Source organism: Shewanella algicola, from assembly GCF_014648035.1.
Classification (GTDB): domain Bacteria; phylum Pseudomonadota; class Gammaproteobacteria; order Enterobacterales; family Shewanellaceae; genus Shewanella; species Shewanella algicola.
In genome coordinates this window covers 1-115,343 of sequence record NZ_BMQI01000003.1, presented here as the reverse complement: position 1 = coordinate 115,343, position 115,343 = coordinate 1, and the positions used below count along the sequence as shown (strand labels likewise).

General features: G+C 42.2%; 105 protein-coding genes and 3 pseudogenes. 60 read left to right on the top strand and 48 right to left on the bottom strand.

What is annotated here, in order from left to right; genetic code table 11:
• The first annotated feature begins 387 nt into the window (after window positions 1-387).
• The 3 genes from IEY42_RS02570 to IEY42_RS02560 all read left to right on the top strand — a co-directional run bounded on the left by IEY42_RS02570 (window position 388) and on the right by IEY42_RS02560 (window position 5,063).
• Window positions 388-1,926 carry an MFS transporter gene (locus IEY42_RS02570; protein WP_188923801.1) on the top strand — a complete coding sequence of 513 codons (1,539 nt, stop codon included), beginning with the start codon at window positions 388-390 and terminating at the stop codon, window positions 1,924-1,926.
• Between the two features lie 83 nt (window positions 1,927-2,009).
• Window positions 2,010-4,481: a glucan 1,4-alpha-glucosidase gene (locus tag IEY42_RS02565; RefSeq protein WP_188923800.1), complete on the top strand. Its 2,472-nt coding sequence runs from the start codon at window positions 2,010-2,012 to the stop codon at window positions 4,479-4,481.
• A gap of 186 nt (window positions 4,482-4,667) precedes the next feature.
• Entirely contained in the window at window positions 4,668-5,063 is a 396-nt protein-coding gene (locus IEY42_RS02560; protein WP_188923799.1) for a DUF805 domain-containing protein, read from the top strand.
• Between the two features lie 112 nt (window positions 5,064-5,175).
• Here the strand turns inward: IEY42_RS02560 and IEY42_RS02555 are convergent, their stop codons facing one another.
• The 3 genes from IEY42_RS02555 to IEY42_RS02545 all read right to left on the bottom strand — a co-directional run bounded on the left by IEY42_RS02555 (window position 5,176) and on the right by IEY42_RS02545 (window position 8,047).
• Window positions 5,176-6,108, bottom strand: a complete 933-nt coding sequence (locus tag IEY42_RS02555) for a DUF808 domain-containing protein (protein WP_188923798.1) — start codon at window positions 6,106-6,108, stop codon at window positions 5,176-5,178.
• Between the two features lie 94 nt (window positions 6,109-6,202).
• Complete coding sequence (locus IEY42_RS02550) at window positions 6,203-7,237, bottom strand: LacI family DNA-binding transcriptional regulator (protein WP_188923797.1); 1,035 nt, start codon at window positions 7,235-7,237, stop codon at window positions 6,203-6,205.
• 102 nt (window positions 7,238-7,339) lie between these two features.
• A complete protein-coding gene (locus IEY42_RS02545) occupies window positions 7,340-8,047 on the bottom strand; it encodes a DUF3334 family protein (RefSeq protein WP_188923796.1) in 708 nt (235 codons plus the stop codon).
• Window positions 8,048-8,320: 273 nt separating this feature from the next.
• On the opposite strand from IEY42_RS02545, the gene IEY42_RS02540 reads away from it, so the two are divergent.
• The 12 genes from IEY42_RS02540 to IEY42_RS02490 all read left to right on the top strand — a co-directional run bounded on the left by IEY42_RS02540 (window position 8,321) and on the right by IEY42_RS02490 (window position 18,100).
• Window positions 8,321-9,424, top strand: coding sequence for a methyl-accepting chemotaxis protein (locus tag IEY42_RS02540; RefSeq protein ID WP_229779879.1), 1,104 nt, complete (start codon window positions 8,321-8,323; stop codon window positions 9,422-9,424).
• The gene (locus IEY42_RS22310; RefSeq protein ID WP_308424978.1) at window positions 9,409-9,924 is read left to right on the top strand and encodes a methyl-accepting chemotaxis protein; all 516 of its coding nucleotides are present in this window, start codon (window positions 9,409-9,411) and stop codon (window positions 9,922-9,924) included. Before IEY42_RS02540 ends, IEY42_RS22310 begins: the two co-directional genes overlap by 16 nt.
• A gap of 269 nt (window positions 9,925-10,193) precedes the next feature.
• Window positions 10,194-10,451 carry an HPr family phosphocarrier protein gene (locus IEY42_RS02535; protein WP_188921632.1) on the top strand — a complete coding sequence of 86 codons (258 nt, stop codon included), beginning with the start codon at window positions 10,194-10,196 and terminating at the stop codon, window positions 10,449-10,451.
• A gap of 11 nt (window positions 10,452-10,462) precedes the next feature.
• Window positions 10,463-12,178 carry a phosphoenolpyruvate--protein phosphotransferase gene (gene ptsP, locus IEY42_RS02530; RefSeq protein ID WP_188923795.1) on the top strand — a complete coding sequence of 572 codons (1,716 nt, stop codon included), beginning with the start codon at window positions 10,463-10,465 and terminating at the stop codon, window positions 12,176-12,178.
• A 69-nt stretch (window positions 12,179-12,247) separates the two neighbouring features.
• Window positions 12,248-12,757, top strand: a complete 510-nt coding sequence (gene crr, locus IEY42_RS02525; protein ID WP_188923794.1) for a PTS glucose transporter subunit IIA — start codon at window positions 12,248-12,250, stop codon at window positions 12,755-12,757.
• Between the two features lie 215 nt (window positions 12,758-12,972).
• A complete protein-coding gene (locus IEY42_RS02520; protein ID WP_188923793.1) occupies window positions 12,973-13,314 on the top strand; it encodes an ArsC family reductase in 342 nt (113 codons plus the stop codon).
• Window positions 13,314-14,444, top strand: coding sequence for a succinyl-diaminopimelate desuccinylase (gene dapE, locus IEY42_RS02515; protein WP_188923792.1), 1,131 nt, complete (start codon window positions 13,314-13,316; stop codon window positions 14,442-14,444). The genes IEY42_RS02520 and dapE overlap by 1 nt, the downstream gene beginning before the upstream one ends.
• Window positions 14,435-15,142 (top strand): M15 family metallopeptidase, encoded by a 708-nt coding sequence (locus IEY42_RS02510; RefSeq protein WP_188923791.1) that lies wholly within the window; start codon window positions 14,435-14,437, stop codon window positions 15,140-15,142. The genes dapE and IEY42_RS02510 overlap by 10 nt, the downstream gene beginning before the upstream one ends.
• A gap of 37 nt (window positions 15,143-15,179) precedes the next feature.
• Window positions 15,180-16,028: an alpha/beta fold hydrolase gene (locus IEY42_RS02505; RefSeq protein ID WP_188923790.1), complete on the top strand. Its 849-nt coding sequence runs from the start codon at window positions 15,180-15,182 to the stop codon at window positions 16,026-16,028.
• A 110-nt stretch (window positions 16,029-16,138) separates the two neighbouring features.
• The gene (gene can, locus IEY42_RS02500; protein WP_188923789.1) at window positions 16,139-16,753 is read left to right on the top strand and encodes a carbonate dehydratase; all 615 of its coding nucleotides are present in this window, start codon (window positions 16,139-16,141) and stop codon (window positions 16,751-16,753) included.
• Window positions 16,754-17,057: 304 nt separating this feature from the next.
• A complete protein-coding gene (gene kdsB, locus IEY42_RS02495) occupies window positions 17,058-17,795 on the top strand; it encodes a 3-deoxy-manno-octulosonate cytidylyltransferase (RefSeq protein ID WP_188923788.1) in 738 nt (245 codons plus the stop codon).
• 56 nt (window positions 17,796-17,851) lie between these two features.
• Window positions 17,852-18,100: a DUF2897 family protein gene (locus IEY42_RS02490; protein ID WP_188923787.1), complete on the top strand. Its 249-nt coding sequence runs from the start codon at window positions 17,852-17,854 to the stop codon at window positions 18,098-18,100.
• Between the two features lie 117 nt (window positions 18,101-18,217).
• On the opposite strand, the gene IEY42_RS02485 is transcribed toward IEY42_RS02490, so the two are convergent.
• Window positions 18,218-19,297: an AI-2E family transporter gene (locus IEY42_RS02485; RefSeq protein WP_188923786.1), complete on the bottom strand. Its 1,080-nt coding sequence runs from the start codon at window positions 19,295-19,297 to the stop codon at window positions 18,218-18,220.
• 28 nt (window positions 19,298-19,325) lie between these two features.
• On the bottom strand, window positions 19,326-19,547 hold the full coding sequence (locus tag IEY42_RS02480; protein WP_188921610.1) for a sulfurtransferase TusA family protein: 222 nt from the start codon (window positions 19,545-19,547) through the stop codon (window positions 19,326-19,328).
• A 127-nt stretch (window positions 19,548-19,674) separates the two neighbouring features.
• On the opposite strand from IEY42_RS02480, the gene bepA reads away from it, so the two are divergent.
• From bepA to IEY42_RS02460, 4 genes are all read left to right on the top strand, one after another.
• Window positions 19,675-21,144 (top strand): beta-barrel assembly-enhancing protease, encoded by a 1,470-nt coding sequence (gene bepA / locus IEY42_RS02475; RefSeq protein WP_188923785.1) that lies wholly within the window; start codon window positions 19,675-19,677, stop codon window positions 21,142-21,144.
• 85 nt (window positions 21,145-21,229) lie between these two features.
• Window positions 21,230-21,586, top strand: coding sequence for an arsenate reductase (glutaredoxin) (gene arsC, locus IEY42_RS02470; RefSeq protein WP_188923784.1), 357 nt, complete (start codon window positions 21,230-21,232; stop codon window positions 21,584-21,586).
• Between the two features lie 11 nt (window positions 21,587-21,597).
• Window positions 21,598-21,975 (top strand): DUF2069 domain-containing protein, encoded by a 378-nt coding sequence (locus tag IEY42_RS02465; RefSeq protein WP_160052292.1) that lies wholly within the window; start codon window positions 21,598-21,600, stop codon window positions 21,973-21,975.
• Between the two features lie 153 nt (window positions 21,976-22,128).
• Window positions 22,129-24,075, top strand: a complete 1,947-nt coding sequence (locus IEY42_RS02460) for a hypothetical protein (RefSeq protein WP_188923783.1) — start codon at window positions 22,129-22,131, stop codon at window positions 24,073-24,075.
• 303 nt (window positions 24,076-24,378) lie between these two features.
• Here IEY42_RS02460 and hda read toward each other — a convergent pair whose 3' ends face one another.
• Together hda and IEY42_RS02450 are read right to left on the bottom strand one after the other, a co-directional pair.
• Window positions 24,379-25,089: a DnaA inactivator Hda gene (gene hda, locus IEY42_RS02455; protein WP_188923782.1), complete on the bottom strand. Its 711-nt coding sequence runs from the start codon at window positions 25,087-25,089 to the stop codon at window positions 24,379-24,381.
• Between the two features lie 86 nt (window positions 25,090-25,175).
• Window positions 25,176-26,273 carry a DUF2066 domain-containing protein gene (locus tag IEY42_RS02450; RefSeq protein ID WP_188923781.1) on the bottom strand — a complete coding sequence of 366 codons (1,098 nt, stop codon included), beginning with the start codon at window positions 26,271-26,273 and terminating at the stop codon, window positions 25,176-25,178.
• Between the two features lie 242 nt (window positions 26,274-26,515).
• Here IEY42_RS02450 and IEY42_RS02445 point away from each other — a divergent pair, with 242 nt between their 5' ends.
• Window positions 26,516-27,745 carry a uracil-xanthine permease family protein gene (locus tag IEY42_RS02445; protein WP_188923780.1) on the top strand — a complete coding sequence of 410 codons (1,230 nt, stop codon included), beginning with the start codon at window positions 26,516-26,518 and terminating at the stop codon, window positions 27,743-27,745.
• Window positions 27,746-27,844: 99 nt separating this feature from the next.
• On the opposite strand, the gene grxD is transcribed toward IEY42_RS02445, so the two are convergent.
• The gene (gene grxD, locus IEY42_RS02440) at window positions 27,845-28,186 is read right to left on the bottom strand and encodes a Grx4 family monothiol glutaredoxin (protein WP_011637214.1); all 342 of its coding nucleotides are present in this window, start codon (window positions 28,184-28,186) and stop codon (window positions 27,845-27,847) included.
• 422 nt (window positions 28,187-28,608) lie between these two features.
• On the opposite strand from grxD, the gene sodB reads away from it, so the two are divergent.
• The 4 genes from sodB to IEY42_RS02420 all read left to right on the top strand — a co-directional run bounded on the left by sodB (window position 28,609) and on the right by IEY42_RS02420 (window position 34,302).
• Window positions 28,609-29,193, top strand: coding sequence for a superoxide dismutase [Fe] (sodB, locus tag IEY42_RS02435; RefSeq protein ID WP_188921593.1), 585 nt, complete (start codon window positions 28,609-28,611; stop codon window positions 29,191-29,193).
• 297 nt (window positions 29,194-29,490) lie between these two features.
• Entirely contained in the window at window positions 29,491-31,425 is a 1,935-nt protein-coding gene (locus tag IEY42_RS02430; protein WP_188923779.1) for a PrkA family serine protein kinase, read from the top strand.
• Between the two features lie 57 nt (window positions 31,426-31,482).
• Window positions 31,483-32,751, top strand: coding sequence for a YeaH/YhbH family protein (locus IEY42_RS02425; RefSeq protein WP_188923778.1), 1,269 nt, complete (start codon window positions 31,483-31,485; stop codon window positions 32,749-32,751).
• A gap of 9 nt (window positions 32,752-32,760) precedes the next feature.
• Window positions 32,761-34,302 carry a SpoVR family protein gene (locus tag IEY42_RS02420; RefSeq protein WP_188923777.1) on the top strand — a complete coding sequence of 514 codons (1,542 nt, stop codon included), beginning with the start codon at window positions 32,761-32,763 and terminating at the stop codon, window positions 34,300-34,302.
• Between the two features lie 95 nt (window positions 34,303-34,397).
• Here IEY42_RS02420 and fadR read toward each other — a convergent pair whose 3' ends face one another.
• Window positions 34,398-35,117 (bottom strand): fatty acid metabolism transcriptional regulator FadR, encoded by a 720-nt coding sequence (gene fadR, locus IEY42_RS02415; RefSeq protein ID WP_188921585.1) that lies wholly within the window; start codon window positions 35,115-35,117, stop codon window positions 34,398-34,400.
• Window positions 35,118-35,705: 588 nt separating this feature from the next.
• Here fadR and nhaB point away from each other — a divergent pair.
• A complete protein-coding gene (gene nhaB, locus IEY42_RS02410; RefSeq protein WP_188923776.1) occupies window positions 35,706-37,298 on the top strand; it encodes a sodium/proton antiporter NhaB in 1,593 nt (530 codons plus the stop codon).
• Window positions 37,299-37,420: 122 nt separating this feature from the next.
• The gene (dsbB, locus tag IEY42_RS02405; protein ID WP_188923775.1) at window positions 37,421-37,930 is read left to right on the top strand and encodes a disulfide bond formation protein DsbB; all 510 of its coding nucleotides are present in this window, start codon (window positions 37,421-37,423) and stop codon (window positions 37,928-37,930) included.
• Between the two features lie 81 nt (window positions 37,931-38,011).
• Here dsbB and IEY42_RS02400 read toward each other — a convergent pair whose 3' ends face one another.
• The 3 genes from IEY42_RS02400 to IEY42_RS02390 all read right to left on the bottom strand — a co-directional run bounded on the left by IEY42_RS02400 (window position 38,012) and on the right by IEY42_RS02390 (window position 39,793).
• Window positions 38,012-38,458, bottom strand: a complete 447-nt coding sequence (locus tag IEY42_RS02400; RefSeq protein WP_188923774.1) for a YcgN family cysteine cluster protein — start codon at window positions 38,456-38,458, stop codon at window positions 38,012-38,014.
• Between the two features lie 61 nt (window positions 38,459-38,519).
• Entirely contained in the window at window positions 38,520-39,482 is a 963-nt protein-coding gene (locus IEY42_RS02395) for a lytic murein transglycosylase (RefSeq protein ID WP_188923773.1), read from the bottom strand.
• A 32-nt stretch (window positions 39,483-39,514) separates the two neighbouring features.
• Window positions 39,515-39,793 carry a YcgL domain-containing protein gene (locus tag IEY42_RS02390; RefSeq protein ID WP_188923772.1) on the bottom strand — a complete coding sequence of 93 codons (279 nt, stop codon included), beginning with the start codon at window positions 39,791-39,793 and terminating at the stop codon, window positions 39,515-39,517.
• 119 nt (window positions 39,794-39,912) lie between these two features.
• Here IEY42_RS02390 and minC point away from each other — a divergent pair, with 119 nt between their 5' ends.
• Genes minC through minE form a run of 3 tightly spaced genes read left to right on the top strand, consistent with a single transcriptional unit; the run spans window position 39,913 to window position 41,677 of the window.
• A complete protein-coding gene (minC, locus tag IEY42_RS02385; RefSeq protein ID WP_188923771.1) occupies window positions 39,913-40,578 on the top strand; it encodes a septum site-determining protein MinC in 666 nt (221 codons plus the stop codon).
• Window positions 40,579-40,604: 26 nt separating this feature from the next.
• Window positions 40,605-41,414 (top strand): septum site-determining protein MinD, encoded by an 810-nt coding sequence (gene minD, locus IEY42_RS02380; protein WP_188923770.1) that lies wholly within the window; start codon window positions 40,605-40,607, stop codon window positions 41,412-41,414.
• Window positions 41,415-41,416: 2 nt separating this feature from the next.
• On the top strand, window positions 41,417-41,677 hold the full coding sequence (gene minE, locus IEY42_RS02375) for a cell division topological specificity factor MinE (RefSeq protein ID WP_188923769.1): 261 nt from the start codon (window positions 41,417-41,419) through the stop codon (window positions 41,675-41,677).
• A gap of 74 nt (window positions 41,678-41,751) precedes the next feature.
• Here the strand turns inward: minE and rnd are convergent, their stop codons facing one another.
• The 8 genes from rnd to yoaA all read right to left on the bottom strand — a co-directional run bounded on the left by rnd (window position 41,752) and on the right by yoaA (window position 50,725).
• Window positions 41,752-42,864, bottom strand: coding sequence for a ribonuclease D (gene rnd / locus IEY42_RS02370; protein ID WP_188923768.1), 1,113 nt, complete (start codon window positions 42,862-42,864; stop codon window positions 41,752-41,754).
• A 72-nt stretch (window positions 42,865-42,936) separates the two neighbouring features.
• Window positions 42,937-44,610, bottom strand: a complete 1,674-nt coding sequence (gene fadD / locus IEY42_RS02365) for a long-chain-fatty-acid--CoA ligase FadD (RefSeq protein ID WP_188923767.1) — start codon at window positions 44,608-44,610, stop codon at window positions 42,937-42,939.
• Window positions 44,611-44,837: 227 nt separating this feature from the next.
• Window positions 44,838-45,725: an alpha/beta hydrolase gene (locus IEY42_RS02360; protein ID WP_188923766.1), complete on the bottom strand. Its 888-nt coding sequence runs from the start codon at window positions 45,723-45,725 to the stop codon at window positions 44,838-44,840.
• A gap of 372 nt (window positions 45,726-46,097) precedes the next feature.
• A complete protein-coding gene (locus IEY42_RS02355; protein WP_188923765.1) occupies window positions 46,098-46,961 on the bottom strand; it encodes a class I SAM-dependent methyltransferase in 864 nt (287 codons plus the stop codon).
• On the bottom strand, window positions 46,958-47,632 hold the full coding sequence (locus tag IEY42_RS02350; protein ID WP_188923764.1) for a M50 family metallopeptidase: 675 nt from the start codon (window positions 47,630-47,632) through the stop codon (window positions 46,958-46,960). The genes IEY42_RS02355 and IEY42_RS02350 overlap by 4 nt, the downstream gene beginning before the upstream one ends.
• Window positions 47,625-47,954 (bottom strand): hypothetical protein, encoded by a 330-nt coding sequence (locus IEY42_RS02345; protein ID WP_188923763.1) that lies wholly within the window; start codon window positions 47,952-47,954, stop codon window positions 47,625-47,627. Before IEY42_RS02345 ends, IEY42_RS02350 begins: the two co-directional genes overlap by 8 nt.
• A gap of 70 nt (window positions 47,955-48,024) precedes the next feature.
• Entirely contained in the window at window positions 48,025-48,726 is a 702-nt protein-coding gene (tsaB, locus tag IEY42_RS02340) for a tRNA (adenosine(37)-N6)-threonylcarbamoyltransferase complex dimerization subunit type 1 TsaB (protein WP_188923762.1), read from the bottom strand.
• 73 nt (window positions 48,727-48,799) lie between these two features.
• On the bottom strand, window positions 48,800-50,725 hold the full coding sequence (gene yoaA, locus IEY42_RS02335; protein WP_188923761.1) for a DNA repair helicase YoaA: 1,926 nt from the start codon (window positions 50,723-50,725) through the stop codon (window positions 48,800-48,802).
• Between the two features lie 167 nt (window positions 50,726-50,892).
• Here yoaA and IEY42_RS02330 point away from each other — a divergent pair, with 167 nt between their 5' ends.
• Both IEY42_RS02330 and IEY42_RS02325 read left to right on the top strand, forming a co-directional pair.
• Entirely contained in the window at window positions 50,893-51,363 is a 471-nt protein-coding gene (locus tag IEY42_RS02330) for a DUF6265 family protein (protein ID WP_188923760.1), read from the top strand.
• A gap of 24 nt (window positions 51,364-51,387) precedes the next feature.
• On the top strand, window positions 51,388-51,840 hold the full coding sequence (locus IEY42_RS02325) for a DUF1569 domain-containing protein (protein ID WP_229779877.1): 453 nt from the start codon (window positions 51,388-51,390) through the stop codon (window positions 51,838-51,840).
• Window positions 51,841-51,853: 13 nt separating this feature from the next.
• Here IEY42_RS02325 and IEY42_RS02320 read toward each other — a convergent pair whose 3' ends face one another.
• Entirely contained in the window at window positions 51,854-52,222 is a 369-nt protein-coding gene (locus IEY42_RS02320; protein WP_188923759.1) for a Fis family transcriptional regulator, read from the bottom strand.
• A 193-nt stretch (window positions 52,223-52,415) separates the two neighbouring features.
• Between IEY42_RS02320 and IEY42_RS02315 the strand changes: the two genes are divergently transcribed.
• From IEY42_RS02315 to hisIE, 9 genes are all read left to right on the top strand, one after another.
• Window positions 52,416-53,759, top strand: a complete 1,344-nt coding sequence (locus tag IEY42_RS02315; RefSeq protein WP_188923758.1) for a hypothetical protein — start codon at window positions 52,416-52,418, stop codon at window positions 53,757-53,759.
• Between the two features lie 446 nt (window positions 53,760-54,205).
• Entirely contained in the window at window positions 54,206-55,105 is a 900-nt protein-coding gene (gene hisG, locus IEY42_RS02310) for an ATP phosphoribosyltransferase (protein ID WP_188923757.1), read from the top strand.
• Between the two features lie 5 nt (window positions 55,106-55,110).
• Window positions 55,111-56,400: a histidinol dehydrogenase gene (gene hisD / locus IEY42_RS02305; protein WP_188923756.1), complete on the top strand. Its 1,290-nt coding sequence runs from the start codon at window positions 55,111-55,113 to the stop codon at window positions 56,398-56,400.
• 60 nt (window positions 56,401-56,460) lie between these two features.
• The gene (hisC, locus tag IEY42_RS02300) at window positions 56,461-57,522 is read left to right on the top strand and encodes a histidinol-phosphate transaminase (protein ID WP_188923755.1); all 1,062 of its coding nucleotides are present in this window, start codon (window positions 56,461-56,463) and stop codon (window positions 57,520-57,522) included.
• 60 nt (window positions 57,523-57,582) lie between these two features.
• Window positions 57,583-58,650, top strand: a complete 1,068-nt coding sequence (hisB, locus tag IEY42_RS02295) for a bifunctional histidinol-phosphatase/imidazoleglycerol-phosphate dehydratase HisB (RefSeq protein WP_188923754.1) — start codon at window positions 57,583-57,585, stop codon at window positions 58,648-58,650.
• Between the two features lie 9 nt (window positions 58,651-58,659).
• Window positions 58,660-59,304, top strand: a complete 645-nt coding sequence (gene hisH, locus IEY42_RS02290; RefSeq protein WP_188923753.1) for an imidazole glycerol phosphate synthase subunit HisH — start codon at window positions 58,660-58,662, stop codon at window positions 59,302-59,304.
• Window positions 59,301-60,038 (top strand): 1-(5-phosphoribosyl)-5-[(5-phosphoribosylamino)methylideneamino]imidazole-4-carboxamide isomerase, encoded by a 738-nt coding sequence (hisA, locus tag IEY42_RS02285; protein ID WP_188923752.1) that lies wholly within the window; start codon window positions 59,301-59,303, stop codon window positions 60,036-60,038. The genes hisH and hisA overlap by 4 nt, the downstream gene beginning before the upstream one ends.
• On the top strand, window positions 60,020-60,793 hold the full coding sequence (gene hisF / locus IEY42_RS02280) for an imidazole glycerol phosphate synthase subunit HisF (RefSeq protein ID WP_188923751.1): 774 nt from the start codon (window positions 60,020-60,022) through the stop codon (window positions 60,791-60,793). Before hisA ends, hisF begins: the two co-directional genes overlap by 19 nt.
• A gap of 25 nt (window positions 60,794-60,818) precedes the next feature.
• A complete protein-coding gene (hisIE, locus tag IEY42_RS02275; protein ID WP_188923750.1) occupies window positions 60,819-61,442 on the top strand; it encodes a bifunctional phosphoribosyl-AMP cyclohydrolase/phosphoribosyl-ATP diphosphatase HisIE in 624 nt (207 codons plus the stop codon).
• 88 nt (window positions 61,443-61,530) lie between these two features.
• On the opposite strand, the pseudogene IEY42_RS02270 reads toward hisIE, so the two are convergent.
• From IEY42_RS02270 to speA, 12 genes and pseudogenes are all read right to left on the bottom strand, one after another.
• Window positions 61,531-62,393, bottom strand: a pseudogene (locus tag IEY42_RS02270) (mechanosensitive ion channel family protein).
• A gap of 27 nt (window positions 62,394-62,420) precedes the next feature.
• Complete coding sequence (gene lpxM / locus IEY42_RS02265; RefSeq protein ID WP_188923749.1) at window positions 62,421-63,356, bottom strand: lauroyl-Kdo(2)-lipid IV(A) myristoyltransferase; 936 nt, start codon at window positions 63,354-63,356, stop codon at window positions 62,421-62,423.
• A 162-nt stretch (window positions 63,357-63,518) separates the two neighbouring features.
• Entirely contained in the window at window positions 63,519-63,818 is a 300-nt protein-coding gene (ihfA, locus tag IEY42_RS02260; protein ID WP_160052251.1) for an integration host factor subunit alpha, read from the bottom strand.
• Window positions 63,819-63,821: 3 nt separating this feature from the next.
• The gene (pheT, locus tag IEY42_RS02255; RefSeq protein WP_188923748.1) at window positions 63,822-66,209 is read right to left on the bottom strand and encodes a phenylalanine--tRNA ligase subunit beta; all 2,388 of its coding nucleotides are present in this window, start codon (window positions 66,207-66,209) and stop codon (window positions 63,822-63,824) included.
• Between the two features lie 15 nt (window positions 66,210-66,224).
• Window positions 66,225-67,208, bottom strand: a complete 984-nt coding sequence (gene pheS, locus IEY42_RS02250; RefSeq protein ID WP_188923747.1) for a phenylalanine--tRNA ligase subunit alpha — start codon at window positions 67,206-67,208, stop codon at window positions 66,225-66,227.
• A gap of 659 nt (window positions 67,209-67,867) precedes the next feature.
• Window positions 67,868-68,755: a putative ATP-dependent zinc protease gene (locus IEY42_RS02245; RefSeq protein WP_188923746.1), complete on the bottom strand. Its 888-nt coding sequence runs from the start codon at window positions 68,753-68,755 to the stop codon at window positions 67,868-67,870.
• Between the two features lie 50 nt (window positions 68,756-68,805).
• Complete coding sequence (locus tag IEY42_RS02240; protein WP_188919796.1) at window positions 68,806-69,156, bottom strand: DUF3802 family protein; 351 nt, start codon at window positions 69,154-69,156, stop codon at window positions 68,806-68,808.
• Between the two features lie 81 nt (window positions 69,157-69,237).
• The gene (locus IEY42_RS02235) at window positions 69,238-69,813 is read right to left on the bottom strand and encodes a YceI family protein (RefSeq protein ID WP_188923745.1); all 576 of its coding nucleotides are present in this window, start codon (window positions 69,811-69,813) and stop codon (window positions 69,238-69,240) included.
• A gap of 87 nt (window positions 69,814-69,900) precedes the next feature.
• Complete coding sequence (locus tag IEY42_RS02230; RefSeq protein WP_188919801.1) at window positions 69,901-70,356, bottom strand: YaiI/YqxD family protein; 456 nt, start codon at window positions 70,354-70,356, stop codon at window positions 69,901-69,903.
• A gap of 29 nt (window positions 70,357-70,385) precedes the next feature.
• The gene (gene pdxH / locus IEY42_RS02225; protein WP_188919803.1) at window positions 70,386-71,024 is read right to left on the bottom strand and encodes a pyridoxamine 5'-phosphate oxidase; all 639 of its coding nucleotides are present in this window, start codon (window positions 71,022-71,024) and stop codon (window positions 70,386-70,388) included.
• A 174-nt stretch (window positions 71,025-71,198) separates the two neighbouring features.
• Complete coding sequence (locus IEY42_RS02220; RefSeq protein ID WP_188923744.1) at window positions 71,199-72,128, bottom strand: adenosylmethionine decarboxylase; 930 nt, start codon at window positions 72,126-72,128, stop codon at window positions 71,199-71,201.
• 128 nt (window positions 72,129-72,256) lie between these two features.
• Entirely contained in the window at window positions 72,257-74,167 is a 1,911-nt protein-coding gene (gene speA, locus IEY42_RS02215; protein WP_188923743.1) for a biosynthetic arginine decarboxylase, read from the bottom strand.
• A gap of 596 nt (window positions 74,168-74,763) precedes the next feature.
• Here speA and IEY42_RS02210 point away from each other — a divergent pair.
• From IEY42_RS02210 to IEY42_RS02195, 4 genes are all read left to right on the top strand, one after another.
• Entirely contained in the window at window positions 74,764-75,597 is an 834-nt protein-coding gene (locus tag IEY42_RS02210) for a CvfB family protein (RefSeq protein WP_188923742.1), read from the top strand.
• A gap of 118 nt (window positions 75,598-75,715) precedes the next feature.
• On the top strand, window positions 75,716-76,369 hold the full coding sequence (locus IEY42_RS02205) for a YceH family protein (protein WP_188923741.1): 654 nt from the start codon (window positions 75,716-75,718) through the stop codon (window positions 76,367-76,369).
• A gap of 91 nt (window positions 76,370-76,460) precedes the next feature.
• Complete coding sequence (locus tag IEY42_RS02200) at window positions 76,461-77,294, top strand: ABC transporter permease (protein ID WP_188923740.1); 834 nt, start codon at window positions 76,461-76,463, stop codon at window positions 77,292-77,294.
• The gene (locus tag IEY42_RS02195; protein WP_188923739.1) at window positions 77,291-78,190 is read left to right on the top strand and encodes an ABC transporter ATP-binding protein; all 900 of its coding nucleotides are present in this window, start codon (window positions 77,291-77,293) and stop codon (window positions 78,188-78,190) included. Before IEY42_RS02200 ends, IEY42_RS02195 begins: the two co-directional genes overlap by 4 nt.
• 749 nt (window positions 78,191-78,939) lie before the next feature.
• Here IEY42_RS02195 and IEY42_RS02190 read toward each other — a convergent pair.
• From IEY42_RS02190 to IEY42_RS02180, 3 genes are all read right to left on the bottom strand, one after another.
• Window positions 78,940-79,149 carry a cold-shock protein gene (locus tag IEY42_RS02190; protein WP_011496716.1) on the bottom strand — a complete coding sequence of 70 codons (210 nt, stop codon included), beginning with the start codon at window positions 79,147-79,149 and terminating at the stop codon, window positions 78,940-78,942.
• 248 nt (window positions 79,150-79,397) lie between these two features.
• A complete protein-coding gene (rlmA, locus tag IEY42_RS02185; protein WP_188923738.1) occupies window positions 79,398-80,231 on the bottom strand; it encodes a 23S rRNA (guanine(745)-N(1))-methyltransferase in 834 nt (277 codons plus the stop codon).
• A gap of 21 nt (window positions 80,232-80,252) precedes the next feature.
• Window positions 80,253-81,059 (bottom strand): hypothetical protein, encoded by an 807-nt coding sequence (locus IEY42_RS02180; RefSeq protein WP_188923737.1) that lies wholly within the window; start codon window positions 81,057-81,059, stop codon window positions 80,253-80,255.
• 215 nt (window positions 81,060-81,274) lie between these two features.
• Here IEY42_RS02180 and sbcB point away from each other — a divergent pair, with 215 nt between their 5' ends.
• From sbcB to IEY42_RS02155, 5 genes are all read left to right on the top strand, one after another.
• Window positions 81,275-82,690 (top strand): exodeoxyribonuclease I, encoded by a 1,416-nt coding sequence (gene sbcB / locus IEY42_RS02175; protein ID WP_188923736.1) that lies wholly within the window; start codon window positions 81,275-81,277, stop codon window positions 82,688-82,690.
• A 44-nt stretch (window positions 82,691-82,734) separates the two neighbouring features.
• On the top strand, window positions 82,735-83,631 hold the full coding sequence (gene cdd / locus IEY42_RS02170; protein WP_188923735.1) for a cytidine deaminase: 897 nt from the start codon (window positions 82,735-82,737) through the stop codon (window positions 83,629-83,631).
• A 275-nt stretch (window positions 83,632-83,906) separates the two neighbouring features.
• The gene (locus tag IEY42_RS02165; protein ID WP_444544466.1) at window positions 83,907-86,975 is read left to right on the top strand and encodes an intermembrane phospholipid transport YdbH family protein; all 3,069 of its coding nucleotides are present in this window, start codon (window positions 83,907-83,909) and stop codon (window positions 86,973-86,975) included.
• A gap of 61 nt (window positions 86,976-87,036) precedes the next feature.
• The gene (locus IEY42_RS02160; RefSeq protein ID WP_373292770.1) at window positions 87,037-87,237 is read left to right on the top strand and encodes a YnbE family lipoprotein; all 201 of its coding nucleotides are present in this window, start codon (window positions 87,037-87,039) and stop codon (window positions 87,235-87,237) included.
• A 13-nt stretch (window positions 87,238-87,250) separates the two neighbouring features.
• Entirely contained in the window at window positions 87,251-87,580 is a 330-nt protein-coding gene (locus tag IEY42_RS02155) for a YdbL family probable chaperone protein (RefSeq protein WP_188923733.1), read from the top strand.
• A 94-nt stretch (window positions 87,581-87,674) separates the two neighbouring features.
• Here IEY42_RS02155 and IEY42_RS02150 read toward each other — a convergent pair whose 3' ends face one another.
• The 3 genes from IEY42_RS02150 to IEY42_RS02140 all read right to left on the bottom strand — a co-directional run bounded on the left by IEY42_RS02150 (window position 87,675) and on the right by IEY42_RS02140 (window position 91,009).
• The gene (locus IEY42_RS02150; protein WP_188919834.1) at window positions 87,675-88,079 is read right to left on the bottom strand and encodes a hypothetical protein; all 405 of its coding nucleotides are present in this window, start codon (window positions 88,077-88,079) and stop codon (window positions 87,675-87,677) included.
• Between the two features lie 361 nt (window positions 88,080-88,440).
• Complete coding sequence (locus tag IEY42_RS02145; RefSeq protein WP_188923732.1) at window positions 88,441-89,064, bottom strand: 2OG-Fe(II) oxygenase; 624 nt, start codon at window positions 89,062-89,064, stop codon at window positions 88,441-88,443.
• A 208-nt stretch (window positions 89,065-89,272) separates the two neighbouring features.
• Window positions 89,273-91,009 carry a SulP family inorganic anion transporter gene (locus IEY42_RS02140; protein WP_188923829.1) on the bottom strand — a complete coding sequence of 579 codons (1,737 nt, stop codon included), beginning with the start codon at window positions 91,007-91,009 and terminating at the stop codon, window positions 89,273-89,275.
• 407 nt (window positions 91,010-91,416) lie between these two features.
• On the opposite strand from IEY42_RS02140, the gene IEY42_RS02135 reads away from it, so the two are divergent.
• The 3 genes from IEY42_RS02135 (at window position 91,417) to ilvN (ending at window position 95,168) form a co-directional block, all read left to right on the top strand.
• Window positions 91,417-92,598: a multidrug effflux MFS transporter gene (locus tag IEY42_RS02135; protein ID WP_188923828.1), complete on the top strand. Its 1,182-nt coding sequence runs from the start codon at window positions 91,417-91,419 to the stop codon at window positions 92,596-92,598.
• A gap of 357 nt (window positions 92,599-92,955) precedes the next feature.
• Window positions 92,956-94,674 carry an acetolactate synthase 3 large subunit gene (locus IEY42_RS02130; RefSeq protein WP_188923731.1) on the top strand — a complete coding sequence of 573 codons (1,719 nt, stop codon included), beginning with the start codon at window positions 92,956-92,958 and terminating at the stop codon, window positions 94,672-94,674.
• A complete protein-coding gene (ilvN, locus tag IEY42_RS02125) occupies window positions 94,674-95,168 on the top strand; it encodes an acetolactate synthase small subunit (RefSeq protein ID WP_188923730.1) in 495 nt (164 codons plus the stop codon). Before IEY42_RS02130 ends, ilvN begins: the two co-directional genes overlap by 1 nt.
• Before the next feature lie 330 nt (window positions 95,169-95,498).
• On the opposite strand, the gene IEY42_RS02120 is transcribed toward ilvN, so the two are convergent.
• The 3 genes from IEY42_RS02120 to pdsO all read right to left on the bottom strand — a co-directional run bounded on the left by IEY42_RS02120 (window position 95,499) and on the right by pdsO (window position 99,129).
• Window positions 95,499-96,107 carry a class GN sortase gene (locus IEY42_RS02120; RefSeq protein WP_188923729.1) on the bottom strand — a complete coding sequence of 203 codons (609 nt, stop codon included), beginning with the start codon at window positions 96,105-96,107 and terminating at the stop codon, window positions 95,499-95,501.
• A gap of 11 nt (window positions 96,108-96,118) precedes the next feature.
• Window positions 96,119-98,281, bottom strand: coding sequence for a marine proteobacterial sortase target protein (locus IEY42_RS02115; RefSeq protein ID WP_188923728.1), 2,163 nt, complete (start codon window positions 98,279-98,281; stop codon window positions 96,119-96,121).
• An 86-nt stretch (window positions 98,282-98,367) separates the two neighbouring features.
• Window positions 98,368-99,129 carry a sortase-associated OmpA-like protein PdsO gene (pdsO, locus tag IEY42_RS02110; protein WP_188923727.1) on the bottom strand — a complete coding sequence of 254 codons (762 nt, stop codon included), beginning with the start codon at window positions 99,127-99,129 and terminating at the stop codon, window positions 98,368-98,370.
• A gap of 239 nt (window positions 99,130-99,368) precedes the next feature.
• Here pdsO and pdsR point away from each other — a divergent pair, with 239 nt between their 5' ends.
• From pdsR to IEY42_RS02090, 4 genes are all read left to right on the top strand, one after another.
• Entirely contained in the window at window positions 99,369-100,058 is a 690-nt protein-coding gene (gene pdsR / locus IEY42_RS02105; protein ID WP_188923726.1) for a proteobacterial dedicated sortase system response regulator, read from the top strand.
• A 3-nt stretch (window positions 100,059-100,061) separates the two neighbouring features.
• Window positions 100,062-102,233 carry a proteobacterial dedicated sortase system histidine kinase gene (gene pdsS, locus IEY42_RS02100; protein WP_188923827.1) on the top strand — a complete coding sequence of 724 codons (2,172 nt, stop codon included), beginning with the start codon at window positions 100,062-100,064 and terminating at the stop codon, window positions 102,231-102,233.
• A 155-nt stretch (window positions 102,234-102,388) separates the two neighbouring features.
• Window positions 102,389-103,579: a cystathionine beta-lyase gene (locus IEY42_RS02095; protein WP_188923725.1), complete on the top strand. Its 1,191-nt coding sequence runs from the start codon at window positions 102,389-102,391 to the stop codon at window positions 103,577-103,579.
• Between the two features lie 30 nt (window positions 103,580-103,609).
• A complete protein-coding gene (locus IEY42_RS02090) occupies window positions 103,610-104,035 on the top strand; it encodes a hypothetical protein (protein WP_188923724.1) in 426 nt (141 codons plus the stop codon).
• A gap of 70 nt (window positions 104,036-104,105) precedes the next feature.
• On the opposite strand, the gene IEY42_RS02085 is transcribed toward IEY42_RS02090, so the two are convergent.
• From IEY42_RS02085 to trhO, 3 genes are all read right to left on the bottom strand, one after another.
• A complete protein-coding gene (locus IEY42_RS02085; protein ID WP_188923723.1) occupies window positions 104,106-104,618 on the bottom strand; it encodes a CreA family protein in 513 nt (170 codons plus the stop codon).
• 14 nt (window positions 104,619-104,632) lie between these two features.
• Window positions 104,633-106,039, bottom strand: coding sequence for a molecular chaperone (yegD, locus tag IEY42_RS02080; protein ID WP_188923722.1), 1,407 nt, complete (start codon window positions 106,037-106,039; stop codon window positions 104,633-104,635).
• A 572-nt stretch (window positions 106,040-106,611) separates the two neighbouring features.
• Window positions 106,612-107,619 (bottom strand): oxygen-dependent tRNA uridine(34) hydroxylase TrhO, encoded by a 1,008-nt coding sequence (gene trhO, locus IEY42_RS02075; protein ID WP_188923826.1) that lies wholly within the window; start codon window positions 107,617-107,619, stop codon window positions 106,612-106,614.
• Between the two features lie 255 nt (window positions 107,620-107,874).
• Here trhO and IEY42_RS02070 point away from each other — a divergent pair, with 255 nt between their 5' ends.
• The gene (locus IEY42_RS02070) at window positions 107,875-108,591 is read left to right on the top strand and encodes a glutathione S-transferase (RefSeq protein WP_188923721.1); all 717 of its coding nucleotides are present in this window, start codon (window positions 107,875-107,877) and stop codon (window positions 108,589-108,591) included.
• Between the two features lie 164 nt (window positions 108,592-108,755).
• A complete protein-coding gene (locus IEY42_RS02065; RefSeq protein WP_188919877.1) occupies window positions 108,756-108,956 on the top strand; it encodes a hypothetical protein in 201 nt (66 codons plus the stop codon).
• 379 nt (window positions 108,957-109,335) lie between these two features.
• Here IEY42_RS02065 and IEY42_RS02060 read toward each other — a convergent pair whose 3' ends face one another.
• Window positions 109,336-111,312, bottom strand: a complete 1,977-nt coding sequence (locus IEY42_RS02060) for a methyl-accepting chemotaxis protein (RefSeq protein WP_188923720.1) — start codon at window positions 111,310-111,312, stop codon at window positions 109,336-109,338.
• A 253-nt stretch (window positions 111,313-111,565) separates the two neighbouring features.
• On the bottom strand, window positions 111,566-112,447 hold the full coding sequence (locus IEY42_RS02055; RefSeq protein ID WP_229779875.1) for an HAD family hydrolase: 882 nt from the start codon (window positions 112,445-112,447) through the stop codon (window positions 111,566-111,568).
• A gap of 185 nt (window positions 112,448-112,632) precedes the next feature.
• Here IEY42_RS02055 and IEY42_RS02050 point away from each other — a divergent pair.
• Window positions 112,633-113,280, top strand: a pseudogene (locus IEY42_RS02050) (IS91 family transposase); the annotation flags it as partial.
• 320 nt (window positions 113,281-113,600) lie between these two features.
• Here IEY42_RS02050 and IEY42_RS02045 read toward each other — a convergent pair.
• Window positions 113,601-113,987, bottom strand: a complete 387-nt coding sequence (locus IEY42_RS02045; protein ID WP_188923719.1) for a hypothetical protein — start codon at window positions 113,985-113,987, stop codon at window positions 113,601-113,603.
• A gap of 541 nt (window positions 113,988-114,528) precedes the next feature.
• Here IEY42_RS02045 and IEY42_RS02040 point away from each other — a divergent pair.
• Window positions 114,529-114,978, top strand: a pseudogene (locus IEY42_RS02040) (transposase); the annotation flags it as partial.
• Window positions 114,979-115,343 lie beyond the last annotated feature (365 nt).

Genomic DNA, 115,343 nt, shown 5'->3' with positions numbered 1-115,343 from the left:
GTTGCGTAAATGTATATATTAGGTTGCTCGAATATCATGAATACGTATGTAGTAAGTTGAACCCATAACAAGCTCAAGGCTACTATAAAACCTGCTATTTCGTTCTGGACTTGCGTAATGAGAAGGGCTAGGTCGTTTCTGGTAAGCCACTTGTTGAGGCCACCAGCTTTAAAGCACCTTAATTGCCTTTATTGATGGTTTATTAGGAAATAAGCCATCGATAGAGCTTAGGTCTTGGCGAATACTTGTCTTAGAGAGATGCGTATTCGCCATTTTTTTATGTATACCATTATCTCAAGTTTGTATCTGGCAAACCTGAGAGTCACGTAGCATCATTAAAAGTAATAATAAAAAATCAGCATAGCGACTGATAAAAAGGGATATAACATGTCTGCGGAAAATCATCATAAAGTGACTCAACAGCCACAGCTCAGCTTTTGGCAAATCTTTAATATGTGCTTTGGTTTTTTGGGGATTCAATTTGGTTTTGCCCTACAAAATGCCAACGTCAGTCGTATTTTTCAAACCTTAGGTGCTGCCATCGACGACATTCCTATTTTATGGATTGCCGCGCCACTTACTGGGTTAATTGTACAGCCCATTATTGGTTATATGAGTGACAACACTTGGAATGCCCTTGGCCGTCGTCGTCCTTACTTTTTAATTGGCGCAGTGTTAACCACATTGTCACTGTTTATTATGCCTCACTCACCTACCCTGTGGATTGCTGCAGGGATGTTGTGGATTATGGACGCATCAATCAATATCGCTATGGAGCCATTTCGCGCTTTTGTTGGCGACAATTTACCTAAAAGTCAGCGTACCCAAGGGTACGCAATGCAAAGCTTTTTTATTGGCATAGGCGCCGTTGTCGCCTCAGCAATGCCTTATATGTTGACCAATGTATTCGACGTAACCAATACCGCTGCAGCGGGTGAAATTGCAGATTCAGTGCGCTACTCATTCTACTTTGGTGGCGCGGTATTATTTGTGGCTGTAGGCTGGACTATTATTTCAAGCAAAGAGTATTCACCTGAAGAATTAGCCTCGTTTGAGCAACATGCCAATCATGTCGACGCCGCAGAAAATACCAACAGCCGTACCAGTAAACAATATCAAACAGGTGGCATCATTTGGATGCTCATTGGCGCCCTATTTACTGCAGCAATAATAACCCAAGACCTTGATAAGCAACTTTATATTCTTAGTCTTGGTATTTTTGCTTTTGGGCCTCTGCAACTGTTTTGTGCCCATAAACTGACTCAAGCAAACAATACAAGCGTGCAACGCGAAAACTTTGGCATGCTGTTTAATGTGGTCGATGATTTGTTTCATATGCCAAAAGCCATGCAGCAATTAGCCGTTGTGCAGTTTTTTGCCTGGTTTGCCCTCTTTGCCATGTGGATTTATACCACTGCGGCCGTGACTTCACACCATTACGCTACCAGCGACGTACTTAGCCAGGCGTATAACGACGGCGCCGATTGGGTAGGGATGTTATTTGCTTCATACAATGGTTTTGCCGCAATTGCCGCCATTATTATTCCCTTTTTAGCCAAAGCCGTCGGCATTAAATTCACTCACACCATTAATATGTTTTTAGGTGGCATGGGGTTAATAAGCTTTATGTTTATTGAAGACCCGAATCAATTATGGATCCCCATGATAGGTGTTGGTTTTGCCTGGGCCTCTATTTTATCAGTGCCCTACGCCATGTTGTCGTCTGCGTTACCGGCTAAAAAAATGGGGGTGTATTTAGGGATTTTTAACTTTTTTATTGTGATCCCTCAGCTACTTGCTGCCAGTATTTTAGGCTTGCTGTTAAAAGTCTTTTTTGATGGCCAGCCGATTTACGCCCTGGTATTGGGCGGCGTATTTATGATGGTGTCGGGCATTGCCGTACTGTTTGTAAAACAAGATAACTAAATCAATTAATCGTTTAATAAATACAAAAACATAAATAATAAAAGTGATCTGTCATCGTTACAGACAATATTTTGGGGAAGTATATGTTAAAGCCACACTCACATCGTAGTGCAATTTCGAGTGCCGTAACGGCAAGCTTATTCGGCCTGTTATTAACGGGTTGCTCACCTGCTGACACATCATCAAAGGGTGAAGTGTTACCAACAACGGCACCTTTGAGTTTTGTCGCGCCTGGCGCACCGGGCGCTGAGCCAACGTGGGCGTTTTCTGGCAAAACCGGCATAGGCACATCATACGAGCCTTATATCAATGGTCAGTATCAAGACCAGGCCACAAATCCTGTCAGTAAAGTATGGTTTTCTGTTGCCCAGGGCATACTCACCGAAACCATGTTTGGGCTTATTCATAATGCCCAATTAAAAGAGCTGCAATTTATCATCAGCGGCAATGGCTTTGTCGATACTGAAAAAGATAACACCATTAGCACCATTGAATACCTCGACACTGACGAACAAGGCCGACCATTGTCGCTCGCGTATAAGATTATTAATAAAGACGTGGAAGGCAAATACCAAATCGAAAAGCATATTTTTACCGATCCTGATAGAAATAGCTTAATGATGAACGTAACCTTTACCGCCTTTGAAGCCGGGATTACCCCGCACCTTTATGTTAATCCGCACATCGATAACAGCGGTGCTAATGATATTGCCTTCGTTGATGGTCAAGCACTGGTAGCGCACACCAGTGACGCGAGTTCAACGGTGATGACCATTAAAACCGACATTGATTTTGTTCACGCAAGTGCAGGATTTGTGGGCACATCAGACGGGATGATTGATTTACAAGACGACGGAAAATTTGATAACCGCTACCAAACCACCAGCGATAATAACCAAGGCGGCAACGTTGCACTTACTGCGCAATACCCAACATTAACCAAAGCAAACGACAGTTTACGCTTTAATCTAGTCATCGGCTTTGCCCAAGACAAAACCAGCAGCTTAGCCACAGCACAGGCCACATTAGATGCCGGTTACGATGCCGTTAAGCAGGCTTATTTAGGCGATGACAGCCACACAGGTTGGAAAGACTATATTGCCTCTTTAGCGCCATTAAACGACATGAGCACTAATACCGCAGATAACGGTAAACTGCTGTATGCCAGTGCACTTGTGCTCAAAGCGCAAGAAGATAAAACCCACGCTGGCGCGCTAATCGCATCCTTATCAAACCCTTGGGGCGACACAGTATCAGCAAAAGTAGGCAGCACGGGTTATAAAGCGGTATGGCCACGCGACTTTTACCAATGCGCCATGGCATTTTTGGCCATGGGCGACACTCAAACACCTAAAGTGGCGTTTGAGTATTTAAAGAAAGTACAGGTTAATCAACAAACACCAGGCTTTGCCGGCACACCAGGTTGGTTTTTACAGAAAACCCACGTTGATGGCGAAATTGAGTGGGTTGGCCTACAACTCGACCAAACTGCCATGCCAATTATGCTCGGTTGGAAACTGTGGCAAGCTGGCGTGTTAACAGATGCAGAGATCACCACCTGGTATCAAGACATGCTTAAACCTGCCGCTGACTTTTTAGTCAGCGGTGGCAAAGTAAAACTGGATTATAATGAGCTCGACATCACCCCGCCAAACACCCAACAAGAGCGCTGGGAAGAACAAGCAGGCTATTCGCCTTCGACCACTGCGGCCATCATAGCCGGTTTAGTCGCCGCGAGCGATTTGGCTAGATTGGCAAAAGATCCACAAGCCACTGTGTATCAGGAGCTTGCAGCTGAACTGCAAAGCCAGCTTGAAGCAACCATGGTCACCACTAACGGCTTGCTTAATCCGGCAGACGTCGCACAAGACTACACCGCACCTTATTACGTGCGCATTAGCCCTAATGGCAACCCCAATACCGCTGATAAGCTTTTAGATAACAACGGCAAACCAGGATTAGATCAACGGCTAATTCTAGACGGCGGTTTTTTAGAGTTAGTGCGTTATGGTGTTGTGGATGCGCAAGACCCTGTCATTAAAAACAGCGTGATGCTTATTGATAATCAACAGCTTGAAGATAACTTACGGGTTAAATACGAGTTTACCGCTAAAGATGGCAGTAAAGTACCGGGTTATCGCCGTTACGGTAACGACGGCTACGGCGAGGATACTGTCACAGGCCTAAGCTATGCCGAAAAAGGCAATACAGAAGATCAACGCGGCCGGGTATGGCCCTTCTTTACCGGCGAGCGCGGCCATTACGAGTTAGCTCTTGCTAAATCTGAAGGAAGCTTAACCCCTGACAGTAAAAAAGCTTTGATTAACACCTACGTACAAGGCATGGAAACCTTTGCAAACCAAGGGTTAATGTTACCAGAGCAAGCGTGGGACGGTGTCGGTAACCCAACACGTTATGATTATAAAATGGGTGACGGGACCAACTCAGCAACGCCTTTGGCCTGGACTCATGCTGAATACGTTAAATTGGTGCGTTCAATGACTGATGAACAAGTATGGGACTTTTACCCTGTGGTGAAACAACTTGACCAATAACGTTTTGAGACGATTAACATTAGGTAAACGCTTATTTTAAAATGATTAGTATGCGTCTCCCTACTAAAAAGCTGTTGCTAAATGCAATGGCTTTTTTTTGACCAAATCAAAATATAATATTGATAATTAAACACTATTTTGTAAAAATGATTCATATTAATAAAAATTAACGTTAAGGACTAACGAATGGATTGGTATTTAAAGGTTTTAAAACAATATTTTGATTTTAAAGGTCGCGCGCGTCGTAAAGAATATTGGATGTTTGTATTAATTAACAGCATTTTCAGTGTGTTACTGACGTTAGTTGATATGGGTACAGGTCTGTACAGTGACACATCCGGCGCAGGTTTATTGAGCTCGCTTTATTCATTAGCAGTATTAATTCCAAGTATTGCGGTCAGTGTGCGCCGCTTACACGATACTGATCATTCGGGGTGGTGGTTATTTTTATTGCTTATCCCGCTGATCGGCGCACTAATTATTTTGGTTGTACTGTGTTTTAACAGTAAAGATGACAATGAATACGGTCCAAACCCAAAAGCCCAACCAAGCTTTACCGATAACGACAATTTAGCGCTTTAATTAATGCGTTAAAACACAAAAGAGCAAGGTCGATGACCTTGCTCTTTTTTATATCATTCGCTTACGGCGTTAATTTATATCATGATTTACCGAGCGCTTTAATGCAGTTACGTTAGCTTTTTGATGGTATTAATTTCATCACGCCATTCATTAATAACACTGCTAAGCCACCTGCAACCACACCAAATACGGCATTAAGCACACTGGGCGTTAACAGCCCTAAAACCCCGCCCACTACACTAACTTGCTCAACAACCACTGCGGCATGTTCTATCCATTCAAACACCACATGAATACCGTGAGTTAAAATGCCGCCGCCCACCATAAACATGGCGATGGTACCGACAACGGTGAGTATTTTCATTAAATAAGGCGCAGCAGAGACTAGTATTAAACCAATATTGTGGCCTAAGCCTTCGGCTTTACGTTTGGCAAGGTATAAACCTAAATCGTCAATTTTGACAATACCAGCGACTAAACCATACACGCCAACGGTCATGATAATAGCAATAACCGATAAGGTTAAAAATTGGCCCATTAAATCCATGTGAGCAGCAACACCTAAGCTGATGGCAATAATTTCAGCTGACAACACAAAATCGGTACGAATAGCGCCTTTGATTTTGTCTTTTTCAAATGCGGCCAAATCGTCAATGTCAGCTTTGCCTTTAGCAACAATAGTTTCATCGTCAGCAGGTGCAGCCTTTTTATGCGTCATCGAGTGATAAACTTTCTCAAAGCCTTCATAACATAAAAACAAGCCACCAAACATCAACAGCGGCGTAATGGCCCAGGGAATAAAAGCACTGATTAATAGCGCCAGCGGCACCAAAATCAATTTATTACGAAATGAGCCTTTAGCCACCGCATATACCACAGGTAATTCACGTTCAGACGCGACGCCAGATACTTGCTGGGCATTTAAGGCTAAATCATCGCCTAGCACGCCTGCTGTTTTGCGCGCCGCCACTTTACTCATTGCTGCTACGTCATCCAAAATCGTCGCAATGTCATCTAACAAGGTTAATAAACTGGCGCCTGCCATAATTGCTTGTATCCTTTATCAATCAAAAATAGAGTGTGTTGTTTTATTATTTATGGTGTTTCTTAGCCGTTATTAATCGTCAACGACGGCTCACTTATTCGTCAACGTTAGCACCGCATGAACTGCGAACCACTAAACTGGTTTTAAGTAATCGTTGGCTCACTTCTTCGCCGCGGATTAATTTCAGCACGCTTTCAACTAAAATCTCACCGGCAAACTGTGTATCTTGTTTTACTGTGGTGAGCGCAGGGTTGGCAAAACTGGCCACTGGAATATCATCATACCCTACAACAGCAACGTGTTCTGGTACTAACACGCCACGTTTTTTTAATGCTCTAATTGCCCCAATCGCTATCAAATCACTCGCAGTAAAAATGGCTTCAAATGGCACACCATTGTCGAGCAGCGCGTTAGCAGCCTCATAACCTGATGCTTCGGTATTAAATGCATCATGCTGTAACTGTTCATCAGCTTGAATATCCGCTTGGTTTAAGGCTTCAACGTGGCCAAGATAACGGTCGCGAAACTCAGGGCTATGGCTAGATGAATCACCTAAAAAGGCGATTTTTTTATGGCCTAAATTTATTAAGTGTTCAGTGGCAATATAACCACCTTGGTGGTTGTCGCAACCAATTGATAGCACAGCTTTATTGTTGTGCTCTGCCCCCCAAATGACAAAGTGGGTGTTTTTTTCAATTAAGGTTTCTAGCTTATGGGCGTAGTCCATGTAATCGCCATAGCCTAGTAGAATAATGCCATCGGCTTTGTTGCTGTCTTCATAATCGGCGTGCCAATCTGACGACAATTGTTGAAACGACACCAGTAAATCATAGCCTTGGCGCGCTGTTGCTCGGGTAATTGACCCGAGCATGGATAAAAAGAACGGATTGATCATAGAATCGTCATTTGTGGGGTCTTCACAAATTAACAAGGCTAAGGTTAGGCTATTTTGAGTACGTAAATTACTGGCATTCTTATCAACTTTGTAATTCATCTCTTTGGCAATCGCCTGGATGCGCTGACGCGTTTCTAAGTTCACTAACGGGCTGTTTCGTAACGCACGCGAGACTGTCGACTGCGACACACCAGCACGGTACGCGATATCAATAGAAGTCGCTTTTGAGGTCATTGTTATTTATCACCCTTAATCGTCATCGTCATTGCCACATAAAAAAACAACCAAGATAAATCACTTTATTTGGCTGTTTTTTATATTATTTACTACAAAAAATTATAACCCAAGCTCGCTCAATAAATCGTCGGCATCATCAGCCACTAACCCTTTTACATTAGGATCACCTAACATGTCTGATTTAGACTCTGATTTTTTGGGCGTATTTTTACCGTGAGTTTCTATTAATGAATCTAGGTCAAACTCTTCATCTACCTCAAAGTCTGCTGAGCGAATAAACTCCGTTTTGTCCATGGCAAACTCAAGATAAAAAATATGGTTGTTTTCTGTTTTAAATGACACCCGTCTTGCCACTGCATCATCAAGGTTAGTATCTACCGATATCGTTAATTCTTTATTAATCGTTAACATTTTCGGCTGGCTTTGGCTAATTGAAGTTTGCAATTCTTTTGAAATTTTGCCAATAAAGTCACCCAAAATTTGATTCATTAACTCGCCCATGACATTACCCACATCATCAGATGTGTGCGAAAAGGCCAATTCAGACTCTGGCATGCCCATGTTGATCATATAACGGCGGTAAATTTCAATTGCCGCGTCGGCAGAAAAGTTGATAACAACTAAACCTGAAAAGCCGCCATCAAATATCGAAAAACAACCCAAATCAGGCTTTAAGCGAGTACGAGAAATACTTTGCACCATACCTGCGTGACTAATCTGACTGGCACTGGTGCTGGAAAGTACATGAGAAACTGAATGGCACAGTTTTAAAAGAATGTCGTCGTTGTTAACTGTATTCGTGGTCATGGCTTGGATACCTTTTCATTATTTAAGCTAATCTTGCGGGTAAAATGCAAAAAAATCAAAATTAAAACAATTGATTAGCATGTAAAATAACCAAACGAGCTCAAAATGTGATTAACCGCATGATATATTTGTAATTTTATTACTTTAGCTACCACACTACAAAAATGTTAAATCTTATGCTTTGCTCACATAAATGCAGTTACGCGGTTATCATTTGTACCAAATCTATTATAATCACGTCACCTTATATGGATATTTTGTTTGGGACTGTAAATGATTGAATTATTGAGACGTTTAACAATATTAAAGCGTTTATTTATTATGCTAATTCTAGCCGCGATTGGCACAGTGGTGTTCGGGTCTTTTTCAGTAAAAGAACAATACTCTCATTTAGTCGATGAGCAGCAAAAACAAGTCACTGAACAAGCAAGCTTAATGGTCAACATGCTGAAGGTACTGCAACAACAGCAGCAATTACCTCAAGACGATTTACTCACCTTTGTCGCAGACATTCAAATAAGTCAGTATATGGATTTACTGGTGGTTGATAATCAAAGCAAAGTGCTTTTTAGCACGATTAAAGGTACAGCAGGCCAAGCCATTAGTGCACTAACCACTAATAGTGACAAGACATACAGCCAATTAATCAGTGGCGCGAAACAGTCAACAACACAAGCACAGTTATCACTCAAGGTGGGTGGCAATGAAACGCAAACCGTATTAGCCGCAGCGGCTTATTTACCAGCCAATCAATTGACCTTTATTACCCAAGCTAATTTAGATCTAGTCAACCAAAGCATGACCGGTATTATTATTGATTACTTAATCATTATGTTATTTATTTCGGTGCCTATTTTTGCGTTCTTTTTATTGCTCAATCACTCTATTACGCAACCGTTAAAAGACGCCACTAATGCCATGGAGCAAATTGCCAAAGGTGAAGGCGACCTAACCCAACGCTTATCGACTATCGGTAATGATGAAGTCACCAAGCTTGCCGATGGCTTTAATCAATTTGTGATAAAAATAGCCAACATGGTGGCGCATTTACAACCGTTAGGACACAGCCTAAACGAAGAAGCGCAACACTTATTTGAAACCGTTAAGCAGTCAAATCAGAGCGCCAATCAAGTCAACAACGAAACCCAAAGTGTGGCAACCGCGATTAATCAAATGTTGTCCACCAGCCAAGAGATGGCCCGTAATACCCAAGATGCAGCACAAGGTGCGAACAACGTTAAGCATCAAGCAGAACAAAATCAGCAGTTAATGCAACAAACCGTTGAGCACACTGAAAGCTTAGTCAGCGAACTCAAACAGTCTGAACAAGTCTCTGTAAGCTTAAGTCAATCATCTGCTGAATTGGCAGTATTTTAGATGTCATAGGCAGTATTGCCGACCAAACAAACCTGCTAGCATTAAATGCGGCCATTGAAGCGGCGCGAGCCGGTGAGCACGGTCGTGGCTTTGCGGTAGTGGCAGATGAAGTACGTGCGTTAGCCACTAGAACACAATCATCAACCAACGAAATCAATAAAATTGTTGGCCAAATTCAGCAGGGAATTCAATCGGTAATCGACAGCAATACTCATACTCAGCAGCAGTCATCACAATTACAATCAAAAGCCGTTCAATCTAGCGAAGCCATTATTGAGATTTTAGCGCTCATTGAAAACATCAGTAATATGACCGCACAACTTGCCAGCGCCACTGAAGAGCAAGCCTTAGTCACTGAAGACATTAATCGTAATGTGACGACTATTTCAGAGCTAACAGAGTTGTCGCTCAGTACCAATGAAACCCATGCTCATGCTGCGCAATCATTGCAAACGGTGAGTCAAGACATGAGCCAAACATTGGGACAATTTAAGATTTAAGCCACCCGCTTTAACACTCTCTACCCCCAAAGCCAGCAATCGTTATTGCTGGCTTTAGTTTACTTATCTAATGCCTTTTTGCTCTAGGGTTTGCGCTTAACATCACTTTTAGCCCTGCATACTTTAGGGTATATTAGGCGCTTCAGATTGAATACCTGAGTATTTCAGCCTTATTTATGCAGTCTCAATGAAATTAAAAAAATCATAAACACCTGAAATATAGCGTTAAATGAGTATTTAGTTGTCATTCATTACCGAGTATTTTCTCTATGTATCAAAAAACGGTTACGATTGTTGCTCCGCATGGTATCCACACTCGCCCTGCGGCGTTGTTAGTAAAAGAAGCGAAAGCATTTAGCTGTGACGTTATGGTAGAGTGCAATGGCAAGCAAGCCAGTGCCAAAAGTTTATTTAAATTACAAACATTAGGTTTATACCAAGGTGTGTCTGTAACGGTATTTGCCACAGGGGAACAAGCGCAAGCGGCAGTCGACAAAATTGCCTCATTGCTGATCACTCTCAGTTAAAAGGACACTTTATGTCATTCAATGGAATTGTTGTTTCCCCGGGCATCGCGTTTGGTAAAGCATTAACCATGACCTCGCAAATGCCGCCGCTGGATTTTAAACTCCTCAATGCAGAGCAAATTAAGTTACAGCAACAACAATTAACCCATGCCATTGACCTGCTCATCAGCCATTTACAACATTGCCAGTGTCACCTTTGTAAAGAATGTGAAAACTTTCAACTTATCGATGCCGATATTTTGTTGCTTGAAGATGAAGAATTACAACAAGCATTACTGCAGCACATAAAGCAATTTAAAGTGTGTGCGGCGGTGGCGATAGATAGAATATTTAATCAGCAAGCGGCCCAATTATCTGAACTAGACGACCCATATCTTGCTAATCGCAGTAGCGATATTCTCTGTTTAGCTAAGCGGCTCATCAGTGCCTTGCATGGTCATTTACAGTGGGATTTATCAACACTCATTGAAGACACCATATTGCTGGCCGATGATTTAACCCCGGCAGAATTTGCCATTTTGCCTCTAAAACACATCAAAGGCATTGTGTTAGAGTCTGGCGGATTAACCAGTCACACGGCAATTTTAGCTCGCGCTGCGGGCATACCTGCGCTGTTAAATTATCAGTTTTCCGAGCACCATCAGGCCATAAAAGACGGCGAACCATTAATTTTAGATGCTATCTCTGGTGAGCTACACACCTCTCCGACTGCAGCGTTGTTAAGCCAATTGCAACAAAAGCAGCAACAAGAAATCCAACGCCGTCAGGCTCTCACCGCATATAAAGATAAGCCCAGCATCACCCAGGATGGACACAGCATCACTTTATTAGCCAACGTAGGCAATTTAAGTGAGGTATCTCATGTCACCGACGTTGGCGCGCAAGGCATAGGCTTATTTAGAACAGAATTTTTATTGATGAATGCCAAGGCGTTGCCTAATGAGCAACAACAATACAAATTATATAGTGAAGCATTGCACAGCCTCCAAGGGCAAGTATTGTCGGTACGCACCTTTGATATTGGTGCCGACAAAGAAATCCCTTACTTACAACAATCGCCAGAAGATAACCCCGCACTGGGAATTCGTGGGATCCGTTATAGTTTGGCTCATCCAGACACTTTTATTAGCCAGGTGAAAGCAGTGCTTCGTGCCGCCAATCACGGACAAGTGAGGTTAATGTTCCCGATGGTGAGCCAAGTTGAAGAACTTGAAGGTGCCATGGCATTAATTGAACAAGCTAAGGCACAATTGATTGAGCAAGAAAAAGGTTTTGGTGAGATCAGTTACGGTATTGTGGTTGAAACACCTGCTGCAGTGTTTAACTTACCTAGCATGTTGCCATTACTGGACTTTGTAAGCATCGGCACCAATGATTTAACCCAATATACCTTGGCCGCAGACCGCACCAATCCACATTTAGCCAAACAGTATCCTGCATTATCACCGGCAGTGATTGAGTTAATCTCAATGACCATAGCCCGCTGTAAACAGGCTAAGGTTAAGGTCTCTTTGTGTGGAGAACTGGGCAGCGACCCGCAAGTTTTACCCTTATTAGTCGGCTTGGGTTTAGATGAAATCAGTATTAATCCAACAAGCCTGCTCGAAGTCAAAGCCACACTCATTAACGGCCGCTATCAGGATTTTGTTACTCATGCGCAAAACGTCAAGCGCCTAAAACGCATTGACGAAATACGCACAGCTATAAACACTATTAATTGTAATTAAAACTGGTAAAGTTATCAGAGCTGTTTACAATTAAACACATAAAAATATTAATAAAAGGTGCCTTTCCTTATGGGATTTTTAAGCCGCATTAGACGACTCATTTCAGGCCAACCGCAATTAACTGGCGGTATTGCTATTTTAGCACCGGTATCAGGTGACATTGTTGCCATCGAAAAAGTACCCGATGTTGTTTTTGCCGAAAAAATAGTGGGCGATGGGATTGCTATCGACCCTAAGGGCGAGTTTATCGTTGCCCCTATCGACGGTACCATAGGTAAAATATTTGAAACCAACCATGCCTTTAGTATTGAGTCACCACAAGGGCTCGAGCTATTTGTGCACTTTGGCGTCGGCACGGTTGAGTTACGAGGTAATGGCTTTAAACGGTTAGCCGAAGAAGGCCAACAAGTTAAAGCTGGTCAGCCTATCCTGTCCTTTGACTTGGCTTTTTTACGAGACAATGTTGAGAGCTTATTAACCCCAGTGGTGCTTGCCAATATGGAAGATGTTAAACAACTCGATAAAGCCCAAGGGAGTGTGGTTGCGGGCAAAGACGTAATTTTTACAGTACAAATGTAGCGTTTAACGCTGAGCCTTAACGACTCTTTCTAACAGATTAAAATGCAAGTGCCCGTGGCTTGCATTTTATGAAATCTATTCAAATGCCCGCAATAACCTTGTTCAAGCTGCGACTCAATGCCACAATATCAGCATCATTTTTAGCAACAACGGCCTAGCCTCTACAACAGTCGCTAAACCCATTTATTACCTCACCGAAAAAAGGGAGTTTTCTTTTGACTTTATACGGCATTAAAAATTGCGATACTGTGCGTAAGGCGCGCAAATGGTTAGAAGCCGAAAAAATTGATTTCACCTTTCATGATTTTCGTGAAGACGGCTTAACCGCTGATACCGTAAAACAATGGGTAGACATTGTCGGCTGGGAAGCCCTATTTAATAAACGCAGCACCAGTTTTCGCGGATTAACCGATGCCGAAAAATCTGACATCACCCAAGACAAAGCCATTGCCTTAATGCTGCAACATCCAACCTTAATAAAGCGCCCTGTTCTGGTTAAACAAGACAGCATCCTTATCGGCTTTAAACCAGAACAATATCAAGCGTGGTTTGCATAATGAATGAAGTTATTGAGTTAACAAAAGACTTAATCTCGCGTCCATCGGTCACTCCGTTGGATGAGGGCTGTCAAACATTAATGGCTAACCGCCTTGAAGCCATTGGTTTTGATATTGAACCAATGGTGTTTGAAGACACCACTAATATGTGGGCAAGACGCGGCAAAGGCCAACCAGTATTTTGTTTTGCCGGCCACACCGATGTGGTACCGGCAGGTGATTTAAACCGCTGGCATACCCCACCGTTTGAGCCAACCATCATTGATGATTATATCCATGGTCGCGGCGCAGCTGACATGAAAGGTTCATTAGCGGCAATGATTATCGCGACTGAACGTTTTGTGGCAAATCATCCTGACCATAACGGCTCGATTACCTATTTGATTACCAGTGATGAAGAAGGCCCATTTATTAACGGCACCACGCGGGTCATCGACACTCTAGAAGCCCGTAATGAAAAGATCACCTGGGCATTAGTGGGCGAGCCATCATCAACCCATAAGTTAGGCGATGTAGTTAAAAACGGCCGTCGTGGCAGCTTAACTGGCAACTTAACGGTTAATGGCATTCAAGGTCATGTGGCATACCCTCACCTTGCCGACAACCCAATTCACAAAGCCTCGCCAGCACTAGCAGAACTTGCGCAAATGCATTGGGACAATGGTAACGAATTTTTCCCACCGACCAGTTTTCAAATTGCCAACATCAATGGCGGTACAGGTGCATCGAATGTGATCCCTGGCGATTTAAAAGTGATGTTTAACTTCCGTTACTCGACTGAAGTGACCGCTGAAGAATTAATTACCCGTGTGGTTAACATTCTTGATGCTCACGGGCTCGATTACGATATTGACTGGGTGTTTAATGGATTACCGTTTTTAACAGGCGATGGCCCACTGCTTGAGGCAACCCGAGACGCCATTCGTGAAGTGACAGGCTATGACACCGACCCACAAACCTCTGGCGGCACCTCTGATGGGCGTTTTATTGCCCCAACCGGCGCCCAAGTCATTGAGCTTGGCCCTGTCAATGCCACCATTCATAAAGTGAATGAATGCGTTAAAGTGTCAGATTTAGAAGTCCTAGCGAATTGTTATGAGCGCATTTTGGAAAAATTGTTGTGCGACTAACCCCAACGCTCAATGTTGATATTCCCCAGCAGCAAGCTAAATTGTATGGCTTAGACAGCCAACATTTAGTTGCCGTTGGGGATTTTTTACTCGAGCAGCACACGGCAGCGGCCTTTAGCAATATGCAACTCGCCGCTGCAAATAGTGGCATAGACTTGCAGCTTTGCTCAGCTTATCGACCTTTTGATCGCCAAGTGCATATTTGGAATGCCAAAGCCTCTGGCACTCGACCTTTGCTTGATAAAGCATCGCAACCTATTGATTATGCTTCCTTGTCAGAACAACAGCTTATCGACACGATTTTGATTTGGTCTGCCTTACCCGGCGCATCGAGACACCATTGGGGCACCGATATTGATGTGTTTGATGCCAAGCAAATCAATAAACAATCGCTGCAATTAGTCAGTGCTGAATATCAAGGCTCTGGCCCATGCGCGGCAATGCATCAATGGTTACAACAACATGCAAGCCAATATGGTTTTTACTTCCCGTATCAAACACAACAAAGTGGCGTAAGCCCTGAGCCGTGGCATTTAAGCTATTACGCCATCGCGGATAACTACTTAGCCCAATTTAACTCTACCGAATTAGCTAAAGTATTGTCTGGCGCAGAAATAGCATTACAATCGCCGCTACTCGAGCGATTAGCTGAATTAGTTGATCACTATGTTTTTTATGTCGCGTCCTCTCCGGCTTAATGCCTGCGTACTACTTTTTATTTTATGAGCCAGCTAAATGTCATTACAATTAACCCGTAAAACCATCAACCAACACCCTCTTCACTATGTTGACCAAGGCACAGGGCCTGTCTTACTTTTTTGTCACGGTTTGTTGGCAAGCAGCCAAATGTGGCAAGCTCAGATAACCGAGTTAACCAAGCAATACCGCTGTATCGCCGTTGATTTTTGGGGGCATGGTCAGAGTAAAACCCTGCCAGAACGTTGTGAAAATTTACAAGATGTTGCCAAAGACTTACTCGATTTAATGGATACACTTGAGGTGAGCAACTTTGCTGTCATTGGCCATGGTAGTGGTGGAGCTATTGCCGCAGAAATGGTGCTCATGGCCCCTGCCCGAGTACAAGGCTTAGTTATGCTCAACAGTTTTGTCGGCTTTGAACCACAAGTTAACTGTGTAAAGTATCAAGGTTTTATGGCACAAGTGGCTAATGCTCAGGCTATGCCCACGGCATTAGCAACTAGCTTAACAGAGTTGTTTTTCAGTAAAGATGCCATGCTGCTCAGTCAGCAAAATGTGGCATTAACCCAAGCCATTGAACAGTTTAATCAACAGCTAACCGACATAAATGCAGTGCAAGTCCCCCCGTTACTTAAGTTTGCTAATATGGCGATTTTTAAACGCGACACCTTAGAGTCTGTTGAGACGTTAACGTTACCGACCTTAATTGCGGTTGGCTTAAATGGTTACTTACGTACAGCATTAGAAAGCTATTTAATGCATGATTGTATTGATGGCAGTCAATTATTGCATATTGATCAAGCTGGACATTTGGCAAATATCGAGCAAGCCGAGTTTTTCAACCAGCATCTTATTGATTTTTTGAGTAAAGTGAATTTTAATTAATCAACAAGATGGATAGACCAGATCCCTCTACATTGCTGATATACTCGTTACAAAATTTCATATTGTCTGTGAATCGTCACAGGCAACCTAGTCAAAAAATCAGAGCGCCAATGAAACTTCTTAAACCATTATTTGATAATAATCGCCGGTGGGCTGAACGGATCAATAAAGAAGATCCGACTTTTTTTGAACAACTTGCCAAACAACAAAATCCAGAATACCTATGGATTGGTTGTTCAGATAGCCGCGTACCATCGAACCAGATTATTGATTTATTACCCGGTGAAGTATTTGTTCACCGAAATATTGCCAACATGGTGATTCATACCGACTTAAACTGCTTATCGGTACTGCAATACGCGGTTGATGTATTAAAAGTGAAGCACATTATGGTCGTTGGTCACTATGGATGTGGCGGTGTGCGCGCCGCAATGGGTACCGAACGCTTTGGCTTAATTGATAACTGGCTTGGCCATCTACGTGACATTCATCGTATTCATCATGCAGATCTTGAATCAATGACAGAACAACAGCGTTTTGACCGTTTATGTGAATTAAACGTCATGGAGCAAGTGTCAAACGTGGTATCGACCAATATTATTCAAGAAGCATGGGATCGCGGCCAAGATGTCGCCGTTCATGGTTGGATCTACGGCATTAACAATGGGTTACTCACAGACTTAGATGTCACGGTTGACCGTGTTCATGGTCGTGATATTCCGTAAATATCACATCACTTAAACATTGGCCTGCATTATCCTACAGAGGATATTTCGCAGGCTTTTGTTTATGTTAATCGTCAACGGCTTGCGAGTTAACTTTTTGATAAAACAACATCAACCGCGAGTTTTTTAAACATCCATCCCTTGATGTCGGGATGAATTAACGAAAGATGCAGATAAAAATATTACCTTGTATATAATAAACTTCATCTGCTAACCCAAGTTGCGGTTAACTCACAACATATTCTGTTATTGAGGTGTCGTTTATCCTCAATAGATATTGTCTACAACCAGTAAGGCTAATTTAATGAACGTTACTCTTATCATTCCTGCACGTTATGGCTCAAGCCGTTTTCCAGGCAAACCCCTCGCACTCATTGCGGGTAAGCCTATGATCCAACGCGTGTATGAACGAGCGGCACTGGCTAGAGGTATCGACAATATCTTTGTTGCCACTGATGATGATCGAATTAAAAATGCAGTCGAAGCCTTTGGTGGTAAAGCGGTCATGACAGATCCAGATGCCGCATCTGGTACTGACCGTATTAACGATGCTATTGAACGTTTAGGTTTAGGTGAAGACGACTTAGTCATTAATTTACAAGGCGACCAACCCCTTATTGACCCAAGTTCAATTGAACAAATGGTAAGCTTGTTTCAACAGCAGCCAGGTGAATTTGAAATGGCAACACTGGGATTTCAAATTACCGAAGAAAAAGAATTAAACGACCCAATGCACGTTAAAGTGGTATTTGATAACGACTACAATGCATTGTACTTCTCGCGCGCGTGTATTCCATTTGGCCGTGATATTAAAGACCATCCTGTTTACAAACACATTGGTGTCTATGCTTATACTAAGCGCTTTATTAATGCCTTTGCCAAGTTACCCGTAGGCAGACTAGAAGACATTGAAAAGCTTGAGCAATTACGTGCTTTAGAGAATGGTCACAAAATTAAAGTAGTGATCAGTCATTACAATGCACCTGAAGTTGACGTACCTGATGATATTGAAAAGTGTGAACGCATTTTAGCAACAAGCTAAATCCATTTCCGCGTCCATGATGTGATGTATATGGCGCAAATTAACTGGAGTGACACATGAGTTTAGAAGGTTATGAAGTTTGGCTGATAATCATTTTAGTCTTAGGCGTAATTGCCAGTAATATTGCAGTGTTAAAGTACTCGGCTAAATTTAAAATGCCGCAATTTGGCGATCCTAAAGAGGGTAAATCATCAGAAAAGCCCAAAGATGAAGCGCAAGACGATTCAACCTCTCCGGTAGACTTAGATGATTCAACAAGTGATAACAACACTGATATCACAGACAGTAAATCTAAAAGTGAATAGATAAATATTCACGCAAAATAGTGCCATAAAAAACGCTAGCAAGTTAACCTGCTAGCGTTTTTTATTTATTCGCGATGATTTATAACCGATTATGTGTTAGAGATAGTCGCTTGGTGCTTATTCACTGTCTAGGGTCATTTTAGGTGACTCTGCATTAGGCCAGGCATTTAAAACAGCTTTAACTAACGAGGCTAATGGGATGGCAAAAAATACGCCCCATACGCCCCACAGACCACCAAACACTAGCACCGCAGCAATGATAACCACAGGATGCAAATCTACCGCATCAGAAAACAGCAATGGCACCAACACATTACCATCGAGCGCTTGAATAACGCCGTAACTCAGCATCAAATAGCCAAATTCAGGGCTAAAACCCCATTGAAAGAACGCCACTAACGCAATAGGAAGCGTCACTAAGGTTGCCCCAACATACGGAATAAGCACCGACAGGCCAGTTAATACGCCTAATAAGGCTGAGTATCGTAAGCCCATCAAAGCAAACACGATATAACTCACCACGCCTACAATCACAATTTCAATCACCTTACCTCGGATATAATTGAAAATCTGTTGGTCCATTTCAAGCCATACTTTTCTGGCTAAATCCCGATTGTCCGGGAAAAAGCGCTTACTGCCTTTTAATAATTGATCTTTGTCTTTTAAAAAGAAAAACACTAACAAAGGCACTAAAATCGCGTAAACCATCAACACTAATAACGATGCAGAATACCCTAAAATTTGTTTACCCAAATCAAGTAAATGTTGAGTGTCTAGCATTTTATTGATTTCTTCCATCATAGAATCCAGTTGTGCTGCACTGATAAATTGCGGGTATTCGGCACTTAACCCTTTGGCAATTGACATCCCTTTATCAATCATCGTGGGTAAATCTGCCACTAATGACACGCCTTGACGCCAAATGCTTGGGGCTAGGCCTAACATTAAAATCAACATTAACCCTAAAAATGCAACTAATACAATACTGGCGGCTGCAGTACGGCTAATCCCTAAACGAGACATCTGCGCCACTGGCCACTCAAGTAAAAATGCCAATACTAGCGCAATCAACAAAGGCGCAAGTAACCCGGCACCAAAGTACAACGCCAAACCAATACCTACAATAATAAACATCAACGTAATGGCATGGGGATCGCTAAAACGGTTTTTGTACCATTCAGTTAAAAATGACAGCATTGAACAACCTTTATATTAAAACGCTAAATTAGTTTGTTTTGGTGATAATCACGGATAAACAATGCGACTCATCAGTGACGATTTCAATACCAAAACCCATTTTTTTCATTAACAAGGGAACATCTCGGCGTGAGCCGTGGTCAGAGAGTAAAACATGTAAGGTTTCACCCACTTGCATCTGCTTGAGTAAAAGCTTCACTTTCACTAAAGGATAAGGGCAAGAATATGGGGTTAAATCAATAAAAATCATTATGAACTTGCTTTAATCATTCTAGGGCTATTATCCTAGCTTGAACACTAAACCACAAGCGATGTTGCAAAACCAACTTGTGCGTTAAGCCAAGAACTTACGACTCATTTAGCATTATAGGTTTCGCTTGCGTAAATTATCATTATCAAGTTTTTCTAAAGCATTAACAGCCACAGCGATAAGTATTGTGCTGGCGGGCAGTATTGCCCATAGCTTTGCCAATAACGACCTTCCAGATCTTGGCACCGCAGCCGTTAATACCTTCAGTCTAGAGAAAGAAAGCGTGTATGGCGACGCATACATGCGAGTTATCCGCTCAAGTGCGCCCGTTTTAAACGATCCGGTGTTAAGCCAATATTTATCCGAGCTCGGTAATAAACTGGTGGCCAACGCAACAGGCGTTAAAACCCCGTTTTATTTCTTCTTATTGCGTAATGATGAAATTAACGCGTTTGCCTTTTTTGGTGGCCATGTTGGTGTGCATACCGGACTATTTTTAAATGCTAACAATGAAAGTGAACTCGCCTCAGTTTTGGCCCACGAAATTAGCCATGTGACGCAACGCCATTTAGCACGCTCTATTGAGGCACAACAAAAAAGCTCAACGGCAACCATTGCAGGGATGCTAGGCGCGATATTACTGACCATCGCAGCGCCACAAGTGGGTATCGCGGCACTGGCAACCACCCAAGCCCTTGCAACGCAATCGAAAATTAACTACACCCGACTCCACGAAAAAGAAGCCGACCGCATTGGTATGCAGATTTTAGTTGATGCCGGTTTTGACCCTAATGCAGCGGCGACATTCTTTGGACAATTGGCTGTACGTTACCGTTTTTCAACCACCCCGCCACAAATGCTATTAACTCACCCATTACCTGAATCTCGGATAACAGAAGCCCGTAACCGTGCGGCTCAATATCCCGCACGGTATGTTCCAGATAGTTTACTGTATCAACTAGCTAAGGCGCGGATTCAAGTACGATTTTCAAGCTTTAGTGATGATGCGGCATTGTCACTATTTGAGCAGCAATTAAAAAAACGCGAATATACCCACAAAGATGCGGCGCTTTACGGTAAAGCCTTAGCATTGTTTCGCTTAGAAAAGTTTGAACAGGCAGAAGTCATCATTGATGAGCTATTGAAAAATGATGACAATAATTTGTTCTATATCGATACTAAAACCGACTTATTGGCTCAAAAAAAGGCTTACCCACAAGCCATTGCGCTATTAGAGTCACAGCGAAAATTAAAACCTACGTCACAAGTGATTAATATTAACCTTGCCAATATTTATGTTGAAGCAGAACAACCCACTAAAGCCATCCCATTGCTGGAAGAAACAATCTTTTTCGACAAGCAAAACATGCTGCCTTATCAAATTATGTCCGATGCTTACCGCAAGCTCGATAACAAAGCATTAGAGTATTACAGCAATGCTGAAGTTATGGCGCTTACAGCAAACTATCAAGGTGCAATTGACCAATTAAACTACGCTTACCGTTACTCAGAAGGCAAAACGTTGCAATTAGCCCGAATTGAAGCCCGGATAAGACAGTTCAGACAAGCTGACAGAGAAATGGACCAGTTTAAGTAGGTATAACTGTATCTCTTTACGCATAATTTTTTGATAGAATAATGGCAAACGTATTGTTTGCCATTTTTTATGACGGAAAATAAACATGACAAAAACTAAAACGACTATTCTACACAACCCTCGTTGCTCAAAAAGCCGTGAGACACTTGCATTATTAGAAGCAAATGGTGCAGACATCACTGTGGTTGAGTACTTAAAACAACCGCCTAGTGAAGCTGAAATCAATCATATTTTATCGTTACTCGGTGTTAGCGCCCGCGAAATGATGCGCACCAAAGAAGACGAGTATAAAGCCCAAAATTTAGCTGACCCAGCACTGACTGAAGCACAACTGATTAGTGCTATGGTCGCCACACCAAAGTTAATTGAGCGCCCAATCGTACTGGCTAATAATCAAGCAGCTATTGGCCGTCCACCTGAAAATGTTTTATCTATTCTGTAACGAGTAACATAATGACCACACAAACCTTGTTCCAACTCAGCCGTATTGGTTACCTTGCTCTACTCTTGCTACTTAGTGGCTGGTTTATACAACAAGGCTTAAATGGCACTTATTCACTTGGTTTTAGTCTAATTTGGATTGTCCCATTACTCTTTCCGCTAAAGGGCATTATTACCGGTAACCCTTACACCTATGCCTGGGCCAGCTTTATTTTATGTGTGTATTTGCTACATGGCTTAACCCTAGCTTATATCACCACTGACGCGTTTGCCTTTGCACTGATTGAATCTGTGTTGATTTGTATTTTATTGGTTACCTTTCCTTTCTATGCCCGCAAACGCGGCCGCGAATTAGGCTTAGGATTAAAGAAAAAATCTGAACAAAAATAGTGTTCTAACATTTAAATTGTTTTATTAAAAAAGCACCTTTGGGCGCTTTTTTTGTTTATTGCATTTAATAAACAATGCGTGTTAGGTTAGCGTGTTAACAAGATGTTATATAAGTATATTTTATAATTCTAAAAATAAACATGGAGTCGTTTAATGAATGCATCGCGTAATGTAGGCTTTTACAGTCTTATAGCCAGTACTATATTACTCACAGCCTGTGGCAGTGACTCTTCTGATGATAACTCAGGCATACCATTCTCTTCAGCTTTTGAGATTTGCAGTGACGATTCAAGCACAAGCTTAATCTCCACCGATTCTGAACTGGTTTTTATCGTTGAACAAGATTATGCCGCCAATAAACCTGGCAGTATTACCGCATCAATAGCCGATCAAAATAGTGCCGGTCGTATGTTTTTATGGCAACAAGTCTCAGGCCCTAGCCTTGAGTTAGCCTCAGTGAATAGCCCAGTATTAGCCTTTACACCCAGCAGTAACGATAACTACAGTTTTAAAGTGACGGTAACCGGCAGTTCGAGCAATTATGAAGAGGTAGTGTCTATAACCGCTGACTCTACTGATAATATTTTACGCATTAACAATGACCATCAGATGGTGGCAAATATAGATGCTAGTTTAAGAATTCAAAATATAAATGGCCAAGTACCCACTGATATAAGTTGGTGCATGTACCCAAACATCGACAACGTAGGTTTTAATAGCGTCGATTTAACTGACATTAATCGACCACTGTTTAACGCACCAGACGTAAACAGTGACCAACTTATTAGCCTAAAAGCCACTGCAACCTTTGACGGCCAAACTGTCAGTGATGATGTACATTTACTTGTCACAAAAGAACAAGCTATCCCATCGAAAGCTTACATCACTTACCCTCTTGCACGGGTACATCCCTACAAAGCAGATTCAGCTTATGCCGATAACCTTGTTAACTGTACTTACTCTAACCAGCAAATTGCCCCATGTAACATACTCAACGAGCTACCATTTGTAAGCCAAGACAGTCAGCCAGACCCGATTGATACCATAATGGATAGAGTCGTAGTGTCCCATGACTGGATGGGACAGAATTTTGAAACTTATCTTCGTGCACAAACAAACACTGACTTTGTTGAGTTATTACAATCCGTGACTGCGGTCATTATTAGTTACGATATCAGGCCAGCTTATTATTCGGGTTATATCGGAGCCATCTATCTCGACCCTGAATATTTATGGCTGACGTCTGCACAGCGTGACACCATTAACGAAACCCCAGACTATCGCAGCAGTTTTGGTGAAGATTTAAAATACTTATCTCCATATCGTTATGTTAAAGATAACGATTATGCAGGTGTATATATAGAAAAAGATAACCGTATCAACCGCACCATGGATGATATGTCTTCTAATTTTGCAAGGCTCATGTATCACGAACTGGCTCATGCTAATGACTATTACCCGCAAAGCATTCATGCCACACTGCAAGGGCCAAGCCTAAGAGAGGAGTTTGATCGTCGCTTAGCAACCGATGACATGCCATCAGACCAACTTCAAATGCGTTACCCATTACTCAGTGATGAAATGTATGGCCTTGCTGAGGTTCAATACGCAGGGAAATCTGCAAACAGTACTCAAAAAGCGTTTAGTCCCAGTGATGTCGCTGAGTTTTTTGCTAATGATTTAGCAAATGATGATTATGCTTACTCGTCAAAACGTGAAGATGTTGCCATGCTGTTTGAAGAAATAATGATGAGCCATCGCTATGGCACTTTACGTGATATCGCCATTACAGATAAACCAGAAGTACAAACAAGCTCAACCATTACTGTTGAATGGGGAGTGCGCGGCCGAGTTGGACAAACTGAATTGCGCGATCGCGCCAGCTACGTTCTCGGACAAATGCTGCCCGACATTGACACTCAACTCGTGATGGATGGTTTACCAGAGCCTGCTGCGTTAGTGAAAGGCCAAACCTGGGCACAGAATTTAGTCTTAACTGCGGATCAATCTAAATCACCACAAAAAGTCTCTAACCAGTCTGATAGTGCTGTCATTGATAATCGACCATTGCAGTTTAGTGGCGACCAACATGTACATTAGTCACTGTATTTAACCTGAGTTCGGGATAATAAACGCCTTTCAAACAGTCCTTTGCCCTGCTAACGGCGTTGAATCGACTTACAATAGGCTAACTATTGACGCGTCAATTCGCCTTGTTAGCAGAACAAATGACAAGCTTGAAAGTGAGGGAGGGTAACATCTTGATTTTAAATAACATAAGTTCACCCCTTATCCCAAGCTCAGGTTATTTAGATAAACAAAAACGCCAAATGAATTCATTTGGCGTTTTTTATTGTCATTTACAATGTATGACTGCGTGTTCGCGACATGGCTAAGCGTGATTTATAGCCTAAGCATTTCTTTAATGAACGGAATCGTCAATTTACGCTGATGTACCATCGAGGCTTTATCAAGCTTATCGAGCACGTCAAATAAAGTACGTAAATCACGTGCCATACGGGTGAGCAAAAAGCGCCCTACTTCATCAGATAACTGTAAACCGCGCATTGCCGCGCGGCGTTGTAATGCAGCGAGCTTTTCATCATCAGCCATGGGTTGAAGCTGATAAATTAATCCCCATTGCATACGCGAGACTAAATCAGGTAAGGAGAATCCCGCCTCTGAGGGCGACGCATTACCACTGACAATCAAACAACAATCTTGCTGCTCAGCTATACGATTATACAGATGAAAAATGGCTTCTTCCCACACAGGATGGCCCGCAATAGCTTCAACATCATCAATGCAAATAAGCTCTAATGACTCGAGCCCTTCAAACATTGCGGGTGAAATACTGGCATGGATCCCAAGTGGAATATATAAGGTGCGACGTTCTAAATCATTCGCGTGTGCACAAGCGGCATGCATTAAATGAGTACGACCTGATTTTTCAGGACCATAGACATACAAAGAAGACGTTAATTTACCTTCAGCACTGGCTTGAAGCTTTTGGATCAGCTCATCATTACCCGAAGCAGGGTAATAACTCTGAAAGGTTTCATCGTCAGGTAAATAAACGGGTAAAGATAATTGTCTCGGTGAGTTTTGTGTCACTCAGATAGGTCTCAAAATCAAAAAACGAACTAAAGTCATTATACATGTAAGCGCTCTGTAAATACAAAGCGCTACCATTGATAAGGTTATTGCCCCAACCATTGATACATCAGTTTAGGTTGAACGATTTCTGTTTGTTGTTGATAAAATGATTCAACACTGCCCATGGTATCAATTTGTGATAAACGGTTATCAATATTCAGTAAACGCTGTAAATCATCAACATTGCTAAATAACGCGATACTATAAGTTGCAGTGCTGCCTTTAAATTGGCTTAAACTAATTGATTTAACGGCGCTTAACTGACGTAAATAAGCTTCAACATTAACAACTTGAGTCATATTATTTAACCCGCTAAAGCTCACCTCTGTAGCAGCATTACTGCCCGTTGATGCTATCGCATACTGGCTAATGTAATAATCGGCTAAAATACTCATCATGCGTTTTATTGCTTGTTGGTTATCGCTCGCCTCACCTTGTTGTGCCACCAAAGGTTGAAGTACACCATTGGTTCTCACTTTATTAAATAGGCTAATTGAAAACATCACTCTGCTGCCTTGGTTTTCAATATTGGCGATAGCAAAATAGTCAGACTGATAACGAGCAGAAGCAATAAAAACGCTGTCGGTAAAACGGCCACGAACATCATTGACAGTCACCCCCATCACATCATCTAAGTCCATCACTGGCAACAAAACCGGTATGCCTTTATTGGTAGATTGCTGGCTTAAATCATCACGGATAGCTGATTGTGAGGCATCGGCAAGAATAGTAGGTTCACTGTTATCATCAACAGAAAGCCACATTAAGGTCAAAGGACGTTGACTCCCCCACACGGGTAACCCTGCTTGACGTAATTTTTCAATGACGCGTTGATGATCAAAACTGGCTTTCAGCATGAGCTCACCGTTTTGTTCAAAAAAGCCATACTGAGTCAAAATAATTTCAGGCTCATCTATCTGCGCTTTAATCAACGGATTTAACACCACACTTGGGTTACCGGAATTTTTTAAAAACACTGCCGCGAGGGCTTCTTTCAAAGCATTGCTTTTAACATCATTTGCACGCGAACTTACCGCAATATCAGCTTCATCGAGCTTGCCCACTTCAGCAGCTTGCACAATTGAAATTGAAGTTAACGCAATTAAAGGTAACACAATGAGATTAATTAGTTTTTTCAGCATCAGATAACATAAACGCAGCAACAGATATAAGTAATAAAATTATATCATAATAAAAAATGGATAACGAAAACTCTTTTTGACTGCACCATAACACTAAGGTCAATTTGACCAAGTATTGTAGCGTTATCAAATAACTATAATCGCGACACAGACCTAATACAGGTTATGAAATTAGCCGGTTTTATGTGACAATTCGCGCCGTTTAATCACACGCCTACTTCTAAATAATGATGGAGAAAAATATGAAACGCGTGTTAATTCCGCTTCAAGGCGCACAAATGTTATTTGTCGCTTTTGGTGCGTTGGTGTTAATGCCACTGCTCACAGGCTTAGACACCAGTGTCGCCTTATTTACCGCCGGTTTCGGTACCCTACTGTTTCAAATCGTCACCAAACGCCAAGTCCCCATATTTCTTGCTTCTTCATTTGCCTTTATCGCCCCGATTTTATACGGCGTACAAACCTGGGGGATTCCTGCCACTATGGGTGGGTTAATGGCGGCAGGGGTTGTGTATATGCTACTTGGCTTAACGGTTAAGTTGCGCGGCACCGACTTTATTCACACCTTATTACCTCCTGTTGTAGTTGGCCCAGTGATCATGATCATTGGTTTGGGTTTAGCCCCAGTTGCGGTCAATATGGCCTTAGGCAAAAGTGGTGATGGTAGCCTTGTTATTGTTGAACAAAATACTGCCCTGTTTATCTCACTATCTGCGTTAGCTACAACGGTTTTAGTTGCGGTATTTGCCAAAGGCTTAGTACGCTTAATGCCCATTCTTGCGGGTATTTTAGTGGGTTATGGCGTCAGTTTAGCGTTTGGGATTGTTGACTTTACGCCCGTCAGTCAAGCTGCTTGGTTGGCAGTACCTAACTTTGTTGCGCCGGAGTTTAACTGGCACGCCATTTTATTTATGATCCCCGTCGCCATCGCCCCAGCAGTTGAGCACATTGGTGATATTTTGGCGATTTCAAATGTAACCGGTAAAGACTATCTTAAAAAGCCAGGCTTACATCGCACCTTAACCGGTGACGGTATTGCCACTATCGCTGCATCTGCTTTAGGCGGACCACCTAACACCACCTACAGTGAAGTAACAGGCGCAGTGACTCTCACCAAAAGTTTTGATCCGCGCATCATGACGTGGACCGCTGTAACGGCGATTACTTTAGCGTTTGTCGGTAAACTGGGGGCATTAATGCAAACCATTCCGGTACCGGTCATGGGGGGGATTATGTGTTTATTATTTGGCTCTATTGCTGCGGTAGGCTTAAATACGTTAATCCGTCATCAAGTGGATTTGAGCGAAGCACGTAACCTCAGTATTGTTGGTGTGACGTTAGTGTTTGGCATTGGCGGTATGGCATTTGGTATCGGTTCGTTCAGTTTAACTGGCATCAGCTTGTGCGGTATTGTTGCTATTTTAATGAACTTGATTTTACCCGCAGCTAAAAAGCATAAAGCAGACGCCTAAACATTGCGTGAACAACTAAAGCGTTAACAAAAAGCCCCAATGGCACTATGCAATTGGGGCTTTTTCATTGTGTGTAAATAAACACACATCTAAAAACGGTTATTCTGCAGCGTCTTCAGTACGGAACTTGTCAGCTGTCGCTTTGATGATGGGTTGAAGCTCACCTTTTTGGAACATCTCAGTGATGATGTCACAACCACCAATCAACTCGCCTTCAACCCATAATTGTGGGAATGTTGGCCAGTTAGCAAATTTAGGTAATTCAGCACGGATATCTGGGTGCTGTAAAATATCCACGAATGCAAATTGTTCACCACAGTTGATCATCACCTGAGCCACTTGAGATGAAAATCCACAGCTTGGTAATTTAGGCGAACCTTTCATGTACACAATAATTGGGTTTTCACTAATTTGCTGTTTAATCTTTTCTACAGTTTCCATTTGATTTCCTAAGTACGACGACTGAACATTTAATCGCTATTGTACGACACCTAAGCCAATAACAAAATCCCACAGATTGTAAGGTTTATTTAAAATCCATAAAATCAATGGTTATATCAAAGATAAAAATACCCTAAACATAACCAACACTTAAATTATAACCACATAAACTTAAGGCATAATATCCTAATTAAGCTTTTGAACATTAAATCGCTTAAAAAGAACACATTACCTGTTAAAAAATGTAACAAAAGCGTTAGTTTAAACACTATGAGCCATTTGCTATGCAATTTTGACCTCACGCTAACGTTAATTCCCTAAACAATGATTCACATCACAAAAATAATCAGTACAATAGCACTAGAGCAATGTTACCTGATGGGTAAACAAAAACGATAACCTGAATCCATGGAGAGATACTAATGGCTTTCGAACTACCAGCATTACCTTATGCAAAGAACGCACTTGAACCGCACATTTCACAAGAAACTATCGAGTTCCATTACGGTAAGCACCACAATACTTACGTGGTAAAACTAAATGGTTTAGTTGAAGGAACTGAATTTGCTAGCAAAACGCTAGAAGAAGTTGTTAAAACTTCAACAGGTGGCATGTTCAACAACGCAGCTCAAGTTTGGAACCACACTTTTTACTGGAACTGCTTAGCGCCTAACGCTGGCGGCGAAGCAACTGGCGATATCGCAGCAGCTATCAATGCATCTTTCGGTTCTTTTGAAGAATTCAAAGCTAAGTTTACAGATTCTGCAGTCAATAACTTTGGTAGCGCTTGGACTTGGCTTGTAAAAAAAGCTGACGGTTCTCTCGCTATCGTTAACACTAGCAATGCTGCTACTCCGTTAACTGACGAAACTGTGACTCCGTTATTAACGGTAGATGTATGGGAACATGCATACTACGTTGATTACCGTAACGCACGTCCAGAATATTTAGCTCACTTCTGGCAGCTTGTTAACTGGGAATTTGTTAACAAGAATTTTGCTGCATAATCTTAATTAGCAGCAAAACTTAAGGAGCCTACAGGGCTCCTTTTTTATGTGTGTCATTCATTAAAATTAAAACTTTCTTACTACTTCTATTTTTGCAACTATTGCAAATGCTACTGTTTGTCATTGTTTTTATTTGATTTATTTTAAATAAAACTTCGCGAAGTCTTTTAGCCTGTCCTACACTTTAGTCGTAAAACCTAATATAAGCTGGATAGGTCTAGCATCTTGATTACCTAGATCCTCACCCATCACTCTGGCTTTTAAAAGTAAGACTACCGTTGTTTTGAGGGGGTTACCATGGGTATTTTTGAGCATTATCAACAACGTTATGAGAAAAAACTCGACGAGGAATACACCTTAGAGCAATTTCTTGATATTTGTAAGCAAGACAAGAGCGCGTATGTGTCTGCTGCTGAGCGATTATTAATGGCTATTGGTGAAGCTCAGATGGTCGACACCGCCAAAAACCCCGTTTTGAGTCGTATCTTTTCCAACCGACTTATCGCCAGCTACCCGGCTTTTAAAGATTTTTTTGGTATGGAAGACTCCATTGAACAAATTGTGGCTTACCTTAAGCATTCAGCTCAAGGCCTAGAAGAATCAAAACAGATCCTCTACTTACTAGGACCTGTAGGTGGCGGCAAATCATCGCTGGCAGAAAAACTCAAAGCATTGATGCAACAAGTGCCCATTTACATTCTCAGTGCCGATGGTATGCGCAGCCCGGTTAACGATCATCCGTTTTGTTTGTTTGATCCTGAAGAAGACCGTGACTTGTTGTTAAACGAATACAAAATTCCTGCACGTTACCTTAAAACAATCATGTCTCCATGGGCAGTAAAACGACTGCATCAATATGGTGGTGACATTTCTAAATTTAGGGTGGTTAAAGTCTACCCGTCAGTATTAGATCAAATCGGTATTGCGAAAACCGAACCCGGTGATGAAAACAACCAGGATATTTCAGCCCTTGTCGGTAAGGTAGATATTCGTCAACTTGAGCATTTCTCACAAGATGATGCCGATGCTTACGCTTATTCAGGCGCACTGTGTCGTGCTAACCAGGGGTTAATGGAGTTTGTCGAGATGTTTAAAGCGCCAATTAAAGTGCTACATCCATTGTTAACCGCCACTCAAGAAGGTAACTATAACGGTACCGAGGGTTTATCAGCACTGCCCTACACAGGGATTATTTTGGCTCACTCAAACGAGTCGGAATGGTCGACCTTTAGAAACAACAAAAACAACGAGGCGTTTTTAGACCGGGTATATATTGTCAAAGTGCCTTATTGCTTACGAGTGTCTGAAGAAATGGCCATTTATCAAAAGTTATTGGCCAACTCGGAATTATCGATGGCACCATGTGCACCAGGTACTCTGGAGACATTAGCGCAATTTAGTGTATTGTCGCGTTTAAAAGTCCCAGAAAACTCATCGATTTATTCTAAAATGCGGGTGTATAACGGCGAGAGCTTAAAGGACACCGATCCTAAAGCAAAATCGTACCAAGAGTATCGAGATTACGCCGGTGTTGATGAAGGCATGCAAGGTTTATCGACCCGTTTTGCCTTTAAGATTTTATCTCGGGTGTTTAATTTTGACAGCGCTGAAATTGCTGCCAATCCAGTGCATCTTTTCTACGTACTCGAAAAGCAAATTGAGCAAGAGCAATTCCCGAGTGAAACCAGCGAAAAGTACCTTGAGTTTTTAAAAGGCTATCTTATTCCTAAGTATGTTGAATTTATTGGTAAAGAAATTCAAACCGCCTATCTTGAGTCTTATTCTGAATATGGCCAGAATATTTTCGACCGTTATGTTACCTACGCAGACTTTTGGATCCAAGATCAAGAATACCGCGATCCTGAAACCGGTCAGTTATTTGACCGTGGTGCATTAAATGCTGAATTAGAGAAAATAGAAAAACCTGCAGGCATAAGTAATCCTAAAGACTTCCGTAATGAAATCGTTAACTTCGTTTTACGTGCCAGAGCCAACAACGAAGGTAATAACCCATTGTGGACCAGTTATGAAAAACTGCGCACAGTGATTGAAAAGAAAATGTTTTCTAATACAGAGGATTTATTACCCGTTATTTCGTTCAATGCCAAAACCTCAAATGATGATCAGCGTAAACACGATGATTTCGTCAATCGGATGATGGAGAAAGGCTATACCAAGAAACAAGTTCGATTATTGTCTGAATGGTATTTACGCGTTCGAAAATCATCGTAATCAACACCCAGACCTGGCTGAGAATTACTCAGCCAGATCCTTGACTTGGGGGGGCGTATGGCAAATTTTATTGATAGACGACTCAACGCTAAAGGAAAAAGCACGGTTAATCGTCAGCGGTTTATTGAACGCTATAAAAAACAAATCAAAAAAGCAGTCAGTGATGCGGTGACGCGTCGTAGTGTCACCGATATTGATAAAGGTGAAAAAATCAGTATCCCTACCCGTGACATAAGCGAACCGCTGTTTAGGCAAGGTCAAGGTGGTAAGCGTAATCGTGTCCATCCGGGTAATGATCAGTTTAATCGTGGCGACCAAATACAACGCCCACGTGGTGGTGGGCAAGGCGGTGCGGGTCAAGGTGATGCTTCAGACAGCGGCGAAGGTAATGACGATTTTGTCTTTAATATTTCAAAAGATGAATACCTAGAACTGTTGTTCGAAGACCTAGAGCTACCTAACTTGCAAAATAATCGCCTTAATAAGTTGGTTGAGTATCAAACCTATCGAGCAGGTTTTACCAATGACGGCGTGCCTGCCAATATTAATATTGTTCGTTCACTGCGATCGTCCCTAGCCCGCCGTATTGCGATGTCTGCCAGTAAAAAACGCGCGCTTAGGGAGTTAGAGGCTGAGCTTGAGCAGTTACAAGATATGCCGGGCTCAAAAGCTGAAAAAATACTCGCGTTAAAAGAGCAAATTGAACAGCTCAAAAAACAAATCGCCAATGTGCCATTTATCGACACCTTCGATTTACGTTACAACAATTATGCAAAACGTGAAAAGCCGTCCAGTCAGGCTGTGATGTTTTGCTTGATGGATGTGTCAGGTTCAATGGATCAAGCCACCAAAGATATCGCTAAACGTTTCTATATATTGTTGTATTTGTTTTTAACCCGCAGCTATAAAAACCTTGAAGTTGTCTATATCCGTCATCATACCCAAGCCAAAGAAGTTGACGAGCATGAGTTTTTTTACTCGCAAGAAACCGGCGGTACCATTGTATCAAGCGCATTAAAACTGATGAACGAAATTCAACAAGCTCGCTATCCTGAAAACGAGTGGAATATTTACGCAGCGCAAGCATCTGATGGAGATAATTGGTCCGATGATTCGCCCCATTGCCATGACTTATTGGCTAAGTATATTTTGCCTAAAGTACGTTATTTCAGTTATATCGAAATCACCCACCGAGCCCATCAAACCTTATGGGATCAGTACCAGGATCTGCAGCAACAATTTGATAATATTGCTGTGCAACACATTCGTGAAGTCGAAGACATTTACCCAGTATTTCGCGAACTCTTTAAAAAACAAGCTGTATAGGGGGCAATCATGGTTAAAGCAACCCGTAAACCGTTGGATGATGGACCCGAATGGACATTCGACTTATTGGAAAAGTACCAACACGAAATTGCCAACGCGGCTGAGTTTTTTAAATTAGACACATACCCTAATCAAATAGAGATCATTACCGCAGAACAAATGATGGATGCCTATGCCGGCATTGGTATGCCCATTGGTTATACTCATTGGTCTTTTGGTAAACGTTTTATTGAAACTGAGCAAGGGTATAAACGCGGGCAAATGGGCCTTGCCTATGAGATTGTGATTAACTCAGACCCATGTATTGCCTACTTAATGGAAGAAAATACCATCACTATGCAAGCACTTGTTATGGCCCATGCCTGTTATGGTCATAACAGTTTTTTTAAAAATAATTATTTATTTAAAACCTGGACCGATGCCAGCTCCATTATTGATTACTTAGTATTTGCTAAAAATTACATTCGAGAATGCGAGGTTAAATACGGTATTGAGCAGGTTGAGCTAACCCTCGATTCATGCCATGCCCTAATGAATTATGGCGTGGACCGTTATAAACGCCCTTCTGAAGTATCATTTAAAGAAGAACAAGCTCGCCAAAAAGAGCGTGAAGATTATCTGCAAACCCAAGTGAACGACTTGTGGCGCACGATACCCACTCAACCACAACAGACACCGCAAAAGAGTGATAAAATATTCCCTGAGGAGCCGCAAGAAAACATTTTATATTTCATTGAAAAAAACGCTCCATTATTAGCCCCTTGGCAACGTGAGCTGGTGAGAATTGTACGCAAAATGGCGCAGTATTTTTACCCGCAAAAACAAACTCAGGTCATGAATGAAGGCTGGGCCACATTTTGGCATTACACCATTTTGAACCACCTATACGATACAGGAAAAGTCAGCGACCGCTTTATACTCGAATTTTTGCAAAGTCACACCGCAGTAGTTGCTCAACCCTCTTATAACAGCCCGTATTACAATGGGATTAACCCTTATGCTCTTGGCTTTGCCATGTTTGTCGATATCAGACGCATTTGCGAACACCCAACGGATGAAGATCGTCATTGGTTTCCTGATATAGCCGGAAGTGACTGGTTAACAACAGTGCATTTTGCGATGCAAAACTTTAAAGATGAGAGTTTTATTAGCCAATATTTATCCCCAAAAGTCATTAGGGATTTTAAATTATTTGGCATATTAGACGATGAAAAACGCAGTCACTTAGCCGTTTCGGCGATTCATGACGAGCAAGGTTATCAAGACATTCGTAATATCATGTCGCAGCAGTATAACTTATCCAATATCGAGCCAAATATTCAGGTGCAACAAGTGCAAGTCAATGGTGACCGCTCTATTACGTTACGCTACATACCATTTGATAACATCCCGCTGGCCGACAATCATCAAGAAGTTCTAAAGCACTTACATCGCTTGTGGGGCTTTAATGCAAGGTTAGAACAAGTGGATGAGCTGGGAATGATAAAAATCATTTCAAGTTGCCCTGAAACGACAGAGGAGCATATTCGTTCACACGATGTCATCGCATAAATCAAAAAAGCCAATCGTTTAACGATTGGCTTTTTATCTCACTGACAATGTCTTAATCGATATCTAAATCAATATTAATGTCATTAATTAATGATTTAACTATTGTCATGACCAATTTCAGCAGGCATGTCATCACGCAATTTTTGCCATAACTTACCACTTTCAATGCCATTATTACGCATTAATGCAGGTACATCGGCATAGTTTTTGTCTTTGGCGAGTTGTTCGAGTTTAACGTAGAAGCGCATGGTTAACTCTCGTGCTTCTTGGCTCTGAAAATAAAAACGGCCTACTCGGTTATACAAGCCTTTGAAACCATTTAATATCAGTACATATAGTGGGTTTCCTGACGCAAAAGCCAAGGTGTGATGTAATTGGTAATCAAACTCAGCATAGGCTTCAGCATCATTTTCTAACGAATGAATCCCTGCTAAAGCGGCAATCGCTTTGTCTGGATTGTGTCTAATCGATGCTCGAAAATAAATATTACTGACATTGCCACGTGCGGACATAAGCTGATCAACCAATAATGGGAATCCATCTGGGTTTAAATCGGCAATGGTTTCGAGAATATTAAGTCCGGAGGTTTCCCAAAAGTTGTTTACTTGGGTTGGTTTACCATGTTGAATTTTCAACCAACCATCACGTGCTAAACGCTGTAGTACTTCACGTAATGTCGTACGCGTTACACCGATGAGTTCAGAAAGCTCACGTTCTGCCGGTAAAATGGATCCGGGTGGAAACTTATTTTCCCAAATGGAACGAACAATGTATTTCTCAGCAAAACTTGCTGGGCCTTTGGCATTGATGATCATTAGCCTTCATATCCTATTGCTAAACAATGGCGAAAATATTGCACTGATCATACCAGAGCGGTAGAAAATAAAAACCATTGTTTATTCACAATACCTTTAAAGCACATTTTTTAACCTGCACTGAATCACTCAAATTTGATTTATTGAATAGAGCTCACATTACTCCACTAGAATCATCATGATAAGGCGATTTTACTCGATAAAACCGACCAAGTTTAGTATATACTCATGTAGCTGTTTTGTTAGTGCGATGTATGATTATTTGCCCAAGCAACGAGATTACAATTCGATTTTACTTACGCTACACTAACGGCAAATTTAATGGCCATATCGCGTACACCTATTTAACAGGTGAATTAACGCATTGTTTGTTAAGGCAATACATCGCTATTTTACAACAAAAAACAGGCTGTTTTATACCAATAACGTGCCTAGGGTTTTAATGAAAATTAATGAAATATTGATTTTCATCAAGTTTTAAATCTGAACTTGCCTCTATTCTCCCAAACTTGTTGAAAATAATGATGTGTTGTTTGATATCAAAAATGGTACCAATACTGTCACAATAACAATACTGGAGAGGCTGCAATGCAGGCAACCAAGAGTCAGGCGCTGTTTGTTAACTTTTTAGGCAATTCGCCTAAGTGGTACAAATATGCAATTTTGGCATTTTTAGTCATCAATCCCCTGCTGTTCTTTTACGTTAGTCCATTCGTCGCTGGATGGGTGTTGGTCGTAGAATTTATTTTCACCCTCGCGATGGCATTAAAATGTTATCCATTACAACCGGGTGGATTACTCGCGATTGAAGCGGTCATGATTGGAATGACATCCCCCACGCAAGTACTGCATGAGATTGAAGCCAACTTAGAAGTACTTTTACTCTTAGTGTTTATGGTTGCAGGTATTTACTTTATGAAACAGCTATTGCTGTTCGTATTTACCAAGATGATCACAAAAGTACGCTCAAAAATTATTGTATCTTTGATGTTTTGTACTGCATCAGCATTTCTGTCTGCCTTCTTAGATGCCTTAACGGTTATTGCGGTTATCATTGCGGTCGCAGTAGGTTTCTACTCTATCTATCACAAAGTGGCCTCAGGCAAGAGCTTTAGTGATAACGACGGCCATGATCATACATCAGAATCATCTGGGCAACTCAACGATGATGAATTAGAAGCATTTAGAGCGTTTTTACGTAACTTACTAATGCACTCTGGTATTGGTACTGCTTTAGGTGGTGTGTGTACCATGGTGGGTGAGCCACAAAACTTAATCATTGCAGCGCAAGCCCATTGGCAGTTTGGTGAGTTCTTCTTACGTATGTCACCAGTGACAATGCCAGTGTTAGCAGCCGGTATTTTAACCTGTTTCCTTGTTGAAAAATTCAAGTGGTTTGGCTACGGCGCGCAGTTACCTGATGCTGTACATCGCATTTTAACGGATTATGCTGCGCACGAAGACTCGCACAGAACCAACCAAGATAAAATGAAATTGGTCATTCAAGCATTAATCGGTGTGTGGTTAATTGTTGGTTTAGCATTGCATTTAGCCTCTGTTGGCTTAATTGGCTTATCTGTCATCATTTTAGCAACGGCCTTTAATGGCGTAACAGATGAACACGCGCTGGGTAAAGCGTTTGAAGAAGCCCTGCCATTTACCGCATTATTAGCCGTTTTTTTTGCGATTGTCGGTGTAATTATTGACCAAGAGTTGTTTGCGCCAGTAATTCAATGGGCACTGAGTTATGAAGGCAATATGCAGTTAGTGATTTTCTATATTGCTAACGGCTTACTGTCTATGGTGAGTGACAACGTGTTTGTAGGTACGGTTTACATTAATGAAGTTAAATCGGCGCTATTAAGCGGTCAAATTACCCGCGATCAGTTCGACTTGCTTGCTGTAGCAATTAACACAGGTACTAACCTACCATCGGTTGCCACGCCCAATGGCCAAGCAGCATTTTTATTCTTGTTAACGTCTGCAATTGCACCACTTATTCGACTCTCTTATGGTCGTATGGTGTGGATGGCATTACCGTACACCATTGTATTATCAATCGTCGGTGTGCTGGCAATTGAAACCGGTTTCTTAACCGATATGACCCAATCACTATACGATTCCCACTTAATTATTCACCATTCGGCGAAAGATTTGGGCGGTATGGTTAGCGGCCATTAATACGGTTGAACACCCAAGGGGAATGGACTTAATAGATAAATTATCTTAAAGTCGACACAACCCATTTGAACACCCTCAATTGAGGGTGTTTTTTTATCTGTAAAATGTATTAGGAGCAGCACTTGTCAGCGTTACAACTTTTTTGTCGTGGCCGTTTATCATGGGGCTTGCTTGCCCTATCAGGTGTCGTGTTAGAACTAGTCGCCCTTTTTTTTCAGTACACAATGGATTTGGCCCCTTGCGTCATGTGTATTTATGTTCGTGTTGCCGTGCTTGGCCTAATATTGGCAGGGTTGATTGGCATGCTACAACCTAAACTGTGGATTGTCCGCTTTGTAGGGTTAGTGAGTTGGGCTGTCTCTTCTGTATGGGGATTTCGACTAGCCTCTGAACTTAACGACATGCAAGTGAACCCGTCACCTTTTGCAACATGCTCTTTTTACCCTGAGTTTCCAAGCTTTATGCCATTAGATGTGTGGCTACCTTCAGTGTTTTCACCTACTGGGATGTGCAGCGATTTACCCTGGACTTGGCTGTCGGTGAGCATGGCACAATGGATGATGGTGTGTTTTGCTATTTACGGTGTAATTTGGTTAATAATGCTTGTTCCGAGTGTAAAACCGCTTAAGTAGCTAGGTGGGACGCATAAACAAAAAAGACCTCAAATGAGGTCTTTTTTGTTTATGTTGTCATCAATGATTATTGTGATTTAACTATTCAACGTCCAACAATGGCCACAATACAATGCAGTCTTCTAGGTATTTTACTTTCATTTCGTTAACAGTTTTGCCTTGCACAGAAATACCCGCAGCATGCATTGCGTCTTTGCTGCCAGTTAAAAGCGGATGCCAGCTAGGTAACCCTTTACCTAAATGTAGACGACGATAAGCGCAACTATTAGGTAACCAGGTTAACTCGCTGATATTATCTGGCGTAATCGCAGTGCATTCTGGTACGTATTTAAAACGTTCAATGTAGCGTCGACATCCGCAGCTGTCGCTGTCTAATAAATGGCAGGCGGCATTGGTGTAATAAAGCTCGTCGGTTTCGTCATCGATTATTTTATTTAAACAACATTTTCCGCAGCCATCACAAAGTGATTCCCATTGTACAGGTGTCATTTTTTCAAGCGGTGTGGTTGTCCAAAATTGCGTCATCATGGTCTATCTAACTGGTTATTGATTTAAATTTGCCGTTATTTTACACCTAAAACTCCAATGGTTACTGCTTAATTTTTTCAGAAAGATAGGTTAACGCTAAAGTGTCATGAATTGATGCCGTAAATTGATCTAATAACCGAAAGTTTTCATACACCAAATAAAAACGTCCTTGAGGGCCATCTGGCGCAATAAGTGATGCGGTAATGTCATCTCGCTGCGGTAGATTATTACCATTAAAACGTCTAATCCCATATGCCTGCCATTGCAAAAAGGTATGCGTACTGGTTAACCCCAGCAAGCTAGGATCTAACATCATTGTCGCTTTGACCTGCCTGCCCCAGGTTGCATCATACTGCCATCCTTGTTGATTGAGCATATTTGCAGCACTTGCAAAGGCATCTTCTGTGCTGCTCCAAATATCAAAATGACCATCATTATCACCATCGACTAGGTAACTTAATAGTTGCGATGGCATCATTTGCATTTGCCCCATGGCTCCAGTCGATGAGCTTTTGAGAGCATTCACTTTAAACTTACTTTGTTCAATGAGCTTAAGTGCAGCAATAAACTCGTTAACATAAAAAAGCTGATTTTCACCATTAAAAGCTAACGACGCTAATACTGATAACGCAGGGAAACGACCAGGGCGTTCACCAAAACGCGAGTTAATTCCCCACAATGCAATCATAAACCGTGGTTGCACTTGGTATTGCTGGCTCAGGTTATTGAGTAAGGTTTCATGCTGTTGAAGCATAGCTCTGGCGGTACTGACACTGATTTCAGGCACCATTTGTGGTATGTAAGTTTCAAGAGTGTGTTGTGAATCGTTATCGATATTGGCTTTTTTAAATATTTTGATGTTGCCAATTAGGCGTTCGGCTAACAAAGGCGATACACCGGCGCTGATGGCTTGCTGTTGTAGAGAAAGTAGATAATCTTCAAATTGGTGATGGCTATTATTAGCAACCACCAAATGAGAAGTGAAGAAGTAAATAATTGTGCTTAAAATGATTTTTAGAATCATATGAGTCCTGTTTACTCCTCAAGAGATTCTGTTTATTGCTTAAAACCTATCTCTTGTTTATGTTGATCAAGCAAATTAACGATTGGGGGCGGTATTTGTAAATAAAAGCCCTTTTCTTCTAACGCGCTTTTAACTTTGTCTATGTCAGCAATACCAAGGTGATCACGCTTAGATAACGGGAAAACCATCACTAACATCGGTGCGCCAAACATTTCCATTAATGGCTCTGGAACATCATCAAAAACATCACGTTTTTTGACAAAAAGGTATGTATCGGCTTTTCTGCTACTTTTATATACTGCACAAATCATTTTAGTTTAAATTTCCAAAGGTTCAAACTTGATAGTCAACTAAGCACACTATAACATGGTGACTCAAGAAAATAATTGTAAATCAGTTTCAAGCTGATGTTTTGGAGAACAATGCCGGGATGGCTAAACAAAGTCTCGAATTAAAAGCCACGTCTTTTACATTATCAGTACTGCATATTAATCATCACGATCTCGACCTTGTCGCTGCTGAATTAGATAATAAACTGGCTCAAGCGCCTCAATTTTTTCTGGGTGCTCCTCTGGTATTAAACCTGTCTGCCATCCAGCATGAACAAATTGATTTTTACGCCCTCAAACAATTATTAACTGACCGAAATTTAATTATTGTTGGGATTACCGATGCCAACAAAGAACAAATTGAACAAGCCAAAGAGATGGCGATTGCAGTAGTAAAGTCTGGCAAACAAGCACCAAAAGCTGAGTTACCCAAACGCGCCACAAAAATTGTTAAGCAAAATGTGCGTTCTGGGCAACAAATATACGCACAAAATGCTGATTTAATCATTTTTGGTGCAGTTGGTAATGGCGCAGAAGTCATTGCTGATGGTAGCATTCATATCTATGGAGCCTTGCGTGGCAAAGCCATGGCAGGTGCTGCGGGTGATAATCAAAGCGTGATTATTGCAAACTCGCTAGAAGCAGAATTAGTGTCGATTGCTGGACAGTATTGGTTAACAGAACATTTACAACAATACGTTCTCAATCAAAGAGGTTGTGTCCGCCTTGATGGCGAATCTCTCACAGTAGAATCATTGCCCCAATAATTGGCAAATAAAAGGATTAAAACAAAATGGCGCAAATTATTGTTGTCACATCAGGTAAAGGCGGTGTGGGTAAAACAACATCCAGTGCAGCAATTGCCACCGGGTTAGCTTTAAAAGGCAAAAAGACCGTCGTTATCGACTTTGATATTGGCTTACGTAACCTTGATTTGATTATGGGTTGTGAACGTCGTGTAGTATATGACTTTGTTAACGTCATTAATGGCGAAGCCAATTTAAACCAAGCGTTAATTAAAGATAAGCGCTGCGATAAATTGTTTATATTACCCGCCTCACAAACGCGCGACAAAGATGCCTTAACCAAAGAAGGTGTTGGTCGTGTGTTGGACGATTTAGCCAAAGATTTTGACTACATTGTGTGTGACTCACCAGCCGGGATTGAACAAGGCGCAATGATGGCATTGTATTTTGCCGATATCGCCATTGTAACCACTAACCCAGAAGTCAGCTCAGTACGCGACTCCGACCGTATTTTAGGGATGTTACAAAGCCGCTCTCGCCGTGCAGAGCAATCACTTGAGCCGATTAAAGAATATTTACTGCTGACGCGTTATTCTCCTGCTAGAGTAAAAACAGGCGAGATGCTTGGCGTTGAAGATGTGAAAGAAATTTTAGCGATTGAACTGCTTGGGGTGATCCCTGAGTCGCAGTCAGTACTTAAAGCATCAAACTCTGGTGTACCGGTCATTATTGATCAAGAAAGTGATGCAGGTTTAGCTTACAGTGATACTGTCGCGCGTTTATTAGGCGACGATGTACCGGTTCGATTTATAACAGAAGAAAAAAAGGGATTCCTTAAAAGGATATTTGGTAGCTAACTATGTCGATACTTGATTATTTCAGAAGCAATAAAAAAACCAATACCGCATCGTTGGCGAAGGAAAGATTGCAAATAATTGTGGCTCATCAGCGTGGAGAGCGCGGTGCCCCCGATTACTTCCCAAAGATGAAACAAGAAATCATTGAAGTGATCCGTAAATATGTGCAGATATCAGAGGACCAGGTGTCTGTACAACTCGACCAAAACGATGATAATTTATCGGTATTAGAACTTAACGTAACGCTGCCCGAGTCAAAATAAACGGCTTAGTAAGGCGTTCATAAAAAAGGATACTGGCATATATTGCGAGTATCCTTTTTTATTGCTATTAGGGCTTAACCAAAGCGCACATCTGCCAGTAAATCTTTTACTAATTCACCGCGCCAACCACTTAACAGTAATGGAGTTGCAGTTTGCTTCTCATGATAAAGCCAAAGTAAATATTCATGTATATGACGTTTAGAGCCCACAAACTCAAGTGACACAGCTTCACGTTCGCATAATTCGGTTAAACGATTTTTAACGTCTTTAAAGGCCGACTTGTATCCTGATTTAAGCGCAACAATGTCAACAACCTCTGGCAAGTGAGTTAAGTCGGCAGTTGCCATTACACTTAACAACTCTTTGCCATGAATCCGTTTTTCTTGCTCAGTTAAATCGGTTAAACGGTTTAACTCAGTTAGGGTTGTTGGCTGTTTTTTCGCTAACGCAATTAATGCATGATCTTTAACCACAAAACCCAAAGCTAAATTACGATTAACGGCTTTATTTAAACGCCACTTTGCTAACACTTTTAAGTAAGCTAATTGCTGACTATTTAATTGAAAAGCATTTTTAACTTTCAGATAAATGGTGTCGCCGTCAGGTAATGACATCCGTCCTTCGGTCATGCGCTGCCCTTCTTCAAACAGCCAGGCTTCACGCTGGCTTTCAGCGAGCTTTTGTTGAAGTTGCGGATAGAGCTTATATAAATAATACACATCGTTTGCAGCGTACTGCAGCTGCGCCTCAGTCAATGGGCGTTTCATCCAATCAGTACGAGATTCACCTTTATCAATTTCAACTTGCAAACAAGCATCAACGAGCTTGGCATAACCTAAACCATGGCCTAATCCAGCAAGACTGGCTGCAATTTGGCTATCAAATAGCGGGCTTGGCTGACACTCACCATAATGGGCAAAAACTTCAAGGTCTTCGCTGCATGAATGCACTAACTTCACAATCTGTTGGTTGGTGAGTAATTGCCAAAAGGGACTGAGATCGGTAATAGCAACTGGGTCGATTAACGCTAAAGTTTTACCGTCATAAGCTTGGATAAGCCCTAATTTGGCATAGTAGGTTCGAGTGCGGACAAATTCAGTATCAAGTACTAATAAGGTGCTCTGTTGGTACTGCTCAACTAATGATAAAAGGCTGGCATCATCACTGATATATTCAAACGTTAACAAAATAAGCTCCGCTAAAAATACAAATGGGGAAAAACACCAATAAAAAAGCCGGCTCAATTGCCGGCTATTATTTTATGCTTTGTTAACTTCATCTCGAAGTTGTCGGCGTAAAATTTTACCCACATTCGTTTTTGGTAATTCGTCCCTAAATTCTACCAGCTTAGGTACTTTATATCCCGTTAAATGTTGTCGGCAATGCTTAATTAGATCTTCTTCGGTCAAAGATTTATCATTGGCAACCACAAATACTTTGACTAATTCACCACTGGCTTCATGAGGTACGCCTACAGCGGCCACTTCAATCACCTTAGGATGCAACGCAACGACCTCTTCAACTTCATTCGGGAATACGTTAAAGCCAGACACTAAAATCATGTCTTTTTTACGGTCAACAATAAAGAAAAAGCCCTTTTCGTCCATGTAACCGATATCACCTGTTGCGAGCCAGCCATCTTTATCAATGACTTTTGATGTCTCTTCAGGACGTTGCCAGTACCCTTGCATAATCTGTGGGCCTTTTGCGAATAACTCGCCGGTTTCACCTTGGGCTAGTACATTACCATCATCATCACGAACTTGAATAAATGTTGATGGCGCAGGAAAACCAATAGAACCGTTATAACCTTCTAAATTATAAGGACAACACGTCACCAATGGCGATGCTTCGGTTAACCCGTAACCTTCCAATAAGCGAGTTTTGGTAATTTTCTGCCATTTATCAGCCACTGCACGCTGTACGGCCATGCCGCCGCCAATGGAAAACTTAAGCCCAGAAAAGTCTAGCTTATTAAATTCTTCATTGTTCACTAAGGCATTAAATAAGGTGTTCACCCCAGTTAAGGCGGTAAATGGGTATTTTTTCAGCTCGCTGACAAACGCCGGAATATCGCGTGGGTTAGTTATTAATAAATTTTTGCTGCCTTTATGTAAAAACAATAAGCAGTTAACGGTTAAAGCAAAAATATGATAAAGCGGCAGTGCGGTGACCACAAACTCAACACCGTCTTCCAGTGCTGGCGAATAGGCGCCATTGGCTTGCAACACATTGCTGACCACATTTTTATGGCTGAGCATCGCCCCTTTTGACACACCGGTGGTGCCGCCGGTGTACTGTAAAAATGCTAAATCATCACCATTGATGTCTGCTTTAATGTATTGCAAACGGCGACCTTTGCTTAACGATTCACGAAACGATAAAGCATGTGGCAAATGGTATTTAGGTACCAACCTTTTGATGTACTTAACGACAAAATTAACCAGGGTACGTTTAGGCGCACTGAGCTGATCGCCTAAGCTGGTAATGATGACCGATTCTACTGGGGTTTGATCAACTACCTCTTCTAAGGTGTTTGCAAAGTTTGATACCACAACAATGGCTTTTGCGCCCGAGTCGATTAATTGATGCTTTAGCTCACGAGGGGTATAAAGTGGATTAACATTCACCACCACCATTCCGGCACGTAAAATGCCAAATAATGCAATTGGGTATTGCAGCAAATTGGGCATCATAATGGCAACACGATCACCTTTATTTAAGTGCAAATCATTTTGTAAATAGGCCGCAAATGCGCGACTGCGTTCTTCAAGTTTGCGATAAGTCATCGTCGCACCCATGTTGATAAATGCAGCTTGATCGGCATATTTTGCCACTGAATCTTCAAACATGTGTACTAAAGAACTAAATTGAGATGGGTCGATTTCGGCCGGAACTTGTTCAGGCAGGTGATTAATCCAAGGCTGGTCCACAGGTGTCTCCTAATAAATCCCACTGTGCTAAGACGTGCATTCCCCGTCAGTGGTAAAATTTTTAGCGACTGCGTATCATTAATATTGTTATCGCAGGCTTTTATGTTACTTATAATGAAAAATGCTAATGACAAACTGCCGTGACAAAAATCATACAAGCGTTTTAATTTTTGACCATAATCACATAAATGAAATCAAAATAACAGCGATTTCAGTAGCCATAAGCACTAATTTAGAACAAAAGCTCCAATCGTTTCTGCGACCTGGTTGGCATTCCCCATATGTAAATGATGATCGCCAGTTAATGTTACCATTTTAATGTCGCTAAACCAGGTATTTGCATGTTCTTCGGTAAGGGTAAGCTGTTTATAACCATCTTGAGCTGCGATAAAAAGCGTTGGGGTATTACTGATGGTCATTAATCCGTCAACCTGTTCAAATGTAAAACGATTTAATGAATCCAGCTTTAATCTAGGGTCGCTTCGCCAGGCGTATTTTCCTTCAAAAAGTTGCATATTCCGCGCAGTAATCATTTCGCACCAAGGCAGTGCTAGCCCGGTTAATTGATGGCGAGCCTGAATGGCAACCTCTGTCGAAGCATACGTTGGCGTGGGCCGAGATAATTGCTGATTAAAACGTTGCTGTTGCTGTAACCCCTTATGTAGCCGAGTTTTAGCATTAGTAGCAGACTCAAATAATGGCGCTAGAGCTTCAATTAAAATCAACTTTTCAATATTGTCTCCCATACACGCATTATAAGCCGATGCGACAATGCCCCCTAAGGAATGACCTATCACAGTGATGGGTTGTTTTTCTTGGCTAAGCGATTGAATAATAGCATGTAAGTCATAAATGTAATCAATCCAGTGCAGCGGATAATGCCCTGGGCGGTGGTCTGATAAACCATGCCCAGGCCAATCAATGCAGATTAATTGATATTGATTAAGTAATCCCTGCTGCTCAAAAGCTTGTGCCAAAGGAATAAAACTGTCTACGTTGTCTAACCAACCATGTAATGCCAACAAAATCGGCTTATCTTTTTGGCCATAACGCTTTGCTGCAAGGGTAATATGCGCCAAAGGTAATTGAAATTCGGTTGAGTTCAGTGTCAGCATGCTTGGCTCACTTTTTATTGTAAAACGACATTGGATGGAGATAAGGATTGTGACAGAGACGGCACATTTACAGGCATAGACCCTAAAGCCTGTTGATCTTTCAAGGTTGTTTTTGCAGTGAATGTTGGTCATTACTCACATTTACAACTGCGCGACAGAGACTTTGAGGTGTAGTTATTCTACATAAAAAGTCAATAACGCAGTAAAAATGGCCAACAAACGCTGCCCGAAGGGTTCGGCTAAAAACGTTTTTAACTTGAAAAAAATTTAACCAGCAAAGCTCAACAACCCCTAGTAAATGACCAATGAAGAAATCATTTAAATAACAGGGGTAACCCACTGCAAACACTCAGTAGATTACCCCTTAGCTGCTTATTTAGCCGCTGTTTTGGTGAACTTCAGTGTCATACGATCACTTTCACCAATGTCGATGTACTTCTGTTTATCTTGCTCGCCCATGGCTAAACGTGGAGGAAGAGTCCACACGCCTTTTGGATAATCTTTGCTGTCTTTTGGATTGGCGTTAATTTCTGAGCTCGCAGTTAACTCAAAACCATACTTTTTAGCCAATTCGACCATTTGGTTTTCATCCATATAGCCGCTTTCTGCTGCCATACCAATATTGGCACGGTGCTCAACAACGCCAAATGAACCACCCACTTTTAACACATCATGGGCTGCTTTAAACACACCTTCTAACTCGCCTTTCATTGCCCAATTATGCAAGTTACGGAATGTCAGCACGTGATCAGCTGAGTTATCTTTACCTAATGAAAATTTAGCCGGTGGATCTAACGTCACAAATTGCACATTACCGACACTGGCTTTGTTGTCACTCACCCACTTTTCAAAACGCAAACCTGCAGATTTATAATAAGCAGTTTGCTTGGTATCTGCAGCCGGTTCTGTTTCAAAATTTGCCGCTACGTACTTACCTTTTTCAGCTAAATAAGGTGCTAAAATTTCAGCATACCAACCACCGCCAGGCCATAGTTCAATCACGGTTTGTTCTGGTTTAATGTCAAAAAACGCGAGGGTTTCTGCTGGATGACGATGATTATCACGCAGCTTATTTTCTGCTGTACGGAACTCACTTGCCACCGCTTTAGCTAACGCGGTATTCACTTGAGGTGCCATCACTTGTTCAGCGGGTACTGCATCTGCCGCAAGTACAGTGGTGGAAAATCCTAAGCTCGAAAAACCAATTAAAGCGCCTAACATCATGTTACGTTTCATTTAATTACTCCCTTTTTATAATCGACTTTCTGCCAACATAACCAAAGCATTAATCCGCTGAATAATAGCCACGTCATAACCCATATCCATGCAGGTATCCAAGTCAATTGCGCTAGCATGACCGCATCGCCCTGGCCGCTTAAGCCTAATAACACCATTGGACTCGCCATGGCATTCAAAATTATCATGAGCCCTAATATACGCAGTAAGGTGTTTAACACACTACTGTTTTTTAATTTAAGTGGTAACAAAAAAAGTATTGTTAGTACCAACAAAATAGCCATGGTGAGTAAATCGCGGGCCCAAAACACTAATGATGCTGCGACAGTTAACCCGAGTAAGCCGAGTGTAAAGCGAATACTGCTTCTTTTAGTCGCTAATAAAAAAATCACATAACCCCATAATGCCGCACCGAAATAGCCCGCGTATGCAATAAGCATACTGCTTCCGCCCTGGGTAAAACAAAAACCGGCACCATTAGGAAATAACTGGATATGACTCACTATGCCACCGGTTAATAAGGCGGCAATACCATGTGATAACTCATGAAAGTAGCTTTCGAGCCATTTGAAAGGGATAGAAATAAAAGGCAAACGCGTCAGTAAAAAGGCCACCAGCAGTTCAAGCATAAAACGACTGCGACTAGGCGTTGCCGAAACCGCACTAGGCATATAAGTCGATACCGACCATTTGTTGAATTTCGTCACGCTTAGCTGAATGTTGTGTAGACAAATATTGGGCTATCGCGCCGCGTTGACTCGTGGTGTCACGATCATATTCAACGCGAGCTTGTTGTTTTGCGGATAAAGTCACATCATCAACGATTGCAAGCTTTTGACTGTCATTGTTTTGCTGAGCAGCATCTGCAGGAATAGGGTTAACAACAATAAGATCACTTGCTGGAATAATGGGTCGATTTCCGGCAACAGCTTGGCTCAGGCTAACGGGGCCTGATTGATTATACGCTGTCGATAGTGCTGGATTAATCGCCATTTACGATTCAGTTGCCTTATATTGTCATTAACACGTCTATGTAAATAATATGTCAAAATTTCGCCAATGGCTATTCTCGACCGGGAAGTTTTTTCCAGGTGACGGTATCTCGTAAGTAAACTGGTGCGAGCTCATCAACGCTGGTATGCAAACCCTGTTGTTGACCTTGCTGAGCCAAAACAAGCATATACTTGGCATCAGGATAACGGCCTTCGGCACAGAGCACCGTTTGAGGCGTCAGTGTTAACAGTTGTGGATATGCATCAAATCCGGTACCACAAGCATGAATAACTTGGCTTGAGTCAAGTAACAATTCAATCGATTCAGGTGCACTAACATGCTCCTCACCCACTAATATCGCAATGCCATCTTTAGCAATATATTGTCCCCAATACACTTCATTCATGCGCGCATCAATACAGCAAAGCACCTGAGTGGCGCCGGTTTCAGTAATGGCAGCTTGTGCCATTGCCGCAAGTGTAGAAATACCAATCACAGGTAAATCAAGACCTAACGCTAAACCTTGAGTCATACTGGTGCAAATCCGTATTCCGGTGAAGCTGCCAGGACCACGGCCATATGCAATTAAATCCACATCGGCTAACGTCACTTGAGCTTGTGCTAATACGTCATCAACCATAGGTAATAAACGCTGGCTGTGCTCACGTGGGGCATCAGCAATCTGGGCAAACACCTTGCCATTGACAGTAAGTGCAGCAGAACAGGTTTCGGTGCAGGTATCAAGCGCAAGGATGGTTAACAGCTGTGACATTATAAAAAAGTACCCAGTAAAAAAGCATCAAATAATCCGAGTATGATAACTGATGCGCCGCGTTTTAAAAAGCTTAAGGGATGTGTTTTAAAAACTGCAGCGCTTTGTCTAAATCACGTGTGCGCTGCATTGGCGGCAATGAATTAATAAAAGCTTGCCCATAAGCGCGATTGACAATGCGGTTGTCGCACAAAATCAACACGCCGCGATCTTTTTCATCACGAATAAGCCGGCCAACACCTTGTTTTAAGCTAATCACCGCCTGGGGTAACGATATGTGACTAAAAGGGTCTAACCCTTGGCGTTCAGCATTGGCTGCTCGTGCTTTATAAAGAGCATCATCAGGCGACACAAACGGTAACTTATCGATGATGACACAACTGAGTAACTTACCGCGCACATCGACCCCTTCCCAAAAACTACTGGTGCCGAGCAGCACCGCATTACCAAGTTGCCTAAATTTATTTAATAAGCTTTGTTTACTTGCCTGTCCCTGTACCAATAACGGATAAGTTGTACGTCCTTGCAATGATGAGGCAACTTGCTCAAGCATTTGATGGCTGGTGAACAATATAAATGTTCTTCCCTGCGCGGCATTAATGGCTTGAATACACACATCAACCAATTGTTTCACCGTATGTTGCGATTGCCCTACCTTGCCTAAATGTCTCGGTACACAAAACATCGCTTGATTGGGGTAATCAAACGGACTGTCTAAAATGATCTGTTTGGCTGATGTTAAGCCTAACTCAGTGGCAAAATGGCCTAAGCTGCGGTTGACCTGTAATGTGGCCGAGGTAAAAATCCAGCGGGTGTTAGCATCAAATAATTGTTGGCATTGCTTAGCCACATTAATTGGGCTTAATCTTAGCATGACAAACCTTGTACCTAATTCAACGCTGTAGGCCGCTTGCATGTCTTTACATTCAAAATAATCTTGTAGTTTTTCAGCGAGCTCATGGAGTTGCTCAAACGCTAAATCAAGCTGGTCGTCGCGACCAAGATGATGGGTCATGAGTTTTGCCAAGTCAGCTAATGCTTGTTGCAAAGTCCACGAGACTGTAGCTAACTGTTTGTTAGCCAAAACTTTACGCCAGTCAGACACTTGATTGTCGTACATGGCGTTATGCCAATTACTTAGCGCCTGCAAACCCCGTTGGGCTAATTGCTCTATTTGAATACTGTCGCGAATCACTTCTCGATGAAGTTTGATAATATCATTGAGTAAGGTGTCGATTTCACGGCTGGATATATGGCTGCCAAAGTAATTAATGCAAATGTCTGGCACTAAATGGGCTTCATCAAAAATCACCACGTCGGGATCGGGCAACAACTCTGCAAATCCGGTGTCTTTGAGTAATCGGTCGGCAAAAAACAAATGATGATTCACCACCACCACTTTCGCATCCATAGCCCGCACACGTGCTTTACGAGTAAAACACACATCGTAATGTTCACACTTTTTACCGGTACAGGTTTCTTTAGTGCTGACCACACTAGGTAACACCTCAGAATGTTCGGCAACCGAGGTTAAATTACCTATGTCACCGTCTTTACTTAAATTCGCCCATTGATTAATTTTGAGTAAATCGTCGATGTAATAGTCACTAAAATGAGCGGCATTTTGCATTTGTTTTTCAAGACGTAACTGGCATAAGTAGTTATTACGCCCCTTAAGTAATGCGATGGGTACGTGCATATCTAACATGGTTAGCAACGCAGGTAAGTCTTTTAAAAACAACTGCTCTTGCAAGTTTTTACTGCCGGTGCTAATCACCGCTTGTTTGCCGCTGAGAATAGCAGGGATTAAATAGGCAAAAGTTTTACCGACGCCAGTGCCGGCCTCAAGGATGACATTTTGTTTTTGGCTAATCGCCTCACTCACCGCCACCGCCATGTCGGTTTGACTTTGACGGTTATGATAATTGTGCACATTTTTCGCCAAGGCGCCATGCTGGCTAAATTGGTGAATTACTGTTTGAGTAAGTCTTGAACTCAAAATGCCCTCAAATGGTCGACAAATACTGACTTAAATTGTTAAGTATTATGCTGATAACACGCTAATGTTCCAACTATTAATCACAACATAAATACGCAAAACATTATTTGGGCTGGTGTATGCCATAAAAGCACATAAGCTTAACTAAAAAATGCACGAGTTATCCGATGAAATCATTACTTTTATTGTTCATACTGTTAACCCCGTTTAGCACCTTGGCCAAACAATGCAATAGCCTCAATCAACTAACAGGCTTGATGGGCAAATGGCAAAGTGTACAAGCACACAGCACATTACAAGAGCAGTGGCATCAAGTTAGTGACAATACATTCGAAGGCAGTAATGAAACTTACAACGACCAATGGCAACATAATGAGTCACTGCGTTTAGTCAATATGTCCGGAGGGATTTATTATCTCGCTAAAGTCAGGCAAAACCCATTGCCTGTGGCCTTTAAATTAACCCATTGTAAAGATGCCTTAGCCGTGTTTGAAAATCATGACCATGATTTTCCTAATAAAATTGAATATGATTTTATCGACAGTCAACACATCCGCGTTACCGTAAGCGGTCAAGATAACCAAGGCTTTGAGCTCAAGTTTACTCGGGTCAACGAACCCCATAACAAGGATGAATAATGCAGCCAAGGCAAGAACCCAAGTTTGCTTAACCTCAACAGTTTACAAGCCAAACTTAATGTAATGCTCGCCCTTCCTTCGGAGCAACTGGCAAGCTTAAGCACAGGTGACTGGAATAGTGATCAGGTGTTTAGCCATTGTGCGCAAAGTGTCGAATTTTCAATGAGCGGATTTCCGCAACATAAATCAGCGGTATTTAAGCACTCTGTAGGCGCACTTGCCTTTGCTGCGTTTGCCACTAAAGGTGCAATGACTCACAGCCTTAGCGAAGCGATACCAGCAGCTCCTGCACTTGACCCTAATGTTGATGTAAAACAAGCTCTGACAAGGTTGTTAAACTCTGTGACAGATTTTGAGCAGTACCAAGGGCCATTGGCACCCCATTTTGCTTACGGAGAATTAAACAAAGCAGATTATGAACTTGCCCATGTTTTACATTTTTATAATCATCTCGACACGTTTAACGCGTTTAGCTAGATCAACATCATCATTAATGGAACTTGTGGTTAATGATGGCTGCGTTTAAACGTAATGCCCAGTTACCGTTATGCTGTTGTTGGCAAGCGGTTTCAGTATCAAAGCTAACCTGTTTATCTATATTGTTAAGTACAATACCAACGTCTGCTAGGTTGCGTTTAATGTGGGCTAGCAACGCGGTTTTATGGCCTTGATGATTAAAGTGCCTTAATTGCTGCTCAGCATCAAACACACACACAATGCGTAAACTTTTAGGAAACGAGTCATAATCTACGGTATGGGTAATCCACTCAAATCCTGGATAACATTCAAGAGCATGATCGCACACATCAGTTAACGCCAGCCTCAATTGATTATCTATTTTTTTATCGCTTTTACGCATGATACCGCTCTCTAATGTTCTATGATTCTACCTATACAAGGTTCTATTCAGGGTTAAGGATATCCATGCCACAATGATGCTAAGTGACACAAATTATTGCAATTGGTAATGCATCATAATAACGTTAACCTTCTTCAAGGTAAAAAATAGCGTTAACAACTCCAATGCAAATTGTGCTTAAGGAAAAGCAAACATGAAATGGTTAATTGTGGTGATGCTCAGTTGGGGTATTGGCTTTATAAGCTACCCGCTTCTTTGGCAAAGTGATGCTGATAATCTCAAAGAGCAGCAAACGGTCAATACTCAAGCTGCAATATCTCAGCCCGTTGTTGTGGCCGTTTCATCTAATACGAATGTTAGCACACCGCAGCAATATGATGGTTCTGGTCATGACCGTGAAGCAATGAAAGCGTCTATATCGCAAGATGACACCTCTTACATGTCGATTTTTAGGATATTGCAACTTGCAGAACAAGACCCTTTAGAAGCCCTGTTAATTGCCCAAGAAACACAACATGAAGACTTATATGGCTTCATATTAGAAATTGCTGGCAAAAAACAATTCTCAAATGTGATTTCATGGATAATCGAGCAAAATACCAGCGACGATTACGAGTCGTTAGTTGACAGTTATTTGCGCGGCATAGCCTCAGTTAATCCCCAGCAAGCATTAAGCGATGTTGACCTACTCACCGTTGAGCCGATGAAAACCTCTGTCATTATGTCTATTGTCGACTCATGGGCCAGTACTGATGCCATGGGTGCATTTGAGTGGCTAAAGCAGCAACCCGAAACATCCTCCACGCTCAAAATGTATTTAAATACCATGTACTACTATATCGAGCAATCCCCTACCGAAGCGGCTAGTTTAATATCATCATTACCATTAAATGAGTCGACTAATTACCTTATCACTTCGATGGTTTATCAATTAGTTGACAAAAATGTTCAAGAGGCCGTCGACTGGCTCGACAGCATTGCCACAGAGCAGCGCGCCAGCGGCGTGTTTATTATATCGCGTAAAATGGCAGAAACTGATCCTGAAGCAGCTTTAGTATTTTTAAATAACCAAAAACAAACTTACGAGCTCAACCAGGATTATTACAATAGTGCCGTGGCAGAGATTGCCAGTGTCGAGCCAGATATGATGCTTGCGCGCATCGATGATTATGAGATTAATGTGCAGCGCGACATTATCATTAACGCCAGTTATGCCCTCATTGATCATTCTGAAACCACCTTTTTACAATCAATTGACTCGTTAACTGACGACAATAAAGACATTGCCTTTCGGCAACGAGCCAATCAGTTAACCCAAACCGATCCACAGCAAGCTTTTAATGTTGCTGAGCGCATTAGCGATACCAGTGTTCGTTTAGAATCCATTATCAATACGGTTAATGTGTGGAGTGCTTTCGATAAAAAAACGGCATTGATTGCCATTGATAACTCGACACAATTAACCGCTAGCCAAAAAGCAGACATCAGTAATCAAATGCAGCTGCAGCTCACCTCATCTAATATTATTTATCCATAAACCCATGAAGTGATTAAAATCCATGCACGCATCATGAGTAAAAATCATCATGAAGGTGCAATGCATAAGTTATGCAATAAATTTGGTAATTAAATGACAAAAATGCTTTGTTCACTATTGCAAACAAGCATAAATGCGGTTAAGTTAACTGCAAGTCGTTTTACACGGCATTAAGTGAGTGAATAAGTCCTCATATAAAGTGATTATTTAAGACAACACCAAGAGATAAATTATGAACATCCAAGTGACTACAATCCATCATCATCACCATATGCGGTAGCCTTCGGATGCTTACTGCCGAAGGACGTTATCCTTCTGGTGGTGAACACTATTTCACATAAACCCCTGGAAGGAATTTCAGGGGTTTTTTGTTTTCTACAGAATTACTTTTATTTAAGCTTTTAAATTTACAACATTTTATATTTAACATATTAAGGAAGTACCACATGAGCCAGTCAAAGCGTTTACGCATCGCCATTCAGAAATCAGGTCGTTTATCAAAAGAATCTCAGCAACTACTTAAACGTTGTGGTGTAAAATTCAACGTCAACGAACAGCGCCTTATCGCTCACGCAGACAACATGCCAATCGATTTATTACGCGTTCGTGATGATGACATTCCAGGCTTAGTCATGGACGGCGTTGTTGACCTCGGCATCATTGGTGAAAACGTACTAGAAGAAGAACAAATTGAGCGTCAATTAGCGGGCAAACCAGCACAATGCACTAAACTACGTGAATTAGACTTTGGTTCATGTCGTTTATCACTTGCCGTACCAAATGAGTTTGCTTACAAAGATGCTACGTCACTTGAAGGCCTTCGCATTGCCACTTCTTACCCAAATCTGCTACGTCGTTTTATGCAAGAAAAAGGCATTAACTACAGCGACTGTATGTTAAAAGGCTCTGTAGAAGTTGCCCCACGAGCTGGTTTGTCTGATGGCATTTGTGATTTAGTCTCTACCGGTGCCACACTTGAAGCTAACGGCTTATATGAAACGGAAGTAATTTATCGCTCAATGGCCTGCATCATCCAATCAAATGAAACTCAATCGACTGAAAAGCAAGCACTTATCAACAAAATATTATCGCGTATTAATGGTGTTATTCGTGCCCGCGAAAGTAAGTACATCTTATTACACGCACCACTTGAAACCTTAGATCAAATTGTTGCCCTACTGCCAGGCGCTGAAAACCCAACAGTATTGCCATTAAATGATGACACTAACCGTGTGGCTATTCACGTGGTAAGCACAGAAGATTTATTCTGGGACACCATGGAAGAATTAACCGCATTGGGTGCAAGTTCTATTCTTGTGATGCCAATTGAAAAAATGATGGGGTAACACACATGCAAATTCTCAATTGGGCGTCTTTATCTAAAGCTGAACAACAACAAACGTTAGCGCGTTCGCCATTAATTGGTGACGCCAGCGTTGAGCAAGGTGTGCGCGATATTATCGAACAAGTTAGCAGCCAGGGTGATGCGGCGTTAATCAACTTTAACAAGCGTTTTGATGGTGTTGAACTGACCGAGCTCGCTTTAACGGCTGAGCAAATTAATGCAGCATGTAAGCGTGTCAGTGACGATGTAAAAAACGCTGTAGCGCAAGCTGTTGCCAACATTGAAACATTCCATAACGCACAAGTGTTTAATGGTGTCGATATTGAAACCCAAGCGGGAGTTCGCTGTGAGCTTCGAAGTGAGCCAATTGAACGTGTAGGCTTATATATTCCTGGTGGTACAGCACCACTGATTTCGACCGTGATGATGCTAGCGTTACCCGCAAAAATCGCCGGTTGCGAAAAACGTGTATTAGTAAGCCCACCGCCGATAAATGATGCCATTGTGTATGCCGCCAATGTGTGTGGGATTACCGATATATTCCAGGTCGGTGGCGCCCAAGCCATTGCAGCGTTGGCATTTGGTACCGAATCAGTGCCAAACGTCGATAAAATTTTTGGCCCTGGTAATCGATATGTCACTGAAGCTAAACGTCTTGTATCGCAAGATAGTCGTGTCAGCGTGTCGATTGATATGCCAGCAGGCCCGTCTGAAGTATTGGTGATTGCCGACAAAGACGCCAATGCAGGTTTTGTGGCCTCTGATTTACTATCACAAGCTGAGCATGGGACTGATTCACAAGTGATGTTAGTGACGGACTCCGTTGACTTAGCAAAAGCAGTTAACCAAGCGTTAACTGAACAACTTATGCAGTTGAGCCGTAAAGACATTGCTGCAACTGCACTAGAATGTAGCCGCAGTATTGTTGTCAGCGACATGAGTCAAGCGGCTAAAGTGTCTAACTTATATGGCCCAGAACACTTGATTATTCAAACTAATTCGCCACGTGATGTGCTTAAGCAAGTACGCGGTGCCGGCTCTGTATTTTTAGGTGCTTATACCCCAGAGTCAGTTGGTGATTACGCCAGTGGCACTAACCATGTATTACCCACCTATGGTTACAGCCGCTCGGTTTCAAGTTTATCACTCGCTGATTTTAGTCGCCGTTTTACCGTGCAAGAGCTCAGCAAACAAGGGTTACAAACTTTAGGCCAAAATGTCATGGTACTGGCCGAAAATGAGCTGTTAGATGCGCATAAAAATGCCATCGCAATTCGTTTAGCCAGTTTAAGTTAAGATCGCAACAACACAAGATCAGTTAACACCTATAACGTGTAGAAAGTAGAGAGCAAAACCATGAGCCAAAACACCGCAGCGACTTTTGACCCAAAGCAATTAGCCAGACCAGAATTGCTACAGTTAACCCCGTACCAAAGTGCCAGACGTATTGGCGGACGTGGTGATATTTGGATCAATGCTAACGAGTCACCGTTTAACAACAGTGATTTAGATAAAGTAAATCGTTACCCAGAGTGCCAACCTCCTGAGCTGATTAATGCATATAGCAACTATTCAGGCGTAAAGGCCAGTAACATTATTGCAAGTCGCGGCGCGGATGAGGCTATTGAACTGTTAATCCGCACCTTTTGTGTGCCAGGTGTCGACAGCATCGCTTGTTTTGGTCCTACTTATGGCATGTACGCCATTAGCGCTGCCACGTTTAATGTTGCGGTGACCACTTTAAGTTTAACCGATGATTATCAGCTACCACAGGCATGGCCAACTCAAATTTGTGCCGCTAAAATCGTGTTTATTTGTAACCCAAATAACCCAACAGGTACGGTTATCTCTAAAGACGACATTGAGCAAGCCATTCAAGCTGCGCCTAATGCTATCGTGGTGGTTGATGAAGCCTATATTGAATTCTGTCCACAATACAGCGTGGCAGATTTACTGGGCACCTACCCTAACCTAGTCGTACTGCGCACCTTATCAAAAGCATTTGCATTGGCCGGCGCCCGTTGTGGCTTTATGCTCGCCAATGATGCCATTATCGATTTAGTCATGTTAGTGATTGCACCTTATCCAGTGCCACTACCCGTGTCTGAATTAGCCACTAAAGCCTTAAGTGCGCAAGGCCTTAATACCATGCAAACCCAGGTGGCGAGTTTAATCGAACAAGGCCAGCGGTTAAGTGCAGCATTAAGTTCATTTGGCGCTAACGTTTTGCCGGCAAATGGTAATTATGTATTAGCCAAATTTGACGACGTTACTAGCGTAGCTGAGCGCCTACGAGACTCAGGTATTGTTGCCCGCGCATACAAAGATCCACGTTTAGCTGATGCTATTCGCTTTAGCTTTACCAACGAGCCACAAACCAATGCCATTGTTGCGTTGTTTGACGGCTCTGCGGCATAACCCAATTGAAACTTGTAAAAGTTAACTATAAAAATTACACCCTATTCTTAAGGTAGTCACATGAAACAGAACATATTATTCATCGACCGCGATGGCACATTAGTCGAAGAGCCTGCAATCGACAAGCAACTAGACAGCTTAGAAAAATTGGTTTTTGAGCCGCAGGTTATCCCTGCATTACTCAAGTTACAAAAAGCCGGTTTTCGCTTAGTGATGGTGAGTAATCAAGACGGTTTAGGCACGCCATCGTTTCCAAAAGAAGACTTTGATGCCCCGCACAATATGATGATGCAAATCTTTGCCAGTCAGGGGGTTAATTTTGACGATGTGGTGATTTGCCCACACTTTAATGACGAAAACTGCAGCTGTCGCAAACCCAAACTTGGCTTGGTTAAAGACTACTTAACTCAAGGTAAAATCGACTTTACCACCTCTGCCGTGATTGGCGATCGTGACACTGATGTAGAGCTTGCCAATGCCATGGGCATTAAAAGCTTTAAATACGACCGTCAAAGCCTTAACTGGGATGACATTGCCAATGCTCTATTAAGCAAAGGCCGTATCGCGAATGTTGTACGTACGACTAAAGAAACCAACATTAACGTCACTATCGACTTAGACAGTCAAACCAAAGGTTCAATTGAAACCGGCATCGGCTTTTTTGACCACATGCTTGACCAAATTCAAACTCACGGCAATTTCAAAATGGACGTCCACGTTGACGGCGATTTAGAAATTGACGATCACCACAGTGTTGAAGACACAGCCCTGGCCATTGGTGATGCTATTCGCCAGGCGCTCGGTGACAAACGGGGTATTGCTCGCTTTGGTTTTAGCTTACCGATGGATGAAGCCAGCGGCGAATGCTTAATGGACATTTCAGGTCGCCCATTCATTAAATTCACCGCTGACTTTGACCGTGAAATGGTCGGCGAAATGGCCACTGAAATGGTGCCGCATTTCTTCCGTTCATTTGCTGACGGTCTTCGTTGCACATTGCACATTGGCTCAACAGGCGATAACGATCACCACAAAGTGGAAGCACTATTTAAAGTATTAGGCCGCACACTTCGCCAAGCTGTGAAGGTCGAAGGCGATATACTGCCATCAAGCAAAGGCGTACTGTAAGGAGTTAACGTGACACAAGAATCTGTTTCTTCAAGCAATGACCTCACAGTGATTATCGACACTGGCTGTGCCAATTTAAGCTCTGTGCGCTTTGCTTTTGAACGCCTTAACGCCAATGTCATTGTCAGTGCTGACTTTGATGTTATTCGCAGTGCTGCTCGAGTGGTATTGCCCGGCGTTGGCACCGCTGGCGCTGCGATGGATGCGTTAAAGCAAAAAAACTTAATCGGGTTAATTAAAAGTTTAACTCAGCCCGTCATGGGCGTGTGCCTTGGCATGCAAATGCTTGCCAGTTTATCGAATGAGCACGGCGGACGTAGCGAGCAAGATATTACCTGTTTAGGCCTAGTACCGACTGATATTGGCGATCTTGACAGCAAAGGCTTGCCATTACCGCACATGGGTTGGAACCAAATAGATGTAGGTGAGCACCCGTTATTTACCGGGATTGAAAATGGCAGTTATGTGTACTTTGTGCACAGCTACCGCGCGCCCATCAGTGAATACACCTTAGCCAGCAGCACTTATGGCGAATCATTTAGTGCAGCCATTGGTAAAGATAACTTTTTCGGGGTGCAATTTCACCCTGAAAAAAGCGCCAAAGTCGGTGCGCAAATTTTGCAAAACTTTTTAAATATGGGGACATCACAGTGATTATTCCTGCCATAGATTTAATTGACGGCCAAGTTGTGCGCCTATACCAGGGCGACTACGATAAACAAACCACATTTGACTTAAGCCCGCTGGCACAACTGCAATCGTATCAAGCACAAGGTGCTAAGTTACTCCATATAGTTGACCTCACTGGCGCAAAAGATCCCAACAAGCGCCAAACCCAGCTTATCAGCGAATTAGCCGCTGGGCTCGATGTTGATATTCAAGTTGGCGGTGGTATTCGCAGTGAAGAACAAGTCGCAGAGCTGCTTAATATTGGCGTTAAACGTGTGGTGATTGGCTCCCTTGCAGTCAAAGAACCTGAACTGGTTAAAAGCTGGTTTGTAAAATACGGCAGCGATGCTATTTGTTTAGCCCTTGATGTCAATATCAATGACGCTGGCGAAAAAATTGTGGCGGTTTCAGGCTGGCAATCAGGTGGTGGTAAGTCACTCGAATCGTTAGTCGCCGAGTTTGAAACAGTTGGCCTTAAACATGCTTTAGTCACTGACATCAGCCGTGATGGCACCCTAACAGGCGCTAATACAGAGCTTTATACTGAACTGGCATCAACTTACCCTCACATTTTGTGGCAAGCATCAGGCGGTATCGCCACCCTAGATAACGTTGCCGCAGTGCGTGACAGTAAAGCGTCGGGCATTATTATTGGTAAAGCCCTGCTAATTAATCAATTTACCGTTGAGGAGGCAATACAATGCTGGCCAAACGCATAGTTCCGTGTCTTGACGTTCGTGAAGGTAAAGTGGTTAAAGGCGTGCAATTTCGTAACCACGAAATTGTCGGTGACATCGTTCCCCTCGCCGCCCGTTACGCTGACGAAGGCGCTGATGAATTAGTGTTTTATGACATTACCGCCAGTGCCCACGACCGGGTTATCGATAAGTCCTGGGTGAGCCGCGTCGCTGAACAAATTGATATCCCTTTTTGTGTTGCCGGTGGCATTAAAACCATTGAGCAAGCGCGTGAGAAACTGGCATTTGGTGCCGATAAAATCTCGATTAACTCGCCAGCATTAACCGATCCAAGTTTGATATCGCGCTTGCAAGATGAGTTTGGTCGCCAGTGTATTGTCATTGGGATTGACTCATACTACGACGCCGAAACTGATAGCTACAAAGTGAAACAGTTTACCGGCGATGAAGCCGCCACCAAAGACACGCAATGGTATACTCAAGACTGGGTGGAAGAAGTGCAAAAACGCGGTTGTGGTGAAATTGTGCTTAACGTCATGAATCAAGATGGCGTGCGTGGTGGTTACGACATTAAACAACTCAGCATGGTACGCGCTATTTGTGACGTGCCATTAATTGCTTCCGGTGGTGCGGGCACCATGGAACACTTTAAAGACGTGTTTGAACTTGCCAAAGTCGACGCCGCATTAGCTGCAAGCGTATTCCACAAAGGCATTATTGATATTGGCGAATTAAAGCAATACTTACGCGCCAATCACATCGCCATTCGTTTATAACGTTGCCGAAAAAAAGAGAACATCAATGACTGATATCGTATTTGACAGTACAACTGTAGATTGGGACAAACAACAAGGGCTTATTCCTGCGGTTGTTCAACATCACCTAACAGGCAAAGTGCTCATGCTTGGCTACATGGACCAGGCCGCGCTAGAAAAAACCCTTGCCACTAAGCAAGTCACTTTTTTTAGCCGCTCGAAGCAGCGTTTATGGACCAAAGGTGAAACCTCAGGTAATACACTCGACCTTATCGCTATCGACAAAGATTGCGACAACGACAGCTTTTTAGTGCAAGTCATTCCGAACGGCCCAACCTGCCACAAAGGCACAGAAAGCTGCTGGAAAGACGGCAACGCGCACCCTTTTATTGATAATCTGACCAATTTGATTATTTCACGTAAAGGCCAAAGTGCTGACTCAAGCTATACCGCATCATTATTTGAACGTGGTACTAAGCGTATTGCCCAAAAAGTCGGTGAGGAAGGTCTTGAAACCGCTCTTGCTGCAGCCACTCACGACAAAGAAGAGCTGGTCAATGAAGCCTCTGATCTGATGTATCACTTAATCGTGCTACTTGAGGACCAAGGACTATCAATGGCTGATATCAATAAAAATTTATTGGATCGCCACACTAAAGCCAACAAATAACATCCATTTAGCCATGCTTTAGTGCTGCTAAATAAACAACAAAAAAGACGCCGCGGCGTCTTTTTTATTATTTCAAAATGGTGGGCAGTTACTTTTTATGGCTTTGAGTAATCGTTAGATTGCCATCGACATGTAAATCACGTTGTGGGTAGGCTATGACCACTTGATGCTCATTAAACAGTTCATACATTCTAAAACGAATTTCGCTGCGCCGACGGCGAATATCGGTTTCAGATACCGCACTCACCCAAAATATTAAGTCAAAAATAAGTGCGTTATCACCAAAGTCTTCAAATAAAACCAATGGCTTCGGTTGCTGTAAAAAATCATCGCGCTCACCAATCACTTGATAAATCAAATCGCGGACTTTAATCACATCAGAAACGTAAGCCACCCCGACACGAATAAAAGTACGGGCATTTTTATCAATTAAGGTCCAGTTGGTTACGGTATTTTCAAGTAATTGGCTGTTGGGCACTAACATGTGCACCCCATCATTACGACGAATTAAGGTTGAGCGGGTATTAATACACTCAACCACACCTCACGCTTCGCCGACTTCTAAAAGTCGCCAATACGGATTGGCCGCTCCCACATTAAAATCCAACCACTGATAAAGTTATTAATGATGTTTTGCGCACCAACACCGATGGCAATCGCACCCGACACAAACGCAAACGCGGTCAATGGAATATTTAAAATCTCCATGCTGGTAAACACCAGCACCGCAATACTGATAATAAAGTACATGCGGGTAAATAAATGAATCGCATCTGCGCCAACATGACGCCGCTTTAACGCCTTGACAATGAGCCGACCGGCCCGAGTAATAATAAACCAGGCTAAAAAGAGGTATAACGGCACTTGCAACAATTGCAACAAGGTAATTGGGCTGTTGTCATAAGTGAATACCACAAACGACAAGGCAGATAACAATTCGTTAAAATCCATATATACCTCTTTTTATTTTTGTGAGTATTAGTAAAACCTCTTTTCACCAGGTGGGCGGGTTTTGAGTAGTTTTAAAAACCACATGTATTGTTCTGGGTAGGCTTTAATCACCTGCTCAACCGCTTTGTTTAATGCCAAAGCTTCGTTTTCTTTACCTGCCATCTCTTGTGGACTAATGGCGGGCATTATCGTCATAACAAATTGCTTAGCTTGTTCATTATAGCCAATGTTAACTGGCATGACTTGAGCGTTGCCTGCTTGAGCAAGACGCCCTACTACAGGTAATGTCGCTTTTACTGTACCTAAAAATGGCGTAAATACGCTTTTATCTGGCCCTAAATCTTCATCGGGCAAATAAAAGAAGCTGTTATCTTTTTTTAGTTCAGCTAATAACGCGCGGATCCCAGCTTCACGCATATACACTCGACCATTTTGACTGGTGCGCATGCGATTACTAAACCAGTTAAATAAGTCATTCCGGTGTGCTTTTGCCATGGTCACGATGGGAATTTCCATGTTCACACGCAGCCCCGCATACTCCATTGGCCACACATGAGGCATAATAAAAATAATTGGCTGGCCGGCATCTCTGGCCGCTTTAACATGCTCATAACCATTCATTTGGATACGACGCTTTAAATGAGCCGTTGATCTAAACAGTAATTCAGCTTGTGAAAGCAGCACCAACACAAACATCTTCACATTTTGCTTAACTAATGTTTCAACCTCTGTTTTCGACATTTCAGGAAAACAATGACTGATGTTAATTCTGGCTATTTTTATGGGCTTTTTGGCTATTTTCATCACAATAACCGCTAAAAACCTGGCAATAGGATCGCGCACACTGGCGGGTAAAATACCAAATATAACCAATACCGCTATGGCTAACCATGTCAGCCAAAAACGCGGATGTAATAACGCCATTTTAAAGCGGGTATCAAAATGTTTTGCTTCTCGAGACAAAAGGAACACTCCAAATAAACGTGCACGGACAATACACACTTAAGATTGATATCTAGGATTATACCAAGGGTTTGGTAAACTCAAAAACAAAAGAGCCACTCAATTAAGAGTGGCCCTTTGTAATACAGATCTAAAATCTGAATTGGCGTATTAACCAGTGATCTATTTTTTACCCGAGTTTGCAGCTTCAACGCGTGATTTTAACTTCTGTCCAGGACGGAAGGTAACAACACGGCGAGCAGAAATGGGAATATCTTCACCAGTTTTCGGGTTCCTTCCCGGTCTTTGATTCTTGTCCCTAAGGTCAAAGTTGCCAAAGCCAGATAGCTTGACCTGCTCACCATTTTCGAGTGCTTCACGAATCTCTTCAAAAAAAGACTCAACCATCTCTTTGGCTACACGTTTGTTAATGCCTAACGTTTCAAAAAGATGTTCTGCCATTTCGGCTTTGGTAAGTGCCATACTTTAATCCCTCAACGATGCGTTGAACTCGGTCTTAAGAGCAGATATTACTGAATCCATAGTTTCGGTAATGTCTTTTTCTTCAAGTGTACGAGTAGTGTCTTGTAATGTAAGTGCGATAGCGAGGCTCTTTTTGCCAGGCTCAACACCTTTACCTTGGTATACATCGAACAAGTTTAAGCCAACCAACTGATTTTCGCCAACTTTTCTTATCAAATTCATAACATCAGTGGCAGAAACTGCTTCATCTACTACTAGCGCGATGTCACGACGGTTAGCAGGAAACTTAGATACAGCTTGGGCTAGCGGCAAACGGGCCTGCAATAATGCATCCAGTTCTAACTCAAAAACAATTGTTTTGCCATTGAGTCCAAAAGGCTTTTCCAAGCTAGGATGGATAGCGCCGATGTAACCAATGACTCGATTATTTCTTAATATTTCAGCACATTGTCCTGGATGCAGCGCAGGATGAGTTGCCCCTTTAAAACTAAATTCTGAAGCGGCAACTGTCAAGCCTAGAATCGCTTCTAAATCACCTTTTAAATCAAAGAAGTCGACTGTTTTCGACTCCATTGACCAATGTTCTTCGTTTTGCACACCTGAAATTACCGCGCCCAGCATGGCTTGCTGGCGTACGCCAGAATCTGCTTGTGCATCAGGAACAAAGCGTAAACCTGTCTCAAATAATCTTACACGACCTTGTTGACGGCTTTGGTTGTAGCCAACAGCAGTTAATAGCCCTGTAAACATAGACAAACGCATTGCCGACATTTCGATTGAAATTGGGTTTGGTAACACCATAGCTTCTTGACCAGGATGCACTAAATTTTGCATTTTAGGGTCAACAAAGCTGTAGGTCACTGCTTCTTGGAAACCACGTGCAACAAAAATGCTACGAACACGCTTAAGTGAAATGTCCGCTTCTTTGTGATCTGGCATAGTAAGTGCTGCTTGTGGCGCTGTATTCGGGATGTTGTTGTAACCGTAAATACGTGCCACTTCTTCGATTAAATCTTCTTCAATCGCCATATCAAAACGGTACGTGGCGGTCGTGACCTGCCATGCATCATTTGCCGTTTCAACGTTAAAGCCTAAGCGCTGTAAAATCTCAACAACATCAGTATCAGGAATATGGTGACCTAATGTTTTGTCTAACTTGTTACGACGTAAGGTAATGGTGGCTGCTTTTGGTAAATGTTCAGTTGAAACAGCTTCAACCACTTGGCCTGCTTCACCACCACAAATATCCAATACAAGACGTGTAGCACGATCCATCACCTTATGTTGTAGCTCAGGGTCTACGCCACGCTCAAAACGGTGTGATGCGTCTGTGTGTAAGCCTAAACGACGTGATTTACCCATAATGGCAAGGGGAGCAAAAAATGCGCACTCTAACAAGATGTCTTGGGTATTTTCATTCACGCCTGTGCTTTCGCCGCCAAACACACCTGCAAGTGCAACGGCTTGTTTGTCGTCTGCAATCACTAAAGTGTCGTTTGGCACGGTAATTTCGTTACCATCAAGCAAGGTTAACTTTTCAACACCGTCGGCTAAACGGACGTTAATCCCACCGTTTAAGGTGTTTAAGTCAAACGCGTGCATAGGTTGACCGAATTCAATCAACACGTAGTTGGTAATATCGACAATCGGGTCGATTGAACGAATACCACTGCGACGTAACTTCTCTTGCATCCATAACGGCGTAGCGGCTTTAACATTGATGTTTTTAACCACTCGGCCTAAATAACGTGGGCATAAATCTGGCGCAATCACATTAATGCTAAATGGCGCATCAATTGTTGCATCTGCAGCTTGCCATGTTGGCTCTGTCACTGCTTGACGGTTCAATACGCCTACTTCGCGGGCAAGACCGGCCATACCTAGGCAATCAGCCCGGTTAGCCGTTAAGTCAACGTCGATAATGACGTCATCTAATTGCAAAAACTCACGCACATTAACGCCTAATGGTGCATCTTGTGGCAGCTCAATAATGCCATCGCTTTCGATGTCGATACCGAGTTCACCGTATGAGCACAACATCCCCATTGAGGGTTGACCACGTAATTTGGCTTTTTTGATTTTAAAATCGCCTGGCAATACTGCGCCCACCATAGCAACAGCGACTTTTAAGCCTAAACGGCAGTTTGGTGCACCACAGACGATGTCGATAAGCTCATCGCCACCCACATTGATTTTAGTTACACGTAGTTTGTCAGCATCAGGGTGCTGGCCACATTCAACCACTTCGCCAATAATCACGCCGCTGAAATCAGCCGCTACTGGGTCTACGCCGTCGACTTCAAGGCCGGCCATGGTGATTTGGTGTGATAATGCGTCACGACTTACTGATGGGTTTACCCACTCACGAAGCCAAGATTCACTGAATTTCATCTAATTATTGCTCCGTTATTTGAATTGCTTAAGAAAACGTAAATCGTTTTCGAAGAAGGCACGTAAATCATTCACGCCGTAGCGCAACATGGTTAAACGCTCTACGCCCATACCAAAAGCAAAACCAGAGTATTTTTCAGGGTCAATGCCCACACTGCGCAGTACATTTGGGTGCACCATACCGCAGCCTAAAACCTCTAACCATTTACCGTTTTTACCCATTACGTCAACTTCAGCAGAAGGCTCAGTGAATGGGAAGTAAGATGGACGGAAACGCACTTCTAGGTCTTCTTCAAAGAAGTTGCGTAAAAAGTCATGCAGAATCCCTTTTAGCTCTGCAAAATTAACATTCTCAGCCACCATCAACCCTTCCACTTGGTGGAACATTGGCGTATGAGTTTGGTCGTAATCATTACGGTAAACACGGCCCGGAGAAATGATACGCAGCGGTGGTTTTTCGTGTTCCATGGTGCGAATTTGCACGCCCGATGTTTGAGTACGTAACATCACTTTTGGATTAAAGTAAAAGGTATCGTGATCGGCACGAGCTGGATGGTGCTCAGAAATATTTAAGGCGTCGAAGTTATGAAAATCATCTTCGATTTCAGGACCTTCCTTAACAACAAAGCCTAATTCACCAAAAAAGGTTTCAATACGTTCGATTGTACGCGTAACCGGATGTAAGCCACCGATTTCTAAGGTACGCCCAGGCAAAGTCACATCGATTTTTTCAGCAATTAATTTTGCTTCTAATTCCGACGCTTTCAATCCATCGATACGCTCAGTCAGCTTTTGCTGTACGGCTTGTTTAGCTTGGTTGACGGCTTGACCAAAGGCAGGCTTTTCTTCTGCGCTTAATGATCCCATCATTTTCATCATGTCAGTGATTTTACCTTTTTTACCAAGGTAATCGACACGGATATCATCCAATGTCTTTAGATCACTGGCCTTGTCAATGACCTCTAAGGCTTGTTCTACGATCTCGGTTAACTGCTGCATGTTATCATCCACTGCATTTGTGCATATCAATGCGATTGGGCGCCTAGTCTGCTATTGGTGAGTCGATAATCAAAATCAATCACAACATTAATAGCGGCGACGCGGTAGTTTAACGCTTCTATGGCTTTAATTAGCCACAAAGTGCTAAAACTAGGGTTAAAATAAAAGAGTGAAATTTTACGTGAGAGACCGCGATTTTACTAGTCATTATTGGACTTTTTAGTGGCAAATAGCTGTATTTAACTGCAATTTAGCTTTCTAGACTCGTCGTGATAGCTCATCGTCAGTAATCTTAATTATCCGCACCGCCTTTTTGCTGACAAACTAAAATTAACAGAATAATTGAAGAGAGAATTAACGACAGAGTTAAGCATTAAAAATATCAAGTCGAATATGAAAACGATAATACCCAGAAACGCTAAAACCCTAAACAATCCTAATTCGCAACCTCTCTTTATGTCGCGCAAACTTAAGGCAAGCTATTGATAATAAACACAAAAATAATTATTAATATCGATTTTTAAATCAGGCGTTATCAGGCAAGACTGATTAACGCTTTAGCCGATAACGATGCACTGTCAAAAACAGGTCAATAAAATAAAAATACCGCTTTTTATTAGCGGTATTGTTCAGGTCTGTTATTTGAAGTTCAGCTAAACTCAATGCTCTTGCGACACATCAACAACATAATGACCTTGAAGCCAATTGCGCCCAATCAGCAATTTGTAACCCATTTTTGTGCGGTCTTTTAAGTTAACATCCACTAAATATTCTTTCCTGGGTTCGCCGACACTGAGCCTTACCATGTAACGAACTTCAGTGCCCTGGGCATTACGAATAAACGAAGTGCCACGAATTTTAGTCCGCACATCGACCGTTTCGCCTTTGTCATTTTCGGTGGTAAAGGTGATCATTTTACCGACGTTATTGGCCTTATCGTTAAGATCTTCATCATCAATGCGCATGTCGACCGCATGCAATGAGTTTTCTACCGCGCCGGTATCAATGCGAGTATTGAATAACAAACCGGTTTGTTTGATGCTAAGTTCTGCCACTGGGCCAATGATCTTTTTTCGAGATACATCGACCAGATAGCCTTTCTTTAAAAAGTTACGCCCAATGAGAAGTTTGTAGTTCATGTGGCTGCGGTCGCGTAAATTAACATACACATTATGCAGACTGTCTGGAAAGCCAACGTCGAGCTTTACCATATAGCGGGTTTCTCTTCCTTGTGAGTTTCTGACGGTTGAAGTACTAACAATTTCCGCTTGCATCCGTTTCTTGTCACCTTGCTCGTTGACAGTGGTAAAGGCGATAGTTTTGCCAATGTTTTGTTTCATATTGACAGATTCGCCGCCAATCACTTCAAGGTCGACAGCATGCAGAGAGGTATTACCTGCGCCGGTATCAATACGGGCCTTAAACATTAAGCCTGAATTGGCCACGGTCATGGTTTCAATTTGACTCACTACAATGGCTTGACTATTGGCAAAAACAGATAATGATAAAACACATAAAACAGCAGAAATAACGACTTTTTTAAACATGTTCAATTCCAAAAACAACCACGCTTAAAACAACCAAGTTTACTGTGCAGTTAAGCTAATAAATGAGCGATTTCTTGATCGAATAAATTTTTAATTAACCCTGAAAACTCAGTAATAAAAATACTTTGTTCAGGCGTTGCCTGTTGGTTGGCCACTGACGCTAAAATCTCCTCTAAATCGTACACAATCGCGTCGATTTCACGGATCACCATATTACGCTGCGCAAATGACAATTGTGGGTTTTGACCACACACCATAATAATTTGTGCAGATAATTGCTCTTCAAATAATTCCATTACGGTCTCCGTCGCGGCCGCATTCTGTTCAGGCGCTTCAAACAAGCCTAAATGTTCAGTTAAATACTGAATTAAATGCATGTATCCGTCTTTATCGGTAACCATTTTTTCACCTTTTTTTACGATTATTTAATGGGCAATGGCTTAGGTTTAAAGTGCGAAAAGCCATTGCGCCATGGTGTTCAATTATTGGGCTAAGGTTAGCACAAACGATACTGGCACCGCTAAGCTAATGCTTGGCAAACCAGCGATTTCTCTTAACTTTTCAACACCTGTCACTAAATTAAACTCGTCAGCTTGAACTAATAAGGGGGCAAAGCTGCTGACAACTAATTTGTCATCAGATAATTTAGCCACAAGCACTTCAACGCTTTTTTGCTGTTTTTTACCATGCAACTCAACAGTGGCATCAATTTTTGTTGTTAAGGTGTCACCGACTTTCATTCCCATCAATAACTGAGGATTAATCACGGCATTGACTTTCAATTGCGGAAATTGTGCTATTTCAAACAACACCGTTTGCATGCGGTCGTCACGAATTTTAATGCCTGTATCAACCGAATTTAAATCTATCGATAACGCAAAAGCTCCCGCTTCGGTCAATGAGCCCGCAACTTGCTTAAAATGGTGCACTTCAGCAATGTCGTTTTTCTTTACCGAGATAAAGCTAACGCGCGAGTGATCTTGGTTAACCTGCCAATCGCCTGCCATGGCTTGAAAACTTAACAACCCAGCTACGAACAAAGGTAATGCGATTTTCATTGTTGACTCCTTTTAATTAAAATTAACACGTTATGAAACAATACAACTTGAGTATAGATAAGTCTTTTATCAATTAGGTAAAAACCGTTATTTTACTTTCGCAAGCCATTTATCTAATGCCTGCGCAAAAGCGTGCTTGTCAGCCTGAGAAAAACTATTAGGGCCACCGGTGTGAACCCCACTGCTGCGCATTTCTTCCATAAAATCGCGCATGGTCAAGGTTTGTTTGATGTTTTCTGTGGTGTACACAGTCCCTCTTGGGTTTAACACCAACGCGCCTTTTTCAACGGCCTCTGCCGCCAATGGAATATCGGCAGTAATAACCAAATCACCCGAGTCCACTTGCTCAACGATATAATTGTCGGCTTCATCAAAGCCCGAGCTCACTCTAATCATCGAAATCAACGGAGAAATCGGCACTTTAATCAATTGATTAGCCACCAATACTAATTGAATCGACTTGCGCTCTGAGGCACGAAATAACATGTCTTTTACTGCATTTGGACAGGCATCGGCATCGACCCAAATTTTATTGCTTATCACGCGATATTGCTCCCATTTATTAACACAGATTAAGGTGCTAAACGATCTATTTGCCAATCGCTATCCGTTTTACTGTACATAAATCTGTCATGCAGGCGATGTTCACCACCTTGCCAAAACTCAATACTGCTTGGCCGGACTAAATAACCGCCCCAAAATTTAGGTAAAGGCACTTCGCCTTGAGCATATTTAGCCTTCATTTCAGCAAACTTGCCTTCTAACGCTTGGCGCGCTGAAATTTTACTCGACTGTTTTGATACCCATGCAGCGATTTGGCTATCTTTAGGTCGGCTCATAAAGTATTTAGCCACATCTAACATCGATAGAGGTTCAGCCTCACCGATGACGGCAACTTGACGCTCTAATGGATGCCAGGGAAACAACAAACTGATTTTGTTATTTACACCAATTTGTTTGGCTTTGCGGCTTTCAAGGTTGGTAAAAAACACAAAACCGTTATCGTCAAAACGCTTGAGCAACACAATGCGCTGAAAAGGCTGCCCTTGTTCGTCAACCGTTGCGACACACATAGCCGTTGGATCGGTTAATTGCGCATCTTTAGCTTGCTGCATCCATTTTTCAAATAAATCCATTGGATTAGCAGGTAAATCACCACGTCTTAAGCCACCTTGGGTGTACTCTCGGCGAATATCACTTAAATCACTCATTGCGCTTCCTTGTTTATGCTTACTCACACTATTTTACGCTGAGCATACACAAAAAAGCCAACGCCTAAACGTTGGCTTTAGCATTTAAAAGGTTATATCAACGACTTTTTAATTAAGGCTTTACGTGCGACTCAAAGGTGTAACATTTTAAGGTATCAAATTGTACCTGAACAGTTACATAAATTCTGGGCTCAGTACTTCTGAGTCAAGCTGTTGAAAATGGCCAAAGTGGACATGATAATCTGGCTCAATCGGGTATGAACAATGGGCTAGGCATATATTTTTAGGCTTAGCTGATGCAATCACTGGTGTATTAAATCCGATAGTGTCCCAACTAATTGGCTGTAATAAAGCTAATAATTGCGAAGCAATGGGATTGTCGGGTGAGTTAACATCGACATTGGTTTCAACACTGACATATGAGCTCTGCTCTTGCGGGGTAATGTGAATGGTAAAATAGTGCTCATCTTTTATGCCGTTAACTGAAAACCCTAACGGAGTAAATAAGTGGGCATCGTAGTCAAACCCCTCAAACAATTTGCTTAAGCCTAATAATGCGCAAATTTGCTCTACTGTTTGTTCTGTTGAGGTTAAATACTCGGCGACTGGCCCGCTAATGTGATACATCAATAGTTCGCTGGTGTTATCTTGCACGGTTAATAAGCAAGGTGTGTCACTGGTAAAAATAAAATGATGATGACTGTCTAAGTGGCCAATTCGACACGCTGTACCGGGTATATATTGACGTAAGCGGGCAATGTCATCGGCAAACGTTGAGGCTTGCAAATGCGCTAAATATTCATTTTTACGTTGATAACTCACAAACGCCACGTGGTCGACACCGATATGTTCGAGCATGGCCAATAAGCTGTCTATCAAGGTCGACAAACCGCACGTTAGCATGACGATGCGGTTATCCCAGACAAACAAACTCGACTCGCTTAATAAATACGCATCGCAATGTTGATTATGAATAACCGAGATAATATCCGCTTTGGCGAGGCTGACTATTTGAGTCCAAAAATCAGAATCAAGTGCACGCAATGAACCATGAGTCGATGCGGTTATAAGCTCAATTTTTTTTTCGGAACCTTCAAAAAACATCAGTGTGGTTAACCCTCAAACAACGATATATTGCTCATATCATAAAGTAAGCCTTAGCAATAAATAAAGGCTTAGTTATTATACATAACTAAGCCTCTCATCTGTCGTTGTTTATTTTACGCTTACCTTTAGAAATCTTCTAAGTAAGTATAACCGTCAAGACCGACTTGTAACTCTTCTAAAATACTGGCGCGTTCATCTTCAACAATATGTTGAGTCACTAGTTCTTCAAAAGTGCGCATAAACTCGTCAGCATCTAGATTTACATAACGTAACACGTCTGCAACAGTATCGCCTTGTAACACTGACTCAATATTTGCCGCGCCGGCTTCATCTAAACGAACTACGGCCGAGTTAGTGTCACCGAATAAGTTATGCATATCGCCTAAGATTTCCTGGTACGCACCGACCATGAAGAAGCCTATTAGATATGGGCTTTCTGCGCTCCATGCAGGCACAGGTAATGTGGTTTCAATACCTTGACCATCTACGTATTGATCAACAATACCGTCTGAGTCACAGGTAATATCAAGCATGACAGCACGGCGCTCTGGTGCTTTATCTAAACCCGATAACGGCAACACAGGGAACACCTGGTCAATCCCCCAAGCATCAGGTAATGACTGGAACAATGAAAAGTTAACAAAAAACTTATCAGCCAGTTTTTCGTTCAATTCATCAATAATTGGGCGATGATAGCGGTTATTATTGCTCAGTAAGCCTTTCACTTCGTGACACACACGTAAGTGAGCTTGTTCAGCCCAAGCACGGTGCGCTAAACTAAATTGACCTACTGCAAATAAAGAATGCGCTTCAGCGATATCGCTTTGGGTATCGTGATAAATTTCAATAATGGCACGTTGGTCGTGTCCGCCACTGATTTCCTCCCAAGACTGCCACATGTTATGCAACAGTTGCGGCGCATCGTCCGCTGGTGCTTCAATCACTTCAGGCATGTACGCTTCAGTGCCAATAACATCGGTAATCAATACCGCGTGATGCGCAGTCAAATGACGGCCAGATTCCGAAATAATACGTGGCATTGGCTGCTCGTATTCATTGCATAAATCGGTTAACACATTAACGATGTTGTTAGCATACTCATTTAAACCGTAGTTCATTGAGTTATTGCTTTGGCTACGAGTGCCATCATAATCGACCGCTAAACCACCACCAACGTCAAAGCATTCGATCTTAGCACCGAGTTGGCGTAGCTCACAATAAAAGCGCCCAGCCTCACCCACACCCTGACGAATATCGCGAATATTGGCAATTTGCGAGCCTAAATGGAAGTGCAATAACTGTAATGACTCAAGCATGTTAGCTTGTTGTAATAACTCGACCACTTTTAGTACTTGAGCAGCAGACAAACCAAATTTAGACTTTTCGCCACCACTTGCTTGCCATTTACCTTTACCTTGGAAAGCTAAACGCACACGTAAACCTAAGCGAGGTGTCACGCCGAGCTTCTCAGCTTCTGCCAATACCATTTTAAGCTCAGACATCTTTTCAAGCACGATGTAAACTTTATGGCCTAACTTCTCGCCGATTAAGGCTAAGCGCACGTATTCTTTGTCTTTATAACCATTGCACACGATCACAGAACTGGCTTTTTGAGCCATGGCCAATACCGCCATTAACTCTGGCTTACTGCCGGCTTCAAGGCCTAGTTGCGGTACTTCTTTAGATTTTTGGCTCGCCAAGATCTCTTCAACAACGGTTTGTTGTTGGTTAACTTTAATGGGATAAACTAACAAATAATCATTTTGATATTCGTATTTAGTAATCGCATCATTAAAGGCTTCACATAAACTTTCCACTCTGTGGTGTAAAATCTGTGGGAAACGAACAAGTACCGGTAACGAAACGCCCGCTTTAACCATATCTCTAGCCAATTCATTTAAACCGACTTTATGATCTGGGTTTTGTGGATCAGGTGACACTGTGACTTCGCCATCTTCACGAATACCGTAAAAGCCTTGGCTCCAGTGAGTCACGTTATAACCCGCGCGAGCATCTTCGATAGACCAATCAGACATAATTATTTTCCGTATTTGTATCAAAGTTAAGCAGCACTTTTTATGAGACTGCTTGTTAACATCCAGATAACGACTTAGCGCTATCGCTGATATAAGTTGCCATGTTTTGTGCTATTGGCACGTATTCATTGGCGTTGTATTCTGACGCATTAAGCTCTCTGAAGGGTTAAGTTTAATGCTCACAACCATCAGATTTTATAGAAGCAACACCCTTTTTTAGCCCGATGATGCTTTAACTAAAGGCATAACACATCTTAGTCACACATCTGCATGGCTTGCAAATATTGCCGGTCCAACATCACTCAATTTTTGTCACGAGTGCTTTACTGCTTAAAGCAAAAATAAGATCACTTTATCAAGGTTAAACCGACTTGCTAAAATCGGCGCAATTAAAACCTGCAATGCAGTGTAATGCAAGTAAATTACCCATTAATTACAGCAAAAAACCTGATTTTTTACCCTCAGCCAAGTTCAATAACGCACTGAGCGAATAAATCGATTTCAACTCACGGTAAATGACACAACTTAGTGTTGATTTACGTGTATAATTAACCGATTGAAAACACCTTTTCATTTTTTATTAAGTAGAGTCATTCATGATACAAATCGGTAAACGTTATTCATTAGAAGTGGTTAAGCAAGTGAACTTTGGGGTTTACTTAAACGCTCAAGAGCTAGGACAGGTCTTGCTTCCTAATAAATTTGTCCCTACCGGTTGTAATGTCGGTGATATGGTCGATGTGTTTCTTTACCTCGACTCTGAAGACATTGTGATTGCAACTACCCAAAAAGCTCTGGCGCAAGTGGACGAGTTTGCTTACTTAAAAGTAGTGGCCACCGGCCCATACGGTGCATTTTTAGACTGGGGCTTAGACAAAGATTTGCTACTGCCTTTTGGTGAACAACACAAACCGGCAGAAGAAGGCCGTTCTTATTTAGTTTATGTTCATGCAAACCATGCTGATGAGCGCATTATGGCGTCATCTAAAGTGGATAAGTTTGTCGACAAAACTGAAGCTCATTATACCCCCGGCGAACAAGTTAACTTAATCATTGGTGGAACCACCGATTTAGGTTACAAAGCCATTATTAACAACGCACATTGGGGTGTGATTTACACTAATGAAGTTTTCCAAAAGCTTCGCTTTGGCCAAAAGCTAACCGGATTTATTAAAACCATGCGCAGTGATGGCAAAATTGATTTAGTTTTACAAAAAAGCGGCAAAGAAGATTTAGACAAAAACGCTCGCCTCATTATCAACAAGCTGCGAAGCGCTGACGGTTTTTTACCTTTGCATGATAAAACCGATGCCGATATCATTTATGACCAATTGGGCATGAGCAAAAAAGCCTTTAAAAAATCAATCGGCGGTTTATTTAAAGCAGGTGACATCAGCATCGACAGCGATGGTATTCGTCTAACCATGTAAATCAATGTTATCGCACAAACATTATGAGTGGGTATTTACTCGCTCATAATGTTATTTATGCTTCGGCCAACGCAAAAATAACAACAAGAATTACATCGATTTTTTATAAGGACAGTGTATGGAATTGACGTCATTAGAAGCCCGCGTTATCGGTTGCTTACTCGAAAAAGAACTCACCACCCCCGACCAATATCCTCTGTCACTTAATTCGTTAACCCTCGCCTGCAATCAAAAAAGTAGCCGCGAACCTGTCATGTCATTAAGTGAATCAGAAGTACAAACCATCATTGATGACTTAACTAAAAAACGCTTAATCAGTGAGCAAACAGGGTTTGGCAGTCGCGTAGTTAAATACAAACACCGTTTTTGTAATACCGAATTTAGTGAGTTACAACTCAGCAACGCTGAAGTCGCATTAATATGTGTACTGCTTTTACGTGGCCCACAAACACCTGGCGAACTCAAAACGCGAACACCGCGCTTACATGAATTTAGCGACGTGAGCCAAGTCGAAGCAGCATTACTGGGCTTAAGCCAACGTGAAACACCGCTTGTGGTTCAGTTAGCTCGTGAACCGAATAAACGTGATTGCCGTTTTTTAGAATGCTTTAGCGGTAATATTGACGATCATCAAGTTAATAGTAGTGACAGTATTCAAGTCTCTGCTCAAACTCAACACAGTTTGGCTCAAGAAACCCGCATCGCAGAATTAACAGAAAGAGTTAACGCACTAGAGCAAAAAATGGCTCAACTAGAAACATTACTCGACTAACCCGTTAAGCAATAGTGTAAACAAAGGCGAAGGCCCAACGGGCGTCATCTCTGCTATCAAGATTAATGCGTTTCATCCAAGGATTATTACTATGCACCACGTTTCGCCCCCGTCGGGGCTGACTCATATTTGGCTATTGGCCAAATATGAACTCAGCAAGCGCTTTACCAATAAAAGTGGCATGGTCGCCCTTATCGCTTTTATGCTTATTTGGGCGATTTTATTACTTTACCCAATCAAAAGTGCCTCTGAATTTATCATGGGGCCTAATTTTAGAGGCTTTACCGAAGCGCTATTTGGACCAGACAGTTTGCGGCATTTATTTGAATGGCCTGTCGCTGAATTTGCCGTGTTCTGGCTCGCTGCCTTATATTTATTTCCTATGTTTAGCATCTTTATCGCCGCTGATCAGTTCAGTTCAGACAAGCAACGCGGGAGTTTACGCTTTTTAACCTTGCGAGTGAGCCGAAGCAGTCTTTTCTTTGGGCGTTTTGCCGGACACATGCTAATCCAATTGTCGTTAATTATACTGACTCTGCTGGCCACTATCGCCATGGTGCTCACTCGCGATATGAGCTTATTAGTACCGTCACTCACCACTAGCCTGCTAGTAATGGTTAATCTTTTTATTGTGGTATTACCCTACACAGCTGCAATGGCACTCTTGTCATTACATGCAAACTCAGCAAGACAAGCGAGTATTTTTGCGATTATTCTTTGGGCATTAGTCTCAATTATAATCGGATTAATTAATTTCAAATTCCCGCAACTGAGTGGGTTAAACATGATTTTACCGGGTTCTCAAATTTCAAGTATGATAAATACTCAGGGTTTTGGATCACTGGCTTACACGCCAATTCCATTACTACAAACTGTCGTCATTTTAGGTTTGGGTAATTTATTGATGAAACGGAGTGCCCTATGAGCCTAATTCAATGCAATAACTTATCAAAACACTATCCCAATAAATTAGCACTCGACAATGTGAATCTAAGCTTAGATGCTGGAGCGCCTATTGCGTTAGTAGGCCCAAATGGTGCGGGTAAAACGACACTGTTTAGCTTACTTTGTGGTTACATTCAACCAACCCAAGGTAGCGTGACTATCCTTGGCCATGCTCCAGGCAGTAAAGCGCTTCAAGGGGTGTTATCTGCCCTACCGCAAGATGCAGAACTTGACCCTCATTTTACCATAGCATCACAGCTACAATTTTTTGCCACTCTCCAAGGCTTCAGTCAAGCCGATGCCAAGCAAGAAGCATTACGTGTATTAGCGCTAGTCGATTTAGCTGAGTCAGCACAAGCAAAACCTAAAAGCCTCAGCCATGGCATGAGTAAAAGAGTGTCGATTGCCCAAGCGTTAATTGGTTCACCGACCATTGTATTACTCGATGAGCCTACCGCAGGGCTCGATCCTGCCAATGCTAAAAAGATACGCCAAATCGTTAAAGATCTATCAAGTGACACGACCTTTTTAATCAGCTCGCATAATTTAGATGAACTTGAAAAACTGTGTGATCAGGTGGTGTACCTTGAACAAGGTAAGTTACAACAATCGGTTTCGATTAAAGCCAGTCAAGCAACTGACTTTATTACATTGACGATACAAGTGTGTGATATGGACAGCTTACATCAACAATTACTCGGATTAGCTCAGGTCATTGAAGTTAAACGCAGTGGTGATGAGCAATACGTCATAGAGTATCAAAAACAAAGTGCTTTTGAACTTGAGCAACAAATCCTCAGCTTGTTAGCTGAAAAACAATGGCAATACAAAGCCATACTCAAAGGCAGAACACTGGAAGAGACCCTCTTCTCATAAGTCATTACAGTATGTCAGTACCAGAAGCCCGTTAACACGGGCTTTTTTATGGACCTTTTTCATGAGAAGTTTGCTTATTTTAGTCGTTGAATCAAATTTAAATCTGATCACATTCAGCTTCTAAGCCAGATCTGCTTAGTCGGTAAACATGATTATTCCTCAATCGATTAAGGGGCTGAATGACACATGAACCCACGACGAGTTTAATGTACTGATTTGGTTTTAAACGTGAACAACTAATTTGGCTACTATCCATTGTGCTAGTATGCGTGCGTTTTATACCATTCCACTAAAGTATGCCTTCATTGGGGGAGCTATCCCTTCCAGCTATTTTAATGAAACAACACATCTATATAGAATAAATCAGGCATCTAAAGCTGTGAGCCCTCTGATGAAAGGAAACGGTGATCACTGAGTTATATGCAATAGTATTATTAAATGGATATCTGAAATGATGCACTCAAGCGGAGCGTTGCAATGGATAACTTATACAATGTCGTCATGGTGCATTAACTGGAGCATTCAAAGAAAGCTCTGAACGGGCAGTGCTCGAATGTACATTCTAAATGTTGGGACTAAGCTGAGTACTAGAGAATATAAACAAAACTAAAGTAGAAGCTGTATATCTTATATAGAAGCAAGTGTTACTTATGGCGTTCGTACTAAGTCATTTTAAATTTACAAAAAAAAACTGCAGCATAAATGCTACAGTCTTATTATCAATATCTAGTCGAAACTAGATAGAAATATTAGCCAACTACTGAAACGTTTTCAGCTTGAGGACCTTTCTGACCTTGAGTCACAGTGAAAGATACTTTCTGACCTTCGTCAAGAGTTTTGAAACCGTCAGAGTTGATAGCACGGAAGTGAACGAATACGTCTGGACCAGACTCTTGCTCGATAAATCCGAAACCTTTGTCAGAGTTGAACCACTTAACAACACCAGTAACTTGAGACATGATATAAATCCTGTAAAATATATAATTAAAGCCTTAACGGCGGTAAAGCTGGAAAATGCCGGTATTACTTATGTTCACAGGACGAAACTGGTCGTATTGAAACACATAAATATAAGCCCAACCTTCAAGCTAAGTAGACTATAAACCATTCTCAGGATAAGTCAACAAACATCAAGTCATAACCTACATTTTTTTGATGAATCAACAATTCGGTTTATCTATGGGCATCAAATAGTTATTTGCATCATTTAATCAGCCAACGATTGTTCGCGTTGATGAATTTCAATTTTAAAATCGATCTCACATTCGAGCCCTTGCTCTATTATTTGCCGCTTTTGCATATCACTTAACTTCCAGGCGTATGGCGTCATATTAAGGAAGTGTTCAATATCATCAGCTTGGGTCAAGGTTAGCGGGTAAGTTAACGCCTCATGCGCAAGGTAGTTAAAGCCTTCTAAATACAATGATTCTTGCGGATGTAACCGCGGGCTACTGTATATTTTTTGTTTTAATGCAAAATGATGCATAGGCCCTGGCGATACAGTAATTAATATACTGCCGGCTTTCATCACGCGTTGCAGCTCTTCTACTTTTGACGGGGCATAAATACGAATGGCTAAATCGATGCTGTCATCTGCAAATGGCATTTCAAACACACTTGCTACACAAAAGTGTAAATCCGCATACCGTTTTGCAGCAGAACGAATAGCAGATTTAGAAATATCTAAGCCATAAAGCTCGCACGCCTTTGGTGCTGATTGTTGTAGAGTTTCAAACAAACGATGGCTGTAATACCCTTCACCACAACCAATATCCAATACCGTTTCAACAGTAGCTGCGTAGTCAGTCGCTAATTGATTAACCTTGTCACTTAGCGGTTGATAAAACCCTTTATTAAGAAACTCACGACGGGCAATCATCATCTCTTTATTGTCGCCAGGGTCTTTGGTTTTTTTCTTTTGTACCGGCAATAAATTAACATACCCTTCTTTGGCACAATCAAACTGATGACGTTTGGGACATGCCCAACTTTTATCGCTTAGTGTTAACGGCGCAGAACAAATGGGGCAAATATAAGGCATGGGGAGACTCTAAATAAGATTTTAAATTTCGTCATCAGACAGTTTATTCACCATATCTGATACATCTTGAGGCGCGAGTAATTCAAAGCAATCAAGTTTACGCTGCAATTGTTCAATATTAGACATTTGCTCGTTTGACGAACGACCCAAACTTGGGCGCTCTAATGATTGATGATAAGTTCTAAGCAACCATTGATGTTTATTTTGCAGTAAATGATCGAGTTTTAATAGTTCTGTCGACACACCTGGATGAATTTTGCCCGACTCCCCTTTTAAATACTCCCGTAAATCTCGACGCACTTGCTCTAACTCACTAATATGAACCGCCAACATTGAAGACGGTTCATCATAGTCAAATTTACGCCCTAATATTGCTTTTGCCATCACCAGCGCATGAGGTTCACTTAAAATACGTAAGTCTTGTTCAAGGGATATTAATTCAAATCGTGCATTTTTCTCCAGGCTAAAATAAACGCTTTGGTCTGGCTGAATATTTAGGGTTAACCCTTTTCTCAACTGATCGATACACACTCTTGGCGCAATACCCATCATTGGATATAAACGAAAGCCTTGGCCAATCAATCTTACTTGATCAAATTTTTCAACAATTTGCAGGCTGCTCTCATACACTAAGCTAATAAAAGGTTGGTGACGAGTAATCAAAGTGGCTTCGGTTGCACTGACCTGGCTAATGACGAACTCAATTAATGGGTTGCTCATTGCCGACAACACCAACAAATCACTCACAGAGTCTAATAAACGCAGCGTTAATAACGTGGGTTGTTTAATTTCACTGACAATCGGTTGAGTAAATATATGTTGATGCATTCAATATCCTTTTATATCTATACCACTTATATTAGATGTCTTACTTAGATTAGCTGTATCACTTATTATATGAATTATCTTACTTGTTAGTGACCAAATTGTAACTAGCAACGCTATTAAGTTCATAGTGAAAGTTTCAAACATTAACGTCATTATCAATTTGACGCGCATAAATGTTAATATGCAGATAATCGCGAAAAGGATCTTAACTTATTATGGCTAATGCAATTCAACCAACACTATTTTGGCACGATTATGAAACCTTTGGCGCAAACCCAGCAAAAGACCGGCCGTCACAATTTGCAGGGATCCGTACCGATTTAGCATTAAATATTATTGGTGAGCCCGAAACGTTTTACTGTAAACAGGCCCCAGATTACCTACCGTCACCCGAAGCTATTTTAATTACCGGCATCACCCCGCAGTTGGCCAACATGAAAGGCGTACCTGAAGCCGAGTTTATGCGCCGCATCAACAACTTATTTAGCCAACCTAATACCTGTGTTGTCGGCTATAACTCATTACGGTTTGATGATGAAGTCAGCCGTTATGGTTTCTATCGTAACTTTATTGACCCTTACGGCCGGGAATGGCAAAACGGTAATTCTCGCTGGGACATTATCGATTTAGTCAGAGCCTGTTACGCCTTTAGACCTGAAGGAATTAATTGGCCTTTAAAAGAAGATGGTACGCCTAGCTTTAAGTTAGAGCTGTTAACGCAAGCCAATGGCCTAAGTCATGAAAAAGCCCATGACGCAATGTCTGATGTGTACGCCACCATCGCCATGGCGAAGCTTATCAAAGAAAAACAGCCTAAATTATATGACTATTATTTCAATTTACGCCGTAAACAAGCTGTAGCAGATCATATTGATGTATTAAAAATGCAACCATTAGTGCATGTTAGCTCAAAAATTAGCGCGGCACAGGGGTGTACAACCTTAATTGCGCCTGTGGCTTACCACCCGACTAACAAAAACGCCGTGATTTGCATCAATTTAGCAATGGACATTTCACCGCTGCTTGAGTTAACGGCTCAAGAAATCAGCGACCGTATGTATACACCCCGCCATGAATTAGCCGAAAATGAACTGGCCATTGCGCTAAAACAAATCCATTTAAATAAATGCCCTTTCATTGGATCTGCAAAATTACTTGACGACGAGGTAGCCGCAAAATTACAGTTTGATAAAGACTTTGCTCGCGAGCAATATAAACGCTTAAAAAGTCACCCAGAAATCCGAGAGAAAATTAACCAAGTATTTGAATTAGAATCAGATCGCAAACCAATTACCGATCCGGATCTTATGTTATACAGTGGTGGATTTTTTAGCCATGCAGACAAAACCAAAATGGACATCATATGCCACACAGAGCCGCGTAACTTAGCCGCTTTAGAATTACAATTTGATGACCCTCGGATTAATGAAATGCTATTTCGTTTTCGGGCTCGTAATTACCCGGAAACATTATCCGACAATGAAAGCCGCCGCTGGCGTGAGTTTTGCCATCAACGCTTATCAGATGCCGATTATGTGATTAATCTCGAAAACTTGGCCGAAGAAACCAGCGAGAATGAACACAAACAAAAGTTACTCAAAGCCCTATATCAATACTTACAGTCATTATAGTGAATCATCACTTTGCCCAGTTATTTCATTTAAGGATTAAGGGAATGCAAAATCGATTTTTAGACAGCATAACAATGCTAGACAAACCATTAGCTACAGCATTAGCACCATTATTACATGACCAATTTTGTGGTCACATTGATGCTAATCAATTTGCTATGCTTGTAGAAGCCAGTGGTAAAAAAGAAGAGCAAGTGTTAATGGAGCTATTGCCTATTGCTGCAGCACTAGCCAATCCTCCAATTAGTGAGTTTTATGTCGGTGCAATCGCCAAAGGTAAAAGTGGCGACTTATATATGGGGGCCAACCTTGAGTTACCCGGTGAAGCGTTATTTCACAGTGTTCACGCTGAACAAAGCGCCATTAGTCATGCATGGTTGAGTGGCGAAACAGAAATTTTGGATATAATTGTTAATTACAGCCCCTGTGGTCATTGTCGCCAATTTATGAATGAATTGTTCAACGGCAGTAACATTAAGATCCATCTGCCACAGCAAGACACTCATGCCTTATCGTATTATTTACCTTATGGTTTTAGTCCTGCTGACTTAAATGTCACTATGCCATTACTGTGCAAACGTGAAAAAGAATTTAGCCTAAACTCTGACGACCCAATGATCATTGAAGCGTTAGATCAAGCAGGCTTAAGCTACGCGCCCTACACCAACAGTAACGCTGCAGTCGTGCTTGAAACCATAGACGGAGCAACATTCTGTGGCCGTTATGCAGAAAACGCTGCATTTAACCCATCAATGCAACCGATGCAAATGGCGTTGTCGAATTTGATTAGACACAACCGTCAATACAGCGAAATTAAACGTGCTGTATTGGTGGAGTCTTCTGAGGGGAAAATTAGCTTAGTGGGCGCAACTATGGATGCATTACATGCGATTGCAGCCATTGAATTAGAGCACATTGTTGTTGAGCCTATTCCAGCTTAATACATTCACAATATACTTAAAGGGCGCTTAATTGCGCCTTTTTTATTGTTTTTTGAAAGGGTAGTATCACACAAGACAGTAGGCTTCGTCAGTGCCAAAGTGCAGAGCCAGGTCTTAATAGAAACCATCTTTACATTAAGCCTAATTAATTATCTTTTAGGGTTTCGTCAATCACAGTATTTACATGCTAAGCTCATCAATACTTAGCCATTTTTAATATTGTTACAGCGGTAAAAAGCGAGTCACTATTGCGCATATTCACCATCAAACGGATTATGGTTTTTATACTGTTATGCACAGTAGGTCTAGTGTGGGCAATAATCGAACACGCTAAACCCCTTACCGTTAAACTACTTAATAATTTACTGGCCGATAACCACATTGAAGTGCTTAACTTTGATGCTGAATATGTCTCATTAAATCATATCCGGATTCCAAGGCTTATTCTGAAAATTGAAGACAGCCATATTGCCGTTCAAGAGTTTAATCTTGAACTGCGTGACAGTATTCAAATGCTAAGAAATCAACAGTTCAATGCCGATGACATTGTCAGCATTGACACCCAAAGCGTGTATGTTGATTTAGGTGAAAGCTTTTTTATTCGCCAATCGCAGCAAACCGAAGAGTCCCCGACGACATTGTCATTAAACCTCACTAAGTTACCTACAGTAAACTTAGGACAAATAGACATTAGATTACCCGCGCTAAATGATAACCTAGCAACGAAACACCGTTTAGCCATGGATAATTTAACCTTGTCTAAAGCCGGTGAACTCGATACTTTATGGCGTTTTGATGATTACCCGCTGTTCAGCGTCAATGCAACCTTGGGTAAACAAGCATGGGAGTTTGATACTCAAGTTGATTTAGGCCTGAGTTATCAGGGGCTTGAGTCTTTGCAGCAATATTTAAATGTGCTTAATGACACTCAATTTAGCTCACCGCAAAATGAGCCGAACAATAACCCTAATTTATTAAAAGGGTTGCACTCGCAATTGTCAGCTATTTTACAGCCGATTAACGAGCAACAATTAACCATTGAGGGGCAATGGCGCGCACACACGACCCTCGATTTAGTCAGTGCAACCCTGAGTAGCCAACAATCAATTAGTGACTTTTCATTACGTTCAGCACGTTGGCCGAGTGTGTATTTCGCCCCAAAAAATCCCATCAATTTTATGCTCGCCATGAACCAATTCCCTGTGCGCGATCTCTTTGCTGCAAACGATACCCAAGCTGAAACCTCAACATTTTTAGGATTAACAGTAAACCTTGCGCCTTTTGAATATCAGTTAGCGCCCAATAAAGCAGATTTTGAGCAATTCATCGATTTACTGGTAAAAGACACATCAACTCATGCGCAAATAGACAATGTATTGGCGCAGCTGTCCCCTGCCAATAAACAGCCACAATTATCCATTAATGTGCCAGAGCCCATTGAAGTGCGTTTGCCATTAAATAATAACGCTATCGCACCGTCAGTGAGTATACCCAAAATACGTTTAGCACTTGATGGGCATCATTTACAAAGCTTACTCACATTGCATCATCTGCAAGCAAATACCAACCAGCAATGGCGCAGCCAGTTTGAATGGAATATTGAATTAAACTCGACAAAAATCGATAACAACACCCCAGCATTTGACTTAACATCTTGGATGCCCGAACTCGAAATTGAACAATTTAGCCTAGAAAAAGCAGCACTCAACTTAAACGGTGGAATGAATACGCCCCAAGCCGACAGCATTGCTATCAGCATTAACCCCAGCTCAACGCTCGCCCTTGATAAAATCATTTACTCTGATCAACAAGGCGACAAAAGCACTCATAAAATTCAAAAAAATATCGGCGTACAATTAGCTCATTTAACGCTTAGCCTTGGCCAGAGTTCAACAATAAACTTACAGCAAAATATTGAAATCAATTTGGCGCCTTTCTCACTGGTTGCCCGTGAATTTATAGGCCAGCAACTCGTCAATCAAACAGGTGTAAAATCGGTTACCACATACGCAACGGCCAAAAATGCCAGTATTAACGTTGAACAACCAACCTTATTGTCCATTAATGACCAAGAAACGGCAGCGCAAGCACTGCAGCGGTGGTTGCAATCCCCTGCCACCAATAATGTCACCTGGAAAATAAACCAACTCGATGCCGCTAAACAAATTGGTAAAAACCGTAAACAACCGCTTGTCGCACTCAATAACGTCACAGTCAATCAAGCACTCAATTTATCAAAAGGCTTGCTCGTTGGCAGTGAACAATGGCAATTAGATACCCTAGCCCTGAGCAGCTATCATTTACTAAAATTCGCTGATGAAAAAAGTCCGTTGTCGCTCGCGGGGCAATGGACATTTGATTCAGATATCGACACCGCACTTGCCACCCTAAGAAAAGTCCAACCATTGCCAACAAACTTTAGCCTACACGGCCACAGTCGTTTAATCGCTGGGTTTGCCTTAAGTGAACTGAATAATGCCAGCCAGTTCGAAATGAAAATTCAGCAACAGTTGTCATCCTTAAGCGGTCGCTTAGCAGACAAATCTTTTATCGGTGGTGATGTTTTTGCTCAATGCCAATTTAACTGGCAGCAGCAATATGACAAACCCGGTACCCCAATAGCCGATCAGCATTTTCCCCAAAGCAAATTAGTGTGTCCGCAAACCGCTATCAGTGTAGAAAAAGCCAATGTTGGTATTTTGCTCACTAACCTCAACATGAACGCCAATATTGAGTTAAATAAAGACGGGAACAAAGTGCCGACCAACTGGTTGCAACAATTTACCGGATTAAGTGAAACCAATGTCAGCTTAACGGCCAGTGGAGACATGCTCGATGGGCGCTTTTTATTACCTGAGTTTGTGCTAAAACTGCACGAAAAATCGCACGGTTATATGTTACTGCAAGGGTTAAGCTTAGCCACATTGTTAGAAGAACAACCTCAAGTGGGCGTAAAAGCCAGTGGCATATTTGATGGGGTACTACCGGCAGAGATTGTGGATGGCCAGGTCACGATTGCTGGCGGTAAATTGGCTGCACGCTCGCCAGGGGGCTTAATTGAAGTGGCCGGCAACCCTGCGATGGATCAATTAGCCTTATCACAACCTTATTTAGAATTGGTGTTTACAGCACTGGAACACCTTAACTACACTGAATTAGCCAGCACCTTTGATATGACACCAAATGGAGACGCCTCTATTTATGTGGGTGTTAAAGGCAAAAGCCGTGATATTGAGCGCCCGGTTCACATCAATTACGACCACCAGGAAAATCTGATCCAATTATACAAAAGCACTCAGATTGGCAACCAATTGCAAAACAAAATTGAAACGAAAGTTCAGTAACATAGGCTCTGTAAAATAAGTTCAACAATATAAGTCAAATAAAATCAAAAGGATAACTCTCGTGAAACATTCGTCGCTCTACGTTGTTAGTATCAGTACCCTGCTTGCCTCGTTGGTGATGTCCGCGTGTACACCAACCGTAAAGATTGAGCCACCTGACAAGCCGATTGTCATTAATCTCAATGTCAAAATAGAACATGAAATTAAAATCAAAGTCGATAAAGAGTTAGACACCTTGATTGAAAACGATGAGTTATTTTAGGCGGAGAAACATAATGAAATCTTCATTTGCTATCGTGACCCTTCTTGCCACCAGCATTTTGTGGTGCTCAAATGCTTGGGCTGTGACATTACAACAGGCTAAATCATCAGGATGGGTAGGTGAACAAACTAATGGCTATTTAGGCGTGGTGGTAGATACGCCAGCAACACAACAGTTAGTGCTATCGGTCAATGCTAAACGCAAACAATATTACCAAGCCATAGCTAATCGTAATCATATAACCCTTGATACGGTCGCTAAACTTGCGGCGCAAAAAGCCATTGAAGCTGCTGACTCTGGCCATATAATACAAACGCCGCAAGGAGAATGGTTAACTAAGTAAGCCTCAATTAACGGTTTTCGCTTACGGCGCTATCACCATTGATGGAAGTACCATCAATATTGTTAGGCAATGCCAATATGATATTGGTGCGATATTACATTGTTGCCATTGTCCAGTAATCTAAACGTTTTTGCGGATCAGCAACTAAAGTCTTACACGAGTCTTTATACTCAGCCATTAAACCACGAAGGTTATTCGAACCCGCTAACTTATTTACTTGCGCCTGCTTAGCTGCAGCCACATCTTTTTCAACTTGTTCAGCGCCGCGATATTTGCTGGCAAGTGTTTGCGCATCGCTTGCTGAGGTCTTTAAACGCTCGCCTACCGCCTTCATTTGCGGTGCATTCATGGCGCCGATAGCTTCAGAGCTAATTTGGTAATACGCAGCACATTCAATCAATTCATTAGTAAAGGCTTTTTCGGCTGCATCTTCTGCAAACGACGCCGCGCTGAAACACACAAATGATGAAGCCAAAATCCACATTGCTGGTTTGAACATTCTATTGTCCTCCTTATGTAAAATAGTTTGTTTTGTTAGCGTTTCGTTCGCCAGTACCTAAACAATCAAACTCGTTAGGTCTCTGCTACAGTTTATAAAATTTGAACTCCCGCAGCACAAACCGGTGATAAACACGATACGTATCACATTATCGTATATCAATAGTGACTTAATTGAAAAGTATCACTTACGCCAAACAGTCGCATTTATTGTAAGAGAACGTGGCAATGGTTGCCGTTTATAGCAGGATTGGGGATTTATAGCGCTAAAAAGAAAGTGTTATTAAACACAGATAACGAATGTCAAAACATGATCTGTGTTTAGATATCATAATTATCGATTGTAAATCATAGTCTTGAGACTAGAAACCATGGTTAGCATTACTGACCCTGAACCAACCCGCAATACTATTACGGGTTTTAAACGTTGGACGCACCTCATGGGGAAAGCGTTCGCTTAAAAACAGTACCAGGGCACCCATTTTAGGACTAACCACATCTAAAGGTTGGTCAAGCTCGTCATAGATCACCAGCTCGCCACCGTCACATTCTTGCCAATCAGGATTGAGAAAAAACACGGTCGACAAAATACGGTTTTGACTGCCGTGCAAGGCATCAACATGTTTTTTATAAAACGCGCCAGGTTCATACACAGCATAATGACTTTCGAAGTCAAATAACCCCATGAATAAACGACGATTTAAGCCATCTTTAAGCTGATTCATAATCGATAAATACCCACGATCGGTATGATCTTGATTATCTAACCAACTAATTTTATCCGAGCGAATATCGGTGTTGATTTGTTGTTCAACACCTCGACCAATGGCGGCTTTTTTAAACTTAATATCTTGCTCAGCTTGCATTTTTTCAAGCAAAGCTAAGCTTACATAATCAGGAATGATGTCAGATAAAAGAATGTATCCTTTATCGACTAACGCATCTGCGATCACATCCAGCATTGCTTCACTTACTTGCGAAAGCATACATGCCACATCCAACAGGGAGACTACGCTTTTTACTTTACTTAAGGGCCCAGAAAGGAAGTTAAGAGCCAGATTTTCGAGGGGGCGTCATTAAAAGGTATGATTGCCATACCTCAGTTATTTCGGGCGATTCTATAGAATAAAACCGCCCTAGACAACAATTATTAAAACAAATTAAAATCAATAATTTATAGTTAATTACGACGCGTTAAATTTGACTATGGATCAAGATTGACTGTTTATCATCTGCACTGTCATTACTCTCTGTTGATTCTGCTGTGGCGGCCAAATGACTTTGATGTAACTTTAACGCCAAATATAAATCTGAGCGTATGGTAATACCATCATCTCCCGACACCATATCAGCTTGTTCAAACCAACTAATCAACTGACGTTTTCTGCCAGCCAACACTAAGCTCACGTCGCGTTTACGCAGCAATGCCTCAATGTCGGTCAACATCGCCATGACACTCAAATCTAAATGAGTAAAGCACGGCACCGCATCAATGATTACGCAATCTACAGGCTCAAGTTGATTTTGGCGTGCAAAGCGTTCAAGTAATCTGCGTTTAAAGTAGGTCGAATTAAAATAGGTTAACGGCGAATTAAACCGATAAATAAACACACCGGGAACCGCAACCGCTTTGTCGCTGCCATCAATACTGCGAATAATCCCTTTTACGTCTAGCCCTAATACCTGATCGGTTGGCCGCATTACCGTGCGTAAAAATTGAAATAAGCCAAGTAATACAGCTAAGGTAATCCCTGGGATAACCCCAATAAATAACACCGCAAACAGTGTTGTCAGCGCTAAGTAAAATGCTTGACGATCTCGCAGGCGCAACACCCAAATCGCTTTAAAATCGATAAGATGAATAGAGGCGATAACCAGCACAACCCCTAAGGCTGCGCTGGGAATATATTCAAGTGGCGCAGTTAAAAAAACCGCCACTATGGCTATTAGCACTGCTGCTATAACCGACACCAATTGGGTTTTACCGCCGTTCGAATCATTAACCGCAGTTCGAGAGTCTGCACCACTGACCGCAAAACCTTGCGACAGTGCAGAGGCAATATTGGCGAGGCCTAACGCTTTAAACTCTTTATCCGCGTCAATGTCGTAGCCATTTTTAGCGGCAAAACTGCGCGCTGTGAGCATCATACTCACAAAGCTCACCATCGCTAAGTTCAGTGCAGGCATCACCAGTTCACGGGCAATACCAATATTAAATACAGGCGCTTGAAATGAAGGTAAACCGCCAGCCACAGAGCCAATTACAGCGATATCGTACTCTGTGAGTTTAAATCCCCACACCAACAACGCCCCAACAGCAATAGCAAACATTGACGCTGGCCAGGTGGGTTTAAGGCGCTTCATCACAAAGTAAACCATCACGGTTAATACTGCCATCAACAACGTGGGAATGTGGGTTTGTGATAAGTAACTCGGCGCGCCACCTAAACGTTCTAGTAAGTATTTTTCATCAAAGGTAAAACCAAATATTTTTGAGAACTGGCCAACAATAATGGTCACGGCCACCCCGTTTAATAAGCCCATCAAAATCGGTTTGGAAAGAAAATCTGCTAGTACACCTAATTTAAATCGACTGGCAATTAAACACCAAAAGCCCGTCATCACGGTCATGGTCATCACTAACTGCCAATGCATCAAACTGTCGCCCGCTGCAAGGGGCGTAACCACCGCGGCGATCACCGCACAGGTTGCGGCATCTGGGCCAACAATGAGCTGTTTTGAGGTGCCAAACAAGGCGTAAACCAACATGGGTAATACGCAAGAGTACAAACCAACAGCGGCATTTACCCCAGTTAATTGGGCATAAGCAATGGCCACTGGTAATGCGACTGCAGCAACAGATAAGGCGGCGGTAACATCATCTTTGAGCCAGCTTCTCTCATAACGAGAAAAGGTCTCTAAACCAGGCATAAACGAATACAATCGACTCAGAAACACAGTGACTCCCCCCCATTGACTTTGATAGTTATCATAGTGTTAATTCAAATTAATTACGACATAATAAGTAATGACTCATGGATAAATATTTGTTTGCGATGAAGTAAAAAGAACCAAAGATATCCTCTTAGGCGTTAATAACAAAAACAGTAAAACAAAGCTGTATTAGGTAGAAATGAAAAGTGCAAATGTTGCATTTAATTGAGGCTAACTGTCGCTAGCTTGCTTTGTAAAACTCCTTAACAAATACATCGACAACCGATCCATTAATACATGCTAAACTATGCGCTCTTTTGAGCTGTGAGCCGCTCAAATCTAATTAAGTACACGAGGTTTATGTGGTAACGCCGGTAAAATCAACATCATCAACCGCAGCAGGCATGCCTAATTTGGCAATGTTAATCCCCATGCTGGCAGCGATTGTGGCTATCACCCCTTTAGCAATCGATATGTATTTACCGGCAATGTCAGTGCTGGCACTTGGGTTTGACACCAGTATCACCACGGTTCAGCAGTCGTTAAGTATTTACCTAGCAGGTTATGCCGTTGGCATGCTGACCTTTGGGCCGTTAGCCGACAAAATTGGCCGCCGCCCTTTAGTTATTTTTGGACTTTCAGGTTTTACCCTAATCAGTTTACTTATTGCCTTAAGCGGCAGTATTGAACAGTTTTTGCTGTTGCGATTTGCCCAGGCATTCATTGGCGCTGCGGCTACGGTTGTGGTGCCCGGCTATATCAAAGAAGTTTATGGTGATAACACCGCTAAAGGTATGTCTTATGTCAGCCTAATTATGATGTTAGCGCCATTATTAGCTCCCACCCTCGGCAGCTTAATTATGGAAATAGGTGACTGGCATCTGATATTTTTAAGCCAAAGTTGTTACGCCATTACCTTGTTAGCACTCGTGCTATTTAAATTAAAAATGCCCAGTGATAAAGATGCCGACAGTCGCAGTCAAAAATCTTTTTTTCGGGCTTATTACACCGTATTTTCGCGCAGTGGAGTCAAACTCTACATCACGAGTGGAGTATTAACCTCTTTCGCTTTTTTCTGTTATTTGACCGCTTCGCCGTTTATTTATATGGAAGTGTTTAACTTAGACAAATCATTATTTGCCATTTTATTTAGCACAAACGTGGGCGCATTAATGCTCGCCAATATTGTTAACTCACGAATTGTGGGGCGTTATGGATCTAAACGAATGCTCCATGTTGCCACGTTTTTTGGCTCCCTCGCCGCTTGTGGCTTAATGTTGGTTAACCTATTGGATTTGAGTTATCACTTTACCGTGTTGATGCTAATTCCCTTAATGGGATCACTAGGGGTCATGTCTGTTAACGCCGATGCCATCGTATTATTAAAATTTAAACAAGAAACTGGTACCGCTACAGCGGTAATCGGTACCTTGCGATTTGGCTTTGGTGCAACCGCAGGGCCATTACTAGCCTACTTTTATGATGGCAGCGCTGTCCCCTTTTCGATGTTAATGCTGGGCTCAATACTGTTGGTCGGTGTGTGTCAGTTTTTACAATCTCGTCTACCAAGAACACCCAGTACCTAGGCACCGTCTTACGGTAAAAACAGCTAAAAATATACAATCAGGCCATCAATATTGATGGCCTGATTGTTTTTGATGTGGTGATAAATTGCCCTACCGTATAAATTTAAAAATCACAAACATGAAATGAATTCAACCTCGATAAATATTTAGAGAAAGAGCTTGCAGTAAAAATAAATTTACATAAGATGGAAGTCAGTGATTCTGCTGAGTCACTAATGAACAAGTCATTGAATTTAGCTACTGTTAATTTCAATCGTCGGGTTTGAATTACCATTCAAACTTATTTTTTAAAGCGATTACCGTCGTTGTATAACAAGATACTGTTTACCATACGGTAACTTAAAAAGGACTCATTTCATGGAAAAGCTTTCTGGCGCGAGTATGATCGTGCGCTCTCTAATCGATGAAGGCGTAAGCCACATCTTCGGTTATCCCGGTGGTTCAGTTTTAGACATCTATGATTCTCTTCATAAAATTCCCGGCATGGAGCACATTCTTGTGCGCCACGAGCAAGCCGCTGTGCACATGGCAGACGGATATGCTCGTGCTACGGGTAAAGTGGGTGTCGTACTTGTTACATCTGGCCCAGGCGCAACCAACGCCATTACGGGTATTGCCACCGCTTACATGGATTCAATCCCGTTAGTTGTGTTATCAGGTCAGGTACCGAGTAACCTTATCGGTAATGATGCATTCCAAGAATGCGACATGATTGGTATTTCACGCCCTGTTGTTAAACACAGCTTTTTAGTAAAAGACGCAAAAGATATTCCTGAAATCGTTAAAAAAGCATTTTATATTGCTGCAACAGGCCGTCCTGGCCCTGTGGTTATCGATATTCCTAAAGATTGCCTAAGCCCAGATGTGCTTCATGATTATGTGTATCCAAAAACCGTTAAAATGCGTTCTTATAACCCGACCACTACCGGGCATAAAGGCCAGATTCGTCGAGGATTACAAGCCTTATTAGCTGCCAAAAAACCTGTTTTATATGTGGGTGGCGGCGCGGTGATATCGGGGTGTGACGCACAAATTCTAAAACTAGCAGAGCGCTTGAACATTCCTGTGATCAGTACGTTGATGGGCCTTGGCGCGTTTCCTGGTACTCATTCACAAAGCTTAGGCATGCTGGGTATGCACGGTCAGTATGAAGCCAATATGGCAATGCATAACACCGATTTAATTTTCGGCATTGGGGTTCGTTTTGACGACCGTACCACCAACAATGTTGATAAATACTGCCCTAACGCGACCATTTTACACATCGACATTGACCCTTCTTCAATTTCTAAAACGGTTCGTGTCGATATCCCTATTGTCGGTTCTGCCGATAATATTCTAGACAGCATGTTAGCGCTATTAGACGAGAGCGGCGATAGTAATGACGCTGAAGCGCTAAACCACTGGTGGCGTGATGTTGAAATTTGGCGCTCACGTAAGAGCCTTGAATTTGATCGCACTAGCGACCGCATTAAACCGCAACAAGTGATTGAAACACTGCATAAGCTGACCAATGGTGATGCCTATGTAGCCTCCGATGTCGGCCAGCATCAAATGTTTGCCGCCCTGTATTATCCATTTGATAAGCCACGCCGTTGGATTAACTCTGGTGGTCTAGGCACCATGGGCTTTGGTTTACCTGCGGCTATGGGCGTTAAGATGGCATTTCCTGAAGAAACCGTAGTGTGTGTAACCGGTGACGGTTCAATTCAGATGAATATTCAAGAGCTATCAACCGCATTACAATATGACACTCCAGTAAAAATCATTAACTTAAACAATCGTTTTCTTGGCATGGTTAAGCAATGGCAAGACATGATTTACTCAGGTCGCCATTCACAATCTTATATGGATTCTGTGCCTAACTTTGCCAAAATCGCTGAAGCTTATGGCCATGTCGGCATGAACATCAATCATCCCGATGAGCTTGAGTCAAAACTGGCTGAAGCCTTAGCAATGAAAGATAAGTTAGTGTTTGTGGACATCAGCGTAGACGAAACTGAACACGTTTACCCTATGCTCATCCGCGGCGGCGCGATGAACGAAATGTGGTTAAGCAAAACGGAGAAAAGCTAATGCGTCGTATTATTTCTGTATTACTTGAAAACCAACCAGGCGCATTGTCACGAGTTGTGGGTCTGTTTTCTCAGCGCGGTTATAACATTGAAAGCTTAACCGTGGCCCCCACTGAAGACACAACGCTTTCAAGACTTAACATAACCGTGATTGCCGATGAAACCGTGCTAGAACAAATCGAAAAACAATTACATAAGCTTATTGATATTTTAAAAGTGGCTAACATCACTGAAGCGGCGCACATTGAGCGAGAAATCGCATTAGTGAAAGTGAAAGCTCAAGGTGAACAACGCGAAGAAGTGAAACGCATCACGGATATTTTCCGCGGTCAGATTGTCGATGTTACAACCCATTTGTATACCATTCAAATGGTGGGAACCAGCGACAAAATCGACGCGTTTATTCATGCATTAGGCGACATGACCAAAGTGATAGAAACGTCTCGTTCTGGTGTTGTCGGATTAGCTCGCGGCGAAAAAGCAATGAAAGCCTAATCGTTAAACCGAACAAATAAAAACCGCCGAGTGTAATGTCTAGGCGGTTTTTTTATGACTGTTTTTAAATCATCATAACGTCGGGTTTTTAGCGGTCCAGGCTTTGTTGCCCAGCGGTTCGCACGTCTTGCCTGTTCAATATCAATAACGCAGCAAAAACGCGTGTAAAACTTGCCCTTTGGGAGTTTCACCGTATTCTCCTGATTATTAAATCAAGAGCGTTGTTGCGCTAATTTATAAGGTACCTACATTACCGCATCAACGCGCTTAGTATTGAAAACACGGTGAAGCTCTGAAACACGTATCTTCAAGTTGACTCGGTATATACCCTTACACCATAGGTTTAGCCTCAACGATATATCGGTATTCAGCATTACCTGCAAGCTGATCAAATGGATAGCAGGTAATTAAGGTTAATTGGCTGTTTTCAGTTTGATCGAGTATTTCGGTTGCGGTTTCATGTACTACTTGCGTCGCAGTAATTTGATATACCTGTAACTTTCCCGTGGTACTGTAAAGCTCAATCATGTCGCCGACATTAACATACTGTAAGCGCATAAAATGGCTGTCGCGGTGTCCGGCAATAATCATATTGCCCTGCTCGCCAACACCTGCGCCAGCTAACATCAAACTTGGCCCAAAGGCAAGATTACGACCTGAAGCGCCAGCAAGCACATATAAATCCTGACCTAATGGCTGCACCCCTTGTGCATTGTGTTGCAATAAGCGCATTTTGGCGACTGGGTGCGTGTCAGCCCAAGACCAGGGCTTATGTGGCTGATTATCCACCAGCGTTTGTTCAAACGCACGCTCAATTAAAAACTGGGCAAAATGGGCTTTAGCTTGCATATATCCTCCTTGAACAATGAGCCCAAGGCCCACCAGTATTATCAGCGCCATAATCCATAAATGTGTTTTGGTATATACAGATGGCTTCATTAAGTAACTCCTTAGGCATTGGCTTCAAGCACCAATACCTGACCAGGCAAGCGTTGGCGCAACCACAAATAGTGCAAAATGCCCAAGCCTAATAAACTAAATCCAATCAATAACCATAAGCGACTTGAGGTGGCTGTTTGCGGTAAAATTTGTGCCTGATTGCCCACTTGTAACCCGTGGGGTAAATGAGATTGCACATTGGCATCAATGGTTTTATCACTCATTGGGTTTACGGGCGTCACATCAACCGCCACTAAACTGGTTTGGCTGGTGACCAGGTGATACTGCATGCCTAAGGCTTCAACCTGCTTATTGACTCTTGGACCGCTGGCGGCATTTTTATATAATTCAAGTGCGGTAATTTGCGCATTTGCCCACAATAAATCGATGCCTCTTGCCGGTTTATTGTCAGTAAAATCGAGTTGTTGCTGCCAGTATTGGCCATTGATATTGCCAGACACGATGATCGGCTGTTGCAATTGACTGGACGATTTAATGCTGACCCATAGCGGTTCGTTTTGATATAAATCACTAATGGTTGATGGCCAGTAATCGGGCACGCTGCCATCGAGGTAATACAAGCCAATATTGGTTAATACAGGTTGTTCTATTTTAGCCAGTAGTTGCTCAACCTTATCTTTGACCTCAGATTGCTTACCAATATAGGTAAAAGTGCCACGGCCCATGGTCGCTGCGCGGCGCATAAAGTCAGAATTAGGCGCTGACCCAATACCAACAGTAAATAAACGGCTATCACCTAGCTGATCACTAATTAATTGATACAATTGTTGCTCATTGCCTACCGCGCCATCGGTCATAAATATCACCTGGCGTAACATAGATTCACCCCGCACATTAACCGCATCGGCCTGAAGAGTATCAACCAAAGCAGCGGTAATCGCTGGTGCCATTTCGGTGCCACCATTAGCCTCAAGTGACGCAATAAAACGATTAGCAGAGCCCAAATTACGGCTAGTGGCATTTAGTGGCACGGGCGATAACATGCTTATTTGTTGGTTAAATTCAATAATATTAAAGGTATCGATATCGCGCAGCCCTGCTATCGCAAATTGCAATGCTTGCTTGGCTTGTACAATCGATTGGCCAGACATAGAACCTGAGGTATCAATGACTAAAATTAATTCACGACCAATTAAATGTTGCTCGCTGACCTCAACACTTGGCGGCATAAGCATCACCAATGAGTACACGCTTTGATCTCCCGCGGTAGTGGTTATATTGTCATTTGAGTTAACCGCTATAGTATGGGTTTTACCGGTTTGATAAAACGTCGCAGCTTGCGGCAATGCACCAACATCTGCCTGCCATTGCAATACAAAGTCGCGGTCGGCTATTTGCTTACCGTTAAAGCTCACTGTGTAACGCTGGCCATTCACACTTTGTTTAATAGGGTGGTATAAACTGTCGAGTGAGTTGAGGGTAAAACCTGCATCAATATTGACCTTCATGCTGACATTAATCCCCTGAGCACTGCTGATTTCACTCAGTTGATTAGGAATAATTGTTGGGTCGATATACGCAATCGCCATTGCCTGCTTATCTTTGTCGCTGCTTTGCTCAGGGTGATAACGCGGAGTAATAGCCATGGGAAAGCGCAGACTAAATAAGCCATCACTAAACTCAACCGTTTGTTGGTAACTTAACTCCACAACCAGTTGATCATGCGGGCCTAAGTTAGCCACTTCAGAGGTAAAAATATTGCGGCGCTGTTGTTGTAATAAGCTGGCTTGTTTACCCTGTTTTTTGGCGGTTTCAAAGGTTTTTACCGCTTGTTTTTTAGGTTGAATTTGCCCTGCGATAATCTTGGCACCAATACGCAGTTGCATGCTATCTACTGCGGCATTTTCAGGTAACGGAAAAACATAACGTCCATTGAGCCACTGATCTGAATCATTAATAAACACTTGCTTAACGGTGACCCGGTTAAGTAAGCCTGACACATCCATACTCACTTGCGTATCCATTGCAAAGGCTTGTATCACTTGATCTTTAGCAAAATACACTAAGGTACCTTGAGTAATGTGATCGTCTGTCATAGCTGATGGTGACGCTTGCACTGAAGTCGACAACATCAACAATAGCAACACACTCACAAACCCATTTTTATGGTCCAAACGTACGGGTAAAAACGAAAACCGAAATAACCAAAACATAGCAGCTCCTTACCCTATTACGTTGATGCTGCCATCTGGCGTAACAGGGTAACTGTTTAACAAATCATAAAAGAAGTAACGAGAAATTAGTTTGCTGCGAGTTCGGCATCAGATGACATTAAGGTCAACGTCACACGGCGGTCGAAAAAGTCATTTTCATGATTTTGCTCTGTGTGTAATGGTAATGTCGCGCCGTAGGCTTGGCCGTGTAAGCGTTGTTTATCAATACCCTGGTTGACTAGATATTGGCTAACCTCAGCCAAGCGTTGCTCCGATAACGCCTGGTTATATTGGTCGTCACCACGGCGGTCGGCATAGCCCGTTAAATCAATGGTCAATTCTGGCGATAGGGTCATCATGTATGCCACATTGTCTAACTGCTGTTTAAATAAAGGCTCTATTTGACTTGAGCCTGTTTTAAATTGCACGTTCATACCAATAGTGAGTTCATTGAGGGTTTGCTGCTGGTTAGCGTGTAGCTCTGCGAGGTTAGTTTGTAATTCATAATACTTCTCAGACACCTGCACTAACTCTTGTTGTTGCAGATCCATTGCAATGAGTTGCTGCTGCGTTTCGACCAATTCATACTCTTGTTTTACGAGTTGTTGGTTTTTATCGGCAATCTCAGCTTCATCGGCGACTGTTTTACCAATAATCGTGCCAGTGAACGCCCCAATGATGGCGCCAACCGGGCCTGCGACAACGGCACCAAGTAAAATACCCGAGCTTAAGCCGACTAACTCTTCAGTATGTTCACGTTCATTTTGTGGCTCAACGGCTGTAGCCCAAGCTGTGTGTGGTAATAAAATTGCGCTGATAACAGTGGCGGCGATAAGTTGCTTTTTCATAATGAGTCCCTTTTTAGCAATGATGTGTAAAGTGAAAGTCATTGAGTTAACGTGCAACCAAATAACTTTATGCCGTTATTAAACAAAATATAAATGGCTTTATTGGGGAGCAAAAATGGCAATGTGGCGATCAAATGTGGCAACAATATGGCAATTGGCTGTGGCGGCTTTTTTGGTGGATAAAATCCTGTATAGTCAGCAGGGTATCCATTTATATCCCTATTAATTGAAGTCACGCCATGAAACGAATTGCCATTGTTGAAGACGAAGCGGCTATCCGCGAAAACTACAAAGATGTACTGCAACAACAAGGTTATAGCGTCCAAGCCTATGCTAATCGCCCTGCGGCTATGCTGGCCTTTAATGCCCGCCTGCCCGACTTAGCCATTATTGATATTGGTTTAGAGCATGAAATTGATGGTGGATTTACCCTGTGCCAGTCACTCCGGGCAATGTCGAGCAGTTTACCGATCATCTTTTTAACGGCACGCGACAGTGATTTTGATACGGTCTGTGGCTTGCGTTTAGGCGCCGATGATTACTTAACCAAAGATGTGAGTTTCCCGCATTTACTCGCACGGATTGCGGCATTATTTCGCCGTTCAGAGCTGATTGGATCAAGCCCTGTAGAAGACAACTTACTCGAGCGCGGCCATTTAACCATTGATGGCAACCGCATTCAGGTGTATTGGAAAACCCAGCCTATTGAGCTCACCGTTACCGAGTTTTGGATGGTCCATGCCATGGCCAAGCACCCGGGGCATGTGCGCAGTCGTCAAGATTTAATGCAAGAAGCCAAAATATATGTCGACGACAGTACGATTACCTCCCACGTTAAACGAATTCGTAAAAAGTTTATTGCCATCGATAATGACTTTGATTGTATCGACACGGTTTATGGCATGGGCTACCGCTGGGACAACATTTAATTGATGTATTTACCTTTAGGGCTGCGGGCCAAAGTTGTTATCTTGTCATTATTTTTACTCTGCCTGCCCTGGCTTGGGTACGAATATGTGTGGGAAATGGAAAAGTACCTGCGTCATGGCCAAGAAAAAACCCTTGAGGGCACGACCCAAGCACTCGCAACCGCCTTACATGAGCGGCCAAAACTGTTCGATAATCAAGCCAGTTTTTTAAATCAAGTTGAAAAAGGCCGCGACTTATACGCCTACCCCATTGCAGGCCCTATTCAGTTAGACGGCAAATTAGCAGATTGGCATTTATACCAACATCGCACATTAAATTACGCTGATAACCACCTGATTTATCAACGTAATGAAGCCGAACCTATCAATATCAGCTTTACCCACATGGTGGGGAAATACGGTGGTTATTTGTATGGTTACTTCCAGGTAAAAGACCCTGAAGTGGTGTTTCGTAGTCGTAAAAGTTTACGGGTCGACAGAAACGATCATTTGGTGATGGCCACCCAAGCGCCAGACGGTCAATTTAGGCGTTATATTATTGCTAATACCAAAAGCGGTTGGCTCAGTGCCTTTGAACTACCCGGCGATCCCACTCAATCAACGCCTGTCGAACCTGAGTCGCGGATTCAGGGACAGTGGCTCAAAACAGACCAGGGTTACAATATAGAATTCAGACTGCCACTCACCATGGTGGGCAGTAAATTGGGCTTTGCCATTCATAACGTTAACGATACCAATAATCGTCAACTGGTTAATGTGATTGGCACTTCTGCCACCGACTCCGTTGCCAGTTTAGGTACGGTATTAGTGCCCTCGCCAGAAATCGAAAGCATTATTAAAGGCATGAGCCACAACAGCTCGCGTATTTGGGTGGTCGATAATCATGGCCGCGTATTAGCAAAATCGGGCGATATTCGCAGCTCATCAAACACCTGGGCTGACGATTTAACCACCAGCCAAGCCAGTTCATTTTGGCAAGGTATTAAGCAAAACTACATATTGCCTTTGTACTACAAAATACTCACTCGGCCACCGCAAGATTTTATCGACTCATTACAAGACTCAACCGAGCTGACCGGTAGCCACATTGAAAAAGCCTTAAGCGGTAAACAAGGTTCAACCTGGCGCTTAACCCCAGATAATAAAGCAGTAGTATTAGCCGCAGCCAGCCCCATTTGGATTGACGATAAAGTGATGGGCGTTGTCATTGCCGAAGAAACCACTCACGGTATTCGTAGTTTGCGTAACCGTGCACTGGAAAAGCTGTTCAACGTTATTTTGACCATTATGAGCATGGGCACGCTGGCACTGTTTATTTTTGCATCGAGTATTTCAAGCCGTATACGCAGTTTGCGCGACCAAGCCGAATTGGCCATCGATAGTCAGGGGCGTGTACGCCAGCAAATTGTGGCGTCTAAAAACCGTGATGAAATTGGCGATTTGTCACGCAGCTTTTCAAGTATTGTCAGTCGCCTAGGTCAATACACCCATTATCTTGAAAACATGTCTTCCCGCTTGTCACACGAGTTACGCACACCTGTCGCTGTGGTGCGCAGCTCCCTTGAACATTTAGGGTTGCAGCAACTTGACGACCAATCGCAAAAATACGTTAATCGCGCCCAGGAAGGGGTCAATCGTCTGCATTTAATCTTAAACAATTTAAGTGAAGCGACACGATTAGAAGCCAGTTTAACCCAGGCAGAAAGTTGTCGTTTTTCGCTTAAAAAAGTGATTAGTGGTTGCATGCAAGGTTATCAAATTACCTTCCCCGAACAGACCTTTAACGTGCATATAGAAGACAAAGCCATGCAATGCCAGGGCGTACCTGAATACATCGCTCAATTAATGGATAAGCTGATTAATAACGCTATCGAATTCAGTGAAAACGGCGCAGCTGTTACCGTCAGCCTCATTCAGTTTAACAAGCAAGCAATACTCAAAGTCAGCAATATTGGGCCATTATTGCCAAAAGACATGAACAGCCAAATTTTTGAGTCTATGGTGTCTATTCGTCCACAAGGTGTTAATGGTAAACCCCATTTGGGCCTAGGGTTATACATTGCCCGCTTAGTCACAGACTTTCATCACGGCAGCATTAAAGCCAGTAACATCACCGAAAACAACATCAGCGGCGTTGAAATCTGCCTGAACTTACCGCTAATTGATGAAAAATAGTCAAGCTTGTCAATTAGGCGCTTTTATTTAAACGACTTGGTGCTAGGATGGCACAACGATTACATCACTTATTGCAGCGCATTTCGTCATATTGTTAGAGCCTTAGCACCGCTTATATTAATACTATGAACACTGCCCCAACAGGAAAGATTAACATGAGTAAAGACGATAAATTAGCCACACAAATAGTCAGTGTCGGTCGTGAGAAAAAATTCACCAAAGGTATTATTAACCCACCCGTATTTAGAGCCTCAACCGTGGTATTTGACACCATGGATGAGATGCGTTTTGCGATAAAAAATAAAACCAATGGCGAAATGTTTTATGGCCGCCGTGGCACGCCAACCCACTTTTCATTTCAACAAGCCATTAGCGAACTTGAAGGTGGCGTAGGCACTGCATTATACCCATCAGGGGCTGGCGCAATTAGTAGCGCATTATTGTCATTCTTAAAAAGTGGCGACCATTTGCTCATGGTCGATACCGCCTATGAACCGACACGCGATTTATGCAATAAAATGCTCGCTGGATTTGGTATCGAAACCACTTATTATGACCCAATGATCGGTGAAGGCATTCGAGAGCTTATTCGCCCTAACACCAAGGTGTTGTTTTTAGAATCACCAGGTTCTATCACTATGGAAGTGCAAGATGTACCGACATTAAGCCGTATCGCTCACGAGCACGACATGATTGTCATGCTCGATAATACCTGGGCATCACCGATTAACTCGCGCCCATTTGATATGGGGGTTGATGTATCGATTCAAGCCGCGACCAAGTATATTGTCGGCCATTCTGATGTCATGATGGGCACTGCAACCGCTAATGAAAATTGCTGGGATCAACTGCGTGAAAACAGTTATTTAATGGGGCAAACCACCTCACCAGACGACGTGTATTTAGCTGCCCGCGGCTTGCGCACCTTAGGTGTACGCATGGCGCAGCACAATAAAAATGCCCTCAAAGTGGCTAACTGGTTAGCAAGTCGACCAGAAGTCGACCATGTGCGTCACCCAGCCTTTGAAACCTGCCCAGGCCATGAGTTCTTTAAGCGTGACTTTAGCAGCGGTAATGGCCTGTTTTCATTTGTATTAAAGCAAGGTGACTTAGCCTCTGTTACCGCATTTGTTGAAAACATGGCCCACTTTAAAATGGGTTTTTCATGGGGCGGTTTTGAAAGCTTGATTTTAGGCGTATTTGGCATTAGTAATATCCGTACAGCAACCCAATGGGATAGCAGTAAACCGCTGATTAGATTGCACATCGGATTAGAAGATACCGATGACTTAATTGCCGATCTTGACGCGGCTTTTGAACGTTACAATGCCGTGTTAAACAAGTAAGCTTTTTTTCAATCATTTAAAAGGACACAAATGAACTTCATCAGATTAGTGATACTCAGTTTATGCGTAGGCATAGCTTATTTCGCGTTAAGCATCGCAGCGATAGGACAGTCGGCTGCGGGCAATGTTTTTTGGTGGTTTAACATCAGCGGCTACCCCACAATTACCCATTTAGCTCAAAACTTTGTCGGGATTGGTTTGGTGGCGTTTTTTCCTGCATTTGTGATTAAAAGCTATGAGCCAGGCAAACAATGGTTAGCAATGACAGTGGTTGTTTTAGCGACCATTTTTTTACACGGTAATCTGCAATACATGCCGTGGGACCCGATGGGCATTGTCAGGTTTATTTTTAGCACTTTATTGTCCGGCGATATCGGCGCTACAGTGATGTTTTTTTATATCACCTTATTGCCAGTATTGTGGTTATTGATATTAAAACGTGCGGCACGGGTATAAGATCTTCTAAGTCATCATAAAAAAAGGCAAATAACCTGAGCTCAGGTTATTTGCCTTTTTTATTATGCGTTTACTGCGTGGTTAGTGGCTTTTGCCAGGCTGCAGTGCCGTATAGCGGCACGGTAGACAACGCATGTTTATGACTGCCGTTGGTTTCTTTGGTTGAGTATGATAAATACAATAACGTTTGATTTTCAGCATCAAAAATACGGCGCACTTTTAAGCTTTTAAATAAAATACTCAAAGACTCTTTAAACACCACTTCACCATTTTTCGACTTATCAATATCGGCTAATTCAGCATGGCTTATTGGGCCAGTTTGACGGCAACTGATGCTCATATCAGATGGGTCGGCTAAGTCTAAATTAGCCTCAATACGGCTAATATGACAAGTCACCCCTGGTATTTTAGGATCGTGTTTAGCGTCAATAATCACATCTTTGGTGGTAAATAACCCTAAGCTGACTTTACCCACATCATCGCTACAGCCACTCAGTACGACACTGCCTACCAATGTGACTAATAGCAGTGATGCCGTTTTAGACGCATCCTTTGCAAACTTAAAGCTTAATTGACTGTGCATATTATTGACTCTATTTAGTTAAATGCATATTGGGCACAACGGGTTAATCCTGCCGTTACCGAACCAAAGTGATCACCAACCACCACTTTTGCGGCAGGATAGACACTGGCAATTTTTTGGTATATCGCCGGGCTACGCGCTGTACCACCGGTAACATAAACAATATCAGGACTCCTTGGCAAAGTGCAATCTTGTTGTTGTGCCTGTGTCATCGCCGTGTTCATGGCTTGCTGCATTAGCGCTTCAACTTTAGCTAATGGGTCGCTAATGGCTTGTTCAAACTGATCTGCTGAGAGAGTGACAAACAAATCTTTTTCAATAAAATCAAGCGAGCACTGGGTGCTATCTGCGTCAGACAAACTGATTTTTGCCGCTTCAGCTTGGCGTACCACTTGATAGCTCAGTTGATTTTTTTGTACCGTTTGTAAGCGTTTTAGCAGTTGTGGTTGTTCAGCCTCTTTTATCATCGACTCAACCAATTTACGCGACGCTAAACTGACAAAATCACGTTGGGCACTAATGTCGTTCACCGACACCGCATTCCAAAATGGCGCTCTTGGCATAGGTTTGCCGTTAGTCATTAAGGTATCTGCGCCAAAACTCGGCATTAGGCCTGTCATCGCCAGCGCGATATCTAAATCATTACCGCCAATACGTTGGCCAGAGTGGCCTAAACAATCTTGAGTGCGATCGATATTGTTACTGTGCGAAGGACCCATCGTGACTACTGAGCAATCCGTTGTGCCACCGCCAACATCGACCACTAATACGGTGTTATCACTGTCTAGGGTTGACTCAAAATCCATCCCTGCGGCTAGCGGCTCAAACAAAAATGTCACTTCAGTAAACCCTGCACGTGATGCCGCAAGACGTAAAATGGTTTCAGCTTGCTGGTTACTGTCTTCGCCGCCTATGCCTTGAAAGTTTACCGGCCTACCAATAACAGCATGGGTTGCCGCTGGCAACGACTTTTGCTGTAAGGCTTTATCTGCTAGCGATTTCACGTGTTGCATCATCAAGGTGACAATGTCTTCAAACAAACCAATTTGATCTGGACGCAGGCCATTAGCGCCTAAAAATGATTTTGGCGAACGGACATAAAATCCTTCTTCAGGCATTTCAAGGTATGCATCAATGGCGGCCTGGCCCACAAACACGGCTTGTTCATTGGGCATTAAGTCCAATTCATGGCGCATTTGCTTAGCACGCATTAATTGCGAGCTACGAAGGTGAGAATATTCCGCTTTTAAAGGCTCAGATAAACCTTGATAAACCGCCTCAGCAATCAGCTCGCGGTCCATAGCATATAAGGTTGAAGGCATAAAATCAGAATCGGCGGATAGTGGTAGTAACGTTACCGCATCGTCAATCATTACCCCTATCGCACAGTTGGCACTGCCATAATCAAATCCAACAAACATTGGCTTACCTTCAGTCGTCTAATCGAAAAAAGCGCTCAAAATAGCACACTTATGGCGCTTGCTAAACCATTTATACGGGGTTAATGTTTTCTTTGCTCAAATACTATAAATAAATTCTAAATATGAAGTGTTTATACCATTTCCATTAATTATGTGACCAATCAGAGTCACTCAGATTGTTCAGTTTGAGGCGCATTGTTGAAATAATGGTTATTCCCTTCTAAGACAATGCAACAAAGAAATGGACAGTCTGAGTGCCTCCTACAAGGCGGGTTTCTGTACCTTCTATGCTGCTTAATAGCATTTTGACGTACGACTGCATGGATGCAGGAGGTAGAGCAACGCAGGAGCAGTTGCCGAGAGCAACTATGCCTACAATTCTATTACTTGCCTAGAAGGCACAGAACTCCCGCTGAATGACCAGATAATTAGTGGAATTGGTATTACAATACTGCACTACATTCGTTATCTCTGGTCGTTGGCATTCAACGACGACAAAGCAATACCAATAACATCAAAAAAAAGCCCAATCGTTACCGATTGGACTCATTTTAAATAAGGCTTATTGGGCGTTATTTGTTATTCGCTTTCTCTTGTGCTTTACGCTGGGCTTCTTTTTGCTGACGACGTGCTTCAATCACTTGGTTTACATCGCTGCCGATATGCGCTTCACCGCGTTGTTTAGCGAGTTGCACTTGGCGCTCACGCTCAATAAAACGTTGGCGCTGCTCTGCAGGGATCTTATCAACACAATGCGGACAACTTACACCTTGTACATAGGCTTCAGAAAGTTTCTCTTCTTCGGTAATCGGCATACGACATGCGTTACATTGATCGTATTGGCCTTTCTCTAGGCTGTGATTAACCGCCACGCGATTATCAAACACAAAACACTCGCCTTCCCACATGCTTTGCTCTTGGTCTACTTCTTCAAGATACTTTAAAATGCCGCCTTCAAGGTGATACACCTCATCAAAGCCTTGTTCTTTTAAGTATGCAGTTGATTTTTCGCAGCGAATACCGCCAGTACAAAACATCGCCACTTTTTTATGTTTGGCAGGATCTAAATTCTGTTTTACATATTCAGGAAACTCGCGAAAAGTTTCTGTCACTGGGTTAACGGCATTTTTAAAGGTACCGATTTTCACTTCGTAATCATTACGGGTATCAACCAAGATCACATCGGGATCAGAAATAAGCGCATTCCAGTCTTTAGGCTTAACATAAGTGCCAACCACTTCACGCGGGTTAACGCCTTCAACGCCCATGGTAACGATTTCTTTTTTAAGCTTCACTTTGGTGCGATAAAATGGCATTTCAGCATCGAATGACACTTTAGTCACAATGTGATCTAAACCTGGTTGAGTATCTAACCAGCTCAATAAGGTATCAATACCTTTCTGAGTGCCAGCCACCGTACCATTGATACCTTCTTGTGCGAGCAATAAGGTGCCTTTAATCTCGTTCTGTTCCATTACCGTTAATAATGGCTGACGAATCGCTTCAAAATGAGGTAATGCCACAAACTTGTATAACGCGCACACCACTACCTGTTCAGGCTGGGCTTGGTCTTTAATCATATCTTGCATCAATAATAACTCCGCTGGCTGGAACTTAATTTCCAGTGCAAATACAGCCCGCGCATCGTGCGCAGACTCTAAAAAACGGCCGAAAGTATACCTAAGTCACACTTAAAACACACTCAAAAATTAGATTTGACATGAAATCCGCCGTAAACTGTGTTTTTAAAGTGGTTGTGGTTAACGCACTTTTAGTCACGGTAATCCACATTGCTCATTATTTATCACTGTTATTACTATTTAAAAAGTTGCTTTATGAATTCAGCTATTTTGTATACTTTTCGTCGTTGTCCTTATGCCATGCGAGCACGTATTGGGTTACATTTAAGCCAGTTAAACCCTAACGTGCGCGAAATTGAACTCAAAAATAAACCGCAAGAGATGCTTACCGTATCAGCAAAAGGTACTGTGCCAGTGTTGATCACCGCTGAGCAGCAGGTGATTGCAGAAAGCATTGAAGTAATGCAATTTTCCTTGACTCAACACCCAGACCCAAGCTCGCCCTGGTTAACGCCCGGGGCTTATCAAACATTACTTGATGAGATACCAAAGCCACAAACAATGGCCTGGGTACATGCTAATGACAATGACTTTAAGCCCTGGCTAGATAAATACAAATACGCTGACAGGTTCCCTGAACACAGCCAAATCTGGTATCGCCAACAGGCAGAAGTGTTTTTGCAGGTATTAGAAGATAAATTAGCTCAACAAGCGTACTTATGTGCAGATAGCCCAACATTGGCTGACTTTGCCACTTTTCCGTTTATCCGCCAATTTGCTAATGTCGAACCGACATGGTTTAACACCTTGCCTTATCCGAAAGTGAGTCAATGGTTAACAACATTAGTAAATAGTGCGTTATTTCAAGCCGTCATGCATAAGTACGCATTATGGTTACCAGAAAAAAACATGATGCTCCTCAAACAATCGCAACAACAAAATGTAAAAGTCATACCTTTGTGTAAAAATTAAAAAAATTATGAATATTTAATGATTTACTGACTATTATTCTGTTTAATTTTGCAGTAAATTAGCGATGTAAGAATGAATTGCAGAGTTGAAAGCGGATTTTCGAATTTTTTACTGCAGAATTTTACATTTAGCCAAGTCATTGCTGGAACGCAAAGGAACATGACATGAACAATATGGATATTACGTTAGTCTTTATGCTGATCGCCTTGCTGATCTTGCACATCCACTTTTGCTATCGTGCTTTTACCACTAAAGCCCATATCAAAAATGCCCAACGTTTTCTGTGGTCCATGTTAAGCCTACTTATGGGCCCACTTGGTTACTATGTTTATCAAAACCTCATCCCACTCGATTTTTACGAATAGATTTATTTTAAAGTATTGCTTTGGTGTTCAGCCAATAAACGTCTGATTGTTTCTTGTACCAATCCGCATTAATACATTACTGAACAAAGCTTATTATCCACCTTCTTGTTGTCCCGGCAGTGCTTTTTAGTCGGGATCCAGGTGTTTGTACTTTTGTACATATGACTTACTGCCACAAACGTCGTAGCGTTTTGCACAGACCAGATAATGAATCTTTTTATTAATAAAGTTAGTTAACACCCTTCTTGTCGTCCCGGCAGTGTTTATTAGCCGGGGTTGCTGTCTTTAAGGTCTGCAGTAGTATTCATCTGATAAAATCATAATAATATAACTGCAGACTCTTATTCGCTTAATTACTCCAACAGCCTTATTACAGACACTACACTTTAAATTGGTCGACAAGATCTTGTAAACTTCGGTTAGCGTTCTGGAGAGCTTTTGCATGATCCCCTGATGTTTTACCGTGGCCGTGCAGATCCATAAGCATACTTCTGATCGATTCCATGCTTCGGTTGATCTCTTCCGCCACCTGACTTTGTTCATTTGCCGCGGTCGCAATTTGAACACTCACATCATCCACTTTTGAAACAGCGTTTTGCATAGTCGCTATCCCCTCTGTGACATCATTCGTCAATACCGATGTAATTTGGCATCGCTCTCGGGTTTCTGACATTGAGGTAACGGTTGTTTCAACACCACTTTTTAAGTTATCCAGCATCTGTGCGACTTCAGCGGTACTATCTTGAGTTTTTGCGGCAAGATTACGCACTTCGTCAGCAACAACAGCAAATCCACGACCCAACTCACCTGCTCGAGCGGCTTCAATGGCCGCATTTAGCGCAAGTAAGTTAGTTTGTTCGGCAATACCACGTATCACTTGCAATACGCCCTCAATCGAAGATGCGTTATCTTGCATCTTGCCAACATTTGCAGAAGTTATTTCAACATTTTGCATTAGCTCACCAACACTAATAGTTGCTTTACGTGCAGAATCTCCCGAGTTCAAAGCTTCGCGCTGTGCTGAATTGGTAATTTCTGTGCTCTGATTAGTATATCCAGCAACTTCCTGTGCTGAAGAACTGAGTTCGTTAACAGCAGTAGCAACCATGTCTGTTTCTTTAACATGTTGATCCAATATGATCAGTGTTTCTTCAGTTAAAGCTGTCATCGCGGTAATCTGTTGGTTACAAACAAGGTTGGCTTCAATGACATTTGTGATTAGATTTTGTAAATAGGAGATAAAGTTATTCATCGATTCAGAAACAGCATCCAACTCGTCTTCTCCTTTAATCGGTAGCCTAATACTAAGATCTGCATCACCCGCTGATAGCGTATCTACATTTTCCTTAAGTGCCTTAAATCGATTACCCAAACTCGTAAATGCATAAAGCAGCACGCCTAATAAGAGAGCGACCATTGGAAGTTGAATCACTGCCAGAGTCGACATGATCTCTTGTGTTTGCATAGTAAGTAAACTTGTTGGTTTAGCGACTGCGATTAACCAAGGAGTCCCGACGACCTCTTGAACTAGAAGAATGTGCTCTTCATCATTTTGCTCAAACTCCTTCCTAAACTCTGAAGTTTTTAAAGCATTATTTAGCGCTAAAGCCAATGGGTAAGACTGATCAGATAGATCGGTTAAAATAACGTTTTCATTGTTGAGAACTTTATTAGTACTTAGAATTTTCCCATCCGCTTCAACAATCAAGATTTCTGCATTAAGCTCACGCTCTTTATCTGCCACTAGTTCATTAAAAAATCCAAGTGTTACATCAACGGTAGAGACCCCATATAGAGAGGTGCCTTCATAAATACCCATTGCACAGTTTGTACGAGGCTCAATACTGGCACCATCTTTGTAAGCATTAGCCCAGACACATTGACCTTTAGGCGCGTTCTGGCCAGCCTTATGCCAAGCTTGAGTGAAATAGTCAGGTGCTTCATCACTATTCCAATAAGTGTTTACGACTAACTTACCGCTTGTGTCTCTATGGTAAAATGAACTTGCTCGGTCAACACCGACAATCCTCTTGTTTGGCATGGGCCAAATACCACCTCCAAATACCAATTGATTACCGTACTGGTCTACCAAATGAGGTAATAAAGAATCAATTTGCGTACTTTCGAGGTTTGGAATAAGTTGAGTAGTCGCTCGTTGTTGAGACTGAACAGCAGCAAGAATTAGCTTAATTTCGGTAGCAATATCTTTAACCGCAAAACTCAGGCTTTTTTCTTCTTCAGCTTGTAGAGCAGGTTTTACCCAATGTTGTATGCCTATCGTTGTGAGGATACTAATTAATACAATAAAGGCCACCAGCACAAGGCTATATCTTTGTTTGATTGTTTTCACGCGCATTGAACTTCACCTTTTATTGAGTCATTCAGAGTTATAAATAATAGCAACTAAAGCTTAGAATGTGGTTATGACTCATTGCATTTGTTATTTGTCGCATCATATTGATCACAAAAATGAATAAATCTGCTGAAATTAAATAAACATGGATCTGTTGATACTAGGGTTTAACATTTGGGCTGGGTGGCCATGTTTTGTATCGGGCTTGTTCAACACTTGGGATAGGACGCGGCTTCGCGCGGCCTATCCTTATTTGTTATGCGTATTTTCCGATGATGCCAAAAAGCTCATCGACAGTGTATGCAGTATAGTCCGGCTTGCACTCCCAAGATTCTGGTGCTGAACGACTGTAAGCTGCTGCCACAGCAATTACCCGAGCTTTACTACCGAGTTTCGCTTGCAGGTTACGCGCAAATTTAACGTCGGCTTCATGGTCTCCGATATATATTAAACACTGACTATTCGTATGACCGAAAATTGAATCAATGCACTTAAGACCACCAAATGCATCAGGTTTTTGGTTACCGCTTGAAACATCGTCATACCCTACAATAGCCTTGAATGGTCCTGCTATCGAATTGCTCTCCAAAAAACGGCGAATATTGTTTTGCGAATTCTGCGAACAAATACCATGAGGAAGATGAGAAAATTTAGTGACTACGTCTTTGATGCCTTCAAATAGCATGACTTCCGTAGTATTTTTCTCTTGGTGTTCCGCCCACATACCTCCAGCAATCAACATTTGCTCATGTGTTAACCCATAGTAGTCAACGTAAAGCTCTTGCCAATTTTTGGCACCATGGTTTGCTTGATGGTATGACTCTTCATCACGCAAATATTTGGGCAAAAAGTCTCCTGTTAAATGTGGGGCAACAATAGATAAGATCGCTTTTGTAATATCAATATTCTTAGGAACTGAATTTACAAGGGTTCCGTCATAGTCCCACAACACCGCATCTAGTTTCATTTTTACCTCTACCCTGAAACACTGAACCTGAACATACAATTTAAGCCAAAATGAAAAATATGCATAACGAACCTGTAAAATTTCTATTTTAGAAAAAGTAGCCTCAAAATTTATTATAAATTGAGCCTCAAATTGCGTTTGTACGTGAAATCTGAAGCAATAATCCATCATAAAATGGATCTTACGGGCTGTATAAACACAAAAATCATCCGCTACTTTAAACTTTGGAGTAATTCTACAGCCTCAGCACCACGCTAAGCGGCGCAAAATTGTTGGTTAAAATAAGCGACCGAGAAGTAAAAACCAACTGTTTTTTGTCCTTTTAAACACTCTTAAAGATGCAAGCCAAGGTTATGCTGCTCAAAGACTTTGCGTTTAACTCACCGAAGCTTGCTGGTGATATTGGTTTTACCGACGTACTGCATACCCACAGCCGACGGCGTGATTTGCATCCGCATATTCACTTTATTATTCCAGCGGGCAGTTTTAACAAGAGCCAACAGCACTAGAAAAAGAACAAAGGCAAATACCTGTTTAACGCCTTTAACCTCGCCAATGTCTGGCGCGCACGTTTGCTGGAACATTTGACAAAACGTAATCTCACACTGCCAACCTCACTACTGAAAAAGTGGGTAGTAGACTGTCAACATGTGGGTAAAGGCTTGCCTGCGTTGCAGTATTTATCACGCTATCTTTATCGTGGCGTACTGCCCGACAAAAACATCAAAAGCCATGTTGATGGTCTGGTGAGCTTCGAGTATGAAGACAGCCAAACCAAATCGAAGAAAATTCGTACACTAGCCGTCATAGAATTTCTCTGGTTAATACTGCAACACGTATTACCGAAGGGATTAAGACGAGTAAGAGACTATGGATTACTCAGAGGTAACGCCAAAAAGCTCAGGCTACAAATACAGCTTATGCTGGCCGTAGCTGGGGCAACCTTTTCAATCATTCCCGAGATAAAGCGCAGGTTAGCAACGCGCAGTTGTCCTTGTTGTTAGCAACCAATGCGCTTTATGGGCATAGTGGCACGACCGACGAACGTAAAGACCTCAACCTAATGTTGAAAATGATAATAAGAATAATGGCTTAAGTGAATACCGTGGAGGATTAATTTAACGCACAGAAATAAATAGAGTTAAACAATTAGCAAAGGGGCTAAGGTCGCTTGCTGGCTACAGAAAAGTTGCCAAATAACCATCACATCAAACAGCGCGTTTTCTCGAGATGTTATTTACATAATAAAGAGTCGCTCTCAGCTGTTCGGGCTTGTTCAACACTTGGGATAAGGACGCGGCTTTGCGCGGCCTATTCTTATTTGTTATGTGCGCACTTTAACCAGTGATAAGTATTTATCATCGCATTCTGAAAAGAGTGTAAATGGATTCATACTATTACCAAAGTTTTGGATGACCAAAGCATCACCATGTATTAAAGCACTGACTTCTATTTTTGAATTCCCGACCGATTTTGAAGCGTATAACCCTGAAAATGTAATTTGTTGACCTGTTTTTACAAAGCGCCCCATAGCAGTACGAGTATCTATTGTAACTTTGTACTCAAACTGACCGTCTTCTTGTGACAAACCAACAACTATATTGCATGATGTAGGCACAGAACTTTGATAGTAAATAAAACTTGGCTCTGGCGACATAGTACAGCCTGTAAACAAAAAAAGACAAGCGAATAGACAAAGTGATTTTTTCAAGTGAGCTCCTAGCACCTAACTTTTAAATAAGGGGCGCAGGCATGTGGGCTAAAACCCGAACGAAGTGAGCAGCCCACATGTTTGCGCCCCAGCCTGCGCAGCAGGCGAACTTAATTTTTTTGTTATATGGCATCTAATTCGAAGAGTTAGACTTGTTGAGCGTTGACAGCAAAACCAATGCTAGACCAATTCCTAACCCAATTGTTACACCACTGGCCAAGTCTGAGCTCATACCGAGTATACTTTGAGATTCTCTTACCGATGAAATCCAGAAAGACAATACGAAAGTGGCGCTAATGATAGCTGGCATAAGAATAATTTTACTTTTTTTAGACATACTATTTCCCTATCTATATACATCAAATATTAGTGTTGAAAGTAACAGTGGGAAAAAAGCCACCCATAATTTGTACAAGTAACTTAACTCGTTTTAATTGCTTTGGCGAGGGTTATGTTTGATGTACTCAACTATTTAATTTCAATCGATATGGCCAAATCATTAGCGTTAAATAAGTGAGTTACCTGTCACCTAAGAAATCCTGCACAACAGAAAAAGTGGGTAGTAGACTGTCAACATGTGGGTAAAGGCTCGCCTGCGTTGCAGTATTTATCACGCTATCTTTATCGCGGCGTACTGGCTGACAAAAACATCAAAAGTCATGTCGATGACAACGTGAGTTTCGAGTATGAAGACAGCCAAACAAAGTCGACAAAAGTACGCACATTACCTGCCATAGAATTTCTCTGGTTAATACTGCAACACGTATTACCGAAGGGATTAAGGCGAGTGCGTGACTATGGATTACTCAGAGGTAACGCCATAAAGCTCAGGCTACAAATACAGCTTATGCTAGCGGTTGCTGGGGCAGCGTTTCCAATCATTCCTGAGATAAAGCGCAGATTAGCGACTCGCAGTTGCCCCTACTGTCAGCAACCAATGCGCTTTATGGGCGTATTGGCACGACCGACAAATTTACGGATCACAACCTAATAGTAATGGAAAATAATAAGGATAATGGCTTAACTGAATACCCTGGAGGATTAATTTAACGCACTGAAATTAAGAGAGTTAAATAATTAGCAAATAAGCTAAGGGAGGCTTGCTGACTACAGAAAAGTTACCCGATAACGATTACATCAAACAGCGCGGATTCTCGAGCTGTTATTTACATAATAAAGAGTCACTCTCGATGTTCGGGCTTGTTCAACACTTGGGATAAGGACGCGGCTTCGCGCGGCCTATCCTTATTGTATGGATAATAACTAAGTAATTTGGGTAAAGTGAGACCCAAGTGTAACCATCCCTTATATCGATCATATTTTGAGAGAGTTTTCCTCATTTAATCGCTCATACAT

Excerpts from the sequence above, each read along its gene's own strand:
- IEY42_RS02395 (WP_188923773.1), bottom strand. The coding sequence starts at position 39,482 with ATGATTCTAAAAATCATTTTAAGCACAATTATTTACTTCTTCACTTCT.
- ptsP (WP_188923795.1), top strand. The coding sequence starts at position 10,463 with ATGTCATTCAATGGAATTGTTGTTTCCCCGGGCATCGCGTTTGGTAAA.
- IEY42_RS02200 (WP_188923740.1), top strand. The coding sequence starts at position 76,461 with ATGCACCACGTTTCGCCCCCGTCGGGGCTGACTCATATTTGGCTATTG.
- IEY42_RS02535 (WP_188921632.1), top strand. The coding sequence starts at position 10,194 with ATGTATCAAAAAACGGTTACGATTGTTGCTCCGCATGGTATCCACACT.
- IEY42_RS02055 (WP_229779875.1), bottom strand. The coding sequence starts at position 112,447 with ATGATGGATTATTGCTTCAGATTTCACGTACAAACGCAATTTGAGGCT.
- IEY42_RS02425 (WP_188923778.1), top strand. The coding sequence starts at position 31,483 with ATGGCAAATTTTATTGATAGACGACTCAACGCTAAAGGAAAAAGCACG.
- crr (WP_188923794.1), top strand. The coding sequence starts at position 12,248 with ATGGGATTTTTAAGCCGCATTAGACGACTCATTTCAGGCCAACCGCAA.
- minC (WP_188923771.1), top strand. The coding sequence starts at position 39,913 with ATGGCTAAACAAAGTCTCGAATTAAAAGCCACGTCTTTTACATTATCA.
- IEY42_RS02565 (WP_188923800.1), top strand. The coding sequence starts at position 2,010 with ATGTTAAAGCCACACTCACATCGTAGTGCAATTTCGAGTGCCGTAACG.
- IEY42_RS02145 (WP_188923732.1), bottom strand. The coding sequence starts at position 89,064 with ATGCTTTCGCAAGTAAGTGAAGCAATGCTGGATGTGATCGCAGATGCG.
- IEY42_RS02330 (WP_188923760.1), top strand. The coding sequence starts at position 50,893 with ATGAAATCATTACTTTTATTGTTCATACTGTTAACCCCGTTTAGCACC.
- IEY42_RS02480 (WP_188921610.1), bottom strand. The coding sequence starts at position 19,547 with ATGATTTTTATTGATTTAACCCCATATTCTTGCCCTTATCCTTTAGTG.
- IEY42_RS02115 (WP_188923728.1), bottom strand. The coding sequence starts at position 98,281 with ATGTTTTGGTTATTTCGGTTTTCGTTTTTACCCGTACGTTTGGACCAT.
- IEY42_RS02485 (WP_188923786.1), bottom strand. The coding sequence starts at position 19,297 with ATGCTGTCATTTTTAACTGAATGGTACAAAAACCGTTTTAGCGATCCC.
- hisD (WP_188923756.1), top strand. The coding sequence starts at position 55,111 with ATGCAAATTCTCAATTGGGCGTCTTTATCTAAAGCTGAACAACAACAA.
- IEY42_RS02505 (WP_188923790.1), top strand. The coding sequence starts at position 15,180 with ATGTCATTACAATTAACCCGTAAAACCATCAACCAACACCCTCTTCAC.
- IEY42_RS02070 (WP_188923721.1), top strand. The coding sequence starts at position 107,875 with ATGAATTCAGCTATTTTGTATACTTTTCGTCGTTGTCCTTATGCCATG.
- IEY42_RS02090 (WP_188923724.1), top strand. The coding sequence starts at position 103,610 with ATGAACTTCATCAGATTAGTGATACTCAGTTTATGCGTAGGCATAGCT.
- IEY42_RS02430 (WP_188923779.1), top strand. The coding sequence starts at position 29,491 with ATGGGTATTTTTGAGCATTATCAACAACGTTATGAGAAAAAACTCGAC.
- IEY42_RS02220 (WP_188923744.1), bottom strand. The coding sequence starts at position 72,128 with ATGTTTTTTGAAGGTTCCGAAAAAAAAATTGAGCTTATAACCGCATCG.
- IEY42_RS02540 (WP_229779879.1), top strand. The coding sequence starts at position 8,321 with ATGATTGAATTATTGAGACGTTTAACAATATTAAAGCGTTTATTTATT.
- hisB (WP_188923754.1), top strand. The coding sequence starts at position 57,583 with ATGAAACAGAACATATTATTCATCGACCGCGATGGCACATTAGTCGAA.
- pdsO (WP_188923727.1), bottom strand. The coding sequence starts at position 99,129 with ATGAAAAAGCAACTTATCGCCGCCACTGTTATCAGCGCAATTTTATTA.
- IEY42_RS02120 (WP_188923729.1), bottom strand. The coding sequence starts at position 96,107 with ATGAAGCCATCTGTATATACCAAAACACATTTATGGATTATGGCGCTG.
- rlmA (WP_188923738.1), bottom strand. The coding sequence starts at position 80,231 with ATGCCTTATATTTGCCCCATTTGTTCTGCGCCGTTAACACTAAGCGAT.
- speA (WP_188923743.1), bottom strand. The coding sequence starts at position 74,167 with ATGTCTGATTGGTCTATCGAAGATGCTCGCGCGGGTTATAACGTGACT.
- dapE (WP_188923792.1), top strand. The coding sequence starts at position 13,314 with ATGAATGAAGTTATTGAGTTAACAAAAGACTTAATCTCGCGTCCATCG.
- IEY42_RS02350 (WP_188923764.1), bottom strand. The coding sequence starts at position 47,632 with ATGCCTAGTGCGGTTTCGGCAACGCCTAGTCGCAGTCGTTTTATGCTT.
- can (WP_188923789.1), top strand. The coding sequence starts at position 16,139 with ATGAAACTTCTTAAACCATTATTTGATAATAATCGCCGGTGGGCTGAA.
- hisC (WP_188923755.1), top strand. The coding sequence starts at position 56,461 with ATGAGCCAAAACACCGCAGCGACTTTTGACCCAAAGCAATTAGCCAGA.
- IEY42_RS02345 (WP_188923763.1), bottom strand. The coding sequence starts at position 47,954 with ATGGCGATTAATCCAGCACTATCGACAGCGTATAATCAATCAGGCCCC.
- pheT (WP_188923748.1), bottom strand. The coding sequence starts at position 66,209 with ATGAAATTCAGTGAATCTTGGCTTCGTGAGTGGGTAAACCCATCAGTA.
- IEY42_RS02390 (WP_188923772.1), bottom strand. The coding sequence starts at position 39,793 with ATGATTTGTGCAGTATATAAAAGTAGCAGAAAAGCCGATACATACCTT.
- IEY42_RS02195 (WP_188923739.1), top strand. The coding sequence starts at position 77,291 with ATGAGCCTAATTCAATGCAATAACTTATCAAAACACTATCCCAATAAA.
- IEY42_RS02150 (WP_188919834.1), bottom strand. The coding sequence starts at position 88,079 with ATGTTCAAACCAGCAATGTGGATTTTGGCTTCATCATTTGTGTGTTTC.
- IEY42_RS02235 (WP_188923745.1), bottom strand. The coding sequence starts at position 69,813 with ATGAAAATCGCATTACCTTTGTTCGTAGCTGGGTTGTTAAGTTTTCAA.
- IEY42_RS02060 (WP_188923720.1), bottom strand. The coding sequence starts at position 111,312 with ATGCGCGTGAAAACAATCAAACAAAGATATAGCCTTGTGCTGGTGGCC.
- sbcB (WP_188923736.1), top strand. The coding sequence starts at position 81,275 with ATGGCTAATGCAATTCAACCAACACTATTTTGGCACGATTATGAAACC.
- IEY42_RS02180 (WP_188923737.1), bottom strand. The coding sequence starts at position 81,059 with ATGCATCAACATATATTTACTCAACCGATTGTCAGTGAAATTAAACAA.
- IEY42_RS02465 (WP_160052292.1), top strand. The coding sequence starts at position 21,598 with ATGACCACACAAACCTTGTTCCAACTCAGCCGTATTGGTTACCTTGCT.
- IEY42_RS02420 (WP_188923777.1), top strand. The coding sequence starts at position 32,761 with ATGGTTAAAGCAACCCGTAAACCGTTGGATGATGGACCCGAATGGACA.
- hisIE (WP_188923750.1), top strand. The coding sequence starts at position 60,819 with ATGACTGATATCGTATTTGACAGTACAACTGTAGATTGGGACAAACAA.
- arsC (WP_188923784.1), top strand. The coding sequence starts at position 21,230 with ATGACAAAAACTAAAACGACTATTCTACACAACCCTCGTTGCTCAAAA.
- IEY42_RS02140 (WP_188923829.1), bottom strand. The coding sequence starts at position 91,009 with ATGCCTGGTTTAGAGACCTTTTCTCGTTATGAGAGAAGCTGGCTCAAA.
- trhO (WP_188923826.1), bottom strand. The coding sequence starts at position 107,619 with ATGATTAAAGACCAAGCCCAGCCTGAACAGGTAGTGGTGTGCGCGTTA.
- ilvN (WP_188923730.1), top strand. The coding sequence starts at position 94,674 with ATGCGTCGTATTATTTCTGTATTACTTGAAAACCAACCAGGCGCATTG.
- IEY42_RS02155 (WP_188923733.1), top strand. The coding sequence starts at position 87,251 with ATGAAATCTTCATTTGCTATCGTGACCCTTCTTGCCACCAGCATTTTG.
- IEY42_RS02555 (WP_188923798.1), bottom strand. The coding sequence starts at position 6,108 with ATGGCAGGCGCCAGTTTATTAACCTTGTTAGATGACATTGCGACGATT.
- IEY42_RS02205 (WP_188923741.1), top strand. The coding sequence starts at position 75,716 with ATGGAATTGACGTCATTAGAAGCCCGCGTTATCGGTTGCTTACTCGAA.
- yegD (WP_188923722.1), bottom strand. The coding sequence starts at position 106,039 with ATGTTTGTTGGATTTGATTATGGCAGTGCCAACTGTGCGATAGGGGTA.
- IEY42_RS02245 (WP_188923746.1), bottom strand. The coding sequence starts at position 68,755 with ATGTTTAAAAAAGTCGTTATTTCTGCTGTTTTATGTGTTTTATCATTA.
- IEY42_RS02400 (WP_188923774.1), bottom strand. The coding sequence starts at position 38,458 with ATGATGACGCAATTTTGGACAACCACACCGCTTGAAAAAATGACACCT.
- IEY42_RS02210 (WP_188923742.1), top strand. The coding sequence starts at position 74,764 with ATGATACAAATCGGTAAACGTTATTCATTAGAAGTGGTTAAGCAAGTG.
- kdsB (WP_188923788.1), top strand. The coding sequence starts at position 17,058 with ATGAACGTTACTCTTATCATTCCTGCACGTTATGGCTCAAGCCGTTTT.
- IEY42_RS02135 (WP_188923828.1), top strand. The coding sequence starts at position 91,417 with ATGCCTAATTTGGCAATGTTAATCCCCATGCTGGCAGCGATTGTGGCT.
- IEY42_RS02355 (WP_188923765.1), bottom strand. The coding sequence starts at position 46,961 with ATGAAACGTAACATGATGTTAGGCGCTTTAATTGGTTTTTCGAGCTTA.
- IEY42_RS02240 (WP_188919796.1), bottom strand. The coding sequence starts at position 69,156 with ATGGTTACCGATAAAGACGGATACATGCATTTAATTCAGTATTTAACT.
- IEY42_RS02190 (WP_011496716.1), bottom strand. The coding sequence starts at position 79,149 with ATGTCTCAAGTTACTGGTGTTGTTAAGTGGTTCAACTCTGACAAAGGT.
- IEY42_RS02490 (WP_188923787.1), top strand. The coding sequence starts at position 17,852 with ATGAGTTTAGAAGGTTATGAAGTTTGGCTGATAATCATTTTAGTCTTA.
- pdxH (WP_188919803.1), bottom strand. The coding sequence starts at position 71,024 with ATGAGTGATTTAAGTGATATTCGCCGAGAGTACACCCAAGGTGGCTTA.
- IEY42_RS02460 (WP_188923783.1), top strand. The coding sequence starts at position 22,129 with ATGAATGCATCGCGTAATGTAGGCTTTTACAGTCTTATAGCCAGTACT.
- nhaB (WP_188923776.1), top strand. The coding sequence starts at position 35,706 with ATGCAGGCAACCAAGAGTCAGGCGCTGTTTGTTAACTTTTTAGGCAAT.
- minE (WP_188923769.1), top strand. The coding sequence starts at position 41,417 with ATGTCGATACTTGATTATTTCAGAAGCAATAAAAAAACCAATACCGCA.
- grxD (WP_011637214.1), bottom strand. The coding sequence starts at position 28,186 with ATGGAAACTGTAGAAAAGATTAAACAGCAAATTAGTGAAAACCCAATT.
- hisG (WP_188923757.1), top strand. The coding sequence starts at position 54,206 with ATGAGCCAGTCAAAGCGTTTACGCATCGCCATTCAGAAATCAGGTCGT.
- IEY42_RS02065 (WP_188919877.1), top strand. The coding sequence starts at position 108,756 with ATGAACAATATGGATATTACGTTAGTCTTTATGCTGATCGCCTTGCTG.
- IEY42_RS02445 (WP_188923780.1), top strand. The coding sequence starts at position 26,516 with ATGAAACGCGTGTTAATTCCGCTTCAAGGCGCACAAATGTTATTTGTC.
- IEY42_RS02315 (WP_188923758.1), top strand. The coding sequence starts at position 52,416 with ATGAAATGGTTAATTGTGGTGATGCTCAGTTGGGGTATTGGCTTTATA.
- IEY42_RS02570 (WP_188923801.1), top strand. The coding sequence starts at position 388 with ATGTCTGCGGAAAATCATCATAAAGTGACTCAACAGCCACAGCTCAGC.
- hisF (WP_188923751.1), top strand. The coding sequence starts at position 60,020 with ATGCTGGCCAAACGCATAGTTCCGTGTCTTGACGTTCGTGAAGGTAAA.
- IEY42_RS02085 (WP_188923723.1), bottom strand. The coding sequence starts at position 104,618 with ATGCACAGTCAATTAAGCTTTAAGTTTGCAAAGGATGCGTCTAAAACG.
- sodB (WP_188921593.1), top strand. The coding sequence starts at position 28,609 with ATGGCTTTCGAACTACCAGCATTACCTTATGCAAAGAACGCACTTGAA.
- IEY42_RS02450 (WP_188923781.1), bottom strand. The coding sequence starts at position 26,273 with ATGCTGAAAAAACTAATTAATCTCATTGTGTTACCTTTAATTGCGTTA.
- IEY42_RS02130 (WP_188923731.1), top strand. The coding sequence starts at position 92,956 with ATGGAAAAGCTTTCTGGCGCGAGTATGATCGTGCGCTCTCTAATCGAT.
- IEY42_RS02550 (WP_188923797.1), bottom strand. The coding sequence starts at position 7,237 with ATGACCTCAAAAGCGACTTCTATTGATATCGCGTACCGTGCTGGTGTG.
- IEY42_RS02095 (WP_188923725.1), top strand. The coding sequence starts at position 102,389 with ATGAGTAAAGACGATAAATTAGCCACACAAATAGTCAGTGTCGGTCGT.
- ihfA (WP_160052251.1), bottom strand. The coding sequence starts at position 63,818 with ATGGCACTTACCAAAGCCGAAATGGCAGAACATCTTTTTGAAACGTTA.
- pheS (WP_188923747.1), bottom strand. The coding sequence starts at position 67,208 with ATGCAGCAGTTAACCGAGATCGTAGAACAAGCCTTAGAGGTCATTGAC.
- IEY42_RS02560 (WP_188923799.1), top strand. The coding sequence starts at position 4,668 with ATGGATTGGTATTTAAAGGTTTTAAAACAATATTTTGATTTTAAAGGT.
- IEY42_RS02545 (WP_188923796.1), bottom strand. The coding sequence starts at position 8,047 with ATGACCACGAATACAGTTAACAACGACGACATTCTTTTAAAACTGTGC.
- cdd (WP_188923735.1), top strand. The coding sequence starts at position 82,735 with ATGCAAAATCGATTTTTAGACAGCATAACAATGCTAGACAAACCATTA.
- pdsR (WP_188923726.1), top strand. The coding sequence starts at position 99,369 with ATGAAACGAATTGCCATTGTTGAAGACGAAGCGGCTATCCGCGAAAAC.
- IEY42_RS02165 (WP_444544466.1), top strand. The coding sequence starts at position 83,907 with ATGGTTTTTATACTGTTATGCACAGTAGGTCTAGTGTGGGCAATAATC.
- IEY42_RS02360 (WP_188923766.1), bottom strand. The coding sequence starts at position 45,725 with ATGCTGACACTGAACTCAACCGAATTTCAATTACCTTTGGCGCATATT.
- pdsS (WP_188923827.1), top strand. The coding sequence starts at position 100,062 with ATGTATTTACCTTTAGGGCTGCGGGCCAAAGTTGTTATCTTGTCATTA.
- minD (WP_188923770.1), top strand. The coding sequence starts at position 40,605 with ATGGCGCAAATTATTGTTGTCACATCAGGTAAAGGCGGTGTGGGTAAA.
- fadR (WP_188921585.1), bottom strand. The coding sequence starts at position 35,117 with ATGATCATCAATGCCAAAGGCCCAGCAAGTTTTGCTGAGAAATACATT.
- tsaB (WP_188923762.1), bottom strand. The coding sequence starts at position 48,726 with ATGTCACAGCTGTTAACCATCCTTGCGCTTGATACCTGCACCGAAACC.
- IEY42_RS02320 (WP_188923759.1), bottom strand. The coding sequence starts at position 52,222 with ATGCGTAAAAGCGATAAAAAAATAGATAATCAATTGAGGCTGGCGTTA.